At 36.5% G+C, this 115343-nt stretch carries 88 protein-coding genes and 6 tRNA genes (1 of these 94 running past the window's edge); 49 read left to right on the forward strand and 45 right to left on the reverse strand.

Annotation, left to right across the window (positions count from 1 at the left end; translation table 11 throughout):
• From AC0QT1_RS02960 to AC0QT1_RS02970, 3 genes are all read right to left on the reverse strand, one after another.
• Positions 1–1114: the 5' portion of an MFS transporter gene (locus AC0QT1_RS02960; RefSeq protein WP_473200556.1), read on the reverse strand. 314 nt of this gene lie to the left of the window's left edge; 1114 of the gene's 1428 nt are visible here — the first part of the coding sequence; its start codon is at positions 1112–1114; its stop codon lies off the left edge, out of view.
• Between the two features lie 123 nt (positions 1115–1237).
• Positions 1238–2452, reverse strand: a complete 1215-nt coding sequence (locus AC0QT1_RS02965) for an NADP-dependent isocitrate dehydrogenase (RefSeq protein ID WP_473200555.1) — start codon at positions 2450–2452, stop codon at positions 1238–1240.
• A 709-nt stretch (positions 2453–3161) separates the two neighbouring features.
• Positions 3162–3236 (reverse strand) — tRNA-Glu (locus AC0QT1_RS02970).
• Positions 3237–4752: 1516 nt separating this feature from the next.
• On the opposite strand from AC0QT1_RS02970, the gene AC0QT1_RS02975 reads away from it, so the two are divergent.
• Both AC0QT1_RS02975 and glpX read left to right on the forward strand, forming a co-directional pair.
• The gene (locus AC0QT1_RS02975; RefSeq protein ID WP_473201608.1) at positions 4753–6063 is read left to right on the forward strand and encodes a homoserine dehydrogenase; all 1311 of its coding nucleotides are present in this window, start codon (positions 4753–4755) and stop codon (positions 6061–6063) included.
• Positions 6064–6214: 151 nt separating this feature from the next.
• Positions 6215–7204, forward strand: a complete 990-nt coding sequence (gene glpX, locus AC0QT1_RS02980; protein WP_473200553.1) for a class II fructose-bisphosphatase — start codon at positions 6215–6217, stop codon at positions 7202–7204.
• A 119-nt stretch (positions 7205–7323) separates the two neighbouring features.
• On the opposite strand, the gene AC0QT1_RS02985 is transcribed toward glpX, so the two are convergent.
• Positions 7324–8430, reverse strand: a complete 1107-nt coding sequence (locus AC0QT1_RS02985) for a branched-chain amino acid aminotransferase (protein ID WP_473200552.1) — start codon at positions 8428–8430, stop codon at positions 7324–7326.
• Positions 8431–8721: 291 nt separating this feature from the next.
• On the opposite strand from AC0QT1_RS02985, the gene AC0QT1_RS02990 reads away from it, so the two are divergent.
• The gene (locus tag AC0QT1_RS02990) at positions 8722–9015 is read left to right on the forward strand and encodes a hypothetical protein (RefSeq protein ID WP_473200551.1); all 294 of its coding nucleotides are present in this window, start codon (positions 8722–8724) and stop codon (positions 9013–9015) included.
• A 134-nt stretch (positions 9016–9149) separates the two neighbouring features.
• Here the strand turns inward: AC0QT1_RS02990 and AC0QT1_RS02995 are convergent, their stop codons facing one another.
• The 3 genes from AC0QT1_RS02995 to AC0QT1_RS03005 all read right to left on the reverse strand — a co-directional run bounded on the left by AC0QT1_RS02995 (position 9150) and on the right by AC0QT1_RS03005 (position 14782).
• The gene (locus AC0QT1_RS02995) at positions 9150–11642 is read right to left on the reverse strand and encodes an SPOR domain-containing protein (protein ID WP_473201609.1); all 2493 of its coding nucleotides are present in this window, start codon (positions 11640–11642) and stop codon (positions 9150–9152) included.
• A 153-nt stretch (positions 11643–11795) separates the two neighbouring features.
• Positions 11796–13553 (reverse strand): arginine--tRNA ligase, encoded by a 1758-nt coding sequence (gene argS, locus AC0QT1_RS03000; protein ID WP_473200549.1) that lies wholly within the window; start codon positions 13551–13553, stop codon positions 11796–11798.
• A 20-nt stretch (positions 13554–13573) separates the two neighbouring features.
• A complete protein-coding gene (locus AC0QT1_RS03005; RefSeq protein WP_473200548.1) occupies positions 13574–14782 on the reverse strand; it encodes a deoxyguanosinetriphosphate triphosphohydrolase in 1209 nt (402 codons plus the stop codon).
• A gap of 105 nt (positions 14783–14887) precedes the next feature.
• Between AC0QT1_RS03005 and AC0QT1_RS03010 the strand changes: the two genes are divergently transcribed.
• The 5 genes from AC0QT1_RS03010 to glmS all read left to right on the forward strand — a co-directional run bounded on the left by AC0QT1_RS03010 (position 14888) and on the right by glmS (position 20434).
• Positions 14888–15211: a HesB/IscA family protein gene (locus tag AC0QT1_RS03010; protein WP_473200547.1), complete on the forward strand. Its 324-nt coding sequence runs from the start codon at positions 14888–14890 to the stop codon at positions 15209–15211.
• Positions 15212–15271: 60 nt separating this feature from the next.
• Positions 15272–16240: a carboxypeptidase regulatory-like domain-containing protein gene (locus AC0QT1_RS03015; RefSeq protein WP_473200562.1), complete on the forward strand. Its 969-nt coding sequence runs from the start codon at positions 15272–15274 to the stop codon at positions 16238–16240.
• A 45-nt stretch (positions 16241–16285) separates the two neighbouring features.
• Positions 16286–17074: a cytochrome c biogenesis CcdA family protein gene (locus AC0QT1_RS03020; RefSeq protein WP_473200546.1), complete on the forward strand. Its 789-nt coding sequence runs from the start codon at positions 16286–16288 to the stop codon at positions 17072–17074.
• A 14-nt stretch (positions 17075–17088) separates the two neighbouring features.
• On the forward strand, positions 17089–18438 hold the full coding sequence (glmU, locus tag AC0QT1_RS03025; RefSeq protein ID WP_473201610.1) for a bifunctional UDP-N-acetylglucosamine diphosphorylase/glucosamine-1-phosphate N-acetyltransferase GlmU: 1350 nt from the start codon (positions 17089–17091) through the stop codon (positions 18436–18438).
• 172 nt (positions 18439–18610) lie between these two features.
• Positions 18611–20434, forward strand: a complete 1824-nt coding sequence (gene glmS, locus AC0QT1_RS03030; RefSeq protein WP_473201611.1) for a glutamine--fructose-6-phosphate transaminase (isomerizing) — start codon at positions 18611–18613, stop codon at positions 20432–20434.
• Between the two features lie 423 nt (positions 20435–20857).
• Here glmS and recG read toward each other — a convergent pair whose 3' ends face one another.
• A complete protein-coding gene (recG, locus tag AC0QT1_RS03035) occupies positions 20858–22966 on the reverse strand; it encodes an ATP-dependent DNA helicase RecG (RefSeq protein ID WP_473201612.1) in 2109 nt (702 codons plus the stop codon).
• Positions 22967–23366: 400 nt separating this feature from the next.
• On the opposite strand from recG, the gene dnaE reads away from it, so the two are divergent.
• Positions 23367–26855: a DNA polymerase III subunit alpha gene (gene dnaE / locus AC0QT1_RS03040; protein ID WP_473200542.1), complete on the forward strand. Its 3489-nt coding sequence runs from the start codon at positions 23367–23369 to the stop codon at positions 26853–26855.
• Between the two features lie 181 nt (positions 26856–27036).
• Here dnaE and AC0QT1_RS03045 read toward each other — a convergent pair whose 3' ends face one another.
• A complete protein-coding gene (locus AC0QT1_RS03045; protein ID WP_473201613.1) occupies positions 27037–28284 on the reverse strand; it encodes an FAD-binding protein in 1248 nt (415 codons plus the stop codon).
• A 34-nt stretch (positions 28285–28318) separates the two neighbouring features.
• Positions 28319–28567 carry a zinc-finger domain-containing protein gene (locus AC0QT1_RS03050; RefSeq protein ID WP_473201614.1) on the reverse strand — a complete coding sequence of 83 codons (249 nt, stop codon included), beginning with the start codon at positions 28565–28567 and terminating at the stop codon, positions 28319–28321.
• 323 nt (positions 28568–28890) lie between these two features.
• On the opposite strand from AC0QT1_RS03050, the gene AC0QT1_RS03055 reads away from it, so the two are divergent.
• Both AC0QT1_RS03055 and ppx read left to right on the forward strand, forming a co-directional pair.
• Positions 28891–31071, forward strand: coding sequence for an RNA degradosome polyphosphate kinase (locus AC0QT1_RS03055; RefSeq protein ID WP_473201615.1), 2181 nt, complete (start codon positions 28891–28893; stop codon positions 31069–31071).
• Between the two features lie 6 nt (positions 31072–31077).
• A complete protein-coding gene (ppx, locus tag AC0QT1_RS03060; RefSeq protein WP_473201616.1) occupies positions 31078–32589 on the forward strand; it encodes an exopolyphosphatase in 1512 nt (503 codons plus the stop codon).
• Between the two features lie 486 nt (positions 32590–33075).
• Here ppx and rnd read toward each other — a convergent pair whose 3' ends face one another.
• On the reverse strand, positions 33076–34230 hold the full coding sequence (gene rnd / locus AC0QT1_RS03065) for a ribonuclease D (RefSeq protein WP_473201617.1): 1155 nt from the start codon (positions 34228–34230) through the stop codon (positions 33076–33078).
• Positions 34231–34361: 131 nt separating this feature from the next.
• Between rnd and aspS the strand changes: the two genes are divergently transcribed.
• The gene (gene aspS / locus AC0QT1_RS03070) at positions 34362–36152 is read left to right on the forward strand and encodes an aspartate--tRNA ligase (RefSeq protein ID WP_473201618.1); all 1791 of its coding nucleotides are present in this window, start codon (positions 34362–34364) and stop codon (positions 36150–36152) included.
• An 841-nt stretch (positions 36153–36993) separates the two neighbouring features.
• Complete coding sequence (parC, locus tag AC0QT1_RS03075; RefSeq protein ID WP_473201619.1) at positions 36994–39243, forward strand: DNA topoisomerase IV subunit A; 2250 nt, start codon at positions 36994–36996, stop codon at positions 39241–39243.
• 58 nt (positions 39244–39301) lie between these two features.
• Here the strand turns inward: parC and AC0QT1_RS03080 are convergent, their stop codons facing one another.
• The 10 genes from AC0QT1_RS03080 to rpe form a co-directional block, all read right to left on the reverse strand.
• Complete coding sequence (locus AC0QT1_RS03080) at positions 39302–40558, reverse strand: multidrug effflux MFS transporter (RefSeq protein WP_473201620.1); 1257 nt, start codon at positions 40556–40558, stop codon at positions 39302–39304.
• A gap of 82 nt (positions 40559–40640) precedes the next feature.
• On the reverse strand, positions 40641–40973 hold the full coding sequence (gene grxD, locus AC0QT1_RS03085) for a Grx4 family monothiol glutaredoxin (protein WP_473200533.1): 333 nt from the start codon (positions 40971–40973) through the stop codon (positions 40641–40643).
• A gap of 98 nt (positions 40974–41071) precedes the next feature.
• Complete coding sequence (locus tag AC0QT1_RS03090) at positions 41072–41305, reverse strand: BolA/IbaG family iron-sulfur metabolism protein (RefSeq protein ID WP_473200532.1); 234 nt, start codon at positions 41303–41305, stop codon at positions 41072–41074.
• A 63-nt stretch (positions 41306–41368) separates the two neighbouring features.
• Positions 41369–43579 (reverse strand): phosphoribosylformylglycinamidine synthase subunit PurL, encoded by a 2211-nt coding sequence (purL, locus tag AC0QT1_RS03095; RefSeq protein WP_473200531.1) that lies wholly within the window; start codon positions 43577–43579, stop codon positions 41369–41371.
• Positions 43580–43882: 303 nt separating this feature from the next.
• Entirely contained in the window at positions 43883–44554 is a 672-nt protein-coding gene (gene purQ / locus AC0QT1_RS03100; RefSeq protein WP_473201621.1) for a phosphoribosylformylglycinamidine synthase subunit PurQ, read from the reverse strand.
• Positions 44555–44567: 13 nt separating this feature from the next.
• On the reverse strand, positions 44568–44807 hold the full coding sequence (gene purS, locus AC0QT1_RS03105) for a phosphoribosylformylglycinamidine synthase subunit PurS (protein WP_473200529.1): 240 nt from the start codon (positions 44805–44807) through the stop codon (positions 44568–44570).
• A gap of 87 nt (positions 44808–44894) precedes the next feature.
• The gene (purC, locus tag AC0QT1_RS03110; protein WP_473200528.1) at positions 44895–45659 is read right to left on the reverse strand and encodes a phosphoribosylaminoimidazolesuccinocarboxamide synthase; all 765 of its coding nucleotides are present in this window, start codon (positions 45657–45659) and stop codon (positions 44895–44897) included.
• A 179-nt stretch (positions 45660–45838) separates the two neighbouring features.
• Entirely contained in the window at positions 45839–46387 is a 549-nt protein-coding gene (locus AC0QT1_RS03115) for an RBBP9/YdeN family alpha/beta hydrolase (protein ID WP_473200527.1), read from the reverse strand.
• Between the two features lie 82 nt (positions 46388–46469).
• A complete protein-coding gene (purB, locus tag AC0QT1_RS03120) occupies positions 46470–47774 on the reverse strand; it encodes an adenylosuccinate lyase (protein ID WP_473201622.1) in 1305 nt (434 codons plus the stop codon).
• Between the two features lie 9 nt (positions 47775–47783).
• Positions 47784–48458 carry a ribulose-phosphate 3-epimerase gene (rpe, locus tag AC0QT1_RS03125; RefSeq protein ID WP_473201623.1) on the reverse strand — a complete coding sequence of 225 codons (675 nt, stop codon included), beginning with the start codon at positions 48456–48458 and terminating at the stop codon, positions 47784–47786.
• Between the two features lie 145 nt (positions 48459–48603).
• Here rpe and AC0QT1_RS03130 point away from each other — a divergent pair, with 145 nt between their 5' ends.
• Together AC0QT1_RS03130 and dksA are read left to right on the forward strand one after the other, a co-directional pair.
• Positions 48604–49137 (forward strand): flavin reductase, encoded by a 534-nt coding sequence (locus AC0QT1_RS03130; protein ID WP_473201624.1) that lies wholly within the window; start codon positions 48604–48606, stop codon positions 49135–49137.
• Between the two features lie 334 nt (positions 49138–49471).
• The gene (gene dksA, locus AC0QT1_RS03135) at positions 49472–49888 is read left to right on the forward strand and encodes an RNA polymerase-binding protein DksA (RefSeq protein ID WP_473200523.1); all 417 of its coding nucleotides are present in this window, start codon (positions 49472–49474) and stop codon (positions 49886–49888) included.
• A gap of 54 nt (positions 49889–49942) precedes the next feature.
• Here the strand turns inward: dksA and AC0QT1_RS03140 are convergent, their stop codons facing one another.
• Positions 49943–50461 (reverse strand): flagellar biosynthetic protein FliO, encoded by a 519-nt coding sequence (locus AC0QT1_RS03140; protein WP_473201625.1) that lies wholly within the window; start codon positions 50459–50461, stop codon positions 49943–49945.
• Positions 50462–50665: 204 nt separating this feature from the next.
• Between AC0QT1_RS03140 and AC0QT1_RS03145 the strand changes: the two genes are divergently transcribed.
• Positions 50666–53209 carry an ATP-binding protein gene (locus AC0QT1_RS03145; protein WP_473200521.1) on the forward strand — a complete coding sequence of 848 codons (2544 nt, stop codon included), beginning with the start codon at positions 50666–50668 and terminating at the stop codon, positions 53207–53209.
• A gap of 267 nt (positions 53210–53476) precedes the next feature.
• Here the strand turns inward: AC0QT1_RS03145 and purN are convergent, their stop codons facing one another.
• Both purN and purM read right to left on the reverse strand, forming a co-directional pair.
• Positions 53477–54088 (reverse strand): phosphoribosylglycinamide formyltransferase, encoded by a 612-nt coding sequence (purN, locus tag AC0QT1_RS03150; RefSeq protein WP_473200520.1) that lies wholly within the window; start codon positions 54086–54088, stop codon positions 53477–53479.
• Positions 54085–55170, reverse strand: coding sequence for a phosphoribosylformylglycinamidine cyclo-ligase (gene purM, locus AC0QT1_RS03155; RefSeq protein WP_473200519.1), 1086 nt, complete (start codon positions 55168–55170; stop codon positions 54085–54087). The genes purN and purM overlap by 4 nt, the downstream gene beginning before the upstream one ends.
• A gap of 170 nt (positions 55171–55340) precedes the next feature.
• Here purM and AC0QT1_RS03160 point away from each other — a divergent pair, with 170 nt between their 5' ends.
• From AC0QT1_RS03160 to AC0QT1_RS03180, 5 genes are all read left to right on the forward strand, one after another.
• Positions 55341–56552, forward strand: coding sequence for an AI-2E family transporter (locus AC0QT1_RS03160; RefSeq protein ID WP_473200518.1), 1212 nt, complete (start codon positions 55341–55343; stop codon positions 56550–56552).
• The gene (gene hdaA, locus AC0QT1_RS03165; RefSeq protein WP_473200517.1) at positions 56549–57232 is read left to right on the forward strand and encodes a DnaA regulatory inactivator HdaA; all 684 of its coding nucleotides are present in this window, start codon (positions 56549–56551) and stop codon (positions 57230–57232) included. Before AC0QT1_RS03160 ends, hdaA begins: the two co-directional genes overlap by 4 nt.
• A gap of 420 nt (positions 57233–57652) precedes the next feature.
• Positions 57653–57729: transfer RNA gene (locus AC0QT1_RS03170), tRNA-Pro, on the forward strand.
• A gap of 97 nt (positions 57730–57826) precedes the next feature.
• On the forward strand, positions 57827–58132 hold the full coding sequence (locus AC0QT1_RS03175; RefSeq protein ID WP_473200516.1) for an ETC complex I subunit: 306 nt from the start codon (positions 57827–57829) through the stop codon (positions 58130–58132).
• Positions 58133–58170: 38 nt separating this feature from the next.
• Positions 58171–58247, forward strand: a tRNA-Arg gene (locus AC0QT1_RS03180).
• A 1476-nt stretch (positions 58248–59723) separates the two neighbouring features.
• On the opposite strand, the gene AC0QT1_RS03185 is transcribed toward AC0QT1_RS03180, so the two are convergent.
• From AC0QT1_RS03185 to AC0QT1_RS03195, 3 genes are all read right to left on the reverse strand, one after another.
• A tRNA-Val gene (locus AC0QT1_RS03185) sits at positions 59724–59798 on the reverse strand.
• Between the two features lie 97 nt (positions 59799–59895).
• On the reverse strand, positions 59896–60258 hold the full coding sequence (gene cpdR, locus AC0QT1_RS03190; protein ID WP_004858948.1) for a cell cycle two-component system response regulator CpdR: 363 nt from the start codon (positions 60256–60258) through the stop codon (positions 59896–59898).
• A gap of 811 nt (positions 60259–61069) precedes the next feature.
• Positions 61070–61987, reverse strand: coding sequence for an alpha/beta fold hydrolase (locus tag AC0QT1_RS03195; protein WP_473200515.1), 918 nt, complete (start codon positions 61985–61987; stop codon positions 61070–61072).
• A 277-nt stretch (positions 61988–62264) separates the two neighbouring features.
• Here AC0QT1_RS03195 and AC0QT1_RS03200 point away from each other — a divergent pair, with 277 nt between their 5' ends.
• From AC0QT1_RS03200 to AC0QT1_RS03215, 4 genes are all read left to right on the forward strand, one after another.
• Positions 62265–62759, forward strand: coding sequence for an Hsp20 family protein (locus tag AC0QT1_RS03200; protein ID WP_473200514.1), 495 nt, complete (start codon positions 62265–62267; stop codon positions 62757–62759).
• Between the two features lie 747 nt (positions 62760–63506).
• On the forward strand, positions 63507–63788 hold the full coding sequence (locus AC0QT1_RS03205) for an NADPH-dependent FMN reductase (protein ID WP_473201626.1): 282 nt from the start codon (positions 63507–63509) through the stop codon (positions 63786–63788).
• A gap of 77 nt (positions 63789–63865) precedes the next feature.
• The gene (locus AC0QT1_RS03210; protein WP_473200512.1) at positions 63866–64021 is read left to right on the forward strand and encodes a hypothetical protein; all 156 of its coding nucleotides are present in this window, start codon (positions 63866–63868) and stop codon (positions 64019–64021) included.
• 274 nt (positions 64022–64295) lie between these two features.
• On the forward strand, positions 64296–64475 hold the full coding sequence (locus tag AC0QT1_RS03215; protein ID WP_473200511.1) for a hypothetical protein: 180 nt from the start codon (positions 64296–64298) through the stop codon (positions 64473–64475).
• 1342 nt (positions 64476–65817) lie between these two features.
• On the opposite strand, the gene AC0QT1_RS03220 is transcribed toward AC0QT1_RS03215, so the two are convergent.
• Positions 65818–65894 (reverse strand) — tRNA-Pro (locus tag AC0QT1_RS03220).
• Positions 65895–66415: 521 nt separating this feature from the next.
• Here AC0QT1_RS03220 and sufA point away from each other — a divergent pair.
• Entirely contained in the window at positions 66416–66793 is a 378-nt protein-coding gene (gene sufA / locus AC0QT1_RS03225; protein ID WP_473200561.1) for a Fe-S cluster assembly scaffold SufA, read from the forward strand.
• Between the two features lie 72 nt (positions 66794–66865).
• Here sufA and mazG read toward each other — a convergent pair whose 3' ends face one another.
• The 8 genes from mazG to AC0QT1_RS03265 form a co-directional block, all read right to left on the reverse strand.
• On the reverse strand, positions 66866–67687 hold the full coding sequence (gene mazG / locus AC0QT1_RS03230) for a nucleoside triphosphate pyrophosphohydrolase (protein ID WP_473200510.1): 822 nt from the start codon (positions 67685–67687) through the stop codon (positions 66866–66868).
• Positions 67688–67719: 32 nt separating this feature from the next.
• On the reverse strand, positions 67720–68649 hold the full coding sequence (locus AC0QT1_RS03235) for a lipid A biosynthesis lauroyl acyltransferase (protein ID WP_473201674.1): 930 nt from the start codon (positions 68647–68649) through the stop codon (positions 67720–67722).
• A 6-nt stretch (positions 68650–68655) separates the two neighbouring features.
• Positions 68656–69684 carry a zinc-binding dehydrogenase gene (locus AC0QT1_RS03240; RefSeq protein WP_473201627.1) on the reverse strand — a complete coding sequence of 343 codons (1029 nt, stop codon included), beginning with the start codon at positions 69682–69684 and terminating at the stop codon, positions 68656–68658.
• A gap of 67 nt (positions 69685–69751) precedes the next feature.
• Positions 69752–71026 (reverse strand): beta-ketoacyl-ACP synthase, encoded by a 1275-nt coding sequence (locus AC0QT1_RS03245; protein WP_473201628.1) that lies wholly within the window; start codon positions 71024–71026, stop codon positions 69752–69754.
• 14 nt (positions 71027–71040) lie between these two features.
• On the reverse strand, positions 71041–72216 hold the full coding sequence (locus AC0QT1_RS03250) for a beta-ketoacyl-ACP synthase (protein WP_473201629.1): 1176 nt from the start codon (positions 72214–72216) through the stop codon (positions 71041–71043).
• Positions 72217–72226: 10 nt separating this feature from the next.
• Complete coding sequence (locus AC0QT1_RS03255) at positions 72227–72511, reverse strand: acyl carrier protein (RefSeq protein WP_473201630.1); 285 nt, start codon at positions 72509–72511, stop codon at positions 72227–72229.
• Positions 72512–72698: 187 nt separating this feature from the next.
• Entirely contained in the window at positions 72699–75032 is a 2334-nt protein-coding gene (locus tag AC0QT1_RS03260; RefSeq protein WP_473201631.1) for an NADP-dependent malic enzyme, read from the reverse strand.
• An 802-nt stretch (positions 75033–75834) separates the two neighbouring features.
• On the reverse strand, positions 75835–80397 hold the full coding sequence (locus AC0QT1_RS03265) for a hypothetical protein (protein ID WP_473201632.1): 4563 nt from the start codon (positions 80395–80397) through the stop codon (positions 75835–75837).
• 669 nt (positions 80398–81066) lie between these two features.
• On the opposite strand from AC0QT1_RS03265, the gene hfq reads away from it, so the two are divergent.
• The 4 genes from hfq to AC0QT1_RS03285 all read left to right on the forward strand — a co-directional run bounded on the left by hfq (position 81067) and on the right by AC0QT1_RS03285 (position 85827).
• Complete coding sequence (gene hfq / locus AC0QT1_RS03270; RefSeq protein ID WP_010705211.1) at positions 81067–81306, forward strand: RNA chaperone Hfq; 240 nt, start codon at positions 81067–81069, stop codon at positions 81304–81306.
• 56 nt (positions 81307–81362) lie between these two features.
• Positions 81363–82703, forward strand: coding sequence for a GTPase HflX (hflX, locus tag AC0QT1_RS03275; RefSeq protein WP_473200503.1), 1341 nt, complete (start codon positions 81363–81365; stop codon positions 82701–82703).
• 142 nt (positions 82704–82845) lie between these two features.
• A complete protein-coding gene (locus AC0QT1_RS03280; protein ID WP_473200502.1) occupies positions 82846–84612 on the forward strand; it encodes a GumC domain-containing protein in 1767 nt (588 codons plus the stop codon).
• A 123-nt stretch (positions 84613–84735) separates the two neighbouring features.
• Positions 84736–85827 (forward strand): COX15/CtaA family protein, encoded by a 1092-nt coding sequence (locus tag AC0QT1_RS03285; RefSeq protein WP_473200501.1) that lies wholly within the window; start codon positions 84736–84738, stop codon positions 85825–85827.
• A 20-nt stretch (positions 85828–85847) separates the two neighbouring features.
• On the opposite strand, the gene argC is transcribed toward AC0QT1_RS03285, so the two are convergent.
• Positions 85848–86783 carry an N-acetyl-gamma-glutamyl-phosphate reductase gene (argC, locus tag AC0QT1_RS03290; protein WP_473200500.1) on the reverse strand — a complete coding sequence of 312 codons (936 nt, stop codon included), beginning with the start codon at positions 86781–86783 and terminating at the stop codon, positions 85848–85850.
• Between the two features lie 336 nt (positions 86784–87119).
• Between argC and glyA the strand changes: the two genes are divergently transcribed.
• From glyA to nusB, 6 genes are all read left to right on the forward strand, one after another.
• Positions 87120–88433, forward strand: coding sequence for a serine hydroxymethyltransferase (glyA, locus tag AC0QT1_RS03295; RefSeq protein WP_473200499.1), 1314 nt, complete (start codon positions 87120–87122; stop codon positions 88431–88433).
• 13 nt (positions 88434–88446) lie between these two features.
• Positions 88447–88929, forward strand: a complete 483-nt coding sequence (gene nrdR / locus AC0QT1_RS03300; protein WP_473200498.1) for a transcriptional regulator NrdR — start codon at positions 88447–88449, stop codon at positions 88927–88929.
• Complete coding sequence (ribD, locus tag AC0QT1_RS03305; protein ID WP_473200497.1) at positions 88922–90049, forward strand: bifunctional diaminohydroxyphosphoribosylaminopyrimidine deaminase/5-amino-6-(5-phosphoribosylamino)uracil reductase RibD; 1128 nt, start codon at positions 88922–88924, stop codon at positions 90047–90049. Before nrdR ends, ribD begins: the two co-directional genes overlap by 8 nt.
• On the forward strand, positions 90031–90651 hold the full coding sequence (locus AC0QT1_RS03310; RefSeq protein WP_473200496.1) for a riboflavin synthase: 621 nt from the start codon (positions 90031–90033) through the stop codon (positions 90649–90651). Before ribD ends, AC0QT1_RS03310 begins: the two co-directional genes overlap by 19 nt.
• 77 nt (positions 90652–90728) lie before the next feature.
• Positions 90729–91184, forward strand: a complete 456-nt coding sequence (locus AC0QT1_RS03315) for a 6,7-dimethyl-8-ribityllumazine synthase (RefSeq protein WP_473200495.1) — start codon at positions 90729–90731, stop codon at positions 91182–91184.
• Between the two features lie 2 nt (positions 91185–91186).
• Positions 91187–91657, forward strand: a complete 471-nt coding sequence (gene nusB, locus AC0QT1_RS03320) for a transcription antitermination factor NusB (protein ID WP_473200494.1) — start codon at positions 91187–91189, stop codon at positions 91655–91657.
• An 83-nt stretch (positions 91658–91740) separates the two neighbouring features.
• Here the strand turns inward: nusB and AC0QT1_RS03325 are convergent, their stop codons facing one another.
• A complete protein-coding gene (locus AC0QT1_RS03325) occupies positions 91741–92220 on the reverse strand; it encodes an outer membrane protein assembly factor BamE (protein ID WP_473200559.1) in 480 nt (159 codons plus the stop codon).
• Between the two features lie 215 nt (positions 92221–92435).
• Between AC0QT1_RS03325 and AC0QT1_RS03330 the strand changes: the two genes are divergently transcribed.
• The 5 genes from AC0QT1_RS03330 (at position 92436) to AC0QT1_RS03350 (ending at position 96325) form a co-directional block, all read left to right on the forward strand.
• On the forward strand, positions 92436–92993 hold the full coding sequence (locus AC0QT1_RS03330; protein ID WP_473200493.1) for a YceD family protein: 558 nt from the start codon (positions 92436–92438) through the stop codon (positions 92991–92993).
• 154 nt (positions 92994–93147) lie between these two features.
• Positions 93148–94218 carry a phosphate acyltransferase PlsX gene (gene plsX / locus AC0QT1_RS03335; RefSeq protein WP_473200492.1) on the forward strand — a complete coding sequence of 357 codons (1071 nt, stop codon included), beginning with the start codon at positions 93148–93150 and terminating at the stop codon, positions 94216–94218.
• Positions 94219–94267: 49 nt separating this feature from the next.
• Positions 94268–95236 carry a beta-ketoacyl-ACP synthase III gene (locus AC0QT1_RS03340; protein ID WP_473201633.1) on the forward strand — a complete coding sequence of 323 codons (969 nt, stop codon included), beginning with the start codon at positions 94268–94270 and terminating at the stop codon, positions 95234–95236.
• Between the two features lie 77 nt (positions 95237–95313).
• Complete coding sequence (locus AC0QT1_RS03345; RefSeq protein WP_473200490.1) at positions 95314–95637, forward strand: integration host factor subunit alpha; 324 nt, start codon at positions 95314–95316, stop codon at positions 95635–95637.
• Between the two features lie 184 nt (positions 95638–95821).
• Positions 95822–96325 (forward strand): MerR family transcriptional regulator, encoded by a 504-nt coding sequence (locus AC0QT1_RS03350; RefSeq protein ID WP_473200489.1) that lies wholly within the window; start codon positions 95822–95824, stop codon positions 96323–96325.
• 47 nt (positions 96326–96372) lie between these two features.
• Here AC0QT1_RS03350 and thrS read toward each other — a convergent pair whose 3' ends face one another.
• The 3 genes from thrS to AC0QT1_RS03365 all read right to left on the reverse strand — a co-directional run bounded on the left by thrS (position 96373) and on the right by AC0QT1_RS03365 (position 99251).
• The gene (gene thrS, locus AC0QT1_RS03355; RefSeq protein WP_473201634.1) at positions 96373–98349 is read right to left on the reverse strand and encodes a threonine--tRNA ligase; all 1977 of its coding nucleotides are present in this window, start codon (positions 98347–98349) and stop codon (positions 96373–96375) included.
• Between the two features lie 119 nt (positions 98350–98468).
• Positions 98469–98822 (reverse strand): membrane protein insertion efficiency factor YidD, encoded by a 354-nt coding sequence (yidD, locus tag AC0QT1_RS03360; RefSeq protein ID WP_473200487.1) that lies wholly within the window; start codon positions 98820–98822, stop codon positions 98469–98471.
• Complete coding sequence (locus AC0QT1_RS03365; protein WP_473200486.1) at positions 98823–99251, reverse strand: iron-sulfur cluster assembly scaffold protein; 429 nt, start codon at positions 99249–99251, stop codon at positions 98823–98825.
• A gap of 125 nt (positions 99252–99376) precedes the next feature.
• Between AC0QT1_RS03365 and folE the strand changes: the two genes are divergently transcribed.
• From folE to AC0QT1_RS03385, 4 genes are all read left to right on the forward strand, one after another.
• Positions 99377–99985, forward strand: a complete 609-nt coding sequence (gene folE, locus AC0QT1_RS03370; protein WP_473201635.1) for a GTP cyclohydrolase I FolE — start codon at positions 99377–99379, stop codon at positions 99983–99985.
• A 146-nt stretch (positions 99986–100131) separates the two neighbouring features.
• A tRNA-Leu gene (locus AC0QT1_RS03375) sits at positions 100132–100216 on the forward strand.
• Between the two features lie 179 nt (positions 100217–100395).
• Positions 100396–101580, forward strand: coding sequence for an alpha/beta hydrolase (locus AC0QT1_RS03380; RefSeq protein ID WP_473200484.1), 1185 nt, complete (start codon positions 100396–100398; stop codon positions 101578–101580).
• 133 nt (positions 101581–101713) lie between these two features.
• On the forward strand, positions 101714–102229 hold the full coding sequence (locus AC0QT1_RS03385; RefSeq protein WP_473200558.1) for a hypothetical protein: 516 nt from the start codon (positions 101714–101716) through the stop codon (positions 102227–102229).
• 577 nt (positions 102230–102806) lie between these two features.
• On the opposite strand, the gene AC0QT1_RS03390 is transcribed toward AC0QT1_RS03385, so the two are convergent.
• Positions 102807–103073 (reverse strand): hypothetical protein, encoded by a 267-nt coding sequence (locus AC0QT1_RS03390; protein ID WP_473200483.1) that lies wholly within the window; start codon positions 103071–103073, stop codon positions 102807–102809.
• A gap of 1009 nt (positions 103074–104082) precedes the next feature.
• On the opposite strand from AC0QT1_RS03390, the gene AC0QT1_RS03395 reads away from it, so the two are divergent.
• The gene (locus AC0QT1_RS03395) at positions 104083–104694 is read left to right on the forward strand and encodes an invasion associated locus B family protein (RefSeq protein WP_473201636.1); all 612 of its coding nucleotides are present in this window, start codon (positions 104083–104085) and stop codon (positions 104692–104694) included.
• Positions 104695–104777: 83 nt separating this feature from the next.
• Here AC0QT1_RS03395 and AC0QT1_RS03400 read toward each other — a convergent pair whose 3' ends face one another.
• Positions 104778–107390 carry an Rne/Rng family ribonuclease gene (locus AC0QT1_RS03400; RefSeq protein ID WP_473201637.1) on the reverse strand — a complete coding sequence of 871 codons (2613 nt, stop codon included), beginning with the start codon at positions 107388–107390 and terminating at the stop codon, positions 104778–104780.
• Between the two features lie 599 nt (positions 107391–107989).
• Here AC0QT1_RS03400 and AC0QT1_RS03405 point away from each other — a divergent pair.
• The 3 genes from AC0QT1_RS03405 (at position 107990) to prfB (ending at position 113155) form a co-directional block, all read left to right on the forward strand.
• Positions 107990–109219, forward strand: coding sequence for an N-acetylmuramoyl-L-alanine amidase (locus AC0QT1_RS03405; RefSeq protein ID WP_473200480.1), 1230 nt, complete (start codon positions 107990–107992; stop codon positions 109217–109219).
• A gap of 148 nt (positions 109220–109367) precedes the next feature.
• Positions 109368–111833 (forward strand): penicillin-binding protein 1A, encoded by a 2466-nt coding sequence (locus tag AC0QT1_RS03410; RefSeq protein ID WP_473201638.1) that lies wholly within the window; start codon positions 109368–109370, stop codon positions 111831–111833.
• A gap of 193 nt (positions 111834–112026) precedes the next feature.
• Positions 112027–113155, forward strand: a protein-coding gene (gene prfB, locus AC0QT1_RS03415; protein WP_473201639.1) for a peptide chain release factor 2 whose coding sequence is annotated in 2 segments (ribosomal slippage) — positions 112027–112095 and positions 112097–113155 — 1128 coding nt in all. Because the reading frame shifts where the segments join, the coding sequence is not laid out codon by codon here.
• Positions 113156–113284: 129 nt separating this feature from the next.
• Here the strand turns inward: prfB and AC0QT1_RS03420 are convergent.
• Positions 113285–113767 (reverse strand): peroxiredoxin, encoded by a 483-nt coding sequence (locus AC0QT1_RS03420; protein WP_473200477.1) that lies wholly within the window; start codon positions 113765–113767, stop codon positions 113285–113287.
• Positions 113768–113902: 135 nt separating this feature from the next.
• Complete coding sequence (gene tyrS / locus AC0QT1_RS03425; RefSeq protein WP_473201640.1) at positions 113903–115156, reverse strand: tyrosine--tRNA ligase; 1254 nt, start codon at positions 115154–115156, stop codon at positions 113903–113905.
• Between the last annotated feature and the right edge of the window lie 187 nt (positions 115157–115343).

Here is a 115343-nt window from a genome sequence, read left to right on the forward strand (position 1 = left end):
CGATGGTAAATAATGCTAAGCAAATGATGAAAATATGTTCAGAAGTAGAATCTTTCATTGGAATAAGCCATAAAAGACTACTTATACCTAAAAGGTTTAATATGGGGGAATATACGATAATGCTACGAACTTTTTTGGCGGATATACCAGCACTTGATAGGGAACCGCATGTCCAACCCAGACTCATGAGTGACGCTATATAGCCGGCAATAAGTGGAGGTTGCCCATGAAGCTCTTGAAGGAAAAGTGGAAAATAAAGCTCTATGCTATACACCACAGTCGTCATAATGAGGATCAATGCATAAACAGGAAAAAACTCAGAAGAGATGGAGAAGGATTTATGTGGTAACATAGGATGAGGTGTGGATGTTTCAATCTTTGCTAGAACAAAGAAAAGAATCAAACCGATAATTAATCCGCAGGTTTGCGCAATTGTGGTATTTATAGCACTACCAGTAGAGATAATAAAAATTAATAAGGTGAGTATGAAAAGTTGTACGAGAGGAAGAGGGGATGTTGGAATCTCTCTTTTATTTTCTTTTGGTAAAACTTTAAGAGCTATGAGCGAGAATATTATCGCTAATGTGCCAATAATCCAAAAGGAAGCTCTCCACACGCCATAATATATAGAAATGCCGCCGATAGCTGGTCCTAACAAGGTCGATATTCCCCACATTCCAGAGATAATACTCAAGGCATGTGGCCATAGAGATGGATTAAAGATAAGACGCACTATAGAATAAGATAGAGATAGTAAAGAACCGCTTCCAAATCCCTGAATAAAGCGCCCTATTAAAAACAATGGCATAGTTGAGGCCATACCACATATGAAGGTACCAACAGTAAAAATGAATCCAGAGATCAAATAAGCTTTTTTGGGACCTATTTTTTTTAATATTTTTGTTGCAAGTGAAGTTCCAAGCAGTGATGCTGTTATGAAAACGCTTGCAACCCAAGAATAATACAGCTCACCACCAAGGTCACTCATAAGAGAGGGTAAAATTGTAATAACTATATAAACGTTAGTAGCGTGCAATACAACACCACCCGTAAACGTTAAAAAGCGAATACCATTTTTACCCAACAAAAGTGCGGACCAGCTTTTTTTTTCCACTGTTTTTGCTATTTAGTCAAAGAGTTAACCTCTTTATATTTATAAGGCAGTTATTTGAATTTGCCAAGAAAAGATTCAAAGCTCTCCTCTCGCAGAGCTTTGGAGTTTAAATGAAGTGAGAACTTAATTGCTCATAGCTTTTTTAAGATTTTCATCAATTTTATCAAGAAAACCTGTTGTAGAAAGCCATTTTTGTTTGGGGCCAATCAAAAGTGCGAGATCTTTAGTCATAAAACCTTCTTCAACGGTTTTAATACAAACCTCTTCTAATGTTTTGGAAAAGTTTTTTAATTTCTCGTTGTTATCTAGTTTAGCACGGTGTGCTAGTCCACGTGTCCATGCAAAAATAGATGCAATAGAATTTGTTGATGTTTCTTCACCCCTTTGATGCTGACGATAATGGCGCGTGACTGTGCCATGTGCCGCTTCTGCTTCAACAATTTTGCCATCTGGTGTCATAAGAACAGAGGTCATGAGACCAAGAGAACCAAAACCTTGGGCAACAATATCAGATTGCACATCACCATCATAATTTTTACATGCCCATACATAGCCACCTGACCATTTAAGCGCAGAAGCAACCATATCATCAATGAGGCGATGTTCGTAATATAATTTACGATTTTCAAATTCAGCTTTAAATTCTGCATCAAATATTTCTTGAAAAATATCTTTAAAACGGCCATCGTAAGCTTTCAAAATAGTATTTTTTGTTGAAAGATAGACAGGAACGTTTCGTTGTAATCCGTAATTAAAAGATGCGCGGGCAAAGTCTCGAATTGATTCATCAAGATTATACATAGCCATGGCAACTCCTGCGCTTGGCGCGTCAAAAATATCATGTTCGATAATTTGATTATCATCTCCGACAAATTTAATACTTAATTTTCCTTTGCTAGGAAATTTAAAATCTGTTGCTTTATATTGATCCCCAAAAGCATGGCGCCCAATAATAATCGGTTTTGTCCAGTTAGGAACGAGGCGTGGGACATTTTTACAGACAATAGGTTCACGAAAAATGACACCCCCTAAAATATTACGAATTGTACCATTGGGTGATTTCCACATTTTTTTTAGACTAAATTCTTTAACACGTGCTTCATCGGGTGTGATGGTTGCACATTTTATACCAACCCCATACTTTTTGATAGCATTGGCGGAATCGATAGTTACCTGATCATTGGTTGCATCTCGATTTACGACGGAAAGATCGTAATATTTAAGCTCAATATCGAGATAGGGATGGATCAATTTATCTTTAATATATTTCCAGATGATACGAGTCATTTCATCCCCATCGATTTCAACAACGGGGTTTTCCACTTTGATCTTTGCCATTAGAAGTCCTTTTTTGTTTAAGTGATATTATTTTTTATAGCACTTTCAGACTTATGATGAAAAGTAAAAACGAGGATGATAAAAGAGGAAGTGGAATTTATCGCATATATCGCATATATAGGGAATATTTATTTTTTTTGTTAGGTATTTCATTTAATGCTTTAATAAATTTATATTATCTTAGTGTTTGTTATAGCTATCCAGAGATAGAGATATTGTATTTTATAAGTAAATGGATCAAAAAAGCTATAGATTTTTGTGTTGTCTCAGCTCTACAGCTGTGCCCCGTTTGTTTAGAGAAAATCAAATATATTAGATACAGAGCCATAATCAAGAAGAGTTTATAAAACAAATTTAAGACTAGCTTTTCAGCATGTTTAAAAAAAATCTTAAAGTTTTTTAGAATGAACAGAAATTTATAAACGGTAAAGCTGTATTTCACCAAAAAATTTAATAATGCATGTATTAATATAGATTATAAACTCTAACTTATTATGAAATAAAACTCTTAAAAAAGATTCTATTTTACGAATCCCCATCTTACTACATCTATGATAAAGTTCTGTTAGAATAAAGAAAATAATTACAAAGTAAGAGCGATCTTCGCAGAGATAATTTTAAAAATCCTATTCCCTAACCTTTATTTACGCACCCCGAACCTAGAAAAATATAAATTAAATTAATAAGTTATTTGTACTAAAATATTACATGGTACGCCCAAGGGGAATCGAACCCCTGTTTCCGCCGTGAAAGGGCGATGTCCTAACCGCTAGACGATGGGCGCAAACCAATGAACAGGCTTATAGAGAGGATCTTTTTACTTCGCAAGCCCTTTTGCGTAATTTTTTTGAAAAAACATGTCTTATTGAATTATTTTCGATAGATTTATATCATTTTCGGCAGGATTCTTTTACTTTCTGGAGTTATGCGTGAAAAAATAGAGGGAATGATTAGAATGCTTGATAAAAGATTTTGATGTTAGTATTAGTTAACCCATGATATTTTTTTACTTACCATTTTGAAAAATAGGTCAAAATAAAAAATCAGTATGTTAAATAGGCTGGTGCTTTCTTGGGTGTGTGGTGAATGTTTTATTTCCTCAAAGAGCTTATATAACTCAGAGAGTAATCATCAAGATTTTTGAGAAAACTACAAATCACTACAAAATTCAATAAAGTTTGCTCTTTTTTGAGACAGAGTGATTGTAAGCTAAAAAAGGATGCGGAATCATATAAAGCCTCATTTTACAAGAGCTCATAGATTCATTTTGTTTAATTGAATGAAAGAAAATCTCTATCATAGGTACAAAATATTGGCTCATATCCAAAGAAGAATAAAGTTAATCATCACTTTTTCTCATGTTTATTTCCATGTGATTGAATAATAAAACTTTGGAACAAATAAAATTTATTCTTTGCTTTTTCAAATACATAGAAATAACTCTTTGTTTAAAAGCTTTTATACATGTAGAGGATTGATTCAGGAATGCGTAATCGCAATACACTGACATTCTAAGGTATTGATGATGCCCACTTTGATATAAGGTATCAGTAGTTATATGGAGTATGACGAATTTTGGATTTAAAGAGGAGATATCTTTACTACAGCTCAAGTGATACATCGGCAATAAGAGATGTGTAGCTATTCTCTAACAAATTTATTTCTTCGATTTTCTTGAATTTAGCTGAAAGAATATTGTTTTTTCAATATTTGTCGGATTAAAAGAGCAATTTTATATGGGGTTTTTAATTTTTATAGCTATTTGTTTATGATAGTTTACATCTGTAAAATTGGAAGATTTTCGGTGAGCGTGCCTGTAATAGTGTAGTTTATTTGTAAAATATTTTTCAATGTATAGGTAGATAAGTTTTTCTAATTAGCAATGAGAGATTTATAATTTTTTTATGGATAGAAAATTTTATTGAGGTTATGAAATACTTCTATTTTCATGAAATCTATTGTGCCACTTTTTATTAAAAATAATGTTTCTTTATGTTGCTCTTGGTTAAAAGGTGTATAAAAAGCAATATGAAGTTTATGATGGAAAGTTTTTCTTGGACTCACTCAATCTTCAGGACTTAAAGTATTTGTTTTTATCAAGGATTTTACTCTTTGAAAAAATAGATATTTTTGTTCTTAAAAAAATTATTGAACGAATACTATTGTTGTATTAGCGAAAGAATGGGTTGAATAGAATAGGGTACTTCTTTAAATTATGTTTGGCTATAAGCATTATTTTTATTGATTTTCGCATCATTTAAATATTTTTCAAAAGCAGATTAAGGGTAAGCAGTTAGATAATGGCAGAAGCTTTAAAGGTTGGCATTGCAGGTCTGGGTACGGTTGGTAGTTCAGTGATGAAAATTCTACGTGAAAAAGCGAGTGATTTGGCTTTTCAGTGTGGACGACCAATTAAAATTGTTGCTGTTAGTGCGCGTGATAAAAGCCGTAATCGTGGAATTGATTTGAGTGATGTAAAATGGTTTGATTCACCAGTGGATATGGCTGTTTCTGATGAAATTGACGTTTTTGTTGAATTAATTGGTGGCGAATTAGATGTCGTGTATGAAGCTGTTAAGAAAGCGCTTGAGATGGGACATCATGTTGTTACTGCCAATAAAGCGCTTCTCGCTCGACATGGAGTGACTCTTGCTGTCATTGCAGAAAAAAAAGGCGTTTTTCTTAATTTCGAAGCGGCCGTCGCTGGGGGAATTCCTATTATAAAAGCGATGAGAGAATCACTCTCTGGAAATCATATATCGCGGATTTATGGTATTCTTAATGGAACCTGCAACTATATATTAACACGCATGTTTACTGAAGGTCTTTCATTCGAAAATTGTTTGGCGGATGCTCAGAGACTTGGTTATGCTGAAGCTGATCCAACTTTTGATATTGGGGGAAATGATACCGCTCATAAATTAGCTTTATTGACAAGTTTGGCATTTGGAACTGCAGTTTCATTAGATGATGTTTATGTTGAAGGAATTAGCAATATTTCGCAGATTGATATCCGAGCGGCTGATGAATTGGGTTATCGGATTAAGCTTTTAGGAGTTGCATTAAAAACCGATTCCGGAATTGAGCAACGTGTCCATCCAACAATGGTACCAACGTCATCAATGATTGCGCAGATTCATGGCGTAACGAATGCCCTTTCTATTCAAAGTGATTTGTTAGGAGAATTGCTGTTTTCTGGTCCTGGAGCTGGAGGGGCGGCAACAGCATCAGCTGTTATTGGTGATTTGGCTGACATAGCGAAAGCATATCACGGTTTTCAGTGTGCACCTGTTTTGAGAATTCCAGCATTGGGTCTTGCTCCTCATAAAAGAGCGCGAATTTCTCATCATGCAGGTGGTTATTTCATTCGTTTAAATGTTCATGATCGTGCTGGTGTTTTTGCGGCAGTTGCAAGGCATATGGCTGATAATCATATTTCATTAGAGTCAATTGTTCAAAGGCCTTTTGTAGATAGTCAGATTGTAAAAACAATTATTTTGATAACGCATGAAACAACAGAAGTGAATGTACAAAAAGCGCTTGCTGCAATTGAAAGAGATGGTCATCTTGTTGCAAAATCTCAATTCATTCGTATCGAACCTATGGCATAAAATTGATAATTTATTTTATAATGGCAAAGAGAGAGGCTTGAGTGCTTTTTTCTTTTGTGGAAAGCTCTTGTCTTTGCTAAAAGCTTGCTTTTTAATGCTTCGCAATAAATGCTAATGTTTTTTGCTGGTACTCATTTGGTAGGATTTTTATATGCCCGCAACTCAGAAAAATTTAAATGGTCTTGATCGTATTCTAACTCTTGAATTGGTGCGTGTCACTGAACGCGCTGCTGTTGCAGCTGCACGATGGCGCGGTCGTGGGGATGAAAAAGCTGCTGATCAAGCTGCTGTAGATGCAATGCGTCAGGAACTTAATCGGTTGCCCGTTGATGGTACAGTCGTGATTGGTGAAGGTGAACGCGATGAAGCTCCTATGCTGTATATTGGAGAGAAAGTAGGGTGTCAAAAAAATGGGCTAGCGATTGATATTGCACTTGATCCACTTGAAGGAACAACAATTTGTGCAAAAAATCTCGCTAATTCCCTAGCAGTGGTTGCAATTGCTGAAAAGGGTAATTTGCTTTATGCTCCTGACGTTTATATGAAAAAAATAGCCGTTGGTCCTGGTTATCCTAAGGGGGTTGTTGATATAGATGCTGTTCCTGCTGATAATATTTATGCCCTTGCAAAAGTTAAGGGTGTCACTGTTAATCAGGTGACTGTTTGTATTATGGATCGACCTCGTCACGAGAAATTAATTGAGGAAGTGCGAGCGACTGGGGCGTCAATTCGCTTAATTGGCGATGGAGATGTTGCGGCTGTTATCGATACAACTGATCCAGATGAAACGGGTGTTGATATCTATATGGGGATTGGTGGAGCACCAGAGGGCGTATTAGCGGCAGCTGCTTTGCGTTGTATTGGTGGGCAGATGCAAGGACGTTTGCAGCTTGATACAGAAGAAAAAATCGCACGTGCAGAAAAAATGGGGATAGAGAACCCTCATAAAGTTTATACGATGGAAGAAATGGCAAAGGGTGATGTGTTGTTTTCTGCAACAGGTGTAACGGATGGCAATATGCTTTCAGGTGTTAAATTTACCCCTCGTTATATTCAAACGGAAACACTTGTGATGCGTTCACACACTGGTACAATTCGTCATATTAAAGCGCAGCATAGAGATTATTCAAAATTTGATTGATACTTACTATAGTCATTAAAAAAGTGAAAAACCTCGTTTTTAAAAAGTGCGCTTCCATAAAAGCTCTAAGATATGCCTTTATGGAAGTATTGACGATGTGTTTAGAAATTATTTTATTGTTATGAGAGCTGAACAGAATGTACCCAGCCATTTTTATCTTCTATATTGCCTTTTTGAAGGTCAACAAGTTGTGTGCGAAATTGTTGTGTAATCTCGCCCATCATTTCATTTCCGATAACGAATTCACCATCTTTGTACTTAAAACGGCCGATTGGTGTAATAACAGCTGCCGTACCACAAGCGAAGACTTCTTTAAGGTGACCACTTCGTGCATCTTCTTTGAGCGATTCAAAAGAATAAGGACGTTCCTCTATTATTAATCCCATTTGTTGCGCCAATTGCAAAATTGAGTGACGTGTTATTCCCGGCAGGATAGTGCCATTAAGTGCAGGTGTTACAAGTGTATTGTTTGCCATAATAAAGCAAACATTCATGCCACCAAGTTCTTCAATCCACTTATGTTCAATCATATCAAGGAAAAGGACTTGGCTACAATTATTTTGTGTCGCACGGCTTTGGGCCAATAAGCTTGCTGCATAGTTGCCACCACATTTAGCAGCGCCTGTGCCTCCTGGACCAGCACGGCTATAATCTGTTTCGATCCAGACGCTAATAGATTTTTCTTCTCCTTTAAAATAGGACTCAACAGGAGATGCTATGATACAAAAAAGATATTCTTTGGAAGGGCGAACTCCTAAAAAGTTTTCATTGCCAAACATGAATGGACGTAGATAGAGGCTAGCGTTTAGAAGATCTGAAACCCATTTTTGATCAATTTTAACCAACTGATTAACGGCATCTAAAAAGATATCCTTTGGCAATTCTGGCATAGCTAAACGCTTCGCCGATTCTATAAAACGTTGTGCATTGGCATCAGGACGGAATAACAAAATGCGACCGTCTTTTGCGCGATATGCTTTTAAACCTTCAAAAATTTCTTGCCCATAATGCAAAACAGTGCTTGCTGGGTTAATCTCTAGAGCCTTGTATTGAGAAATAACAGCGTTATGCCAACCTTTGTCTTCAGTCCATTGGATGGTACACATATGATCGGTAAAAAATTGACCAAAACCAGGGCTTTTTAGAATTTTTTCGCGGTTCTCGTCTGATAGAGGAGAGGGGTGTTTTTCTATTGTAAACGGAAGCAGTGGTATGGAAAATTTCATAACTAAAACCTTTTAGGTATATTTTTTTCGACGTGTTTTTATTATAAAAATAATGAAATACTTTCATTGTAACTTTATTATTAGCAAAACATTTGTGTCAATGCTTTATTATAGAATTAATCAAAAAGACTATTGAGAGCTCTTTTTATTTTCATGTTTTTTCTTCTTCATTTTGTCAAGTAACCTGGAACCTTTAGTGATCTTTAGCGTTTTTCAAAATAAGTATCTGAATAATTTCGTCTATAGATACTTTTGTAACTTAGGTAGGGGAATTGAAAAAAGGAATTCACTATGATTGATAGAAATTATCACACATATGAGAAACGTATAGATTCTGAAAAAAAAGAGCGTGAACAGCTTAATTCAATTGGTAGAGGTATCCTTGCTATTCTTCTTGGAGTCTTTATTATTTGGTTTGTTTTTGGTTTTTTAGGATCTTTCTTTGAAAAAAAACCTGAACATATCTCTCATTATGATGCGACACAATCAAATCAAACAATAACCAGTCCAAGAAAAGATTTAAATTCGACATCAGAAATACCTTATACCTATAAAAATACAACGCCATCTTTAACCCATGAGTAATCCTTTAGATAACAAATCTAAAGGCATGGATTAAGATGTGAAGTCTTTCAAATGTATAAGCTTAAAAAATTGAAAGAATTTTAATTCCTGAAATAAATCATGCTGTGGTTGTTAAAGTCTGCTGCATGATTTGTTTAGCGTGTGATGAAGCAGTTTCCTCCGGAATTTTTTATAGTTTCACAAAGATTTATGGCGTCATTCCGATTTTGCGTTTGTATACGAACACGATAATAGGTTCCTTTTCCTGGTATGAGGGCAGATTGAATACTTAAAGGACGTGCACCAATAAGGAAGCCAAATCTAGATTTCATGCTTTTCAAAGAATCCGTTGCTAATGCATGGGTTGGTTGAGATGCAAGTTGTACATAATAGCTTTCTGAATTTTGTGTAGTTACGCGGTTTGATGATGGTGAGCGAGAATCAATATGTTTTTGTCGTTCTGAATTTCTTTCTGCATGTGAAGGAAGAGGTATAATTTTTTCTTCAACATTAGAGGGTGAAGTGCTTTCAGCTATTATTTTATCAATATTACTTGTGAAAGTCTGTTCTGTTTCTTCGTTATTTGTATTGGATTCGTATGAAGAAACAGAAGAAGAATCTTGAAATTGATCTCCAGCAGTTTGATCAATCATCTTTTCTCGTTCATCAGAGTTTTTTTCCTCTGTGTGATGCATTGGTGATAGGACAACGGTGCCATCTGGGTTTACAATAACAGTTTGCACTTCCCGTGTTGGAATGGTGTGGTTGACAGCTCCAGTTACTGCATTTTCAACATCAGATTCATTAAGAGAAGAAGAGGAAAAGTTTGCAGATTCTTGTTGGTTTAATTCTGTTAAGTCTTCAGGCTGTTCAGAATTATCAATAAGAGATTGTTGTGTATTTTCTTGTTTTTCACTTTGTTCGGTTGTTTGTTTATAAATATCTAAATTATGTGCAACATCATTCTTTGTTTCAGTTGTTTCTTGTTTGAATTTGAAGGGTGTATTATCTGCCTGGATGATGGGAGCACTTTCATTTTTTTGTGATGGCATAAAAAAATGAGAATAACCAAAAAAACCAATTGCTATTAAGGTAAGAAGAATAACACTTCTGATAAGAGTTTTACCAATAATAAAGTTCTTTAAGGGAGGAGTGGCTGATGCATGGGGGGGAATTTCATCTGTATCTCTATGGGAAGAATAATACTCCATATCATCGTCAGTAGGGAGACGGTTGACGCTCTGATCTTGAGAACTTCTATAGATATCTTCTTTTGGATTTTCCATGTTTTGATGAAAGATTTCACTGAAGACATCATTTTGTTGTTGGCGTGAAAAATCTTCTGCTGGAACATTTCCTACATTGAGTACATCAGCAAACTCTTCTTTTAAACCATCAGTCGGTACATCATATTCTGGAGCTTCATAGGGAACTTCAGGAACCATAATTGGTCCGGTTTTTTCTACAATTTCCTCTGCAAATTTATAAGTATCGACCTTCGGAGGGAAAGACTTCCTATGCTTGGAGTTATGAGCAAAAAAATTCTCTTTTTGTTTTGTATTAGGAATCTCCGGTGAGGAGGGCATAGAATTTAAATTATTTTGACTATAGACCCCATCTTTTTTATTGTTTTGATCAGAGATATTTTTAGCGCTGTTGATGTATGAGGCTTGTGTATCACGATATTTTGGAGTTGTTTCAGCATAAGATTCTTGTTTTGTGAATTCTTCTTCATAAAATTGGGGATAATCAGGAGTGTGGCGCTCTTGTGGAAAGCCTTCTAAATCAGATTGTTTGTTGGTTTGTGTAAAATTCAAGGGTAATGAGGATTCAGTTGCTCTTTCATTTCTTGCATTCTCCTGTTTTTCTGAAATCAGATTAGAAGATGAGGAAAATGTATTGGTCTCAAAAGAGGGGGAGCGATCAGAGTAATATTCTGTAGCCCAACTTTCTTGATTAGCTGAAACTTTATATGGGTGATTCACAGGTGTGTCGTAGAAGCTTTGGTTGCTGTCATGATTTTGTTGTATATTTGAAGCATCTTTTTGTTGCGAGATTGTTTGTGAAAGATGGCGGAATTGTTCAGGAGATTGTGTGGAGCCTTCCCGAACATTATCGTGCTTATCCGCTTCATCAAAAAAGAATTTTTTTGATCGTTCATTAAAGTCACTTTTTTCAAAAAAAGGATCAGTATGGATTGGTGCGCTTCTCTTTTGAGGTGATTGATTTTTTTGGATAGGCAATGGAGAGAGCGCATCTAAAATTTGCTCTTCATCATGATGAACAGCTAAAGTGTGTCTCTCTTCAGGCAAAGAGCTGTTTTGTTCTAAATGGTTGAAGAAAGCTGTTGAAAAAGAATCTGAGGGTGATTCATGACTGCCAGATCGTTTCTTTTGATCGTCAAAAGACAAATTGTTTGTTAAATTATTTTCAAGCTCTGATTCTAGAAAGGACAAATCAAAATCATCACGATAGGACGAAGGTTTAGGGGGATGAGATATTGATTGATCAGTTGGTAAAGAAGAATGGTCTCTTTGATTTTCACTGTGTTTGTTCGGATTAAAAATTCGCGTAAGTCTGTCTAAAGGATCATGGTGTCCATGATCTTTTTTTATTCCGTGCGGATTTTTGCGATCGTTATCGCTCATAGCTTTTCTCACATAATGATCTGCATTTGCGTGCAATAAATGGTTAATTTTGATTTGTTATATTTTAAAATTACAAATTTCCCCCTCCTACGACAAGGATATATGAAAAAATTTATCAACAAAGTATCTATTTTATGTATTTATAGAACTTTTTCAACGCATTTCTGTTGGTGCTTCGACTCCCACAATTTTAAGTCCTGATGATAAAATGTTTATTATAGCTTGTATTAATCCCAATCTAGCGAGGGATAGTTCTTTATCATCAGGCTGAATAAAACGTAAATTAAAATTATCGCTTCCTTTGTTCCAATGGGCGTGAAAGCTGGAAGCGAGCTCATAGAGATAAAACGCCAATCGATGTGGTTCTTTATGAACGACAGCTTGTTCAATGATACGAGGATATTCAGAAAGTTTGCGTATTAAGAATATTTCATTGTCATCAGTTAATCGGTTAAGGTGTGCAATCATTGTATCGTTGGAAAGATTTTCAATATGAAGGATTTCTTGCGCTTGACGAAAAACAGAGTGACAACGGGCATGTGCGTATTGTACGTAAAAAATGGGATTGTCTTTTGATTGTTCTGTCACTTTAGTAAAGTCAAAATCAAGAGGGGCTTCACACTTACGGTATAGCATCATAAAACGCACTGGATCACGGCCAACTTCTTCCACAACATCACGCAGCGTAACAAACGATCCTGCTCTTTTTGACATACGTACAGGTTGACCGTTGCGAAAGAGCTTTACCAATTGACATAAAAAGACACTCAATTTGGCTTTATCACCAGAAATTGCTTTTGCTACCGCTTCTAGCCGCTTTACATAACCGGCGTGGTCAGCACCTAAAATATAAATCATTTCATCAAAATGACGATTGAATTTATCATGGAAATAAGCAACATCCGCAGCAAAATAAGTGTAAGAACCATCAGATTTCACTAAAACACGATCTTGGTCGTCTCCTACATCGGTTGAACGGAATAAGGTTTGTTCGCTTGCTTCCCAGTCTTGTCTATTTTGCCCTTTTGGTGGTGGGAGTTTCCCTTTGTAGATATAACCCTTCAAAGTGAGTTCATTAATCGTATTACGAATAGCGCGCGCATTATCTGCATAAAGCATTTTCTCAGAGAAAAAGAGATCATGATAAATATTAAGAGCAGCTAAATCTTCGCGAATCATTGACATCATGGCATGAATTGCACGTTCTTTTACGATAGAGAGAGCTTCATCTTGATCCATAGTGAGTAATTGGTCACCAAATTCTTGGGCAAGGGTTTGCCCCAACGGTATTAAATAATCACCAGGGTAGAGCCCTTCTGGAATTGTATTGATTTTTTGGCCAAGAGCTTCGCGATAGCGTAAGAGTACGGAATGAGCTAGGACTTCAATTTGTTTACCAGCATCATTGATATAATATTCTTTCGTAATGTCGTAGCCAACAAATTGCAATAAATTAGAAAGAACATCTCCAACGACAGCTCCACGGCAATGTCCCACATGCATTGGCCCTGTTGGATTTGCTGACACATATTCAACATTGATGCGCTTTCCTTGTCCAATTGGAATACGACCATAAGAGATCCCTAATTCTAGCATGGATTTTATGACATCTTGCCAAAATGGTTTTGTAAGCTTGATGTTGATAAATCCAGGACCGGCGACCTCAATACAGTCGATAGAAGAATCAATTTTGAGAAGTCCTATGATTTTTTCTGCAAGGACACGTGGATTAAAACCAATAGATTTTGCAAGCACCATAGCAGCATTGGTTGATAAATGTCCATGGGAGGAATCACGTGGGGGATCAACGGTGATTTTTGATAAATCTAAATTTTCTCCATTTTTTCCTTTTATGCTAGATGTTTCGAGTGATTTTTTAATTTTTTTCTCGAAGTTTTTAAAGACATTCATATTGAGCTTCCATCATATATTCAAAAGCAATTAAACAAAATATCATCGGTATGATCAAATAAGCGGTGATATTCGCGTAGAGCATAGTGATCAGTCATGCCTGACAGAAAGTCAGCAATAAGACGTGCTAACTCTTGATCTGTTAAATGAGCTGCTTTGCTGTGCCAGCTTTCAGGCATTCTATCTGGATTCTGATAATAACAGTCGAATAATTTTTGTACAATGCATTTTGCTGTATCGCGACGACTGAGAACTTGTTCATGATAATAAAGATTTTTAAAAAGAAAATCTTTTAGTTCTTTATCGTAAACTGCCATTGCAGGAGAAAAAGTAACAATAGTTTGTTTTGCTTGGTGAACATCATCTATGCTTTTTGGTTTGATCTTTGCTAAATTCTTTTGTGATTGTTTAATAACATCCTCAACCATGGATGTTATCTGTTTGCGCACCAGTTCGTAACCGCGCCGAGTTTGATCAAGCTGTGGATACTCTGCTTTTATATCTTCTAATAATGCTGCAGTTAGCGAAACTTGTTCGAATTGATCAATTGTTAAAAATTGTGAACGTAAACCATCATCAATATCATGGGCATTGTAAGCAATATCATCAGCAATAGCAGCGCATTGTGCTTCTAGACCCGCAAAGTAATCGAGTTCAAGATCTTGCTTTGTATTGTATTGTAGAATATCGAGAGGGACCTCTTTCTTGTTTGCATAAGGACCTAAAAGGGGACCGTTATGTTTTACAAGGCCTTCCAGCGTTTCCCAAGTAAGGTTAAGTCCATCAAAATTTGCATAGCGCTGTTCCAGTCTTGTGACGATGCGTAATGCTTGTGCATTATGGTCAAAACCACCATAGTGTGCCATTGCTTCATTAAGGGCATCTTCGCCCGCATGGCCAAAAGGTGTATGTCCAAAGTCATGAACAAGAGCAATAGCTTCGGCAAGATCTTCATCAAGACAGAGTGTACGTGCTAATGTTCGTGCAATTTGGGAAACTTCTATTGAATGTGTTAAACGTGTCCGATAATGATCGCTTTCGTCGGCAATAAACACTTGTGTTTTATGTTTAAGTCGCCGAAATGCATTAGAATGGATAATACGATCTCTATCTCGTTGAAAAGGTGATCGAAAAGTACTGATCGTTTCGTCGAATAATCTACCACGACTTGTTTGCGGGTTGGCACTGTAAACTGCTCGAGATTGGTAATTGATATTGCTTATATCCATTGTAAGTTGTCTATTCTTATCTTAAAATTGAGGTTGATCTATATAATAAACTTCTCTTTCATTAGGGATACTCTTTCTTGATAGTTTAATGCAAGGATATATAGAATGTGCGTGAATATTTCAGATGCTGCTGCCAAGAGAATTGCACAGATACTTTTGAATGAACCCGATAAAATAGGATTACGTATTTCTGTTGAAGGCGGTGGTTGTTCGGGTTTTTCTTATAAATATAATTTGGTTTCGCAAACGCATGAAAATGATTTTGTTCTTAAAAAAGATGGAGCGGTTGTCTTGATTGATTCCTTATCGCTTCCTTTTATGGAAGGGGCTATCATTGATTTTGTGGATGATCTTATGGGACAGTCTTTTCAAATTCATAATCCCAATGCTGTTTCATCGTGTGGTTGTGGTGTGAGTTTTTCAATTTAGTGTGGTGACTTTGTGATATTGTTTCTTGAAAAAATGATAACTTTGGTCAACAATGTAAAAATGAATATTTTTACAAAAATATTGCGTCAGTGGTTATGGCTATGTGTAGCGCTTATTTTATTAATCTGGAATAATTGTGTTTTTTCTGAAGAAGGAAAAGAGCAAGGTTATCAACAAAAACAATCAACAAATTTTACTTTAAAATCTCAAGATTCTGAAAAAGAAAATTCCATTTCTCAGACCGATCTCACTCTATATGCTCGTTTGAAAGACAGCAATGAAAACATTGAAAAAGGGCTCGTATGGCGGGTTTATGCCCCCATTTTAGGGATTGATAATAAATTACCACTTATTGCAACTTATGAAGGTGGGAGTGCACATTTTAACTTAGAGCCGGGGAATTATCTTATTCATGTCTCTTTTGGTCATTCAAGCGGCGTGCATCGTGTAAATTTAGAAAGTGGGCAAAATCTTGTTAAGACTTTTAATCTTGATGCTGGTGGTGTTATTTTAAATGCTACCCTTCTCAATGGTATCATCAACGAAAAAGAATTGCGTTTTATTATCTATGAAGATGAAAAAGAAAATGATGATACTGGTGTCATTTTATCAAATATTAAAGCTCAGTCAATTGTGCGTTTGAAAGCTGGTCACTATCACGTAGCTTCTCATTATGGTTCCATTAATGCTATTGTCCGTTCCGATATCCAAGTAGATGCAGGAAAAATTACAGAAGTAACGTTGGAACATCAGGCGGCTCAAATCATCTTGAAGTTGGTACGGCAAGAAGGAGGGGAAGCGCTTGCTGATACAAGTTGGTCTATTACCAATGATTCTGGTGATATTGTTTATGAAACAGTTGGTGCTTATGTTTCGCTCGTGTTGGCTGAGGGTGAATATATTGCAATTGCTAAAAATCAAGATAAAATTTATCAAAAAGTTTTTTCTGTTGTTTCTGGCCATGATGAAGATATAAGTGTGATAGCAAATGCACAAAATATGCAACAAATTGAAGAAGAAATGGATTAAGTGTCATTCATAGTGTAACCTGTGATGAGAGATAGGTAGAAAGTTTTGGCTATAGAAATTTCAACAGTTGGTGTATTTTTTGCTGGTGCATTATCTTTTTTATCACCATGTGTTTTGCCACTCGTTCCTCCTTATTTGTGCTATATGGCAGGTGTTGGTATTGATGATTTTCGTTCAGAAAAGCGTGAAGAAAAATCATTTATACGCTGGGAGCTGTTCTCTTGTGTTCTTACTTTTGTACTTGGTTTTACAACTGTCTTTGTTGCGTTAGGTGCCAGTGCAAGCACAATTGGTAAGTTTGTTGGTTATTATCGTGATTGGTTTGCACTGGCTGCTGGAATTATCATTATTATTTTTGGTGTAAATTTTTTAGGCCTTTTCAAGATTGCTTTTTTATTTCGTGAGTTACGTTTTCAAACACACAAAACGCCAGCTGGTCCTTTAGGAGCTTATGTTGTTGGTTTGGCTTTTGCATTTGGTTGGACGCCATGTATTGGTCCAATTTTGGGACCTGTTATAACCCTTGCTGGAACAAAAGATACTGTGGGTGAAGGAGCTTTTCTCCTAGGAATTTATGCGTTAGGTCTTGGGGTGCCTTTTTTCTTAGCAGCTCTCTTTTCCAGTAGTTTTATGAGATTTTTAGGAGTTTTTCGTGTTCATTTAGGAAAAGTTGAAAAAGTTATTGGAATTTTGTTAGTTGTTACGGGTATCTTATTTTTAACAGGTTCTATGCAGGATCTTTCCTTTTGGCTTTTGGAGAAATATCCTTTGTTGAGCAATGTTGAATCTGTTCGTTGGCACGATATTATAAGTTTTTTTGGATTTTCTCGTTAGTCTTATGTGTTTTTATGGTTAGAAATTGCCTTTCTATTATTCTTGCAGCAGGTGAGGGGACTCGTATGAAGTCCTCTCTTCCCAAAGTGCTGCATAAAATTGCTGGATTGCCCCTAATCTGCCACGTTATAAAACAAATAGAATTAGCAGGTGTTGCACAATTAGCTGTTGTTGTGGGGAAGGAGGCAGGCTGTGTTACCGAAATTGTTCAATCATTTGTAAAAAATGCGATGATTTTTGAACAAAAAGAACGTTTAGGAACCGCTCATGCTGCTCTTTGTGCGCGCTCAGCTTTGCAAAAAAAAATGGATGATGTTCTCATTGTTTTTGGTGATACCCCTTTGATTGAGCAAGATTCATTGCTCAAAATTCGTATGCCGCTTGCTGAGGGAGCAGATATTGTTATCGCTGGTTTTTATGCTGAAAATCCAACAGGTTATGGGCGTCTTCTAGAGAAAAATGGTAAACTTATCGCGATTATAGAAGAAAAAGATGCAAGCGATGAAGAAAAAGAGATTGCTTTTTGTAATGGTGGAATAATGGCTATTAATGGAAAGCATGCCCTTTCTCTTTTAGAGAAGGTTGATAATAATAATTTTAAGCAAGAATATTACCTAACAGATATTGTCTCCATTGCATCGCGTGAAGGATTAGATGTTCGAGTTGTTGAAGTGCCTTTTGATAATGTTATAGGGATTAATAACTGTATAGAGCTTTCTGAGGCCGATGCTTTGTGGCAAAAGCGCAAAGCACGTGATTTAATGTTGTCTGGTGTGACGATTCTTAAACCAGAAACTGTTTATTTTTCTCATGATACAGAAATTGCACCTGATGTGGTCATTGAACCAAATGTTTATTTTGGGGTGGGGGTAAAAGTCCATCCTGGCGCAGTTATCCATGCGTTTAGTTATTTAGAAGGTAGCGTGGTTGGTGTGGATGCACGAATTGGTCCTTATGCACGTTTGCGTTCTGGAACAGAATTAGCGCGGTCTGTAAAAGTTGGAAATTTTTGCGAAATTAAACAAGCAAAAGTGGGAGAAGCTACTAAGATTAATCATTTAAGTTATATTGGCGATGCAGAAATTGGTGCACATAGCAATATTGGGGCTGGTACCATTACTTGTAATTATGATGGATTTCACAAATATAAAACTGAGATTGGTGATAATGCCTTTATTGGTTCCAATTCAGCTCTTATTGCTCCACTTATTATTGGAAAAAGTTCTTATATCGCTTCAGGAAGTGTCATTACCGACAATGTGCCTGTAAATAGTATCGCTTTTGGGCGTGCACGACAGGTGATAAAAGAGGATTATGCAGCAAGATTACGAGCACGTTTGGCTGCAAAAAAACAAAAAAAATAATCATTTTCAGTTTATTTCTTTACTTTATGATGATCTCATAATTAGCTAGGGAGCTTATTCTTAAGTATTGCCGTATACTATATTTTCTTTATTTATACCTTAAAGTTTTAAATAAAGGGTGTTGGATTATTTGTTTGATCTATAAATCTGGGATGTGAGTTGGAGTTTTTGAATGTGCGGAATTATCGGAATTCTTGGAAATAAAAGTGTTGCATCCTCTTTGATTGAAGGTTTGAAACGTCTTGAGTATAGAGGATATGATTCCTCTGGTATAGCAACAGTACATAATGGACGCCTTTATCGTATGCGTGCTGAAGGGAAGCTTATTCATTTAGAAGAAAAATTTAAAAAGGCCCCTCTGGAAGGAAATTTAGGGATTGGCCATACGCGTTGGGCCACACACGGAGTTGCTGTAGAACGAAATGCCCATCCTCATATAACGGAACGCCTTGCCATTGTTCATAATGGTATTATTGAAAATTTTGTAGAATTGCAAAAGGAACTCATTGAGGATGGTTATATCTTTGAAACAGAAACGGATACTGAAGTTATTGCGCATTTAATTACGCATGCTTTAGAAAGTGGTCTTTCGCCACGAGAGGCTATGCGCACAAGTTTGAAAAGGTTGCAAGGTGCTTTTGCCATTGCTGTTATTTTTGAAGGTGACGATAATCTTATGATTGCTGCTCGTTCTGGTCCGCCGCTAGCGGTTGGCTATGGAAGAGATGAATTTTTTGTCGGCTCTGATGCCATTGCTTTGGCACCATTCGTAAATCGTATTAGTTATATGGAAGATGGTGATTTGGCTGTTCTCACACGTGAAGGAGTAACAACTTATAATGTCGAAAATCAGCTGGTAGAACGCCCTATTAATACATTGTTTGAAGAATCTTTATTAGTTTCTAAGGGCAATCATCGTCATTTCATGCACAAGGAAATGTTTGAACAACCTGAAGTGATTTCTCATAATTTAGCGCGTTATCTTAATCTTGGAAATTACACGATTCGCTCACTTGATAATTTGATTGATTGGAAAAATATTAACCGATTGTTGTTTGCAAGCTGTGGAACAGCTTATTATTCAACCTTAGTTGCACGCTATTGGTTTGAGAAGTTTGCTGCTTTAAGCGTTGATAATGATGTCGCTTCGGAGTTTCGTTATCGTGAACCACCCATAACTGCTGATATATTACCGATATTTGTTTCCCAATCTGGTGAAACAGCAGATACTTTAGCTTCGTTGCGTTATTGTCGCGAGCGTGGTGTAAAAACAGCAATAATTGTGAATGTTGAGCAATCGACAATGGCTAGAGAAGCTGATTTTATTCTACCAACATTAGCCGGACCGGAAATTGGTGTTGCTTCAACGAAAGCCTTTACTTGTCAGTTAGCAACCCTTGCTGCAATGGCGCTTAGTGCTGCTAAGCAACGGGGGTCTCTTTCAGAGAAAGAAGAACATCTCTTTGTTCAACAGTTAGCAGAGGTGCCGCGGATTTTAAATGAGGTTTTAAAGCTAGATGATAAAATTGAAGGAATTTGTCGTCATTTAGTCAATGTAAAAAGTGTTCTTTATCTTGGTCGTGGTACTTCTTATCCAATTGCTTTGGAGGGGGCGCTTAAACTGAAGGAACTCTCTTATATTCATGCTGAAGGCTATGCAGCGGGTGAGTTAAAACATGGGCCTATTGCACTGGTGGATGAGACAATTCCAGTGATTGTTGTTGCACCTTATGATCGGTGGTTTGAAAAGACTGTTTCTAATATGCAAGAAGTAGCAGCACGCAATGGTCGTATTATTTTGATAACAGATAAAAGAGGAGCAGAAGAAGTTCATCTTGATATGTTGTCGACTATTATTTTGCCAAATGTTCCAGAATTTGTTGCCCCCATTATTTATGCTTTACCCATTCAATTAATCGCATACCATACCGCTGTTTTATTGGGAACAGATGTTGACCAGCCCCGTAATTTGGCAAAATCAGTCACTGTTGAGTAAAAATGAATTTTGTATTTTTGCAATTTTTGAGCAATAATTAAGGGGATAATAAATTAATTTATAATAATCATTTGTTATTTTCTCTATTGAACGAGGATATTGAATATAGGGGTATTTTTCATTTAACTTCTTCCGTCTCAGAATCTCAAAAATATTTTCTTGATTTTCACAAAAGAGAACAGATGTGTAAAGAGAAAACAGTTTTAGAAAAGCTAGATATTGTCTCTCTTTTACTGGTTTTCATGCAAAAGAACTGCAACCTTGAAGGTCAGGAGATCTAGAATGATGTTATTGGCTTATGTTACACCACAAGTAGTAAGGTCGATTATGGACAAAGGGATCTTGCATTATATCATTTACAGTTGGTTAGAGAGCGAACAGAGAGTTGTTAAACGGATATGTAAACCTGTGTCTTTTTTATTATTATCCTGCTCGTAATAAACGCGTGGCGTCGTCTCGTCCGAAAAGATAAAGAAGCAAACGTAAAGTTTGTCCTCGCTCAGAAGAAAGATTAGGATCACGTTGCAAAAATAAACGTGCATCTCTTCTTGCTATTGATAAAAGATCACCATGGACTGCGAGGTTTGCCATGTGGAACTCCGGCATACCGGATTGTTTTGTTCCTAAAAGCTCTCCTTCCCCTCGCAGACGCCAGTCTTCTTCAGCAATTTTAAAGCCATCTTCTGTATTGCGTATAATATTAAGACGCTCTGCGGCCATTTTTGTTAAAGGATCTTTGTAGAGCAAAATACAGGAGGATTTTTTTTCTCCTCGTCCAACACGTCCACGCAATTGGTGCAATTGTGAAAGACCGAAATGTTCTGCATGTTCTATAATAATGATTGAAGCGTCAGGAATATCTACACCGACTTCAATAACTGTGGTTGCGACTAAAATACGAATATCTCCACATTTAAAAGATGCCATAGCGGCTTCTTTTTTATCTGTAGACATTTTCCCATGGATCATACCAACTCGTGTACCAAATCGCTCTTGGAGAAGAGCAAAACGACTTTCAATTGAAGTGAGTTCAAGAGTGGTAGATTCTTCTACTAAAGGACAAATCCAATAGAGTTTTTCACCTTTTTCTAAGGCAATAGTAATTCGTTCGATGAGTTCATTAAGACGTTTTAAAGAAAGTGTTGCCGTTGTAATTGGTTGTCGTCCAATTGGTTTTTCAGTAATTTGGGAAACATCCATATCACCAAAAGCTGTTAAGACGAGGGTCCGTGGAATAGGGGTGGCAGTCATTACCAGCATATCAGGTTTATGGCCTTTTGCTGTAAGGGCAAGACGTTGGTGTACACCAAAACGGTGTTGCTCATCAATAATGGCTAAGGCAAGGTTATTGTAAGAAACACTGTTTTGTATGAGGGCATGGGTTCCGATAATAAGGGAAGCTTGACCTGATATAATATCGTTTAAAATATTTTTGCGCAATTTTCCTTTTTCTCGTCCCGTTAAAAGAACTGTTCGTAGTCCAATCTTTTCAGCAAGAGGTGCAATTTTTGCAAAATGTTGCCTAGCGAGAACTTCTGTAGGCGCCATTAAAGCTGATTGACTTGAATTTTCAGCAATTTGTGTCATTGCCATGAGGGCAACAACGGTTTTTCCTGATCCCACATCACCTTGGAGAAGTCTTAACATTGGTTCTGGTGAAGCAAGATCATTTGCAATCTCTTGTATTGCTTTTATTTGTCCATTTGTCAGCTGGAAGGGAAGGGCTTTCAGCAGTTTTTGAGTGTAAGCTCCTGTTGGTGGCCGAGAAGTTCCAGAAAGAGATTTGGTTTTTAAACGCAGTAAGCCAAGCGCCAGTTGACAAGCGAGCAATTCATCATAGGCAAGACGTTTGCGTGCTGTACTTTCTAAGTTTAAATCAGCAAGATCGATGGGCGCATGGATGCGGCGTAAAGCAACAGGAAAAGAGGAAAAGTTTTGTTGCTTTTTCACGCTTTCTTCTATCCATTCTGGTAAGAGAGGAATATAATCTAAAGCATTTTGTATTGCACGTCTTAGTGTTTTTGCGGATAATCCGGCGGTAGAGGGGTAAATAGGTTCAATGAAGGGAATTTGATTTTCTTGCTCACTTGGTACGATATAATCGGGATGGACCATTGAAAGTTGTCCATTAAACCGTTCAACTTTCCCTGATACAATGACTTTCTTTCCTTCCGGTAGTTGTCTCTTTAGCCAAGAATGTTGTGCATGAAAAAAGACTAAATTTATTTCTCCCGTTGGATCGTGTGCAGTGACGCGATAGGGTAAACGTTTACGACCAATTGGTGGTGGTTGATGTTGGTCAATAACAATTTCGAGAGTGAGAGTGATCCCCTCTTGTGCACAAGCAATGCTAGGACATCTTCTACGATCTATAACGGAGTGAGGCATTAATTGCAGGAGATCAATAAGGGTAATTTCATGTTGTGTAGGATTAATATTTAAGACTTTAGCCAGTAAACTATATATTTTAGGAGTAATCCCAGAAAGGGTGCGGATAGAAATAAAAAAAGGTGTAATAAGGCTTGGAGGCATGAGGAAATTTATCCTGCTCTTGTTATTTTTTCTAGTCCTTTAAAAGAGCTTTTTGGGGATAATTTATAGAAGAGGATTTTTTATTTACACTTTAAAATTTGAAGCAGAAAAATTAATGTTTTAAAATGTTTAGAATAAAAATTGTAAAAAAAGAATATCAATATTGGTCATATTCTCTCTCTTTTTCTCTTTGTGTATTTATTTGCTGTGCATAGAGATATTTTCTTAATGGAAGTCTTCTGTAAATATCATAAAAATAAAATGTCTTGTGAAGGCGCTGAATTCCATATGCTGAGTGATGCGTTTATAGATTCAAGGGTATAATAAAGTTAGAATATTTTCTAGTATAGACAAATAGCAGTTGCGATTTGGTATTTATTTTGTTGTAGGAAATTTAAGAGTGGCAGAAGATAAAAGTAAAACACGAGATAAAAAAAAATCTCTTCCTCGCTTTATTCATTTAAGGGTGCACTCTGCCTACTCATTGCTCGAAGGGGCTTTAAAAATTCCACAAATAATTCAACATGCGATTTCAGATCATACACCAGCAATTGCTATTACAGATACGAATAATTTATTTGGTGCTTTGGAGTTTTCACAATATTGTTTTTCTCAAGGGATTCAGCCTATTGTTGGTTGTCAGCTCGCGGTTGATTTTGGTGATGAACATGACAATCGAAGTTTTGCTAAAGGGCGCCATTCTTCTGATTTTTGCTCTGTTGTTTTGTTAGCTGCAAGCGAGGCTGGTTATGCTCATCTGGTTCGCCTTGTTAGCCGTGCTTACCTTGATAAGTGCGACACTGATCCTCCTCATATTAAAATGGATTGGCTGTCGTCACACAGTGAAGGAATAATTGCTTTAACAGGTGGCAAGGGAGGCCCACTTAATTTTTCTTTGGCAGAAGGTAGAAAAGAACGTGCTGTTGAACGTTTGATTTCTTTAAGAAAAATTTTTGCTAATCGTCTTTATATGGAATTACAGCGACATGGCTCTTTTGATCAACAAGTAGAAGATACGCTTCTTGAATTGGCGTATAAATATGAAATTCCTCTTGTTGCAACCAATGAAGCTTTTTTTCTGAATAGGCAAGGGTATGAAGCACATGATGCACTGATGGCAGTTGCAGAAGGGCAAATTGTTTCTAATCCAGAGCGTAAACGTGTAACACCAGATCATTATTTGAAGTCACAAGATGAAATGGTTGCATTATTTTCTGATCTTCCAGAAGCTTTGGAGAACAGCGTTGAAATTGCATTGCGTTGTCATACTGCTACCCCTATTAGAAAACCAATTTTGCCGCGTTTTGTAGAGAAGTCTATTGATTCAAATCGTGCTTTAGAAGTAGAAGATAGGGAATTACTAAATCAGGCTAAGGCTGGTTTAAAAATGCGGCTTGAGACAGTTGGATTGGCCGAAGGATATACAATTGCAGATTATGAGCAGCGGCTTGATTATGAAGTTTCCGTTATTACGCGCATGCAGTTTTCTGGCTATTTTCTTATCGTTTCAGATTTTATAAAATGGGCGAAGTCTCATGATATCCCTGTTGGTCCTGGGCGTGGTTCTGGTGCTGGTTCACTTGTTGCTTATGCGTTGACTATTACCGATGTTGATCCATTACGTTTTTCTCTTCTCTTTGAACGTTTTCTTAATCCAGATCGTGTTTCTATGCCGGATTTCGATATTGACTTTTGTCAAGAGCGACGCGAAGAGGTTATTCATTATGTTCAGGAAAAATATGGACGCGATCAAGTTGCCCAAATTATTACCTTTGGTAAATTACAAGCGCGTGCCGTGTTGCGTGATGTTGGACGTGTTTTAGAAGTACCTTATCGTCAGGTGGATTATCTTACGAAATTAGTTCCTGCTACACCTGGAAGCCAAGTTGAATTGGCTGATGCTATCAAGGATGAGCCTAAATTTGAGGAGGAAAAGAAAAAAGACCCTGTCATTGGGCGCACATTAGATATAGCGCTTCAACTGGAGGGGCTTTATCGTCATGCATCAACCCATGCGGCAGGGATTGTTATTGGTGATCGTCCACTGTCAGAGCTTGTTCCAATGTATCGCGATCCTCGTTCTGATATGCCTGTAACACAATTTAATATGAAATATGTTGAACAGGCGGGGCTCGTAAAATTTGATTTTCTGGGATTAAAAACACTGACTATTTTGAAAATGGCGGTAGATTTTGTTGCACGGAAGGGCATTAAAATAGAGTTGTCGAATATCTCTCTCAATGATGAAATGACCTATGCTATGATGGCACGTGGCGAAACAGTTGGCGTGTTTCAAGTGGAAAGTTCTGGTATGCGTAAGGCGCTGATTGGGATGAAACCAGATCGTATTGAAGATATTATTGCTCTTGTCGCCCTTTATCGCCCTGGTCCAATGGAGAATATTCCAACCTATAATGCACGCAAACACGGGGAAGAAGAAATTGCTTCTATTCATCCTAAAATAGATCCTCTGATTAAAGAAACACAAGGTGTTATTGTTTATCAGGAACAAGTGATGCAGATTGCTCAGGTTCTTGCTGGTTATTCGCTTGGAGAAGCGGATTTATTGCGTCGCGCTATGGGTAAAAAGATTCATAAGGAAATGCAAAAACAGCGTACGCGTTTTGTGAATGGGGCTATTGCTAACGGTGTTGATAAGGATCAGGCTGATATTATTTTTGATCTTTTAGCAAAATTTGCAGATTACGGTTTTAATAAGTCACATGCCGCTGCTTACGCAATTGTTTCCTACCAAACAGCTTATATGAAAGCACATTATCCAGTTGAGTTCTTAGCCGCTTCAATGACGTATGATATGACAAATACAGAGAAGTTAAATGATTTCCGGCGTGAAGCATTAAGATTAGGTATTAAGGTTGTTGCACCTTGTGTGCAAACATCACATCGAGTTTTTGAAGTTGGTGATAGCTGTATTTATTATTCTCTTGCTGCCATTAAAGGAGTAGGGGAAGCGGTTGTCGATCATATTGTCGCTTGCCGTGGAAATAAACCTTTTAGAGATCTAGAAGATTTTTGTGAGCGTATTGATCCCCGTATTGTTAATAAACGTGCGATGGAAAGTTTGGTTTGTGCGGGCGCCTTTGATTGTTTTCATATTGCACGTGAAGTTTTATTGGCAAGTCTTGAAACGCTCAACGCGCGTGCACTTCGTATCCTTGAAAACAATTCTAGTGGGCAGACTGATATATTTGCGATGATAGGTGGATTAAAAGAACCTTTGATCTTGTCGCAAACCTCTCCTTGGTTACCGGATGAAAAACTTCATCGAGAATTTCAAGCAATAGGTTTTTATTTTTCTGCACATCCTTTGGATGAGTATCAAGCTATTCTTGCAAAAAAACGCGTACAAACTTGGGCTCATTTTGCCAATGCCGTTAAAGGAGGAGCAGTCGCCGCTAGGCTTGCTGGAACTGTTGTGGCAAAACAAGTGCGCAAAACAAAATCCGGAAAGAAAATGGGAATTATTCATTTTTCTGACACGAGTGGACAATATGAGACAGTTCTCTTTTCTGAGATGCTTTCGGATTACGGGGAGATTTTAGAGCTTGGAAAATCTTTTATCATTACAGTGAGTGCAGAAAATCGCTCTGAAGGTGTGAGTTTGCGACTTGAGACAGTTCAGTCTTTGGAAAAAGAGATATCACAGCATCATAAAATGATGCGCCTCTTTATAAAAAAAGTCGATATGCTTGCACAAATTGAGAAAAATTTAACCCCTAGTGGAAATGGAGAAGTAGGGCTGATCCTTATTCAAGAGGATGGAGTAAGGGAGATCGAAATTGCGCTTCCAAAGCGATATAAGGTTAATTCACGTGTGGCGAGTGCTATGAGATCAATTGAGGGTGTTGTTGAGGTGGAATTGATTTAAAACAAAAATTGTAAGGTAATTGCTTATTTGAGATTCTCTTTTTTTGAGTGGTAGCTTTATTTTTTGAATCGGATTCTAGATTTTGAAAGTTCTTACTTTATTAGGAATAAATGATGACAGTATCTCAGTATTATAAATTCAAGAAAATGTGTTTAATGTATCAAACATCATTAGAGGAATTTTATAAGTTTTTATCATATGTTTTTGTGCGATTCATCGCGTCGTACATATAAAGCCAATTAAGGCTGGACATGATACTTTCTGCTGTGCGAATTTTCATGATGAAATTACGTGCAATTGCTATGGGCCCAGTTGCATGGTAAGCTATTCTATTAAAATCTCCACGTCTTTTTACGGCTTTAATTCGGGGCATACGTATTTTTTCGTAAAGTGAAAGAGCTTTGGTTAATGAAAGCTCTTTAAGCGAGAGAACTTCTGCTAATGTAGCGGCATCTTCGATTGCCATAGCAGTGCCTTGTGCTGCAAAGGGTAAGGCGGCGTGCGCACTGTCCCCAACAAATACTTGTCTTTCTAAACCTAAAAAACGATTCCGTTCCATTTGAAAGAGTGGCCAATAGCTCCATTCATCAATATGATCAAAGATTTGCAAAATTTGCAGATTCCAACCTTTAAAAAGAGATTTCAAATCTTCTTTATTTCCTCTATGTGCCCACCCTTTTTTTGAATTTTCTCCATGAGTAATGGCTACGAAATTAAAAACCTTTGCGGATGATTGAATGGGGTAGACGACAAGATGATTTTTAGGTCCCATCCAAGCGGTAATCGTTTGCATATTTCGTAATAAAGAACAAAAGCTTTTAGGAAGATTTTTAAATTCTGCTGTAGCACGCCAAGCAATAAAACCACTGAAACTTGCCCTTTCATGGAAAGGAGCTAATTGCCGTAATGTGGACCAAACTCCATCACATCCAATAAGAAGTGGTGTTGAATAAAACTGCTGTTGTTGTTCAGTTGCTGCACCTGTCTTTCTTGTTTTTATATGAATACTGTTAGAAGCCGTTAGAGTAGATGATATGACAGTTTCGCTTGTTTTATATTTGATAAAAGGATTTTCAATTACAGCATTGTATAAAACTTTTTGTAAAGCGGCGCGGTGAATCGTAATATAAGGAGCTTGCCAATTTTTTTCCGATAAAGTAGTAAGATCAATATGAAGTCGCGTTTTTAAAGATACCCCATCTCGTAACTCAAGAAAATATGGTCTTGTTCCTCCTTCAAGAAGCTTGTTAAGAAGTCCCCAATGTGCTAAAATACAGGTTGCATTTGGGGTAAGCTGAATACCTGCTCCGACAGCGTTAAGCTGTTTGCACTTTTCTATAAGTGTACTTGCAATCCCTTTATGAGCGAGTGCTAAAGCAGTGCTTAGACCAGCAATGCCTCCTCCAACGATGATTGGTGATTGATTCATGTGTTTCTTTCATATTGAAAGAGCAGAAAATGCACTATAATGGATTGTTTGTATGGTATAAACATCCAGTTGGATTTGTTTGATCGTATGATAGTGAAGGATTATAGCGATAAAGTGTTGAACAATAAGGGCAAATTTTTTCATCCATTGCTCCCATATCAATAAAAATATGAGGATGATCAAACGGTTGTGTAGCGCCTACACACATAAATTTTTTTACACCAATTTCAATTATTTTATATCCAAGATCATTTTGGAAATGGGGGATGTTATGATCGGCCATGGTATAAAAGCTCCGAATAAATTGCTTCAATCAGGGATGATTTGGATCATCTATCTTATATATTAGTTTGTAATAAAGCTTATAACAATGCAAGGTGCTTTTTTATACAAATCAAAGATCTTTTTGTTATTCAGGGTTATTACCGCGTTTTTAGTATTTTGGCATGGGAATGTTTTCAAGTATTTTGAAAGTTTACATGCAAATAATGTAAGAAAAATTGAGCAATTGATTATGTTATTATACGGTAATATATCATAAAGTGTTCTATGATATATTTATCGATAATGGGTTTATAAAGTATAAAGGAAGATTAGCTAAAATAGATGGAACAGAGGGTGGCAGATCAGGTTGCTATATCGGATATAACAATGAAAAATCCGGTGCGGTTTATTAATAGAGAATTTTCATGGTTACAATTTAATACCCGTGTATTGATGGAAGCTGCTAATACAAAGCATCCTTTACTAGAACGTCTGCAATTTCTTTCGATTTCGGCAGCAAATCTTGATGAATTTTTTATGGTTCGTGTTGCGGGCCTTGCTGCTCAAATTCGTGATGGGGTTACAAAGTGTAGTGCAGATGGACGCACTCCACAGGAGCAACTTGATTTTGTGTTAGATGAGATTTCACGTTTACAGCTTCATCAATTACAAGAATTGCGTGTTTTAGGTCACGAATTAAGACAGAATAATATTGAAATTATTGGTTCTGATAGGCTTTCAGAAATTGAGAAATCATGGCTCGAAAAATATTTCCTTGATATAATTTATCCTGCTCTAAAACCTTTACCTATTGATTCTGATCACTTGTTTCCCTTCATTCCTAATTTAGGGCTTTCGCTTGCTCTCCAACTATATCGGTGTATTGATCAACATACAAATAGAGTATTGTTGCCTATTCCAACGAACTTGAAGCGTTTTATTCTTCTTCCTCAAGAAGGTAATCATTTTCGTTTTATTGCTTGTGAAGATGTTATTAGCCTTTTTATCAACCATATATTTCCTGATTATAAAGTTGATGGAATTGGTACATTTAGAGTGATTCGTGATAGTGATATTGAAGTAGAAGAAGAGGCTGAAGATCTCGTTCGTTTTTTTGAAACTGCTCTTAAAAGGCGTCGTAGTGGGCAAGTTATTCGAGTCGAATTTGATGCGAAAATGCCGGAGAATTTATGCCAATTTATAACCAATTGTCTCGCCGTTCCTGATAATTTTATCAGTATTATCGATGGATTATTGGCGCTTAATATGGTGTCAGAAATTGTATCTATTCCACGTGATGACTTAAAGTTTGTGCCTTATAATCCTCGTTTTCCTGAATGTATTCATAAGCATAAGAGGGATTGCTTTGCGGCTATTCGTGAAAATGATATGGTCATTCATCATCCTTATGAAACATTTGATGTTGTTGTGCAATTTTTACGTCAAGCTGCTAGCGATCCTGATGTTGTAGAAATCAAACAAACTCTTTATCGCACATCAAATAATAGCCCAATTGTCAACGCTTTGATTGAAGCTGCTGAAAAGGGAAAATCTGTGACTGCTTTAGTAGAACTTAAAGCACGTTTTGATGAGGAAGCGAATATCCGTTGGGCGCGTGATCTTGAGCGTGCGGGCGTGCGTGTTTTTTTTGGTTTTATTGCATTAAAAACACATGCTAAGATATCACTGATTGTGAGACGTGAAGGAAAACGTCTTTGCTCTTACGTCCATCTTGGAACTGGAAATTATCATCCAGTTAATGCTAAAGTTTATACTGATCTTTCTTTTTTTACTACTGATGATGATATTGCTTATGATGTTGCCTTACTGTTCAATTATATTGCTCAATATAAACGTCCAAATGCAGTAATGAAGATTGCGTTTTCACCCTTAACATTGCGTAGTCGTATTCTTAAGCATGTTGAAGAAGAAATTACCAATGCGCAACAGGGGCGATTGGCTGCTATTTGGATGAAAGTTAACGCACTGGTTGATCCTGAAATTATTGATGCTTTGTATCGTGCTAGTCAAGCGGGGGTGCAGGTTGATCTGGTGGTGCGAGGCATATGCTGTTTGCGTCCTGATATTCCAGGAATTTCAGATAATATTCGTGCAAAATCAATTGTCGGGCGTTTTCTGGAACATAGTCGCGTTTTTTGTTTTGGTAATGGTCAAGATCTCCCCAGTGAAAATGCAATTGTTTATTTTGGATCGGCTGATATGATGCCTCGTAATCTGGATCATCGTATTGAAATATTGGTACCAGTTTTAAATACAATGGTTCGGAAGCAGATTCTTTTACAAATTATGCTCGCCAATATTATTGATAATCAACAAAGCTTTGATATACTAAATGATGGAACATCAAGACGTATAACACCGCAAAGAGGTGAAAGTCCGTTTAATGCGCAGGAGTATTTTATGGCCAAAGAAGGTCTTTTGAGGTGGAAAAAATTGTTTGAATCTTCTGCTTCGCATTTGGTTGCGTTGCATCGACAGTATGCCAAACTGCGTAAAGACTGAAATCCAATGACATATATAAATGCTCAGGGTCGGCTGAAAGGGTGTAAGCCTGTCGCTGTTATCGATATTGGTTCAAATTCTGTTCGACTCGTTATTTATGAAGGGCTTGTTCGTTCACCAACAGTTTTATTTAATGAAAAAGTTCTCTGTGGTCTTGGGCAAGGTGTTGCAAAAACTGGATTTTTAGAAGAAAAATCCATGAAAATGGCTCTGCAAGCATTAAAACGGTTTCGTGCGCTTTGTCGGCAGATTGGGGCAGATGATGTTTATACACTGGCAACAGCAGCGGCGCGTGAAGCTAAAAATGGATCAGCATTTATTCAAAATGCGGAAAATATTTTGCAAAATAAAATATGCCTTCTTTCAGGAAATGAAGAGGCTCTTTATTCAGCATATGGGGTTATTTCTACTTTTTATCAGCCAAAAGGTATTTCTGGAGATCTTGGTGGCGGAAGTCTCGAACTTATTGATATTGAGAACTCTGATGTAGGAGAGGGGATAACTCTGCCGTTAGGTGGTTTACGGCTACAGTATATGTCTAATAATGATATTGCTGTTGCCACAAAAATTGTCCATGAGCATTTTTGTAAATCTGCTGTTGTTCGTAAAGGGATGGCACGTTGTTTTTATGCAGTAGGAGGAACTTGGCGCAATTTGGCAAAACTCCATATGGCAACCAAACATTACCAGCTACCTGTTATGCATGGCTATGAAGTTGATGCTGTTGAAATGGAGGATTTCTTGCGTTTTATCGTGAGTGGCAGTATCAATAATATGAAAGGAATTTCCGCTGTTTCAAAAAATCGCCGTCAGCTCTTGTCTTATGGAGCGATTGTTCTTATTGAACTTATTCAGTCTACCGGATTTGAGAAAATAATCTTTTCTGGAGCTGGTGTGCGTGAAGGTTTTCTTTATTCAAAATTGCCGCAAGAGATTCGTGTTTCAGATCCTCTCATTGCAGCATGTACTGAAACGGCTATTCTCCGTGCGCGTTCACCAAAGCAGGCAGAAGAACTCATTGATTTCACTACCAATGCTTTTGATATTTTTGGAATTGCAGAGACTGAAAATGAATATCGTTATCGTAAAGCAGCTTGTCTTCTTGCAGATATTGGTTGGCGCATACATCCAGATTACCGAGGTAATGAGGCGGCAAATCAGATAGCGCTGGGATCTTATCCAGGAATCTCTCATGAGGGGCGCCTTTATGCTGCACTTGCTGTTTTTTTTCGCAATACGGGTATGTCGATTAATGAAGAATCTCTTCCTCTTTTTCAATTAGCAAGCAAAAATATAATTGAGAAGGCGCGCATTCTTGGTGAAATTATGCGTATTGCTCATCTTTTTAGTGCTTCTACCGCAGGAATTCTTCCTCATTTTTCATGGCATAAAAAGACAGATCATATTGTTTTATATATTCCTAGGCGTTATGCTGATTTATTAGGAGAACGCCCTCTTACTCGGCTAAAAAAATTATCAAAAATAATAAAATCTCCTCTTTCTTTTGAAACTTTCTAAATCGTTTTCTATCGTATATTCTTTCTATGTATTTTGATCGCTATACAGTTTCATCTTTTAGTTGTTGGGTTGCTTTTTCAATAAGGCATTTAATTTTTATGATACAATGATATGGAATATCGTATCTCCATACTTTTTTGCATTAAACTTCTTGTTTTGTAATATATCAAGCTATTGTTTATAAAGAAGTTTTTTCTGTTTCTATTTAAATTGGAAACTTTCTGTTGTTAAGATATTGGATTATCATTTTTAAAACATATTCTAAGTAATCCCCAAACATAGATAATAGTAGATTTTATGGAATGAGAGACCTTAAAGTTTGATGAGAGCTCTTCTTTATTTTTTCAAACAAAATTGGCTTAGCAAGTTGATTGCTCATTTTTCTCTTTTTAATTTTTTACTAACTTTCACATTAATGAGGCATATAAGCTTCTTTAGAAGATTTTTTGGCGATAATCACAAAATGCAAAGGGTTGTTTTTGCAAATTAAAATTGTTTGATACTTATTTTACCATCCTGAAAATAAAATCCTATCTGTCCTTTGAGCATTTGCTCAGCTTTTTGACCAAATATTTCATAACGCCAACCATTCATAGCAGGGATATTTTTCTTTCCACATCCATTGGCGATTTTTTCTAAATCATTGGAAGTTGCAATAATTTTAGGTGCAATACCGTTTTCGTTCGCAACGAGTTTTAATAACACTTTGAGAAGCTCAATGACGGCAGTCGATGTTTCATTGAGTGGATTATGTTTGGGAAGGGGAGGTAAAGTAGCAAGATCGACCTCTAAGCCTTCGTGGATAGCTTTGATTAAAGTTTGTGCATTTGCAAGTTTATTCCAATTTTTATTTAGGCTGCGCAAACGTTTTAAAGCAGATTCATCTTTTGGTTGTTGGGTTGCAATTTCGATAAGGCATTCATCTTTCATGATATGACGACGTGGGATATTATATTTTCGTGCTTTGCGTTCACGCCAAGCTGCTATTTTTTGTAATATGGCAAGCTCACGCAGTTTTTTTACTTTGCCTTTTACTTTTTTCCACGCTTCATCTTCAGGCATATCATAGGTTTTAGGATTTAAGAGAATCGCTATTTCATCATTCATCCAATGTATGCGCTTGTTTTTTTCTAACTGTTTTTTTAATAAGAGGTAAACATCTCTTAGATAGGTTACATCGGCAAGTGCATAAATTAGTTGTTTTTCGGAAAGAGGACGATAACTCCAATCTGTAAAACGGGATGATTTGTCAATTTGATGACCCGTGCAGCGTTGTACAATTTGATCATAGGAAATAGAATCACCAAATCCGCAAATTGATCCTGCTATTTGTGTATCGAAGAGAGGATAGGGAATGATACCTCCGAGATGATAAATAGTTTCGATGTCTTGACGTGCAGCGTGAAAAACTTTGGTGATTTTTTTATCGACCATGAGATCAAAAAATGCTTGTAGATTGATATCTGGAGCTCTTGGATCAATCAGTAGCGTAACGTCTGGTGAGGCAAGCTGAATTAAACACAGTTGAGGCCAAAAAGTCGTTTCGCGGATAAATTCGGTATCTACTGTTACAAACTCTGAAGTCCGTAGAGCAGAAACTGCAATTTCAAGATCTGTTGTTTGTGTAATAAGATTCATCATTCCATTATAGCTAGATAAATTAAATTTGTCTTTTATTGACTTTTTTTTCGAGTCTTTATCCTCATATCTTGACAAGTGGTTGTTAAAAAGCGTTTGTAGCGCATGTAAAATTGTAATCAAAGGTAAAAACTATGCATCGTTATCGCAGTCATAATTGCGCTGCTCTTCGTAAATGTGATGTAGGAACAAAAGTTCGTCTTTCGGGATGGGTTCATCGCGTTCGTGATCATGGCGGAATCCTTTTTGTAGACTTACGTGATCATTTTGGAATCACACAGATTGTCGCTGATCCTGCTTCGCCAGCTTTTAAAATTATTGAAACAGTGCGTTCTGAATGGGTCATTCGCGTGGATGGGCAAGTGTGTGCACGTTCTGATGAGGTTATTAACACATTTCTTCCAACAGGGGAGATTGAAATTTTTGCCCAAGAGGTAGAAATTCTCTCAAAGTCTGATGAACTTCCTCTCCCTGTTTTTGGCGAGCCTGATTATCCAGAAGATATTCGGTTAAAATATCGTTTTCTTGATTTGCGTCGCGAAACTATGCACAAAAATATAATGCGTCGTACTGAAATTATTGCTGCTATCAGACGCTCTATGCAGGAGAATGGTTTTACGGAATTTATGACACCACTTTTGACAGCTTCATCACCGGAAGGAGCGCGCGATTTTTTAGTTCCAAGTCGTATTCATCAGGGAAAATTTTACGCATTGCCACAAGCGCCTCAGCAGTACAAACAGTTATTGATGATGTCAGGTTTTGATCGTTATTTTCAAATTGCTCCATGTTTTAGAGATGAAGATCCAAGGGCTGATCGTCTTCCAGGAGAATTTTATCAATTAGATGTTGAAATGAGTTTTGTTGAACAAGAAGATGTTTTTGTAACAATGGAACCCATTATGCGTTCTCTTTTTGAAGAATTTGCAAATGGAAAACCTGTAACACAAAGCTTTCCTCGTATTTCTTATGATGAAGCAGTGCGAAAATATGGTTCTGATAAGCCTGATTTACGCAATCCAATTATTATGGAAGATGTTTCTCAGCATTTTTGTGATTCTGGTTTTAAAGTTTTTGCTCAAATTTTGGCAAATGATGGGAATGCACAAGTATGGGCTATTCCGGCTAAAACGGGAGGAAGCCGTGCTTTTTGTGATCGTATGAATGGATGGGCACAAGGTGAGGGGCAACCAGGACTCGGTTATATTTTCTGGCGTGAAGAAGAAGGAAAGTTTGAAGGTGCTGGACCTATTGCCAAAAATATTGGTGAGCAGAGGACTGAAGCACTCCGTATGCAGCTTGGCCTTGAAAGTGGTGATGCCTGTTTTTTTGTGGCGGGAGATCCAAAGAAATTTGCATCTTTTGCGGGAGCAGCGCGAACACGGGTAGGGGAAGAATTAGACCTTGTGGATCGGGAGTGTTTCTCTTTAGCGTGGATAGTTGATTTTCCATTTTTTGAATGGAATGAAGATGAGAAAAAACTTGATTTTGCACATAATCCTTTTTCTATGCCCCAAGGTGGGGAAAATGCTCTTGAGTGCCAAGATCCTCTTACTCTTAAAGCTTTTCAGTATGATCTTGTTTGTAATGGTTATGAGATTGCATCAGGTGGAATCCGTAATCATTCACCAGAGATGATGCTTAAAGTTTTTAATCTTGCTGGTCTTTCTAAAGAGGTCGTGGAAGATCGTTTTGGTGCTCTTTATCGTGCATTCCATTATGGAGCACCGCCGCATGGTGGTATGGCTGCTGGAGTTGATCGTATTATTATGCTTTTACAAGGTGTTAAAAATTTACGTGAGGTTGCTTTATTTCCTATGAACCAACAGGCGCTTGATCTTTTGATGAGTGCACCATCTGATGTTTCTCTTCCGCAATTACGTGATTTAGGGATACGAATTGCTCCTTCCGTCAAAAATGGTTAATAAATTGATTGTGTGTTGTTACCATTTTTATTCCCAGTAAGGCTTTAGGGACTTTGAATTACATTAGTGTGTATGTTGTTTATAAAAAGCTTAAGATATATGCTTTCTTTAAGTTTTTTAACTCAAGGTAAAAGATCTTGTGTCCCAATGTTAAAAAAACAATGCAGTGTGGCTAAACGTTGCATTATTCCAAGAGAGAGATAAGATTTTATAAGTTTAGATGCTTTGTAAATTTTATCATATCAGATCGGACTTTGTGTTTATATAATATGCCTGCCTATTAAGATATAAGGAAAGAGAAGTCATTTTCTCAGAAGAAAGTGCTGTATGAATAAGTTTTTTAAAAACTCATATTTAAAATAGTGCTAAGATTATTCTTGCTGAAAATTTATTTTTAGAAAGTGTTTTCGTTGTCTTTAGAAGAAAATCATCTGATGCTTTTGATGAGTTTAGTTTAGATAAGCCAAACTTAAATTAGCAAATAGTATTATTGTTTTTATTTCCTGTTTATTCTGAATAATATCCATCGTTAGACTTAATGAATAATGTATTTTACACTTTTTTGTTTATTTGTTGTTTATGTTATTTTTTAAGACCATATTTTACTATTTTTCAAAAAGATTTTTAATTAACACATTAAGTATTTTCGTATATTGTTCAGCTGAAGTGTAAATCACATGTATAAATTTTCAAATTGATATAATTTTCTGTTCATGTTTTAATCACGGTGTTTATTTTTATATAGTCGATTTTTAATAAAAATAGTTGATTCATAGAAGATTGACCGAAGAAATCTTATAGAATAATTGCTCGCTCTTTTGGGAATTGTTGTCATAATATTATGTCTGATAAAATAAATTTACCTTTTGATAAAGAACATATTGAGCCAATAGAATTACGTTCTGCTTTACAGGAGCGCTATTTGGCTTATGCACTTTCTACTATTACTCACCGTGCATTGCCTGACGTCCGTGATGGTTTGAAACCAGTGCATCGGCGTATTGTTCATGCGATGCGTTTACTCAAACTTCATCCAGGGCAGTCCTATGCGAAATGTGCACGGATTGTTGGTGATGTCATGGGAAAATTTCATCCACATGGTGATGCATCTATTTATGATGCATTAGTGCGCTTGGCTCAGAGTTTTGCTGTTCGTTATCCCTTGATTGATGGACAAGGCAATTTTGGTAATATTGATGGAGATAATGCTGCTGCTATGCGGTATACGGAAGCACGTATGACTGAAGTGGCTGCATTGTTGCTGGAGGGAATTAATGAGAATGCGATTGATTTTCGTTTAACCTATAATGAGGAAGATGAAGAGCCTGCTGTTTTACCGGGAGCTTTTCCTAATCTTTTAGCAAATGGTTCATCTGGTATTGCTGTTGGTATGGCGACATCTATTCCACCCCATAATGTTGCTGAGCTTTGTGATGCAGCGCTCCATTTGATTGCACATCCCGATGTTAATGATAAGGAATTGAATCAATTTGTGCTTGGTCCTGATTTTCCAACAGGTGGTATTTTAGTTGAGCCTAAAAAGAGTATTGAGGAATCTTATCGTGTTGGGCGTGGTTTTTTTCGTTTGCGTTCACGTTGGCATCAAGAGTCCGGCAGCCGTGGTTCTTATGTGATTGTTGTTACTGAAATTCCCTATCAAGTTCAAAAGTCACGCCTTATTGAAAAAACAGCGGAATTACTGCTTGCACGCCGATTACCAATGCTTGAAGATATTCAAGATGAATCGGCAGAAGATATTCGCATCGTTCTTATTCCTAAAAATCGCACTGTTGATCCTGAGCTCCTTATGGAATCTCTTTTTAAATTGACCGATTTTGAAATAAGATTTCCTCTTAATCTTAATGTTTTGTCTTTAGGAAAAATACCAAATGTTCTCTCTCTGCGGGAAAGTTTGCAGCAATGGCTTGAACATCGTCAAGAAGTTCTGATGCGTCGCTCTACTTATCGACTTGATGAAATTGATCGCCGATTAGAAATTCTTCATGGCTATCTTATCGCCTATTTAAACCTTGATGAGGTTATTCAGATTATTCGTGAAGAAGATGAGCCCAAAAAAGAACTTATCGGCCGTTTTGAATTAACAGAAAATCAAGCTGAGGCAGTTCTTAATATGCGCTTGCGCTCTTTACGTAAACTTGAGGAATTTGAAATTCGTAAAGAATTTGAAAGTTTGAAAACTGAAAAAGAACAATTGCAGAATTTATTATCCTCTCGTGCTAAGCAATGGAAAATAATTTCAGAAGAAATTATAAAAATTCGCAAAACTTTTGGCCCTGATACTTTATTAGGAAAAAGGCGTACCACATTTGAAGAAGCACCAAGGCATGATATTGATGATATTCACCAAGCGATGATTGAAAAAGAGCCGGTAACTATTGTTATTTCTGAAAAAGGTTGGATGCGTGCTTTGAAGGGACATTTGAGTGATTACAAAGCACTTGCCTTTAAAGAAGGCGATTGCTTAAAGATAGCATTTCCAGCATTTACAACAGATAAAATTATGGTGATAAGTACTGGTGGAAAATTTTTTGCTATTTCTGCAAATAATTTGCCTGGAGGGCGGGGACACGGTGAACCAATTCGTATTTTAGTCGATATGGATGATGAGCATGATGTCTTGACAGCTTTTGTCTATAATGCACAGGAAAAACTTCTTTTAGTTTCATCTCATGGGAATGGCTTTATTGTACCAGCAGCCGAAGTCATTGCCAATACACGAAAAGGCAAGCAGGTTATGAATGTGAAGTACCCTGATAAAGTGAAGCTTTGTGTTCCGGTAAAAGGTGATCATGTTGCAGTGGTTGGTGAAAATCGCAAAATGCTTGTTTTTGCCATTGAACAAATACCAGAAATGAGTCGTGGTAAAGGTGTTCGTTTGCAACGTTACAAAGAGGGGGGTATTGTTGATGTAAAAACCTTTAATTTATCAGAGGGGTTAAGCTGGCAAGATACGGCTGAACGCTGCTTTAATCGTCAAGCTGATGATCTCATTGAGTGGATAGGAATGCGTGCTGGGAGTGGGCGTTTGGTGCCAAAAGGCTTTCCAAAATCAGGAAAGTTTGCCAATTAAATTATCAAGACATGAAAGAAAACATTGTGTGGTTTTATTAACTTTTTCATAGCAGCATCTATTCATTAGGACTGTTATGATGTGGCCTAAAAAGGTGTCCACGTTCCGCGCATAAGACAAGAAGTATGGCGATGAGGCTGAGAAAGAAAAATCCTGCCGAATTTGGGGTGGTTGTTTCATTAAATTGTTGGGCAATAAAAAAGCCAAGGCCTGTTGCAATAGAGGTTTGAAGAAAACCAGATACAGAAGATGCTGTACCGGCGATTTCACCGACAGATTCGAGAGCAAGTGTATTGAAATTGGCCATAATACCGCCGCAGGCAAACATCAATATACAAAACAGCAGCATGTAAAGGGAAAAAGGAATAATGCCATCTGTTAAGATGCAACCAACAAACCAGAGGCATGAAGTAGCACAAAAGAGCAAAAGCATCGTATGAGCTATACGGCGCATTCCAAGGCGCCCAACCAATTGAGAATTAAAAAATGATGAGAGTGCTTGAAAAGCTGCACCGACGGCAAACGCAATTGGAAACCAGAGTCCTAGATTATAAATCCCTTCGTATGTTTGCTGCGATGTATTAACAGCGGTAAAAATACAGCCTAAAATAATGGAAGTTGCCAGTGTGTAGCAAAGTGTTGTCCGATTAGTAAGAACAATCCATAAGTTATGTTTGATTGAAGAAAAGGAAAGAGAGCGTTGTCTATGAAGAGTCTCGGGTAAACGCAGTTGAATCCAAATCATCAGTCCAAAACCGATAATTGCCATGAATATAAAGATAAATTGCCAGTTCCCGAAGAGTAAAATAGCTTGTCCTGTTGCGGGTCCAATCATTGGCGCAATAAGAAAAACCATCATGACGATAGACATAACTTCTGCCATTTTTCGACCACTATAAAGATCACGTACAATGGAAACTGTGAGCACGCGCATAGCAGCTCCTCCCATACCTTGTAAGACACGTAAAAAAAGTAATAGAGAAAAATTGGAAACAAAAGCACAACCAATTGCTGTAAATGAATAAAAAGCAAGACCAATAAGAATAATTTTACGGCGCCCATAACGATCGCTTATGGGACCAAAAAATATTTGTGAGATGCCATAGCTAATGAGATAACTAGAAATGATATAATGTTGATCATTTTCATTGATAGCGTTTAAACTGTTTAAAATGTCAGGCATGGCTGGTAGCATAATATCAACGGCTATAGAATTGATAGCCATGAGCGCGCCAATAAGAAGAACAAATTCTTTATAGCCAATTCTTTTTCTAATTGTATCACTATGCTCTTGTTCATCGATTGAATATGACATATTGCATCCTTGAAATAAAAATTTCGATTGAACACAGCTCTATAAAAGGATAAAAAGTAAGAGATATCTTCTTAAGAGATTCTTATGATTTATTGCAGGAAATGCCTTGTTCTTTTAGCAGCTCTTGCAACTCATTATTTTGGAACATTTCTTTAATAATATCACAGCCGCCAACAAACTCACCTTTGATATAGAGCTGCGGAATTGTTGGCCAATTGGAATAATCTTTGATTCCTTGACGTAACTCGTTAGAAGCTAAGATATTAACTCCTTTATAGTTTACCCCTAGATAGTCGAGAATTTGAACAACTTGTCCTGAAAATCCGCATTGTGGAGCATCAGGTGTTCCTTTCATGAATAAAATGACATCATTTTCTTTAATTTCGTTGTCAATAAAATCATGAACAGTGTTCATCTCTATCCCTCGATATTGTAAATTTATGTGAGTGTCTATTTACGCTTGTACTATTTTCTAATCGTATTGAGTGATTGAATGCAAGAAGAAATTTTAAATTATTTAGGAATATTTGTTTGCAACATTAAGGCATGAAGGTCATTTCCCATATTGCCTTTAAGAGCATCATAGACCATTTTATGTTGCTGAATACGGCTTTTACCACGAAAACTTTCGGAAATAACTTCTGCAGCGTAGTGTTCTCCATCTCCAGCAAGATCACGAATCGTTACAATTGCATCGGGAATGCCTTCGCGAATAAGCATTTCAATTGCATGAGCACTCATTGCCATGATTATCCTCCTTTATTTATTTTTAATTAAGAATAGCATCCGCCAATAGGGAAAAATAACTTTCTATTCTTTGCCCATAAATTGCGGGAACCAATTTTCATAAGCTTGTGTGAGTTTTTCTAGCGAAAGTGTCAATACCCCATCTATATTGAGAGAATTCCCCTCAACTAAACCAAGCTCTGTGAAAGGAATCGCACTTACTTGTGCAAGTTCTTTAAGTTTGTTGAGAGCACGAGGTTTGACCGCTAAAAGATAACGGCCTTGATCTTCTCCAAAAAGCTCCGCATGATGTGGTAGTTTATTGCTTAATTGGGCTTTAATCCCTTTACCTGCTTTAATTATCATTTCTGCAAGTGCAATGGCTAATCCTCCATCAGAAATATCATGAGCAGCATTAACAAAATCGCCATGAATGATATCTCGAACAAATTGTCCATGTTTTTTTTCAAGCTCTAAATCTACAGGAGGCGGGGCGCCTATATCAATATTTAAAATGTGACGTGCGTAAATTGACTGTCCTAAATGAGAGCCACACGCTCCAATTAAAACAATCCTATCTCCATTTTGCATACCACTGATTGTTACCATTTTAGACCAGTCGTCTAGAAGTCCTACACCAGCGATTGTTGGTGTGGGAAGAATGGCTTCTCCATTGGTTTCATTATAAAGGGAGACATTGCCTGAAACGATAGGAAAGTTAAGAATTCTGCAAGCTTCACCTATGCCTTTAATGGCTAAAACCAATTGTCCCATAATTTCAGGTTTTTCAGGATTACCAAAATTAAGATTATCTGTAGCAGCGAGGGGGATTGCACCTGTTGTGCTAATATTTCGCCAGCATTCTGCTACAGCTTGCTTTCCTCCTTCATAAGGATCAGCCTCACAATAGCGAGGCGTAACATCAGAAGAAAAAGCAAGAGCACGTTTGTCATTATTGCTTACGCGTATGATTCCTGCATCGCCTCCTGGACGAACAAGGGTATTTCCTTGAATAAGCGTATCATATTGTTCATAAACCCATCGCCGTGAACTTTGATCAGCAGAATTGAGCAAGTGAAGGAGCGCATCACCAAGATTTTCAACCCTCTTAACATCTTCTACTTTAAGAGTTGGTTGTTTTTCCAGCTCACTCCAAGGGCGATCATAAACAGGCGCTTCATTACCGAGTTCTTTGATAGGAAGATTGACGACTTCTTCTCCTTGATGCAATACACGGAAACGCAAATCATCTGTTGTTTTTCCAATAATAGAAAAGTTAAGACCCCACTTATGAAAAATTGCTTCTGCTTGTTTTTCTAATTCTGGTTTTAGCACCATGAGCATGCGTTCTTGGCTTTCGGAAAGCATCATTTCATAGGCTGTCATGTTTTCTTCACGGGTGGGAACTTTATCAAGATTAAGCTGTATTCCTAAATTCCCTTTTGCTCCCATTTCAACTGCAGAGGACGTTAGTCCTGCTGCACCCATATCTTGAATAGCAACAACAGCTTTAAGTTCCATGAGTTCTAAGCAAGCTTCAAGAAGGCATTTTTCTGTAAAAGGATCACCTACTTGAACGGTTGGGCGTTTTTCATCGATTGAAGCATCAAATTCTGCGGAAGCCATTGTTGCTCCACCAACACCATCACGTCCTGTTTTGGCTCCAAGATAAACAACAGGAAGTCCTACTCCTTGTGCTTTAGAATAAAAAAGGGAGTCTGTCTTGGCAATACCAGCGACAAAAGCGTTAACAAGGATATTGCCATTATAACGCTTGTCAAAGTTTATTTCTCCACCAACAGTTGGAACACCAAAAGCATTACTATAGCCACCAATTCCAGACACAACACCAGAAACAAGATGGCGTGTTCGGGGATGATTAGGAGATCCAAAGCGTAAGGCATTCATAGCAGCGACGGGGCGAGCACCCATTGTAAAGACATCACGTAAAATACCTCCTACACCTGTTGCCGCACCTTGATAAGGTTCGATATAAGAGGGATGATTATGGCTTTCCATTTTGAAAACAACGCATTGCCCTTCACCAATATCGACAACACCAGCATTTTCACCAGGTCCTTGAATGACACATTTTCCCTCTGTTGGGAGTGTTTTAAGCCACTTTTTAGATGATTTATAGGAACAATGTTCGTTCCACATGGCAGAAAAAATTCCAAGTTCAGTAAATGTTGGCTCTCTTCCAATTAAAGTGAGAATGCGTTGATATTCATCATCTTTTAGGCCGTGCTGTGCAATTAATTCTGGTGTAATGGCGATGGTATTGCAAGGATTCATGAGTACTTTATCCGTTAAATTAATCGAAATTTAGCATTTTTATTATTTTAAATCTAGCAGCTTAAATTATAAGTGATCTGATTGTTTGATAAGAAAGAAGTCCCTAAAGCGTTAACTGAAATATTGGTCATTTATTTTGTAAATTCAAAGACTTATAAATAGCTCTTGAATATTTTTTCATGTGTTAAAAGAAGTGTTATCCATTTTATCCATAATGCGCCTGATTTGTATCCTTACTCTGCGTAGGAGATATTCAGATTTTTAACTTTAAAATAGCACAAGAATACACCCTACTTTTTATCATCAACGATTTGCCAATTCTAAAGCACTTTGAAAAAGTAAACGACCATCAGTACCACCATGTGCCGATTCAATGAAGTTTTCAGGATGAGGCATCATACCAAGAATATTTCCAGCTTTATTGATGATACCGGCAATATCGTGAATTGAACCATTAGGATTTGTATTTTCTGCATAGCGAAAAACAATTTGTTTATTGTCTTCCATTTTTTTTAAAGTTTCATTGTCAACAAAATAGTTTCCATCATGATGAGCAACAGGACAACGAATGATCTGTCCTTTTGAATAGAGTCGAGAGAATCGCGTGTTGGCATTTGCTACTTCAAGCTTTATTTCACGACAAACAAATTTTAATGAAGCATTCCGCATTAAAGTGCCAGGCAACAATCCGGCTTCCAATAAAATTTGAAACCCATTACAGATACCGATTACTGTAACACCTTTTTTTGCTTTCTCATGAACAGCTTGCAAAACTGGTGTTCGCGCACCAATTGCACCACACCTTAGGTAGTCTCCATAAGAAAAACCACCAGGAATAACGATGACATCGACATCTGGAATTGTCGTGTCTGTTTGCCAAATTTTAAACGGTTCACTGCCTGTTATATAATGTAATGCAGCAATCATATCCCGATCGCGATTGAGTCCAGGTAACTGAATGATGGCAGTTTTCATGAAGAGCCCCCACTTAAAGAAGTTCTATAGTATAATTTTCAACAACAGTATTTGCTAGTAACTCTTCACACATCTTTTCAAGTTTTTCCTTTGCAGCCTCATAAGGCTGATCGTCAAACACGATATCAAAAATCTTTCCTTGACGAATGGAATGAATGCCTTTGAAATCTAAACTTTTTAAAGCACCGACAATTGCTTCTCCTTGTGGATCAAGAACGCTGTTTTTTAAAGTAACTGTAACGCGTGCTTTCATTTCTTATTTCCTATTTACAAAATTCCTCTCCTTCAAGAGGTGTATTGACCAATATTAACGAAAGGTGACATAATGCCACCTTGTTGTTTATTTTACTAAGACTGGACCACTTGGTCGTGGAGGTTCATTTTCATTGATGATACCAAGGCGTTTTGCAACCTCTTGATAAGCATTAATAAGCCCTCCCATATCACGCCGAAAACGATCTTTATCCATTTTTTCTCGTGTTTGCATATCCCATAGTCGAGCAGAATCAGGCGAGATTTCATCAGCAAGAACAATGCGCATTGCTTCATCTTCCCATAATCGACCAAACTCCATTTTAAAATCAATAAGTTGAATATTAACGCCTGCAAAAAGCCCAGAAAGAAAATCATTAATACGAATCGATAGTTGCATAATGTCTTCTATTTCTTGTGGAACAGCCCATCCAAAGGCAGTGATATGTTCTTCCGTTACCATTGGATCATCAAGAGAATCATTTTTATAGTAAAATTCTATGATGGATTGCGAAAGAGCAGTTCCTTCTTCTAATCCTAAACGCTTAGAAAGGGAGCCAGCAGCAACGTTACGAACAACGACCTCCAATGGAATAATTTCAACGGCTTTAATGAGTTGCTCGCGCATGTTTATACGCTTGATAAAATGCGTTGGAATACCCAAACGGCCAAGATGGCTAAAAATATATTCCGAAATGCGGTTATTTAAAACCCCTTTTCCGTCGATAATTTCATGCTTTTTTGCATTAAAGGCAGTTGCGTCATCTTTAAAAAATTGAATATAGGTCCCTGGTTCAGGTCCTTCATATAAAATTTTGGCCTTGCCTTCATAGATACGGTTGCGACGATTCATTATGATTCTCTATTATTTGAGAGGTTTTAATAATACTGAGAGATAGTATTATCCTAATTGGTGGAAATTCTCAATGATTGCTATAACACTTCTTATCATTTTTGTCATTGTGGCTCTGATCCCAAGAAGGAGTAAATTTCATGGATGGAGATAAAGTGAAAAGAATTCACTTCCTTAAATTAAATTTTTGCAAGAAAACGGGAGAGAACCATAAGTCCCTCCGGCCAAGGACCATGCCCAGACTCTTCATTAATGTGGCCAGATTGTCCCGCATCAACAAAGAGCGATCCCCAATCATTGGCAAGTTTTTCTGCTACTGAAAATTGACAAAATTCATCATTTTGACTGGCGATAACAACAGAGGGAAAAGATAATTTTTTGCAATGATAGGGACCAAATGTCATTAAATATTTGGGGCGTATTTTTTCATTGGTGACGTCTGGAGGTGCAACTAAAAAGGCACCACAAACTTTTTCTGCGTTTTGTTGCGTTGCATGAAGAGCTGTGGGAACTCCTAATGAGTGGGCAATAATCACAACGGGTTTTTCAGCTTGTGCAATGGCGATTTTAACTTCATTAACCCATTGTTTAAAAATAGGTTTTGACCAATGGTTTTGTTTAACGCGGCGGGCTGTAGACAATTTATTTTCCCACCGTGTTTGCCAATGATCAGAACCAGATCCTTTGTAGCCAGGAACAATAAGAATATCGAGTTGATTTGCTTTCATGAATTGTTTCCTTCATTACAACAGGTTTTACATCATCGCTGGAAAACAAGACGTTTATGTTTGTTTTTGTATTCACTTTTTATCATTTCCCAAAAACACGTCTAAAAATTGTGTTGATATGTTTGGTGTGGTAAGAAAGGTCAAATTTTTCACGAAGTTCTGCTTTACTTAAAGCTTTTGTCACATCTTTGTCGTTGAGTAATTCTTCTAAAAAATCTTTTCCTTGTTCCCAAACCTTCATCGCATTTCGTTGTACAATTCGATAAGAATCTTCCCGACTCATTCCAGCTTGCGTGAGTGCTAACAGGACGCGCTGTGAATGAACAAGTCCTCGAAATTTATTGAGATTTTTTTGCATATTCTCTGGATAGACAATTAAATTTTCAATGACAGATGTGAGTCTGGCAAGAGCAAAATCAAGGGTAATTGTAGCGTCTGGACCAATATACCGCTCGACAGAAGAATGAGAAATATCACGTTCATGCCAAAGTGCTACATTTTCCATTGCAGGTATTGAAAATGCACGCACCATACGCGCTAAACCCGTTAAATTTTCTGTTAGGACTGGATTACGTTTATGCGGCATAGCCGATGAGCCTTTTTGTCCAGGTGAGAAGTGTTCTTCTGCTTCAAGGACTTCGGTTCGTTGTAGATGCCGTATTTCAATGGCTAATCTTTCAATAGAGGAAGCAATAACACCAAGCGTTGCAAAAAACATGGCGTGACGATCGCGCGGAATAACTTGAGTAGAAACCGGTTCAGCACACATTCCGAAGGCTTTTGCTACGTGTTCTTCAACGCATGGGTCAATATTCGCAAAAGTTCCTACAGCTCCTGAAATAGCACAGGTAGAAATTTCTTCTCGTGCTGCAAGAAGACGTTTGCGACAACGAGAAAATTCAGCGTAGGCGAGGGCGAATTTAACACCAAATGTTGTTGGTTCCGCATGAATACCATGACTTCGTCCAATGGTGATTGTTTCTTTATGTTCAAAAGCACGTTTTTTTAATGCTTCAAGAAGTTGATCTATGTCTTTTAGTAAAAGGTCACTAGCACGCATCAATTGAATATTAAGCGTTGTATCTAGGACATCCGATGATGTCATCCCCTGATGAATAAAACGTGCTTCTGGTCCAATAAATTCAGCGAGATGTGTTAAAAATGCTATAACATCATGTTTTGTAATCGCCTCAATTTCATTAATGCGATTGACATCAAATTCGGCTGCTGTTCCCTTTTCCCAAATGATTTTTGCTGCTTCTTTTGGAATAATTCCTAGTTCAGCTAAGGCATCACAGGCATGTGCTTCAATTTCAAACCAAATACGATATTTCGTTTTTGGTGACCAAATTGTTACCATTTCAGAACGAGAGTAACGTGTTATCATAATTTTTCCTTATTGTAAGAGAAGTGCTGCTTGGCGCAATGCATTAATGCGTGTTTTATAAAGCTCTTTGTTTCCATTTTCATAAATTGCAGAGCCTGCAACAAATACGTTTGCACCAGCTTTTGCTGCTATCCCGATTGTATCAACTGTGATACCACCATCAACCTCAAGGTCAATAGGTCTGTTAGCAATCATGCTTCTAACACGTTTGATTTTATCTTGCATTTCTAGAATAAAACTTTGTCCGCCAAAGCCAGGATTGACGGTCATGATCAGAATAAGATCTATTTGATCAAGCAAATATTCAAGGATATATTCTGATGTACCTGGATTAATTGCAATGCCTGCTTTTTTCCCACTTTTTTTTATTATTTGCAGTGAACGATGAAGATGGCGACTTGCTTCAGCGTGAATGGTTATAATATCTGCACCCGCTTTTGCAAAAGACTCAAGATAAAGATCGACTGGTTCGATCATCAAATGAACATCAAATATTGCTTTGGTTAAGGGGCGTAGAGCCTTGACGACTTCAGGACCAAAAGTAATATTAGGAACAAAATGGCCATCCATGATATCAAGATGGAGCCAATCTGCACCGGCATCAACAACATCCAATATTTCCTGTCCAAGTTTGGAAAAATCAGAAGCTAAGAGTGAAGGTGAAATGAGTTGCAAATGGGGCATGAATGTCTCCTTAATTGACTGTTCTTATCATGTAGTTCTGTATACTAAAATAACTTTTGTGTTATGACGTAAAAGAAAAAATACGTGTAAGAGATATTTTTATGAAAAGAGCCTTTGAAATTTTAAAGCTGTATAAGTGAAAGACATGCAAAATCATACAACACATTTAATGCCTGAACTTCAATGTAATATGACTGTTTCTTCGCAAGAATATCGGGATGCTATGAGTCATTTCGCAGGGGCTGTGCATATTGTGACAACAGATGGCCTTAAGGGAAAGCGCGGGGTGACAGTTTCAGCATGTTGTTCTTTATCTGATGATCCCCCAACACTCCTTGTTTGCCTTAGGCGGCATAATCCTAAAAATCGATTATTTATAGAGAATGGAATCTTTTGTGTTAATAGTTTGGCAGGAAAACACCGTTTACTAGCAGATATTTTTTCTAGGCGTTACAACTGTATACAAAATGAACGTTTTGATAGAGCACAATGGGGTACTTTGCAGACTGGTGCTCCTAGCCTCTTAGACGCTTTAGCATCTTTTGATTGTCGTTTGATTTGTTGGCATGAACATGCAACGCATTGTATTTTAATTGGTGAAGTTGTTGCCGTCAATTGTAGTCAAGAAAAAGACGCTTTGATGTATTTGAATCGTGAATATCATACTCTTCTTTTGTAGGGATTTTTATTTTTTCATATGAGATGATTTGTTGTTGGTCCATTTGAGGCTGAGCTTAATGACGCGGTAAGATTATTTCTCATGACATTGAATGTCTGTGTTTTCCTTTTTTATAGGTTTATAGGGGTAACCAGAAAAGGAAAGTATAAAAAATGTCCTAATCAACAGTCGTGCTAACAGAGAGTGTATGCTATGCAAAAAAGTGGCTAAAGATTTGAATTATGATGACTTTAAACATATTTATAGGGTGCTATAAAAAGACATTTTACTCTTGTGTTGATGGTGGTTGCACAATATATAGACCTCACATACCATATACGGAGGTTTTTATGGCATGAGCGAAGAGGTTGATGATCAATATCGCCCTAGTGAAGATGAGCCTTTTATGAATGAACGGCAAAAGGCGTATTTTCGTGCTAAATTAGTTTCTTGGAAGAATGATATATTAAGAGAAGCTCGTGAGACTTTGGAAAATTTGCAGGAAGAGAATGTTGGTCAGCCTGATTTGACTGATAGAGCGTCTTGCGAAACTGATCGTACAATCGAATTACGTGCTCGTGATCGCCAGAGAAAACTCATTTTGAAAATAGATGCTGCTTTGGAGCGCATAGATAATGGGACTTATGGTTTTTGTGAGGAAACTGGAGAACCCATTAGTATAAAGCGTCTTGAGGCCCGACCAATTGCAGTTTTATCGTTGGAAGCACAAGAACGCCACGAGCGGCGGGAAAAAGTTTATCGTGATGATTAAAAGTCAACGAGGGTGATAAAAAAATGAAATACATGATAGTAAAATGTGTGTATTTTATTTTTTATGGGGAGGGATAAATAAAGATGGCTCCTGCCGTCCTTCAATTTCGGCGGTGATGGCTGAATCTTCCACGTTTTGATTCGTAAAAGAACGAGAGGTTTCCTTCTTCGTATGCTCTCTTTTTACGGAAAGAAATTCTTTTTCTGTAAGATCTAAAGGAAAATTGGCTTGTGTCGTTATTGATGTTGGCTGGATTCCTTTTTTTTGTATGAGAGATGGACTGGTGATATTGGATTCTACAACAATATCTGTGAATCCGCCAATAAGAAGCAGATGTTCTTTATCATCACAACGTATTAAAACAAGACGACGTGTACGATCGATAGCAATTGTATCACAGAGAGTTAGTCGTGGTGGGTGCTTTTTCCTCTTGATGCTGAGCTTTCCTCTCTTCAAACGGCGTAAAAAGAGGATGATTGTAGCAATAGCTATTATTGTTATTATACAAAACATAAAACTTATGGTTATGTTAGTGGCGGATTCACCTATTTGACTTGATAACCAGACATACATAGAATTTCTCCCATTTTAGAATGAAAATATTATTTTCTATTGAGATGTTTGTAAATACACCCTTAAAAGGTTCACTCATAATATAAAAACAAAGCTTTTAACATTGAGTGATTTTTTTTAGAAAGATATTATTGATATAGACTTCATAAAAATGATTATGGAGGCAATTTATGGCGTAAGCAACAGCAATCAAGGTAAACTGAGATGGATAAAGGTTTTGAGAAAAGTAAAAGATCATCATCTTTTTTTGTAGATCGAAGAGGTATGATTCTTAGCATTATTGTTATAATAGCTTTTCTTTTCATTATAGGTATTCTCAGTTTTTTTTATCCGCACAGCTATTTGCAAAAAACTGTGTTACTATCTTTTTGGGCTTTAGCGGTGATAGGGGTTGCTGCACTTGTTTTGAGTGGGATAGGGGTGTTAAGATACAATGCTGCGCAGTGGCATGATGAATTTGATCTTAGTATCTTCAATAATATTGATGATGCAATTATAGTTTCTGATTTATCAGGTGTTGTCCATTATTCTAATCAACGTTATCGAAAACTTCTTACCTATAAGCCTCAAGCTTCTTGTTATGTGGTTATTGCTGATCTTCCAGGAGCTGGTGCACTTTCATATCGCTTAAAGGTTGCAGCATGTAGTAATCTTGTAGCACAAGAAGAATTAAGGATAGAACGGTCGATCTTTACCTATCCTACACAAAAAAAAATCTTTTGGTATAATATCTCTGTTCAACCAATTACAAAACACAGAAAAAAACTTTTATTTTGGCGTATTGCTGATATTTCGCATTTAAAGGAATATCGTGAAGTTTTTTTCTCGGATCTTCAAGAAGCTATCAATCACTTAGATCAAGCTCCTGTTGGTTTTTTATCTGTTAATACACAAGGGATGATTGTTTATGCAAATGCGGTTTTTGCTGAATGGTTTTCAATTGATTTAGCAAATTTTACTGTTGGTCAATATAGTTTTGATCAATTGTTAAAGAGCGTTGGAGCGAATAGCGCATGGAATGATATTTGTTTGCAAAGCAACAAATATCAAAATTCAGGTTATTCTTTGCCTTATGCGTTTTCGTTATATTTAAATTCAGAGACTGCTGATAAGAAAATATTGAATTGTTTTATGTGTGCTTCTTCTCTCCTAGAGAATGAAGCTCTTTATCGTATTGTGATAATTCCACAACAAATACAAAAGAGAGAAAACGACGATCAATTAAAATTACCCAGTGCATTGTTAGAGTATTTTGATGCGAGTCCCTTTGCAATAGCTGTAGTGGATCAGAAAGGACAATCACTTCATATGAATAATGCCTTTTCGTTACTTATGGGATGTACGGGAAAAACTCTTAATTTTTATGATGTTATATCCAGTCGTGATCATGCGCAGTTAGAACGCGCATTGCAAAAAATTACAACAAGTAAAAATTATACAGCTCTGATAGAAACTATTTTGAAAAACAATGAAGAACGTCATGTGCGTCTCCATGTTATGTCTGTAAAGTTATCTTATGATGATGTCTTAAGAGATTTTGCCATTCTCTCTGTCATAGAAACGACAGAACAAAAAGTGCTTGAAGATAAAATGGTGCAAAGTCAGAAAATGCAAGCTGTTGGGCAATTGGCTGGCGGCATTGCTCATGATTTTAATAATGTGTTAACAGCAATTTTGATGTCATGCGATCTTCTTTTAAATACACATCGTAGTTCTGATCCAGCTCATGCTGATCTTATCAATATCAAAAATAATGCCAATCGCGCTGCTGCACTTGTGCAGCAATTGTTAGCTTTTTCTAGAAAGCAAACCCTTCGCCCTGAAAAGGTTGATTTTACAGAATTTTTATCAGATATGCGTAATCTTATTCTACCCCTTTTAGGAAATAACATTCAGTTAAAAATTATTCATGGTAGAGATTTGTGGAGTGTCGAAATCGATCAAGGGTCTTTCCAGCGTGTTATTATGAATTTAGTCATTAATGCGCGTGATGCCATGCCAGATGGAGGTTTTGTTACGATTGCAACAAAAAATATTACAAAACAACAGAGTGCTGAATTTGATCATGTTGGTTTTGGAATTGGTGAGTATGTGCAATTGACTATTTCAGATACAGGAACTGGTATATCTGCTGCTGCACAAGAAAAAATGTTTGAACCATTTTTTACAACAAAAGAAGTTGGAAAAGGAACAGGGCTTGGTTTATCAATGGTTTATGGAATTATCAAACAGACAGGTGGTTACATTTCCTGTGATAGCAAAGAAGGCGAAGGAACAGCATTTCATATCTTTCTTCCTCGTTATATTCCTAATATTTGCGATGAAATTTCCCCGCAGATTGAAAAAGTGAAAGAGCAAGAAAAAAATACAGATTTAACAGGATCTGCGACTGTTTTATTGGTTGAAGATGAAGATTCTGTCAGAATGGGTGGGGTAAGAGCGCTTCAAATGAGAGGGTATACTGTTTTAGAAGCAGCAAGTGGGGTGGAAGCCCTTGCTGTTCTTGAAGAAAACAAAGGTGCTGTTGATATCATTGTTTCCGATGTAGTAATGCCAGAAATGGATGGTCCTACTTTGCTCAAAGAGTCGCGTAAAAAATATCCTGATATCAAATTTATTTTTGTTTCTGGATATACGAAAGATGCTTTCACTAAAAATCTTCCACAAGATGCTGTTTTTAGTTTTTTATCTAAGCCTTTTACACTCAAACAGTTGGCTCTAACAGTTAAAGAGACACTCGAACAATAAAATGAAAACTTATCTAATAGAAAAATTGTTTATTTTAAGATTTTTTAGATAAAAGTTAGAGATTCTTAAAAGGATAATCATGATAATTTTTAGAAAGAATTACTTAAAAGAGTAATTAAATACTTGTAATTATACACCTCAAGAAAGCTATTGCATAGATTTTATACAAAATTATTCATGAAACAAAGGATTTCATTCCATCAAGATCTTTATAATGTTTAAGAAGAATAAATTAACGGTAATATTGAAGTGAGCTGGTTGGCAGAATCAAAAGGATAAAAGCTGTTGTTGAAGATCTAGCATTTTATCGTTTCCTTTAATGAAGGCTTTTAAAGCCGCGGGATAGAGTTTATGTTCCACTTTAAGAACTCTTTGGGCTAAGCTATCAGCGGTATCATTTGGACAGACGGGAACAGCTGCTTGAGCAAGAATCTCTCCTGCGTCCATGTCTTCTGTAACAAGATGAACAGTGCAACCAGTGATTTTAACGCCTGCTTGTAAAACTCTTTCATGTGTATTTAAACCTTTAAATGAAGGTAAAAGAGAAGGATGAATGTTTAAAATTCGTCTCTCATAAAGTTTTACAAATTGCGGTGAGATGAGGCGCATATAACCAGCAAAGCAGAGTAAATCCGGTTGATATTGGGCTAAAACCGCAAAGATAGATTCTTCATGTGCTTCCCTAGTAGGGTAACTTTTGCGATCAATAACATGAATAGACAAGTTATTATGATAAGCTTTTTCAATACCAGCAGCATGAGGCTTATCACAAATAACTGCAACGATTTCAGCAGGGTATTCCTTTTGTTTACAGGCTTTAGCAAGAGCAACCATATTGGATCCGTTGCCAGAAATAAACACAACAATTTGTTTTTTCATAAATGAAGTACACCTTTGTAGAATATTCCTTTATCTTGGCTTTTTGTTAAAATGCCAAGAAGGGTAACTGTTTCTCCTTGCATTTCAAGCGCTTGTATAACTTTTTCAACTGCATATTGTGCTACGATAATAACCATGCCAATACCGCAATTGAATGTTCGTAGCATTTCTACTTCCTCTATTTTTCCTTGTTTGGCAATCCATGAAAAGATAGGCGGAACATTAATGACAGAAAGATTAATTTCAGCGCACAGAGAAGAAGGAAGTATTCGTGGAATATTTTCAGGAAAGCCCCCTCCTGTAATATGAGCAAGTGCTTTTATTCCTTCATGATTTCGCATGATAGGAAGAAGAGATTTTACATAAATGCGTGTTGGTGTGAGCAATGCGGTACCAACGCTGATTTGAGGATTAAAAGGAGCAGGATCTTCCCATTTTAGATTGCTTTGTTGAATGATTCGTCTTACCAGAGAAAAACCGTTGGAATGAACTCCAGATGAGTTAAGTCCTAAGATAATATCGCCTTCCGTAATGTCTTTTGAAGGGAGTAATGCACTACGTTCGCATGCTCCTACAGCAAAACCTGCTAAATCATAGTCTCCCTCTGCATACATATCTGGCATTTCTGCCGTTTCTCCGCCAATAAGAGCTGCACCTGCTTGTTTACATCCTTCCGCAATTCCGGAAACAATTGCAGTACCTTGTTCAGGGTTAAGTTTACCAGTTGCAAAATAATCGAGAAAGAAGAGAGGTTCGGCACCTTGTACCAGTAAATCATTGACACACATAGCAACGAGATCAATGCCCACAGTGTTATCAATACCGGTTTCAATGGCAATTTTTAATTTTGTTCCTACACCATCATTGGCTGCTACGAGAATGGGATCTGTGAAGCCTGCCGCTTTTAGATCAAAGAGACCACCAAAGCCACCAATTTCGGCATCAGCTCCTGCTCGTTTTGTTGAGCGTATGAAGGGTTTAATTTTTTCTACCATGACATTACCCATATCGATGTTTACACCGGCTTTTGCGTAGGTGAGACGACATTTGGACTCATCATTTATGATATCTTGATTGCTCATTGGAGCTTTCCTTCTGAAAATCAGGTTTTGACGTTATGTAAAGCCATGATAGAGTTATCCCTACAAGAGATATTGATTATTTACCATTTAAGAGAAAATAAGCAACTCTTCTTGAGACCCATGTTGAAGAAGTTTATAATCTTTGTGAAGAGTTTTTTTTAGGATATTTTATGAGCAAGATATCAGATAATCATGGACAGTCTTCTTGGCAGTTAATGAAAAAGAAAGTTAGTAAGAATGGTTCCCATGATCGTTATAAGGCTTATGTGCCGGCTTATACTCAAATGCCGTTGCCGAATAATATGAAAAAACAAGTTTTTTTCTGGCTTGGTACGCTGGTTTTTTTTATTCTTTTTATGTTTATTTTTGGATCTATTTTGCTTCCTTTCGTAGCAGGAATTGTCTTAGCTTACTTTCTTAATCCTATCGTTCAATTGTTTGAAAAAATTGGTATTCGTCGTGTTTTTGGCACTATTCTTATTACCTTGTTTATCATTGTTGTTTTTGTTGCCGCTTTAATCATTTTAATTCCTATTATCAGTTGGCAAATACAGCAGTTCATGAGTGATGGTCTGCCTGTTTATATTAATCGGATTCAAACGTTTTTCGTTGAGCATGATTTTGATTGGGTTAGACGCTATTTTGGTAGCGATCCACATGAATTACAGAGTAATATTAAAGGGCTTTTGGGAAAAAGTTCTGATTTTATTACCTCTCTGTTAAATTCACTTTTGAAGTCAGGAAAATCTATCGTTAATCTTGTTAGTCTGTTTATTGTGGCTCCTGTGGTGACATTTTACATGTTATTAGATTGGCCGCGTATGGTTACAGCAATTGATTCGTTGATACCACGAGATCATCTTGAAACCGTTCGCAGTATTTTTTATGAAATGGATAGAGCGATCGCTGGTTTTGTTCGTGGACAAGGAACAGTTTGTTTAATATTGGGAGGGTATTATGCTATTGGTCTAAGTATCACAGGGCTTAATTTTGGTCTTTTGATTGGTATGTTTATTGGTCTTATCAGCTTTGTTCCTTATATCGGTACAATGAGTGGTTTTCTGCTTTCAGTTGGTGTTGCATGGGTTCAGTTTTATCCGGATAATTGGGTATGGATTATCGTTGTTATAGTTCTCTTTTTAATTGGACAATTTATTGAAGGCTCCATTCTTCAACCAAAACTTGTGGGTTCATCAGTGGGGCTTCATCCTGTGTGGTTGATGTTTGCACTTTTTGCTTTCTCTTCACTTTTTGGTTTCACTGGTATGCTTGTTGCTGTTCCTGCGGCAGCGGCTGTTGGCGTTTTAGTTCGTTTTGCTCTTCATACTTACCGTAACTCTCAGTTGTATTCACGAAGTGGAAATTCGGAGTCATTAGAATGAATGGGCATGAGACGCAATTACCCTTAAACTTTTCTTATAATTCGGTTTTCCATGATTTAGTGGTGACAGAAAGCAATCGTATGGCTTTTGAACTCATTGATCATTGGCCAAACTGGATCTTACCTATCGCAGTTTTGGTTGGAAAGGAAGGATCTGGAAAAACCCATTTTTCTAGTATATGGGCGCAAAAAGCTGAAGCTTTAACGATTCCCCGTAATGAAATTGATCAGGCTATTGCAGTAGCTTCTTCAGGAAGATCTTTTTTAGTTGAGGATATTGATGCTGGTGAAATTAGTGAGACAGGGCTTTTTCACTTGATTAATAGTATTAAGCAAGCAAATCTTGATGCACGTCATGCTACTTTGTTGATAACTGCATGTACAGTTCCTTCTGTGTGGGATTTAAAGTTAAAGGATCTAAAAAGTCGCCTTAATTCTGTTATGTTAGTTACCATTAATCAGCCTGATGATGCATTGTTAACAGCTGTTGCTTTTAAACTTTTTTCTGATAGGCAGATTATCGTTCATCCAGATGCTGTTTACTATCTTGTAAGTCGTTGTGAACGTTCTTTATCTTCATTAAAGCGTGTGATTGATTCTGTTGATCAGTTAGCATTACAGAGAAAAAGTAAAATAACGCGGGCTGTTATTGGTGAAGTTCTTAATATGCAAATGCAGTAAATACTTTGAGCGTGATACAAATTATTTAATAAGAAGTGCTTGTGTTCTATTGTAATTATAGCGTGCAGATAGAAAATTCATGATTTTAGTTTTTAGCTTTTTAGGCATTCGTCGCGAATAAATAAACATATGTTTTCATTTTGCTCCTTTTTTGCATGATGCACCTTTCTATAATGTGCTTAATACACATTATTTTATAGTTATAGAGAAGAGTTCAATGTTTGTTGACCTTAGAGTGAATTCTTTCTCTTGTGGATATCCTTTTCTTATTTTTGCAATAAATTGGTCATTTAGAGGAAAAAAAATTAAAAAAGCTTGTTCTCTGTAAAGAAAAATAACAAAATTAAATAAAAATGTGTTTTTCTCTTGCACTTCTGTTATGAAAATTTTAGGGAATATGCATTGAATCAATGTAAATGGCGGAGCGTAGCGCAGCTTGGTAGCGCACCTGATTTGGGATCAGGGGGTCGTAGGTTCGAATCCTATCGCTCCGACCATATTTTGTGGTTTTATTATATTAAGAAATCACCCAATTGGGTGCCTGTGGTGGAGAAATTATCATTCAAGCATTGTGTGTTCTGAAGGAAAGTTATCATGATCGCACGTATTTATAGTCCTGCGAAGACAGCGATGCAGTCAGGCAGAAGGAATGTTGGTTTTTGGATTTTGCAATATGAGCCGTTACAGGCAAAAATGCGTGAACCTCTTATGGGGTATACGGCGACATCTGATATGAAGAATCAGATAAGAATCCGATTTAATAGCAAAGAAGAGGCAGTTTCTTTTGCGCGTAAGAATTCTATTCCTTATCGTGTAGAAAGAGCACAGAAGCCGATTCGGCGTGCTATTTCTTATTCTGATAATTTTCGCAGCGATAGGCAGCAATCTTGGACGCATTGAGTGAAAGATGCTATTTTGGATTGAGAAAATGATCAATTGGTCCCGTAGCTCAGCTGGATAGAGCAACGGCCTTCTAAGCCGTGGGTCACAGGTTCGAATCCTGTCGGGATCACCATATCTCAGGACAATCAAATAAAAATTGGGAAATCTTTCTTCTTTTAATTTTATTGATTTATTTTTCATTGTTCTGAGTATTTTTGTAATTTTTTATAAGCTTCTTAGGATAGAAAAACGCTGTGCTATTTTCTGTTCAGTTAAGAAGACACTTTCATTTTAAAACTAATAGTACTTAAAATAACTGTGTGTAGTGCTGGTTATCTTCCAATTCATGACTGTTTTAATTTTTCTACATTGCATGTTTTATAAAGTGAGTTGCTAAAATTAGCTCTAATGGGCTTAGTGTACTTTATTACAGGAGAAAGTTTCATCTCTAATAGAATCAGGTTTAGAGGATGATTCCCATTAAAAAAATCAAAAGGAAAACAACAATTTTGTTTTCAATGAATGATGTTATTAATTAAATTTTTCTAGATCATATCCTCATGATACAAATATCTTCAGATACACTTTAAATACCTTTTAATGCTAGTATTTATTAATCTCTTCTTTAGCTATGGTTGAAGTTTTCTGCGTTAAAAAATTTTAGTAGGTTTATATTAGAAGCAGAATTTTTGTTCGAAAGAGTATTATAGCTCCTACTTCCCATGCCGTATTAAGATTTTTGATAATGACTTAAATGATCTTCTCAATTGGTTGGTCTATGTATTGCTTATGGATTCCATATAAAGTTATAAACATGAAAACTCTTTATATTTATTTTGAGTATCGCAAATTTAAATTGGATTAAAGCAGCATTCTCGCTGGCGAGTCTTCGTCGTTAATTAAGATAGAAAGATACCGATTTGTTACGTTTTTCTTGATAAGAAACAATATCTTTTTTCGATACAAAATGCTGTTTATCGGATGCTTAATTTTTTAGATAGTGTATCGTTATTTTCAAATATTTTTCTTGTTTTCTCTCTTTTTTCTTTATAATTTTTCAGCCGATTCTGTTGGGTGTTTTATATTGAAAGGCTAACAGCCTTTTTCAGTTACACGTTAAAAATATTATGCAAATAAGATATATAAATCCACGAGCTTCAAAGTAACCATTGCTTATTTTTAAATTTCATTAGGAATGTGGTGCGAATACAGGCATTCAGCTTTTATTGGAATTTTTTCTTTTAATCTTTATTGTAAAATAGCTATATTATAACCTTGTATTCAAAGATTTTGGCTAAAAGTTTGCTCTCCAACGAAAGATTCAATGAGTATGTGGATCATATCAGGTGATGATGAAAGAAAAGCAGTTTCTTATTTTAAAATTATTTAGAATAAAGCTTCTGAGTTATTAAACTGTAAAATTGTCGGTATGTTTGCTAGAAACATGAATAGTCATTTTATAATATGATTTAGCAAAATTCAAAGAATTATTAAAAATCATGTTACCAATACCTGTGCTTTATAAACATAGGCTCTGAAATCCTTTTATCTGCATGCCTCTTACTGAAAATAGAAAGACAACTAATAGCTTAATAGAGATATAAAGTCATGGTGGGCGTGACAGGGATTGAACCTGTGACCCCTACGATGTCAACGTAGTGCTCTCCCGCTGAGCTACACGCCCATTCAATGATGTTGCATACAACACATAGAATTACAAACGTCAATGCCTAATTTAATTTTCTAATGAAATAGGCATGAATAATTTGGAAAAGTGCATTTTAAGCAGCTATAAGTATCTTTTCAACCTCATTCACGAGTTCACGTAAATGAAACGGTTTAGACAGTACTTTTGCATCAGGAGGTGCATCGCTGTTTGAATTAAGGGCAACAGCTGCAAATCCTGTAATAAACATTACTCGTAAATCAGGATCAATTTCGGTAGCGCGTCGTGCTAGTTCAATTCCATCCATTTCTGGCATTACAATATCAGTAAGCAAAAGCGAAAACGGTTCTTCTTGTAGACGTTCATATGCGCTAGCACCATTATCGAAATCGGCGACTTCATAGCCTGCACGTTCTAAGGCTTTTGCCAAAAAGCGACGCATATCATTATCATCTTCTGCGAGCAGGATTCGTTTCATGATTATGTTCCAATGGCTCCATTCGTCATAGTTTTTTGCCACATCAATTATACAATAGCGGATATTTATAAAAAAGATGATAAAATGCTTATAATTGGAATGAATGGCAAAATGGTTAATTCTTATATTCTTGTCAATAATACAGCGTATTAGTTGTTAGTTCGTTAAATTCGAAATGTATGTCACATTGAAAGAGAAAAGCAGTATCGGAATATTTAAAACGTAATTAATGGCAGTTTCTTTTTGCTTTTTCTATTCTCAACACAGTTTCATTAAAGAAATTACGAAATACACACTTGAAAAATTGCCTAGCTAGGGCAGTCAGAACAATGTTATATTAATTACTATTTTTGAAAAGGTATAAAACAGAGCAGAGTTTTTCTTATTATTTTTTTCCGTATACTTTGAGTTGTCATTTGTAAACGTATAAGATTTATTTATAGAGTATTTTCTTTAAATCGATAAAATCACTATTTTCTGATGATATAATATAATAACCTTTATTATCAAATAATAATATAAATATATTTTTGCTATTTTATTTAATAATATATTCTATTGTATTAATACTATTTTTTAGTATTTTAATTGTTTGTAAAATAATATTAATTTTCTACGATTGTTAAAATACATTGGAAGTAACCGTTTTATTTTTTTATTAAAAGTATAAATTGTTTTAAGTTTTTATAGAACAAAAAATATTGTAAAAAGGCCTTTTATATAACAAAGAAATAATCTTAAATCTGTATTTTTACTTAAAAACCAATATATTTACTCTCATAGAATTCAATTATGGTTTTATTAAGAAATATTATCTTATAGCCATGCTATTGGGAATAAATGCATCAAATGCAGCCCAAAATTGTTTTTTGTAACTTTCTTTATACATGATTGTATCAAGTTCAGCACCTGTAATGGTTATACTCTCTGTCAGGCGTGTGTGTTGGCATAATTGTCGCACTTCAATATTATTGATAATATTGTTTTGATTAGCGAGAATAAACAGTGTGGGAATTTGTAAATGTCCATGAAGTACACTTTTTTTAATAGAATCAATTGTGTTAAGTGCTGATGCCATCCATTGAGATGTTGGAGTTTTGATGAGGGGGATGTGTGTTTTTTTTTCCTGCTTTAATTGCATATTTGCTTGTTTTGTTTGTTTTAGTTTTTTCCCACCTTTAGCTGGTAAGAAACCAAGACCTATATCAGAAAGAAGTTGTGTTAATTTATGTTGAAAGCCATTTACCTTATTGCCAAACGGAGCAAAAAGAGGCGATACGCAAAGCATTCTATTAAATTGATGATTAATAAGATCCAGTCCGCCAAGTGCTATCAATCCACCCATACCATAGGTTAGCATATAGTAAGGTGGTGGACAATCAGAATAAACAATATTTTTAAGAAATTCATATAAATCTTTGAGATCATTGTTAATATCAAAATAATGATGACGATTCTGTTTTCTCGTCCTGAATTGCGATTTTTCTTGACCATACCAATTAAATATTGCTGCATGAAAACCGCGTTTAGAAATTTCATTCATTGGTGAAAAATATTCTTCTAAAGTAGAAGCATAGCTTTCAAGAATAACAACAGTTCCTTTGGATTTTTTCATTTCAGGATACATTATTGCAAAACGAATTTCTCGATCAATGGCTGTCTTAAGATAATTATTATGGATATTAGAAGAAAAGTGATTCCAGTTTGTCGAGTAAAGAGGTGTTTCCAATTGAAAACCTTTACAGTGTATTTTTGCAACTTAATGCGAAATATGAGAACGAAAGGATTGATGTTTATATAATGATGAAGAAGAGTTAAGAAACGGTTATGTTACTTTAATATAATATGTTTTACGAATTCAAGCTCAAAAGAGTTGACAGAGGAGAGAGCAATTCCCAGATAAATAGTGTGGTCGCCATTCTGGGACTGCTGGTTTACAGTTAGGTTTGCTATTTGGGAACTTTGTAAATCAATTCACTATAGTCGCTCTAAAGGAGGGCAATATTATGCGTCAAGTAGATTTTTCACCATTTTATCGTTCAACAGTAGGTTTTGACCATCTTTTGAATTGGTTTGATTCTAGAACACAACCAGATGACATTTCTTCTTATCCACCCTATAATATTGAGCGTTTAACTGAAGATTCTTATAGAATTTCTATGGCGGTTGCTGGTTTTTCTCAAGATGAAATCGATATAGAAACGCATTGCAATCAATTGATTGTTAAGGGTGAGAGAAAGCCGGACAATGATGATAAAGAACGGGAATTTCTTTATAGAGGCATTGCTTCACGTGCTTTTGAGCGGCGTTTTCATTTGGCTGATCATGTTAAGGTTATTGGAGCAGAGCTTGGTGATGGACTTCTTCATATTCAGCTTAAAAGAGAAATGCCGGCCGAACTAAAACCAAAAAAAATAACTGTGAAGACACTCTCTGCTATGAAAAATGATAACAACCATGGTATGCGTAAAGAGAGTGTAGAAGTTGAGAAAACTGAATGATTATCAATATCTTAGGATAGTAAGTTAACGCGAGATAAAAGTCTCGCGTTTTTTATATTTTTTTATTGAAAAGAAGATTTTTTTGAATAATTTTTTATCAATTGATAATTCATTGTAAACTAAGACAGTAGAGTAAATTTTTGAAATTTCATATCTGTATAAAAATAATAATTATAGTTTGATATGAAGTTTTGTCCTACATAGGATCAAGGGAAAAATTGGGTAGGAATATGTAATAATTTGTTGTTTTTATGCATATTTTTTACCATTAAATAAGTTGTTGATGAAATTGCATTTTTGTACATAAAAATTAAAAAAGTAGAATATTTTGTAAAACTTTTAAAAAAGTGAAATAAATATAAGTAAGCTCATTCCAAAACAAGCCAAAAACAATAGAAATATCCGATTATAACATTAGTAAGTTGTTTTTATAACGTACATATTTTAAATATTAATAATATTTTTGATGTAATTATTCTTAATAAATAATGTATTATTTGTTTTATATAAAAAATAATTAATTACTATAAAAACATTAAATATTTATTTGTACATATTTATATAATTTATTGTATCTATTAATATTTTTTATATGTATTTATTTTAAACTGTGTTATGCAATCACAATTGCTATTATTATAGATAGCATATTTATGTAAGTCATTTTATTTACAATCAGTTATCAGTATTTATTCAGACTTGTCAGAGAAAAACATAAAGGGGAATTCTATTGAAGGTTCAATTATTTTGGGATCAGTACGTCAACCATCGTTAACAAGGACTTTAGCTGATTATCTATTGACGCGGGAAATGTTGATACATTGGGTTGATTTACGTGAACAGTCCTTGCCGATTACTGATCCAGACTATCATCATTGTGTAGAGGATAATCCAAGTCTTGCGGTACGTCAGTTTATTAAGACAATCGCGGAGGCTGATGGTATCATTCTCGCCAGCCCTCTTTATCAAGGGTCTTATTCGGGTGTTTTAAAAAATGCTATTGATAATTTGGCTTATGATGCTTTTTAAATAAACCTGTTGGGATTATCTCTCATGGTAGTACAACCCAAAAATGCGCACAACCGTGTGAGCATTTAGTGCCAGTGGTGCGTACACTTTATGGGCACACGCTACAATGTCAAGTCGCTTCAGCCAAAGAGGATTTTACATCGGATGATGAAGGTCGTACATGGAAAGTTATAAGTGAAGAGGTGCAAACACGTTGTGAGCGGCTTGCTGATGAAATGTACGTATTTTTGTGAGCCAAAAGGGGGGGATGATAAAAAATGATGCAATATCGTTATTTAATGTTAGATAGTACGGAGCTGCTTATTTCCCTAGTGTCAAGTCTTTAAAGCTACAAGAAGTGATTATTGTAGTACGTTTTCTATCTCATTGATATTAGCTTGAGGTATTGTAAAAAAATATCCGTGTGTACCGTTGGATTATTATTTTACAGCTTCATGGGCACAGTTTTTAGAAGCTGTGAGATGCAATGGTATAGGCTAAAATATTGCATATTATGGATTTATTCGTTTGCCCATACATTTTTTACAAGTTTTGATGAAGCAATTGGCTCTTTTGGTTAAGCCACCGTGTATTCTTTATGTTTTTGGTCGTAACGCTAATAACAAGATGATTGTTGCGTGTGCGTGCAAAAATAAGGCTGATTTAATGTTAGTTAAATTAGGACGAAAAACGGCACCAAATGGCTAGCGGTGGCTTACCTATCAGGAGGTAAGAAATAGGTATTTTACACAATGAAAGGTCGTATGAATGAATTAAAATTGTGATTATTTAAGATGGTGAAGTGGATTAGGATTTTTTTTGTATATTCTTTTTAAGCATAAATACTTGTTATGAAAAGAGTAATATCAAAATCGGTCAAGCTCTTTCTATGGTTCAGTTGATGGGGGAATGCATGAGATTGAATAAGGATTAGTCAAAAAAATCATAATTAGTATGCTTATTAAAGTAAAAACTGTGTAAGACATAATTTAAGTTGATAAAGTCAGCGAGTAAAAAATAAGATCATATAATGAAGAAGCAGAAGTTATAGAAGAGTTATGCGATGAGAAATTAAATATTAAAAAAGGAAAAATTATTGATACGCTGAAAGCGCAATTGGTGTTGATGCATTTGATTCAAATGCATATTTTTCTGATCTACTTTAAAAGAGCGGGTGTCTAAGCTTTTGCTGTACCAGATGCTATGGTGGTTATCCGTAATGCGGCCAAAGAAGTTGCCGTAAATAAAAAATAAGTGGTGTGTTTTCTTGAATTTTAAGATAGATGAATGCAAATCAATAAGACAATTATTTATCGTATGTAATTTGAAACAAAGAAATTTGTAGCTGACGTAATAAATGTATTAAAGAGATGAGTTTCATTCCTTCATTGCAATCGATTTTGTAAATTGCAAGAAGCAGTGTTGATTTTTAAGGTGCAGGGTATACACAGTGCTTTTAAAGCAGTCTAAGAATATAAAGGGAATATATCATAGTTTGTCGAATATTGTTCAAATACGAGTGATAAGCACAAAATTCACCTCTGAGACAATTTTTGATATTATCCATGTAAAATGGGTGTTCTCAAAATTTTATACAAAATCTGTAAAAGTTTTTTAGAAAATATTTAAGTCTTTTATCACTGAGGACGCATTAAGCTTTTTGTAGAGGGTGTTAGATATTTAAAATAAAAATATGGCAAGGCGTATTTTGAATCTCTAGATATGAGGGGTAACGATTAATGAAAAAGCTATGATAAATTGGCGAAAGTGTAGGCACACATTTGTCAGCGCCGATGGAAAGCTCTTGTTGGGACGTAAGGCTGATGTGTAAAATATTCTTGGGTTAAGCTGTGGCGCTTTAGGACAAACTTTATTTCAAAGGCACCTTATTTAAAGGATCAGTTTTTGTCTTCATAAGGTGCAAAGTGATCTTAAAAAAATAAAGTGGGACGAAATCTCATGTTAAAACATACGAAATTTGGTGACGAGCTATAGTAATTTTGTTCAAAATAGATACATCTTATATTGACGGATATATTTTTTAGAAAAATGGTCGGAGCGGCGGGATTTGAACCCACGACCCCTTGACCCCCAGTCAAGTGCGCTACCAAGCTGCGCTACGCTCCGGATCTTTGTAAAACGACTAACCGACTGTTTCTTTAAAGGCAAGAGAAAAATAAACGGAAAATCTAAATTATTCTTGCAGTTTTAAAGAGAGTTTGTGAAAGTGAGCATACGGTTTTGCGAGATCTATATGCTTTAAAATGCATTTATTTTTTTGCACTTAATTAAGAGCGAAAGAAAATGATAGTGGCTTGTTAATATTTTTATTTGTTCATTAAAAATTTTGCAAAAAGGTAAGCACTTTTATAAGGATAATAGCAGAATTAAGGATATTGAAGAATTTTTCTCTGTTTGTGATTTTTATAAAAGAAGCATTCTTCATAAGATAGGAGGATAGTTAAATAGTAATCTCAAGTTGTATAATTATACAGCCAAATTATTGCCTATAAGATTTTTATTACTGTCAGAAAAGCTTAAAAACATTTCAATTTATACCTTGTTGTTTTATTTCTTATATACCAGATAAATGGATAAAGTAGATGAAACATGTTCAAAGTTTTTGTTTAGCAAGAAGAGAGTAAATGATGAGCCGTTTTTCGGTAATAAATTTGACAGAAGCTGCAGCGAATCGTGTTAAAGCGATTATGGATAAAAAAGAGGCGCGGGGTATTCTTATCGGTATAAAGAAAGGGGGATGTGCTGGGATGGAATATACCGTTACCCTTGTAAAGGAAGAAAATCTAGAAGCAGATGTTGTTGAAATGAACGGTGCTCGTGTTTTTATAGCACGTGATGCGGTATTGTTTTTATTAGGTACGCAGGTGGATTACGAAGTGACAACTCTTCGTTCTGGTTTTGTATTTAAAAATCCTAATCAGGTTTCAGCATGTGGATGCGGTGAATCAGTAGAACTTCGTCCTGCTTTGCAGAATCAGCTAGATGAAACGTATAAAGCCAATTGAGCACTATGAAGAGATTTCATTAAGTGATTCGATAGTTTGGTAATTTTTTAGGTTGATAAAATTTGATATTTATTATTCCTCAGTTTTAGCCTTATTCCAAAGCTCTTCCATTTCACTCAAGGTTGCATCAGTCAATGTTTTAGATTGAGTGGATAGATTTTTTTCAATATAGGTAAAACGATTTCGAAATTTTTTATTTGTTTCTTTTAATGCTTTTTGTGAATCAATATTCAAGTGACGTGCAAGATTAAGCAGAGTAAAATAAAGATCACCAAATTCCGCTTCTATATTTGACGTTTTATTATCTTTTATTGCTTCTTTGAGTTCATTGAATTCTTCTTCAATTTTTGCAAAAAAATTATGATTCTCACACCAATCAAACCCCACTTTGGCAGCTGCTTTTTGTAAAGCGAGCGCTTCTTGATCTGCTGGCTGAATGTTTTTTACTTTTGCAAGAATGCTTGTTGTGAAATCGTTTGAAGAACTTGCTTCTTCGCACCATTTTTTCTGTTCAGCCCGTTCTGTTCTTTTAATCTGTTCCCATTCTTCTGCTACAAAACCACGTTTTTTTTGCTCTGCATTTCCAAAAACATGGGGATGACGTCGAATCATTTTTGCAGTGATTGTGTAAACAACGTCTTCAAAGGTAAAACACCCTTCTTCTTGTGCAATTGCAGCATGATAGACGACTTGTAAAAGAAGATCACCGAGTTCATCACAAAGATCTGTTCGGTTTTTCCGCTCAATAGCATCGATAACCTCGTAAACTTCTTCGAGCATATAGGGTATAAGGGATTCAAATGTTTGTTTTATATTCCAGACACATCCGTTATTAGGATTGCGTAATGCCGTGACAATTGCGATAAGATTATTGATATCTTTTGACGCGATCATTTATGCATTTCCTATAAATCTTTTTTAATATATTAGCTATCCCAACGCCTATGTAACCAAGTCCATTGTCCGGGATATTCACGTATCCAACTTTCAACAATATCATTTAATTTTTGCATAGAAGCAGCTATATCAATTTCATTGTTTTCATCAAGTGGGAGTTTTATACGTTCATATAGTTCTAAGCGATGATGCCCTCCAGCTAGTCGGATACAACGTGCTGGGTAAATATCGCAATCATATTGTCGTGCAAGTTTTATAATTAAGGGATTTGTTTTCAATGGTCTATTAAAAAATGTTCCTAAAACACCGCGACGAAACTTTTGATCAACAAGCATACCAACATTTTGCCCCTCTGCTAATTTTGCAGCTAATGCCCAAGCTGCACCTGCTTTAGAAGGGACTAGATGTCCCATAGAAGTTTGTCGAGCCTTCAGGACTCTTTTTGCAATGTAGGGATTATTGGGTGGTCTAAAGAGTACTGTCATATTAAGACCAAAACTTTGAGCGCAGATAGGGAGAAGCTCAAAATTACCAGTATGAGCTGTAAAGAAAATATGCGGTTTTTTTTCATCCTTTAATCGTTGAAATATCTCGACCCCCTTAACTTCAATGAGTCCTGGTTGGTCTGCATGAGGATCAAAATCAAAAATTTTATCAAGAAAAATATATTCAGCGAGAAATTTTCCTATATTCTCCCACATTTCCATTGCAATTGTATGTAGTTCTTTTTCTGTTTTTTCTGGATATGCAGCTTTAAGGTTTGCGAGCGCAATTTTATGACGATGGGCACGAGGACCAATTTTTTTTGCTACCCAAGAAAAGAAAGAAATTCCAATGTTAGCAGGAAAATGTTTTAAAATATTTAAAGAACCAATGAGTAAAAATGCCCATAAAAAGTAAAATATTTTTTTTACTATAATTTTAATACGATACATAAAAATTTTAATATAAAATTTTATCATAATTTAATCGATTTTAAGAATAATTTTACCAAAAACATCACGGCTTTCCATGCGCTGTAAAGCTGTATCAATTTCATCAAATCTAACAATTGTATCAATGACAGGGTGTACAACACCTTGTGCCATTTTTTGCATAGCGTTATGCATATTTTCTATACGACAGCCAAAGGAACCAAATATTTTCAATTGTTGCTGAAAGAGATGCATGAGATTTATTGATGCTGTAACTCCAGAGGTAGAACCACAAGTTACTAATCGTGCTCCTCGTTTCATACACAACAGAGAACCATTCCATGTTTCAACCCCTACATGCTCAAAAACAACATCTACACCTTTTTTTTGAGTTAATTTGCGAACCACACCTTCAAAACGATCTTTACGGTAATTAATAACATGATCTGCTCCAAGAGCTTGTGCTTTTGCAATTTTTTCATCTGAACCTACGGTCGTAATAACTGTGCATCTCATATGTTTTGCAAGTTGAATGGCTGCTGAGCCAATACCCGAACCACCCGCTTGTATCAGGATTGTTTCTCCGGCTTGTAGTTTTGCATTATCGAAAAGCATATGTTCTACAGTGCCAAAAGTAATTGGAGCTACAGCTGCTTGTAGTTCATTACATTTTGGAGGGGCTGGGACTAATAGGCGTGCTGGTAGATTGACAAGTTCACAGGCAAATCCATCAAGATGAAAACCGTAGACGCCTTTTACATGACTGCAAAGATTATCACGTCCCTCACGACAAGCTTGGCATGTTCCACAGGTTTGGGCTCCATAAATTGAGACGATCTGTCCGAGTTGTAAATTTTTAACATTACTTCCTCGTTGTATGACCTCACCAGAAGCTTCTGCACCAATGATGAGTGGCATTTTTCTTTTAGCAAAGGCCATACCACGCCAACCCCATACATCAATATGGTTAAGAGCAACGGCTTTTATCCGCACTGTTACTTCATCATGATTGGGTGGCGGTGGCGGGGAAATATTGGTGATTTCAAGCTGGCGTTCATTCAACAATTGCAGTGCATGCATTATTTCTCCCCTCAAATATATATAGCTCTTAGGTTAAGTATACCAAGTTTGCTCAGTTTAAAAAGGTTTAGCCTTTATATGCGGTGATAACAAGACTTGTGTTTTGACCACCAAATCCAAATGAGTTAGATAAAACTGCATTGACACGAGCTTTACGGCTATGATTAGGAACAACGTCTAAAGGAATAGCAGGATCAGGATCATCATAATTGATTGTAGGGGGAAGCGTTCCCGATTGAATTGTTAAAAGTGAAAAAACGGCTTCTATAGCGCCAGCGGCAGTGAGTGTATGGCCAATCATTGATTTATTAGAAGAAACAGGGATATGTTCTAAAATATCACCGAAGACTGTTGACAATGCGAGATATTCCATCTTTTCATTTTCAGGTGTTGAGGTTCCATGGGCATTAATATAGTCAATTTCATTGATGGTTATTTTTGCATCATCTAAGGCTTTACGAACAGATTCAATTGCTGGGGAAGCGTCAGGTTTTGAGCGTGTACGATGGAAATCATCCGCTGTTTCTCCACAACCAGCCAAAATTCCTAAAATCGTAGCATTGCGATCTAATGCGTTCTTAAGAGACTCAAGAACAAGAGCGCCTGATCCTTCTGCCATAACAAAACCATCTCTATCACGGCTAAAGGGTTTTGCTGCTTTTTCTGCAGGATCATTCTGGGTTGAAAGAGCAGATAATAAGGAAAAGCGAATAAGAGATTCTGCAGAAACTGAACCATCCGTAGCAATGGTAAGTGCACGATTTGTTTCTCCCCGTCGAATAGCTTCAACGCCTAATTGAATAGCTGTTGCACCAGATGCGCAGGCGGTAGAGAGTGTAACAGGAAGTCCCTTTGTTCCAAATTGTTTTTGAAGATTTTCTGCAATGGTACCAAATTGTGTGTTCTCAAAGAGTTTTTTGTGAATCTTATGGCGGCAGACTTCAAGAAGATGAGCATAAGAAGGTTCATTATTGAATGCCTCTTCTTGATCAAGGGCAAAACGCGCTGCCCATTCAAGCTCAACAGGAGGCGCTGCTAAAAAAAGTGGTCCATCAAAATTCGTTTTATCAAGCACGGCTTGCGTTAAAGCTTCTTCTGCTGCGAGATAAGCGAGTTTTTCAGAGAGAGCTGAAGCACCAAGTGTACTTTCTTTAAGAAAATCAACAGTTCCAGCGATATATGTCTTTAATCCCTCAACAGAAAAACGCGTTATTTTATGGATTCCGCTAACTCCACTTGTTAATTTTTGCCAATTTTCGTGTTTGCCTTGTCCCAGTGATGTTACAATTCCTGCTCCAGTTACGGCGACAAGTGGACGTCCGAGATGATCATCATATTTCACTACAGAAATCTCCCTCAAACAGCAGTTAGTCGGACTAGACCTTCAGCTCTTTTTATTCCAATCGTTGTGACAAATGCTTCTTGCACTTCTTTAGAAAAAGGCTTTTCATGATCACTTAAGGCTGGAAAACTGCGTTTTTTTTCAACAGAAATGGCGGCAAGTGCGAGTGCTAAAGGAAATTGTGCTTCCCGCATATACCCAAATAATGTTGTAACACCGCGATAAGAAAGATCAGCAGCCTCAAGAGCTCTTTTTTCTGCTTTTGTTACTTCATGAAAACCTGAAGCAGCTGAAATGGCTAAAGTAGATTTAGCTGCCATTGTTTTCAACATCGATACAATTGATTCTTCAAGGGAAATTTTTGTTCTATCTATTTGATCCGTCAGTATCTGGTTAATTTCAGCATAAGCATGTGCATTCCGTTTTTCTGCGTGTGCTCTGCTTTCAAGGACCAGAAAAATAGCACCAGAACCAGTTATAACACCGCCTCCAGGATATTTTTTACGTTCCCACACTGGTGTCCACCCATCCCGTGTTAAAAGGTTTCCAAGTTCATGGGCCAGCAACATATCGTAACCTTGTGCATTATAGGAGCTGCCTACCAGTGCGTGTGTACTCTGTCCTGATCGAATACGGGCTACCGCAATTTGAAGTGCAGAAAGTCCACACCCTTCTTCTCCCATAAAGGTGCGAGAAGATCCGGTAACTTTATGAACAATTGAAATATTTCCAGCTAAAAGATTTGATAATTGCGCTAGAAATAAAGTGGGACGAAGTTCAGTGGAAAGGATCGAATTTAACATGGAAGCAGGATCAATTGCTGTCCGTGCTTGTGAGAGAATTTGTGTATCAACAATAATATCACGTTCTCCTCCACTTGCTGCAACAATCATATCCATTGTTGATGTTAATTGTTCATTATTTTTCATGCCTGCATCATCAAGAGCAAGACCAGCCGCATAGGTACCAAGGCGTTGCCATGTGCCCATTTGCCGTTGATCACTTTTTTTGGGAATTTGTAAACTCCAATCAATTTCAGATAATTGATGGACAATGTAGGGGGAAAAAGTTGTACAATCAAAATTTGGTGTAATTATAGGATCGTTTAAGAGTTCCCAATGGTGTTCAACTCCTTCACCTAGAGAGGTTATAAGTCCTATACCAGTAATGAATACAGCTTGATCATGCATGATGGAAAAGTTATTCTGCCTGCTTTAAAGCAACGAGTTCATCAATTTTTGTACAGAGGTTTTTAAGAACAAAGTATTCCTCAGTTGTGACGGCACCTTCGTTAACTTCTTGTGTCCACTGTTCTAGTGGAACTTTAATCCCAAAAGCTTTATCGATAGCGAAAACAATATCAAGAAAATCAAGACTATCAATTCCCAAATCATCAATTGTATGGCTTTCAGGTGTGATTGTGCTACGATCAATTTCACTAATTTCTGCGATAATATCGGCAACTTTATCAAACGTAGAGGACAATGTGCAGTTCCTTATTATAGGGGGTGATAAAATCAAAATATATTCATTTTCCTTATTTTAGTCCCTTTTTCCTTCAAAAAAAAGCTTAATTCAGAGAGTTGCTGTCTTTTCATAGAGAAAATGAGTTTGCAGTGTTTAAAATGACACACTTTAAGTTTATGATAAGATTTGAAATTTTATTTTGTGTTCACTTATTTTTATTTATTTTGCTCATGGAATTTTTTCTATTGGCAGCGAGAACAGCAAGAGCTGTCATATTAACAACTCCTCGTGAAGTTACTGAAGGTGTTAGAATATGTACAGGACGTGAGGCTCCAATTAAAATGGGGCCTACGTGAAGTGCATTGGTTAGATTTTTTACGAGATTGAGTGTTATATTCGCTGCATCAAGTGTTGGAAAGACAAGCAAATTAGCTTCACCTTTGAGGCGCGAATCGGGAAAAACGCGATCGCGAAAAACTTTAGAAAGTGCAGCATCACCGTGCATTTCACCATCAGCTTCTAAATTTGGGCATAATTTAGCAAGAATTTCTGTCGCTCGGCGCATTTTACGTGCGCTTGCTGTATTTTTTGAGCCAAAGTTTGAGTGTGATAATAACGCTGCTTTTGGTGTTATACCAAATGCTTCAATTTCTTGAGCTGCCCGCACTGTCATTTCTGCTATTTCTTCTGCAGAAGGATCTTCATTGACGTAAGTATCTGTTAGAAAAAGAGTGCGACGTTGAGAAATAAGCAAACTTACAGCAGAAAAATGACGAACATTTGAATCAAGACCAATAATTTGTTCAATCAATTCAAGATGACGTTCAAAACGTCCTTCTAAGCCACAAATCATTGCATCCGCTTCTTCACGCATCACGGCAAGTGCTGCAATCGCTGTTGTTGATGTTCTGACAATTGTTTTTGCAACGTCGGGTGAAACACCACGTCTTCCTGTGTACCGAAGAAATAAATTAACATAATCACGAAAGCGAGGATCATCTTCTGGATTTGTAAGTTCAAAATCTATACCGGGGCGAATTCTTAAACCAAAGCGTTTTAGTCTTGCCTCTACGACATGTGGACGGCCAATGAGGAGAGGTATTGCCGTTTGTTCTTCAAGTACAACTTGTGCTGCTCGAAGTACGCGCTCATCTTCACCATTGGCATAAATAACCCGTTTGCGTTTTGCTGTTTTTGCTGCTGCAAAGACAGGTTTCATCATTAAGCCGGAGCGGAATACAAATCGATTAAGGATATCATGATAGGCTTCCATATCTTCAATCGGCCGTAATGCAACACCAGTTTCCATTGCGGCTTTCGCAACAGCAGGGGCTATACGCAGTATTAATCGTGGATCAAAGGGGGAGGGGATTAGATAGTCTGGACCAAAAATAGGAGGGGGGGTTGAATATGCACGCGCTGCAACATCTGAAGTTTCTTCGCGAGCGAGAGCTGCAATTGCATGAACTGCGGCCATTTTCATTTCTTCATTGATTGCTGTGGCTCCAACATCTAATGCACCACGGAAAATATAAGGAAAACAAAGAACATTATTAACCTGATTGGGATAATCAGAACGTCCTGTGCAGATCATTGCATCCGGCCGTGTGGAGCGTGCTTCTTCTGGCATAATTTCCGGTGTTGGATTAGCAAGTGCTAAAATTAATGGATTTGGAGCCATTTTTTTCAGATATTCAGGTTTCAAAACACCACCCGCTGATACACCTAAAAAAATATCCGCATTATCAATAATTTCGGATAGAGTTCGGGCATCAGTGTTTTGTGCATAACTCATTTTCCAACGATCCATAAGAGCTTTGCGACCTTTATAAACAACACCCTCTAAGTCGCTTAGCCAAATATTTTCAACTTTTGCTCCAAGGCGAACCAAAAGATTAATACAGGCTAAAGCTGCGGCACCCGCGCCAGAAGCAACTATTTTGGCGTTTTCAATTTTTTTTCCAGAAAGATTTAAGGCATTTAATACCGCTGCAGAAACAATAATAGCAGTTCCATGTTGGTCATCATGGAAAACTGGAATATTCATACGAGAGCGGAGTTTTTCTTCAATTTCAAAACATTCAGGAGCTTTAATATCTTCGAGGTTAATACCACCAAATGTAGGTTCTAAAGCAGAGACAGTTTCTACCATTTGTTCAATATTGGGTGTATCAATTTCAATATCAAAGACATCAATATTAGCAAATTTTTTAAAGAGAACAGCTTTTCCTTCCATAACCGGCTTTGAGGCGAGGGGACCAATATTTCCTAAGCCCAATACAGCCGTTCCATTTGATATAACTGCGACTAAATTAGAACGGGAGGTATATTGCGCTGCAAGATTTGGATCTTTGTGAATTGCAAGACACGGTGCAGCGACTCCTGGGGAATAAGCAAGAGCCAGATCACGCTGATTATCAAGGGGTGTTGTCGCTTGTATTTCTAATTTTCCAGGTTTTGGATACTGGTGATAAAAAAGTGCGGCACTCTCAAGTTCAGTTTTTTGTGAACTGAAATTACGATTTCGTTCTGTAGACATTTTTATGATATCCAAGTTATAGTATACATTTATATGAGTGTTCCATTTGTGATAAGGTTTTATCTACTGCTAAAGCTTAATTTCTCTAATTACAAAAATGCAACGAGTGTGAACAAATTCTTCTGGATTGTTTAATTAATTTGATGTTTCTTTTTGCTTGCACTCATTAATTTTGTTTTGATATCAGCCCAATGAGTTTTTTCTCCTTAATCACAATTCGTGGAAATGAGTCATTTTTTTAATAAGTACAATATTCCTGATGCTTACATTACCAAGCAGTTATCTTTTTTGCAATGCTGGTGAGATAAGCAAGAATAAAAGAGTACTTTTATTCATTTAACCTGATTGTTATAAATGCGTGCTTTCTTTAATATGTTCTACAAGTGGATGTATAATTTATAGACCACCCTTTATAAGTTTTAATCTTCTGTATAATTTTAAAAAGTTTTTTATTATAGAAAAAACGTGTATTTCAATAAATAAAACTTGAGTTGGAAAATCTCTCATTAAGTATTTTATACGTGTATTGTTCGTTTTTTATCATAGCTCTGTAGAAGAGGGTAACAAAGAAACTAAGAAAGGGGTATGCTTGCTTATCCTCTTTTCATTTATTTGGGAATTGAGTATGCTACTTTGAGAGTGCTATTGCTTAGAATAGAGCAGAAAGCGGCATACAAATCATTTCTTTAATTTGTAATATAGCACTCCATTTGAAAACCAATGCATTATATGTAACGATAAACTCTGAATACAAATAGAAAAACAAAAGTGGAAAAAATATCTTTCCCACCTCTGTTGTTCTCTATTGGATACGGCCACTTGCATGAGCAAGCATTGTATAGACTTTTCCAGTATCCGATATCAGATATTTCCGAACGGAGTTAGAAAAACCAGAACCATGGGATACCTCACGTAAGAGTTTTTCAAAATCTGCAATATACTGATTAACTGAACGCTTAAAATCAACATCATTCATATATTTTTTCTTAATCATTTCAAACATGTTTTTCCCGCTTAAAGTATAGAGACGTTCTGTTACGATGTTTTTTTGTCCACGCTGATAATGATCCCATAGTTCAACGACAGCATTGTGGTTAATAGCCTGTAATATACCTGTTGCTAACGAGTTAAGAGACACATTTGCAGGACGTGGTTTTGTTTGTACGGATGCTAAAACACCATTATCAGGCATTTCATCATACCAAGTTTCTTCACGCGAAGCTCTTTCTAGGAGATTTGATACCCATTTATTTTGCCTTTTTTTGCTTGGGTCTTGTTGTAAAATAGGTTTAGGCGGCACGATTTTCTTGATAACATCAGGGGTAATATTATCATTTTTCTGAAGTGTTGATGATGTAGGAAGTGCCGATATCCGCCGCTCATTTGCATTCTTTTGATCAGCTTTTTGTACAACATTTGCTAAATCCTTTAATGCTGTAATTTGTTCATTGAGAGCAGTACGAATTGTTTGCGTTGTTTCTTTTGTTGTTGCAGGTATTTTTTGAAAACTCTCATGAATATCATTATTAATTTTTGAAAGTTCTAAACGAATCTCATCCGCTGAACGGCGTATATCCTCTGCTGCTCCTGAAAAACGCGTTGAAGCTTCATTAATCAGCTGATTAAGTGATTGTTGGAGCGAATGTGTGGAATTACGTGTATTTTTATCAGTACGTTCAAGTGCTAAGCTGAGAACATCTTCATAATGTTCAATGAGCTGATTGATTTCATTAGACTTTGAAACAAGAGCATCGCTTAACGCAGAGAGCGTGTTATGTTTCTCTTCAAGCGTTGTATTCAATGAATTTTCGGACTGTTCAAGAATGTGAATAGTCTCAGACAGTGTTTTAGCATGTTCACCGAAGCTGCTTGTGATATGACTAATTTGCTCAAATGTATTTTGTGAAAGCCCTTGCAGAACTTCGACATTATTATTGAGTGCTTGATTGGAGGCTGAGAGATGCTCCGTCACTTGTTTAGTGTTGCGGAAGAAATTATTTGCTGTCTCGCTAAATTGACCATCAATATTTTGAACGGCCGATAATAAAACATTGCTATTTTCGTGGAAGCTGTAAACTGATTGATTCAACTGTTTAAGAATAGATGAAACATTGTTGACGAGATCTTCTTTCATAGCAGTTACTGTTTGAATTGTTTCAGAATTGGCTTGAGTCAAACTATTCACTAAAGATTCGCTGTGTGCATAAATTCTTTGTTCCGCATCTTGTGTTGAGAGAGAAAGTTGTTCACCAATATGTGCTGTTAAATGACTAATTGACTCTGTTGTGCTTTGTGCCGCTTGATTTAAATGGTCTGTCAATTCAGTGATTTTTCCTACATGTTCTGAAATTTGAGTAGCTGTTTGATTTTTTGCTTCTTCCAAACGGCTGCTTACATCAGAAAGCTGATATCCTAAATTATTTTTAAGATTCTGCATCGAATGATGAAGAACATTGCAGCGTTCGCTAAGGACTTGTTCAATTGCTGTTGTTGAAGTATGAATCGTTTCATTCAACAATGCTTGTGCATTATGACTGGCAGTTGTGAAAGCTTCAACGGTATGAGCTGTTTGCTCAGATAGAACAGACAGAACTTTTTCACTGGTATCATAAACTGTTTGTTTAACGTTTGATACAATGCGATTACCAGATTCTGAGAGAATATTTTCCGCTTTTAAGGCAACATCTGCAACAGAGGAAACTATCTGTTCACCTGTAGAAGAAAGAACATCAGAGGCTTTGATAATCTTATTCTGTAAGTTATCTGTAACACTATTAACAGAATCCTCTAATGTGATGCGCATATTATCAATGTTTGTTTCCAACGCTTGTTGAATTATCTGGCTTTGTTCATTATTAAGCATGATAGAGGTTTTTAATGTGTCAGAACGTTCCTCAAGAGCAGATGTTTGCATTGCGATCGTTTCACATACTTGGCCAAGTTTTTCGGACAAAGTCTCCTCTAGCGTGGTTGCATGCTCAAAGATCTTATGGGCACGGATTTCCAGATTTGTGTCAAACGATTCTATGCGCGTATCAAGGGTTTCAAAGAATGTACCACTAGACTGAGAGAGAGTGTTCCTTAAAATTTCGGCATGGTTTTCTAAGTTTTTAATATGGCTTTGAACAGTTTCAGTAATATTATTGTTATTGGCAGCAATTGCATTCTCAACCAAGTCTATCTGTTTCTTTAATGCAACATCGACACGTATATCACTTTTTGCGATGAGATTATGGATCGTTTCCATCCGTTGCTCAAGTGTACGTGCCTGATCTGCAAGAACTTCATTAAGAGAAAAACTATTAATCGCTAAAGAGTCACGCAGAGCATCGGCACGTATATCAATATTTCTAGCTTGTGCTTCTAAAGCTTCTTTTGTTGTATTGCTGCTTTGTACAATGACTTCTTGGAGTCTTTCTGTGCATTGAACTATATTTGCAACATGATTTTCAGCATGCTGATCAACGATTTGAACGTTATCAATCAAAACCTGTTCAAGACTTGAAGTGTTTTGAGCCAAAGTATCAATTTGATCTTTTAGTGTCTCAGCAATTTTATGCTTTTCTTTATCAAGCATATCTGCCATCAGAGCTCTTTGATCAGAAAGCTGTAATTTGAAGTCTTTTGAGCGCTCTTGTATGATATCAATGACAGCACTATCGACATGTTGAACTTCCTCTCTTAGCCGTTCTTTACTTTTATCGATTGCGGAAAGAATAATCTCATGCCCATTTGTAAATGCCTCGGTAATATCAGCGGTTCTTTCTTGCAGATTTGTATTAATTTGCAAGACATGGGACTCTAAGAAATTCCCAAGCTTTTCAGCATTATCTTCTAGCATTTGACTGCGAGCAATAAAGGATTCGATGATAGAATCACTGTGTTCTTTAAGAGAAAGATCAACAGTTGCTAAACGGTTTTCAAAAGCCTCAATTGCTCCTGAAGTTACGTTATCAAATTTAGAAGAAAGATTGTATGCTTTTTGATCGAGCTGTATGATTTTTTTATCGAAACTCTGTAGAAATTGATTGTTGCGATCAATAATAGCTTCATCCAGTGTTTTAAATTTCTCATCAATATTATGGAAAGTCTGGTCTGTCGCTGTTTGTATATGCGTTGCAATTTTAGCGATGTGCCTTTCAGCTTTAGCAGCTGTTTCATTAAAGGTTTTCTCTATTTGTTTTTCATTATTATCAAAACGTTCTGAGAAACCATCAAAGTTTTTTCCTAATTCATGGAAAAACTCGGTGTTTTTTTGCTGAATTTGTGTCGTGGTTTGATTAAATTTTTCAACAAGCTGATTTGTTACACCATCACCTGCGTAGGAAAGTTTTGCAACAAGATCTTCTCCTTGTTTTTGTAAAGTCTGAGAAAGAGTTTGTGCAAGCTTCTCAACGTTGGTTACAATTTTAGAGGTAACTAAGCCAAACTCATCACTCAGTTGTTCTTGTGTCCCTTTAATTGTTGATTGTACGCGATCAGCATGATTTAAAATAGCTATGCGTTCATTGCTCAATTCTTTAATTAACGTGTGAATGCGTGATTCATTTTCAGCATAGGCTTGTTCTAGATTATGAACTTCTCCTTGTATGATTGCTTCAAGCTCAACAGCACGCCCAAGAGTGCGTTCAATTCCCTCATTCATGGCTGCGACTTCTTCACGAATGGTCTGACCTATAGCGATAGCTTGTTTTTCAGATATATGTTGTGGTTCACTAAGGCGCTGTGCAGCATTGGTCATAAGTAGAGCGATATTATGCAATTCATTTGAACGTTTTGTTAATTGAGCGATTCCCCAAGATATAAGGATAGGGATCGCTGTTCCAGCTGCTACCGCTAGTCCCATTGGTGATGTAATAAAGGTAGTGATATTCGATAAGGAGTTGAGTCCAGTAGGGGCCAGCTTATGAGCAACAAAGGCACCTCCTGTTGCCCATAGAGCACTGAGTGCTGTTGTACACCAATAGATTCGAGAGGTAGAGCGCTGCTTTAATAAGCTAAAATTTGCAGGAGTTGTTACGTCATCGTTAGCAGGAAGAAGTTGTTTAGACAGCAATGTATTATGAACAGTTCCACCTGAAATGTCATATTCAGGTTTCGGGGCAAAAAGCTGTTCAACAACGGATTCATCAATCACAGCGTTATCATGAATATTGGAGACAAAAGTTGAAGTGCTATTTTCAGAGAAAATTTCTTCTTCTGCCATTGCAATTTTTTGAATTAAATCATCTACATTAACAACATTTTCAGAATTATCAGATGAGATCGTTTCAATTGTTGCGTCATCAAAATTAAAGTTCATAGCCTTTGAGAGAGCTTCTTCAACTTCAATTTCAAATGTTTGTAACTTGGTTCTGCGTGCCATACTCGCCTCGTACTCTTACAGATGGATAAAGGGATACGTCCTCCTCCAGATACGCTAATATACTAGCTGTTAATTATTTAGAAAGGAATATGTTCTGGGCAAAATTTTGAAAACTTATCAAGATAAAGTTAACGTGGTTCCTTTAACCTGTTCTAAAATGATATAAAATACAATAAAAACAACATATTATTTTATTATAGCAAAAATAAGAATACTGTTTACAACTTTTTTATAGGGGGCATTATGTGCTTACTTTATTTGAGTAAGGCCAATTTAATGGTAGTTATGCACAATATGAAAGAAATCTGTAGTGTACCAATGCAACCTGTCATATTTTTATAAGATGATGATTCATGAGTTATGCTATTATGAATGAGAATCAAGGAGAGGAGTTAACCTATACTTTCGAGATCTGCACTGTTAAGAAGTATCTGCAATGTTTTAAGAATGTAAACTGAAATGTCATGAATTTTATAAGTGAGGGTGTAAAGTTTCATATTTTCTAGTGGGTTTCCGCAAATTATTGTGTTCATTGCTTTGAATCACGTTTTTTGGGTATTGTGTTATCTTTTGCTAATTTTTAAAGCTCCTACGTTGACAATTGGATATTTTTCAGTCGATATGCATGCACGAATGTTTTATGTAATTCGAGATAAAGGTGTAAGAATAATGGCAGAACGATCACAACACCTGCAAGATGTATTTTTAAATACGGTGCGCAAGCAAAAAATTTCTCTTACAATTTTTCTTGTAAATGGCGTTAAATTAACGGGTATCGTAACCTCGTTTGATAGTTTTTGTGTTCTTTTGCGTCGTGACGGACATGCGCAATTGGTTTATAAACATGCTATTTCTACAATTATGCCGGGACAACCTGTACAAATGTTTGAAGGTGAAAGTTCTGAATAAACAAATTACCTTAATTTTAGACCTCTGATCCCATTTTATAAAGTGCTTAGGTCACCATGATAAATGAAAATGAGAGATTTAGGGGATTTTCTTCACAGATTGAAAAACAAGTGCGCGCACTTGTTTTGATGCCGATTTTTCAAAAAAATAGTGAGAGTGATTCAAAAGGTGGATCATTATCCTCTCGAGTTGAAGAGGCATTGGGGTTAGTCCGTGCTATTAGGTTAAAAGTTATTCATTATGAAACACTTCCTCTCTTTACGCTCCGTCCTGCAACGTTGTTTGGAAAGGGTAAAGTAGATGCGCTTGCCCATTACATAGGTGAAGAGAATATTGAGCTTACAATTGTAGATCATTTTTTAACACCAGTGCAGCAGCGTAATTTAGAGAAATTATGGAATTGCAAAGTTATTGATAGAACGGCTTTGATTCTTGAAATTTTTGGGGATCGTGCGCGAACAAAAGAAGGGGTTTTGCAAGTCGAATTGGCGCATTTATCTTATCAAAAAAGCAGGCTTGTGCGGAGTTGGACACACTTGGAAAGACAACGTGGTGGAGGTGGTTTTCTAGGTGGTCCTGGTGAAACTCAAATTGAAGCGGATAGGCGTCTTTTGCAAGAAAAAATTATTCGTATCCGACGCGAATTGGAGACAGTGATTAAAACACGTACTCTTCATAGAGCAAAAAGAAAAAAAACGTCCCATCCTGTTGTTGCTTTAGTAGGATATACCAATACAGGAAAATCAACTCTTTTTAACCGTTTAAGCGGTGCAAATGTATTAGCAAAGGATATGTTGTTTGCAACACTTGATCCAACTTTACGCAAAGTTGTTCTTCCCCACGGAAAAACTATTCTTTTATCTGATACTGTAGGTTTTATTTCTAACTTACCAACGCACTTGATTGCAGCTTTTCGAGCAACTCTTGAAGAAGTGGTTGAGGCTGATCTCATTCTTCATGTAAGGGATATATCAGATATTGATCATCGTGTGCATGCTCAAGATGTTTTGGAAGTGCTTTCGAGTCTTGGTATCGATATTGATGAGAGAGAGCATATCTTAGAAGTTTGGAATAAGGTTGATTTGTTGGATGAGCACGCATTAAATGTTTTGCAAACAAGCGCGAAAACACGATTAAATCCTGCAGTAATGGTATCAGGGCTCATGAGTAATGGACTTGATCAATTGTTAACGACAATTGAAAAGCGAATTTTTGGAGAACTGCAAAATGTTGAATGTCTTTTACGACCTCATGAAATGTCACTTATTAATTGGTTTTATGCAAACTCTGGTGAAATAGTACAGGAAGGGCATGAGGATGGTTCAGTTACCATTAGAGCAGTCCTTACCTCTGAAGCGAAAAAGCAGCTAGATTATATCAAGCAAAGTATGAATTAAATTTTTTCGAGATATTTCTCTCTCTTTTTTATTAATTTTTATATTTTTCTTCTCTCAAAATAATATGACTTCAAGTTAAGAGGATAGTTACTACTTTCTCTTAATAAAAAAATAATGAAGTTTTTTATTGGTTGAAATAAAAATGAGTCTTAAGTGTAAGAAAAGACTGTTTATACACACGGTCCTGCGAAATTTTTTATTCGTTTTTCTGTTAGCAGGGTTGTGTGCATTTTTAATTTGGTTGTATTACTTTACTCAACCACGGATATATCGAGCAACTTTGACTTTTTCGTTATCTGATTCTGTCGGAAAGCCATTGCCAACTGAGAAACAAAACAATATCCTTGCATTCCTATTTTCAAAGCCCATGTTTTTAGGCGAGTCAAGTTTACAGAATTTTTCTTTAGATTCTTCTCAGAAGCAAGATTTTCATGAAAATATTCGTTTGTTTCGTAAAGGAGATTTTATTGATCTTACTTTTGAAGCAGGAACGGCTGAAGCTGCTCAATATGGGGTGGAAACTTGGTTTTCTGCGCTTTCACAAGCAATCATAGAACAGAAAAAAAAGTTGTTATTGACACAGATGCAGGCTAATCAACAATATGGTAGCGTTGAGATACCTACTATAGTGCAAGAATTTCGTTCATCTGTTGATTCTTTTATTTATCACAATGTAAAACAAACAGAGCTTCATGATCTTTCTGTGCAATTAACACAAGCAACTTTAAAGCGTATTCATTTAACGAGTTTAAATTCAACTATTAATATGATGCGTGAAAATGGACAATCTTTGTTATCTTTATCATTTATTGCAGGGAATTCAGTGGTTTCTGCATTAGAATCTAAGCGTGATCTTTTGGAAACACAAAGAGCGCATATGGTTGCACAATTAGGTTGGACACATCCTCAAATTAAAGCAATGACTGCAGAATTAGAGGTGATTTCTCATCAATTAGAGAATAAAATTTTACAGATCATTCATCAAGTTCATTCAGATGAGGTTATTGCAACGGAATTTGAAAAACAGCTCAAAAAAAGGATTAGCTTTTTTGTAAAAGATCAGTCCGATTCTTTGAATCAAATGTTTCATGAATTTGAAAATAAAATAACAGCAGTCGTAGATGCACAAAATAAAGAGATGAGCAGAGTTTCTCCTTTGTTGGAAAACACAAAGATTCACGTGATTGCGCCAATAAGGTTAGTTCCCATTTCTTTTATGGAACTTTATGGAAAAAGTGTTATTATCGGTCTGTTTGCGAGCTTAGTCACTTTGTTGGGAGGGATATTGCTTTTTTATCGATGCTTTGAAGTAAAAAAAGATCAATCAGAAAAAAATGAGCTAAAAAGCAATGAAAATACTTTTGTATCTAAGAAAATAAAAGACTTTGAATCTTTCATTACCATAGAGGAGTTAACCGATTTTTTGAAGTGTTGTACTTCAACGGTTATTTCAATCATTGGAACAGAAGCGGCACGAACGGCAGCAAAACTCTCTCTCCATCTTATAAAAGAACATAAAACAATCCTGCTGGTTGATCTTTCTGGTCAACAAATAGAGAAAGTTATTGGTCCTCATCGCGGAATGAGTGATGTTTTGACGGGGAATGCCCAGTTGCATGATGTTGTTTATCGCGATTATGATACGGGAGTTGATATTCTTCCTCAAGGGTTAACAAGTTCTGTTCGTGCACAGAATTTTTCAAATGAAATTCCTCATATCTTACAGGAATTTAAAAAGGAGTACGATTTTATCATCTTAGAAATGGCGAGTGAGCCAAAATATGGATTTGAGCAATTTGCAGAACTCACAGACTATTATATTTGTAGTCTTGCTCTTAACGAACAGGATTGGATGACACAAATGGTAAGCCAGTTTCCGAAAGCTGTTTACCGTGTGATTGCATCGTAAACGTCGTAGACTATTTACATTTTGTAATGCTACACTTGCCTTCTCATAAAGTTGTAGTACATATTAAAATAGCTAAGATTTATAAGTTTAAATTTTAAAATGAATTGGTGGATGGAGAGAGACGTGGGGCAATCGGAAATGACAGTACAAAGATTTGATGATAGCGCTTTAATATCATTACAAAAGAAAAATCGAAAACAAATTCAGCTGTGGCTTTACTCCATTTTATTACTTTGTTTAGCGATTGTTTTAGTGGGGGGAGCTACGCGCTTGACGGGATCAGGATTGTCTATAACAGAATGGAAGCCAATACACGGTGTCATTCCACCGATTGGTGTAGATCAATGGCAAGAAGAATTTTCAAAATATCAACAAATAGCGCAATATAAGCTCCTTAATCGTGATATGACATTAAGTGCGTTTAAGGTTATTTTCTGGTGGGAATGGGCACATCGTATTCTGGGACGTCTTGTTGGTCTTGTGGCTTTATTCGGTCTCTTTTGGTTTTGGATGACAAAACGTATTGAAAAAAATATTTTGTTTCAACTTGCCGTTGTGCCAATTCTTATTGCCCTTCAAGGGTTTATTGGTTGGTGGATGGTAGCTTCGGGCATTGGTGAGAGTAATTTGACAAGTGTAAGCCAGTATCGTTTGGCATTTCATCTTATAACAGCATGTTTTGTTATTATTTTTGTTACTTATTTAGCGCGAGGACTGGCAGAATATTCAGAAAAACCAGCAAATCAAAAGGTTCAATATTTTTCTGGTTGGCTCGTCATTCTTATCTTGATTGAGATTTATTTGGGTGCTTTGGTTGCAGGGCTTCATGCAGGGAAAGTTTATAATACATGGCCACTTATGGATGGTCAGATCATTCCTGATGGATTATTCCAGCATAATCCTGTTTGGCTCAATTTATTTGAAAATCCTTTGACTGTTCAATTTATTCACCGCTTTTTTGCTTATTTTTTATTTTCTGTAGCGATTATTCATGCTTTATATGTGCAGACGAATGTTCCACACTCAACCCATTCTCGTCGTGCATTTTTTCTCTGCATTATGATAGCCATTCAAGCAATCTTGGGTGTTCTCACATTGTTACATGAAGTGCCTATAAGTTTGGGTCTTGTGCACCAAAGTGTTGCTTTAGTCGTATTGTGTTTTTCAGTTGCACATTGGCGTGCAACAAAAGGGGCTTATCGTGTTGTTGAATAAAAATCTTTCTCCAGAGAAGTTTAATGCTCTGCAAGCATTAAGTCGAGATTTTGAATTGCAGCAGCGGCAGCACCTTTTCCTAAATTATCAAATATGGCACAGAGGTTGAAAATTCCTTCGTGCTCATTGCCAAATACAAACAGTTTCATTTCACCTTTATGTGCTAAGGATTCTGGATTGAGTTTAGTGAGAGCATCAGTTTCTTCTTGGGATGCAACTGATATGATATTTTGTCCACTGTAATGATTTTCAAGAATCTCACGCAGATCAGAACAGTTTGCTGATTTTGTAAAGAGATGGCGATGGAGAGGAATATTTACAATCATTCCTTGAGGAAAATGCCCAACACTTGGTATAAAAATAGGTGTTTGGTTCAGTTGTCCATAGATTTTAATTTCTGGCACATGTTTATGTTGAAGATTGAGACCATAGATAAAATAATTTTCCCTAACCTGATTTTGTCGAGATTGGTTTTCCATTTGTGCAATGAGTTGTTTTCCGCCACCCGTATAGCCGGATATTGCGTTAATTGATATAGGATAGTAAGAATCTAGTAAACCTGCTTCACGGAGTGGACGAATTAAGCTAATTGCACCGGTAGGGTAACATCCGGGATTGGTCACGTAGTGAGCTGCTTGGATACGTTCTTTTTGTCCTGCAGTCATTTCAGGAAAACCGTAGATCCAGTTTGGCGCGACACGGTGGGCTGTGGAACTATCAATAATTCTAATTTTTTTATTGTTTTTAAGCCAGTTAACAGTTTCACGCGCGACATCATCTGGAAGACATAAAATGGCAATGTCGGCTTGATCAAGATAATCTCGCCGAAGATCAATGTTATGTCGTTCTGTATGAGCAAGAGAGAGTAACTTAAAATCCAAACGTTCCGCTAATTGTTTTTGTATTTGTAATCCGGTGGTTCCATGCTCACCATCAATAAAAACTTTTGTTGCCATTCTCTTTGCCTTGAATTATCTTCTTTTAGCATATTTCGCTTTTCATATTATCAATATTTTAAATTATTACCCATTGAAATGATAGTCATTAAATTATTGAATTTTCTAAGATTATAGATCTTTTTATTTGTAAAATTATGATGAGTAGGAGTGCGAGGAAAAAAATTCATCCCCACGGAGCTTCTTTTTTGAGCATGATTTTTTTGTTTATAGGGCAAAGAAATTAGGTAAATATTTGTACCATTTTCGGATGAGAGTGATTGAAAATATTTGGTTTGTGCGGTTTGCTGTGTTATCGTTTAATCACTTTATTTTTTAATGTTAGGAATGTGTTTTATGACTCAACAAGAAAACGACATACAAAAGCGCTTTTTTAATGATGAATTACAGACTGTTGATGGTGCAATTTTTGAGGCAATTAGAGGAGAATTTGAACGTCAGCAACACGAAATTGAGCTGATTGCTTCAGAAAATATTGTTTCAAGAGCCGTTCTTGAAGCACAGGGGTCAGTTTTAACCAATAAATATGCAGAAGGTTATCCAAGAAAGCGTTACTATGGGGGGTGTCAGTTTGTTGATGTTGTTGAAGATTTAGCAATTGAACGGGCAAAGGAGCTTTTTGGTGCTGCTTTTGCAAATGTTCAGCCTAATTCTGGTAGTCAGATGAATCAAGCTGTTTTTTTAGCTTTACTCCAGCCTGGTGATACATTTATGGGATTAGATCTAAATGCTGGTGGTCATCTCACACATGGTTCATCGGTCAATATGTCAGGAAAATGGTTTGATGTTGTTTCCTATGGTGTGCGTCAAGAAGATCAGATTCTTGATATGGAGGAAGTTGAACGACTTGCAAAAGAACGTAAGCCAAAACTTATTATAGCAGGTGGCTCGTCTTATCCTCGCCTATGGGATTGGAAAAGATTCCGTGAAATTGCAGATGAGATTGGTGCTTATTTTCTCGTTGATATGTCTCATATTGCTGGTTTGGTTGCTGGTGGTGTTCATCCTTCTCCTGTTCCGCATGCACATATTGTAACAACGACAACACATAAATCGCTGAGAGGTCCTCGTGGTGGTTTGATATTGACAAATGATGAAGTATTAGCCAGGAAAATCAATTCAGCGATTTTCCCTGGTCTTCAAGGTGGTCCTTTAATGCATGTCATTGCAGCTAAGGCTGTTGCCTTTGAGGAGGCTCTACAACCCTCTTTTAAGAGCTACAGCGCTCATGTTGTTGCCAATGCAAAAACTTTAGCAAAAACATTACAGAGTAATGGTTTTAATATTGTTTCTGGCGGTACAGACAATCATTTACTATTGGTTGATTTACGTTCCAAAAAATTGACAGGAAAACGTGCTGAGTTGGCTTTGGGACGAGCGCATATTACTTGTAATAAAAATGGTATTCCTTTTGATCCTGAAACACCATCTATAACGTCAGGAATTCGTTTGGGATCACCTGCTGCGACGACACGTGGTTTTGCAGAAAAAGAGTTTATTCAAGTTGGTGAGTTGATTTCAGAAGTTCTTGATGGTCTTAAGGAAACACAAAGTGATGAAGATAATAATGCTGTGGAAATGGCTGTTAAGAAAAAGGTGAGAGATGTAACAAATAAATTTCCTCTTTACTCTTATCTTACCACTTTTTAAGGGCACACAAGAGATGCGTTGTCCTTACTGTCAATATGAGGATACACAAGTTAGAGATTCGCGTCCTGCGGAAGAGGGGGCTGTCATTCGCCGTCGCCGTGTATGTTCTGCTTGCGGTGGTCGCTTTACAACTTTTGAACGTGTTCAGTTGCGTGAGCTTTTGGTTTCTAAAAAAAGTGGTCGATGTGAGCTCTTTGATCGTGATAAGTTAATGCGATCAGTTGATATAGCTGTACGTAAACGCAACATTAATCCAGATTATATTGAACGGGCAATTTCTGGTATTGTTCGTCAACTTGAGAGTTTAGGAGAACCAGAAATTTCTTCGAAAAAAATTGGACATCTTGTGATGGAAGCATTAAAAAGCATTGATGATATTGCCTATATTCGCTTCGCTTCTGTATATCGAGATTTTCGTAATGCGAGCGATTTTCACGATGTTATAGATGAGTTATCAAAGGGTGTGACGGATACAGAATCTCATTTTGATGAATAAAAAAATACAAGATGAACGGTTTATGGCTGCCGCTATCCGTTTAGCCGAACGTCATGTTGGTCTTACAGGTGAGAATCCTTCGGTTGGTACGTTAATTGTGCGAAACGATGATGCTGTAGGGGCATTTATTGTAGGTTATGGTGTAACAGCTATCAATGGAAGGCCTCATGCTGAGGTGCAAGCTTTGCGTATGGCTGGGACTTTAGCTCATGGTGCTACGGCTTATGTGACTTTAGAGCCTTGTTCGCATTATGGAAAAACTTCGCCCTGTGTGAATGCACTCATTAATTCAGGTATTTCACGTGTTGTCATTGCTTTGACTGATTTAGATGAGAGAGTTGATGGTCGTGGGATTGCTCTTTTACGTGCTGCGGGTATTGAAGTGGTTGAAGGCGTTCTGGCTGAAGAAGCTTTTGAAGCATTGTGTACACATTGGTGTGTAAGGAAGTTACAACGCTGTACTGTTACTTTTAAAATGGCGATTTCTGCTGATAATGGTGTGGGGAAAAAGGGGCAAGGGGGAATAAAAATTAGTGGAATGATTTCTCATACCCATACGCATATTCTACGTGCTCAAAATAATGCTATCCTCGTTGGGATTGGCACGATACTAGCGGATGATCCACAATTGAGTTGTCGTTTGCCAGGGATGGAGATGCGTTCGCCTATACGTATTATTTTGGATGCAGATTTATGTATCCCCCTTGATGCAAAAGTTGTCCAAACGGCGAACAGAATTCCTACATGGATTATTTGTGATGCAAGTTTTTCAAAGAAAAACAAAAAAAATGCACTGGAGCAATGTGGTGTCTCTGTGTATTCAGTAGAAATGAATGATGGTTGTATGCAACCTTTTGCTCTTTTACAGATGCTTTATCAACGGGGAATCAATAGTGTTTTACTTGAAGGAGGTGTAAAGACAGGGGAAAAATTTTTAAATTCTGGTTGTGTGGATCATTTGGTATGTTTTTATGCTCCCGTTATTTTGGGTAAAAACCGTATTGAAGCTCCTCATTTTGGAAATTATCTCTCGCAATTTCATAAGGTTGAAACAAGAATGTTTGGAAATGACCGTTTTTATAAATGGAGGCGTAAAACGTTATGTTCACAGGGATTATAACGGATATCGGTTGTGTTGAAGATGTTCAATCTTTGAAGAAAGGGGTGCGGTTAAATGTTTCTACACACTATGCACTGGAGAGTTTAGAAATTGGCTCATCAATTGCCTGTTCAGGAATTTGTTTGACAATTGTTGAGCGAGGATCAAACAAAACGAATACTAATTGGTTTGTTGTGGAAGCGTGGGAAGAAGCATTGCGTTTAACTAATCTAGCACAGTGGACAAAAGGAACCTATATTAACTTAGAGCGTTCTCTCCGATTAGGTGATGAACTGGGGGGACATTTGGTTTCTGGTCATGTTGATGGTTTGGCTGAGATTATTGACCAAAAAAATGAAGGAGATGCAGTTCGTTTTTTCTTAAAAGTTTCAACAAGATTTATGCCCTTTATTGTAAGCAAGGGTTCTATTGCACTCAATGGAACATCTTTAACTGTTAACAGTGTTAAGGCTTGTATTTTTGATGTTCTTATTATTCGTCATACACTTGCAATGACAACTTGGGGACAAGCTAAAATTGGAGACCAAGTCAATTTAGAAATCGATCAGTTGGCTCGTTATGCTGCAAAGTTTTCTGGTTTAATGGGTAGATGCGTAATTTGAAAGTTGATTGTCGTTCTCAAAATTTCGTACCCTATAAAGCCTAATTTTTTTGTTAATTTTTCTTATGGAATTCTGTTATGGTAAAAGAGAGACATGAAAAATTGCATCTATTGATTGTTGAAGCGCGATTTTATGATGGGATTTCTGATGCACTTCTTGCAGGTGCAGTGGATGCTTTGCAAAAAGCTGAAGCAAGTTATGATATTGTAACAGTTCCAGGGGCATTAGAGATACCGGCTGCAATCGCTTTTGCCGAGAAAAGTAAAGCACTTTACAGTGGTTATGTTGCTCTTGGCTGTGTTATCCGCGGTGAAACGTATCATTTTGAAATTGTTGCGAACGATTCTTGTCGTGCATTAATGGATTTAACTGTTCATAAGAATTTGGCTATTGGAAATGGTATTTTGACTGTTGAAAATAAAGGACAAGCATGGGCACGTGCAAAACAGGAAGAAAAAAATAAAGGTGGTTTTGCTGCTAAAGCTGCTTTATGTATGATCGCTCTAAAAAAAAGATTTGGAGATAATCATTAAAGATGGCTGATATAAAAGGAAGGCATTCTCCGCGTTCGGCCAATAAACGTGGAGCAGCAAGACTTGCTGCAGTTCAAGCGCTTTATCAAATGGATATCGTTGGTTCTGGTGTAATGGAAACAGCAGCTGAATATGAGACTTATCGTTTAGGAAAAGATATTGATGGAGATCAGTATCTTGATGCTGATTTTCAATGGTTTTTAGCTATTATAACTGGTGTTGTAAAAGATCAAAAACAGTTAGATCCTATGCTTCATCAACAGCTTTCTGCAGAGTGGTCACTTTCGCGGCTTGATTCCATCCTACGAGCAATTTTGCGAGCAGGTTTATGGGAGTTGATTAATCGTGAAGATGTTCCTATTGCGGTTGTTATGAGTGAATATGTTGATATAGCAAAGGCATTTTTTGAAGGTGATGAGCCAAAGCTTGTTAATGCGGTTCTTGATAATATGGCGAAAAAAATTCGCTCCTAAAAGAAGTGCTGTAAGCCCAATGTTATCAGGATTGGTAATTCCCAGTCCTGATATTATGAGAATTGTTTGTAGGCTTTTATAAGCTAGTTATGCGTTGGCAAATTCGCAGGGCCTTTAATAATCTGAATCAAGAAAGGCTGTTCTTTTGTAGCAGTTGGAGTTGTTTGTGCGATAAAATCGAATATTTGTCCGTTTTGTAGACCATAATTAGCTATTTTAGCAACCTGATTATTTTTATTGAAATAAATAGCTAAAACTTTACGATCAATAATTTTCGTTTTCATAAATTGCATCGCACGATAGCGTGTTTGAGAGATATAATAGAAAACCTCATTATCATATTTTGTTTTTAGAGAAGGGGTTCCTAAACTTAAAATCACTTGCTCTTGACTTGATCCAACAGAGACAGAACTGAGAGCATTTTTATCGAGAATGTAACCCTCTTGATATACCTGACTTGAACCTGAAGAATCAAGAACACTACACCCAGAAACCGCTACTATGTTTGCTATTGAAAGACCAATGAATAATTTACGCTTGATTAAATCCGCTATGTGGGGCATTTGAAACAATGATATCTCCTATACTTAGATATACAAAAAAGGCAACCTCAAGTTTTTCCTCATTTTAGCTTAATCTGCCATAGCTTACATTGAGCTTCCCTGTTATAAAGTAAGTTATGCCATACGGAACTTCTTTAGAAAAGAAAAAAATGAATGAAATGTACTTTGGCTAAATAAAATTGCAGTATATTCCACCTTACATTCGGGAGTCTTTAATGAATGTGCAAAATATTTCTCAAATGACATTTGCTTTGACTTATCCAATATCAGTACGTTCTCTCCCTTCTAAGGGGATAAAGGTTGATATTTGTGCAAATCAGCAAGAATGCGCTCATTTAGCTGAGAATCACGATTTGGTTGAAGTAAAGTTTTGTGAAGGAAAATTTCATATTTTTCCGTGGAAAAAGCGTGGAATACGCATAAAAGGTCTATTGCGGGCGCATATAATACAGTTATGTGTTGTCACACTAGAGCCATTAGAAAATTTTCTTCGTGAAAATATTGAGGTTGTTTTTCTTCCTGAAGATTCAAATTTGATGAAGCCAAAAATATCGGATGATACAAGAGAATTGTTTTTAGATGCCGAGGGGCTGGATACGCCAGAAATATTTTATGGCGATAAAGTTGATATTGGTGCTGTTATGGAAGAATTTTTTGAGTTGTCCATTAATCATTATCCGCGCAAAGAGGGGGTAGAGATGCGTATGATTGAAAATTTAGAAAAAGTTGAACAAAAGGTATCACCATTTTCTGTTTTGAAAAGTTGGAAGTGATTATAAAAACATAAAAAATTATCTATTGTATAGCATTATAAAAACAGTATTTTTTGCAAAGCTTTTTTGCACGATGTGTTTTGTGGTCGTTCGATAGTGAAAATCGTAATGTGCGTTTAAAAACGCAAATAATAAAGATGTAGGATATGCAAGCGTGATTAGAATTTCTGTGGATGTAATGGGCGGTGATTATGGTCCAGAAGCAACTATTGCAGGAGCAGCAATTGTACAAAAAAATTTGTCAAATATTTATTTTCTATTTTATGGGGTAGAGGAGGCTGTTATACCGGTTTTAAAAAAATACCCTTGTTTAGCTTCTGTGTCGCGTTTCTATCCTACAGAAAGTTATACACGCATGGATGAAAAGCCAAGCCAAGCACTCCGCAATGGGCGTGGTAAATCATCAATGTGGTATGCAATTGAAGCGGTAAAAAATGGTGATGCTGATGCGTGTATTTCTGCGGGCAATACAGGTGCACTTATGGCAATGTCTTATTTTTGTTTAAAAATGATGGCAGAGGCTGAACGTCCTGGAATCGCAGGTATTTGGCCAACACTTCGCAGTGAGAGTATTGTTTTAGATATTGGAGCAACGATTGGTGCCTCTGCTAGTCAGTTGGTTGATTTGGCCGTTATGGGGGCGGGAATGTTTCGTGCTCTCTATCATACTGAAAAGCCAAGTGTTGGGCTTTTAAATGTGGGTGTTGAAGAGGTTAAAGGCCTTTATGAAATTAAAAAGGCTGCAATGATATTGCGTGAAGTGCAATTAGAAGGATTAGAGTATAAAGGATTTGTTGAAGGGAATGACATTGGTAAAGGCACGGTAGATGTTGTTGTAACAGAAGGGTTTTCTGGTAATATTGCTTTAAAAACCGCAGAAGGGACTGCGCGGCAAATAGCCGAAATCCTGAATTCAGCTATGCGCAGCTCTTTTTTTACGTCCCTCGGTTATTTTTTATCGCGAAGTGCTTTTCGTACATTAAAGAATAAAATGGATCCTGATAGGGTCAATGGCGGGGTGTTGTTGGGATTAAATGGTGTTGTAATCAAAAGCCATGGGAGTGCGAATGCCAAGGGTTTTGCTTCTGCTATTCGCGTTGGTTATGAGATGGTTCATAATGGGCTTTTGAAAAAAATAACTGCTGATTTGCGACGGTTTCATGAAAATAAAGAAACACTTTCTGATCAAGAAAGTGAAACAATGATAAATGAGAAGAGATTATGATAAGCTTTTGTAGTATAAGTAAAAAATATATAAAAAAAGGTAAGGGCGAATGATTCGATCTGTTGTGCGTGGTGTAGGAAGTGCCTTGCCAAAAAAAAGCTTATCGAATGATGAGATTGCAAAGTTTATTGAAACATCAGATTCATGGATTGTGCAACGTACAGGTATACACCGACGCTATATTGCCAATGAAAATGAAACAACTGTTTCTTTAGGAGTTGAAGCTGCGCAAGCAGCGCTTATAAATGCTGGACTCACAATAAGAGATATTGATTGTATTATCCTCGCAACTTCTACACCAAATCATACCTTTCCAGCTTCTGCTGTTGAAATTCAGCATGCTTTAGGCATGAGCCATGGATTTGCTTTTGATGTTCAGGCTGTTTGCTCTGGTTTTATTTTTGCCTTAGTAACGGGGGATGCTTATTTACGCAGCGGGACAGCTAAAAGAATTTTGGTTATTGGATCTGATACCTTTTCTCGCATTTTAGATTGGAAAGATCGTACTACATGTGTTTTATTTGGTGATGGTGCAGGTGCTGCTATTTTGGAAGCACAAGAAAGTGATACCGCTCTTGAGTGTGGCGTTTTGGCTACAAAATTGCGCTCTAATGGTGCATATATGGATAAGCTATATGTTGATGGTGGTCCTTCGACAACGCAAACAACGGGCTATTTACGTATGGAAGGACGAGAAGTTTTTAAATATGCTGTTGGTATGATAACTGATGTGGTGGATGATTGTTTTGCAATGGCTGGTATAGATTCTTCACGATTAGATTGGTTTGTGCCTCATCAGGCTAATAAACGTATTATTGAAGCTTCAGCTAAAAAATTGGGAATTTCTATAGATAAAGTTGTGATTACTGTTGATCAGCACGGTAATACATCTGCCGCATCAGTGCCATTGGCATTAACAATGGCTGTTCAAGATGGGAAAATTAAAAAAGGAGATCTCATTATGTTAGAAGCTATGGGAGGCGGATTTACGTGGGGAGCAATTCTTATTCGTTGGTAAATTATAGTCGCTTGACCATATTTGAATAAAACGTATAAGTCATTTTGTAATTTTTATTTTTTTAATAGGTGGTTATAATGACAAGTAAGACGGTAACGCGTGCAGATTTAGCGAGCGTAGTTTGTAGAAGGGTAGGCTTGTCACACACTGAATCAGCAGCATTGGTTGAGTTGGTTTTGGATGAAATTTGTAATTCACTTGTAAAAGGTGAGGTGGTTAAACTCTCTTCTTTTGCAACTTTTCAAGTTCGTAGTAAAAATGAACGCGTTGGACGCAATCCGAAGACCGGTATTGAAGCGCCTATCCCGCCAAGACGTGTCGTGACATTTAAGGCTGCAAATGTACTTAAAAAAAGAGTTTTAGATTCGCATCGTGTAAGACAAAAAAATAATATTATATAAATAAATGCTATTACAATATTTGGTATTTGTTAAAAAAGTTGTGTAGATTGGGTTTTGCATTTTTTTTAATAAAAGGCTTTTTACTTTAAAGTATGGCCTTATTTTTGGCTAATCTTGTTGAGAAATTAAAAATTAATGAGTCGTTGTTGAATCATTCGTAGTATTTTAGATAAGGTATTGCAAAATGGATAAGAGCTCGGATGCTTTTCGCACAATTAGCGAAGTAGCCGATTTATTGGAGCTTCCGCAGCATGTCTTGCGATTCTGGGAAACGCGTTTTAGGCAGATAAAGCCAATGAAACGTGGTGGAGGGAGACGCTATTATCGTCCAACAGATATTGATTTGCTTAATGGTATTAAGCAGTTATTGTATGATCAAGGTTATACAATAAAAGGTGTACAGCGCCTTTTGAAGGAGAATGGTGTTGCTTTTGTTACTGCATTTGGCAATGGTGATTTAGATACTATGGACGTCGTGATAGAGAAGAAACATGCAGGACAATCTTTTGAAACTTCTAGTAATAAACCTAAAAAGTCTTCTTTTGGGCTTTTAAGTTTCATGAGGAATGAGGGAGAAGCATCGGTTGGTTCTGTTAATGCTCGTAAAGATAAAACCGATAAAGCATTATTGCAGGAAATACTGTTTGAGTTAATTGAATGTAAACGGGTACTTGATAGAGTACGATAACATTGATTCTTTTTGCTTTATAGTTGCTTTTATTTTTTAGTATGTTTTTAGATATTTATTAAACGGCGCAAATCTGGCGGTGTCGCTTCATCCGTGAGCTGTTTAACTGCTTCTTCTATAGACAAGGGAATTTGTTCTGTGCTTCCCAAGCGGCGCATGTTTACGCTATTTGTCTCAGATTCACGTTTGCCACATACCAAAATTATGGGAACTTTTTGTAAAGAATGTTCACGTATTTTATAGTTAATTTTTTCATTACGGAGATCTAATGTCGCTGAAAGTCCAACAGCTTTAAGTTTTGCTGTTATTTTTTTTGCATATTCATTTGCTTCAGATGTAATTGTTGCTACAACGATTTGCTCAGGAGCAAGCCAAAGCGGCATATGCCCAGCAAAATTTTCGATTAATATACCAAGGAAACGCTCCATTGAACCAAAAATGGCTCGGTGAATCATAACTGGTTGACGTTTTTCTGAATCCTTATCAATATAAAATGCACCAAAACGTTCCGGAAGATTAAAGTCTATTTGTGTTGTTCCGCATTGCCATTCACGACCAATAGCATCTTTTAATGTGTATTCAAATTTTGGACCATAAAATGCACCTTCACCTGGGAGGATACTTGTTTTAATCTGTCCTGAAAATTTTGTTTCAATGGTTTTAAGAACGGATTTCATAATGTTTTCCGCATGATCCCATAATGCGTCAGATCCAACACGTTTTTTGGGACGTGTTGAAAGCTTAAGACTGATTTCTTTAAAACCAAAGTCAGCATAAGTTGATAAAATTAAATCATTAATATTGAGGCATTCATCTTCTAACTGCTCATCTGTACAGAAAATGTGTGCATCATCTTGCGTGAAGCTGCGTACACGCATAAGACCATGGAGAGAGCCTGAAGGTTCATATCGATGGACAAGGCCGAATTCAGCAAGTCTTATAGGCAAATCGCGGTAAGATTTTAAACCATGTTTAAAAATTTGCACGTGTCCAGGACAATTCATCGGTTTAAGAGCATAAACAGTTTCATTATCCCAATCCTCAGCTGCTGGAATTGCTTTGAACATATTCTCTTGATACCATCCCCAATGACCAGAGATTTCCCAAAGTGATCTATCGAGAACTTGCGGTGCATTAACTTCGGCATAGTGATGATCATCAAGACGTCTACGCATATAGTTGATCAAATTTTGGAACATTTTCCAGCCTTTTTTATGCCAAAAAATCATTCCTGGTCCTTCTTCTTGGAAATGAAATAAATCCATTTCACGTCCCAAGCGACGATGATCACGTTTTTCAGCTTCTTCTAACATGGTTAGGTAGGCTTTTAGATCATTTTCATTGGCAAATGCTGTACCATAAATCCTTGTGAGCATTGGATTATTGGAATCACCACGCCAATAAGCTCCTGCGACTTTCATTAGTTTGAAGGCGTTTCCAATTTGTCCAGTAGATTGCATGTGTGGTCCACGGCAAAGATCAAACCAATCACCTTGATAATAAACTTTTAAATCTTGATTTTCTGGGATGCTATCAATAAGCTCTACCTTATAAAGTTCGCCTTTTTTAGAAAAAATCTCTCTCGCTTTTTCTCGAGACCAAATTTCTTTTTTAAAAGATTTATTGCGTTGAATAATTTCACGCATTTTTTTTTCAATAATGGCAAGATCATCTAATGTAAAAGGTTGTTGGCGTGCAAAATCGTAATAGAAACCATTTTCAATGACAGGGCCAATAGTCACTTGTGTTTCAGGAAAGAGTTCTTGTACTGCTTCAGCTAGCACATGTGCACAATCATGACGTATGAGCTCGAGCGCGCGTGGATCTTCTCGGGTAATAATCTCTATTTGACCAGATTGCTCTAATGGATCTGATAGATCTCGAGTTTCTCCGTTAAGGTTATAGGCGACTGCTTTTTTTGCAAGTGATTTAGAAATAGATGCGGCTAATTCTAAGCCAGTTATTTTTTTAGGATAATCATGTTTTGAACCATCAGGAAAAGAAAGAGAAACAGAGCAAGACATAAAATACCCCTTTAATCCAATTCCGCTAACGATTGCGGATGGTTTCGTGAAAACTGAGTTATCTTTAATTTAAAGCTTACAGACTGTTTTTTATCAATAGGCATGAAAAAAGAAAAGAACTATTTATCGTGTTTTGTAGAAATTTTCCAGTAAGTCCAAGGTTTATAAAAACAACAACTCTTTTTAAGAGAAGTAGGGACTGGATCAAATCCATATGTTCCAAATGGACCACAACGTATGAGACGAAAAAATCCTATCCATGCACCAGCCCATAGTCCATGACGTGCAATTGCTTCATAAATATATTCTGAACAGGTTGGGGCATGACGACATTGATTCCCTATAAGGCTGGAAAGTGTTATTTGATAGAACCGTATCAAGAAAATACCAAATAATCGTCCGGGTGTTTTTCGCCAAGGCCCCACGTAATTTCGAGTTTGTCTGTTTTTTGTACGAGATTGTGGTTTGAGCATTTATTTTTTTTCAATTTGTTCAATACAATCTATAACTGCATCGAAAGGAAGCAGAGTAGATGTATGACGTTCTCTATAGTTTTTAATGGGCTGCAAGCAAGAAAATACTTCAAATGGAGCTTGGGGAGGGGACCCATCTTTTGTTAACATCTGATAAATGATTTCACGGAGCATTTTAAGATCTTGTATTGTTTGTCCTACGATATGAGATGCTAAAAGGGAAGCTGAAGCTTGTCCTAGCACACATGCACGCACTTCATGAGCGAAATCTGTAACGATATCATTTTTCACTTTTAAATCTACAGTGATTGTTGAACCGCAAAGGCGTGCATGTTTTTTTGATGTTGCATCCGGATTATCAAGACGTCCAATTCTACTTATGTGGGCGGCATATTCAAGTATTTTATCACTATAGATATCGTCAATCATGAGCTATTACCTGAAATTTCAAGAGTTTTGATTGCTTAAGCTTTTAATTCGCTTATATAGAGATTATACAAAATGAAATAGGTATGCAGCAAATGCTTTGTATAGGGTAAACTTGGAGTTTTCAAATGCATGATGGTGTTAAAGGAGGTTCGGTAGATTCACTTTTATCTGAGAAGCGTCCTAGTTTAGAAGAGATAGAACAAGCGATTCGTACATTGCTGTTATGGGTGGGGGAAAATCCAAATCGAGAAGGGCTTGTAGATACTCCAAGACGTGTAGCTAAAGCGTATCGCGAGCTTTTTATTGGTTATAGAAAATCGGTTGAAGAAATTTTAGATACGGTTTTTGAAGAGGTTTCAGGGTACAATGAATCGATAATCGTAAAAAATATTCCTTTTTATTCACATTGTGAGCATCATATGATCCCAATTGTTGGCAAAGCTCATATCGGGTATCTTCCTGATACAAAGATTGTTGGACTTTCAAAAATTGCTCGTGTTGTAGACATTTTTGCTCGTCGTTTACAGACACAAGAGGCTATGACAGCTCAAATAGCTGATGCTTTGGAAATACATTTAAAGCCTCGTGGTGTTGCGGTGTTGATTGAGGCTGAGCATATGTGCATGGCTATGAGAGGAATTCAAAAGCAAGGTTCTACAACGATTACAACAAGTTTTCGTGGTTGTTATGAAGAAGATCAAAATCTACAGGATAACTTTATGAAGATGGTTTAAAGATTATAATTAACTCGCGCTTCGTATATTCTATAGAGCTATAATCATTCCTATAAAATAAATCGCGTAGAAAAGTGAAAATGGGCTTGTACGTCGCTTTATGATTTGTTAAAGCCAAGAAATCAATATATTTTTCTTCACTCCGTGCGGTCGTGGCGGAATTGGTAGACGCGCAGCGTTGAGGTCGCTGTGGGGCAACCCGTGGAAGTTCGAGTCTTCTCGACCGCACCATTTCAATTCTCTGGAGTGGATAGAATCGTCTTTAAGAGATATGCTGTTTTGTCCATTGTGGTCGGGGCTTTCTTTGTGTGTTATTTATAGTATATTCTTGGAAATGAATTTGTTTCAGGAAGGGTAGAGATTTTGTTTTTCCCTGTAGATTTGAAATTTCGATCTTTGATGGTGTTGTCGTGAGAAAAGCAGTCTTTTTAAAGTATTTGATATTCTTTATGTGTGTTTCTTTATTGACGGCATGTAGCGCGTCGCGTGCTGTACTGTGGCATGGGGTTCATGCAACACCATCTATGATTGCCGTTCAAAAGGAAGTTGAGGATAAACCGATTCTTCCAAAGACAGTTGTTCCAGTGTATGTTGCAACAAGTCGTATGATGCAAAAGAGTTATTCTCAGCCTTATGGCGCAGAGCGATCAAATAAAGTGCACTATAATCGCGTTGACGTAGGAATACCTCAACAACATGTAAAAGGTTTCGTTGAAATAAACGCTTATAAACCTACTCATGATAAGTATTTTGCAGCAGTGGCATTACAAAAATACGATAATAAAGAACAGTTTAAGCAGCAATTAAATGCTGCTTTAGCAAAAAAGCCAAAAGGAAAAAGAGAAATTTTTCTTTTTATTCACGGTTATAATAATAACTTTGCTGATGGCACATTCCGTACAGCGCAGTTTACACACGACTATTCTTTGGATGTTGTTACTGTGCACTATTCTTGGCCGTCTGCCGGGTCAGTCCCTCTTTATATTTATGATCGTGATAGCGCCAATTTTGCACGTGATGGACTTATAGAGCTTTTGAAAGTCATCAGTGAGACCAATGCTGATCAGATTTCGGTTATTGCTCATTCTATGGGAAATTTTGTTATAATGGAGGCATTTAGAACTTTAGCATTACAGAAAAACTATAAACCTATTCATCGTATTACAAGTTTCTTGATGGCAGCGCCGGACATTGATGTTGACGTATTTGAACGCCAACTTAATGATATTAAAAAATTACCTCAGCCTACAGCTATTTTAGTCTCTCGTGCGGATAAAGCACTTGCTGTTTCGGGGCGTCTTACGGGAGGACATCATCGTGTGGGGGATGGTTCAGATATTGAAATGTTGCGTAAAAATGGAATAGCTGTCCTTGATTTTTCAAATGTTGATGGTGGAGCACATAATGTCTTTGCATCTTCACCAACCTTGATGGCTCTTTCTCGAGAAGGTTCGTTAGCTTCAACAATTATGCAAGGTACAGAATTATCGCCTAGTCAGGCACTTCTTGCTGATAGTAGTACTGTGTTGGAGAAAACAACTCATCTTATTCTTTATACGCCTGTACGTTTCTTAACCCCTACAGCTCGACATTAAGTGTGAGAAAATAAAATTTTTTATCAAAAATCAATGAATTGAAAATAATATTTTTTAGCACTTTCTTTAGAATGACTTTGTAAAGTGAAATAAATAGCGGAATGAATGTAAACAATCATTAGGTGAGTTTATGATGGTTGCACGAAAACGTTATGCCGATCCACCTACATTAGTTGATTATTTATCTTATTCCGCAGTTAAATTATCAGATATTCATACTATGCTTTTGAAGGTGAGAAAAGGTCATATGGGGGAAAAACCAAATTTATTGCGTCAAATTGATTCCACAAAAAAACAGCTGGATGAAATGTGCCATGCTCTTATCTTAGAATATCGCAAACGCCAAGAAAATGAGCGCTTTTTAAAACAAATTTTGGTATCGATTTTCGATCAACTTTTTTCACTTAATAATGGCTGCAAGGAAACCGGACGTCTTTTCTTTCAAGAGATTAGAATGCTTCAATCTCAGTTGCAATGTTTTTATGAGGGAAGGGAAAAGTGTAATGGATTGGATAACCAAGGATCTTTTCATTCTCCATCAAAAATTGATGAAGTTATTAAGCAGTTACAAAAAGCGCGAAAAAAACTTACTCTTGAAAGCCCACACCTTTTTGAAAAAGAATATTCAAGTTCAGAAAAAATTGAATAAAAAACGCTGATGAAAATATTTTTAATTTTATAGAAAACAGTACAATAAATATATGATTAATTCATTATGAAAGATTGTAAATCGTGTTAATTGATAAAAATAAATTCTCATACAAACAGCGCCACCTTTTAAAGAGAATGAAGCCTCTGTTTATTGTGCAATCTTTACAATAAAAAATTCTAATCTTTTTAATCGTAAAATATTAGTCATTCGCTAATAATGTAAATATTTTTTCACAGTAGGCTTTAGAAGCATTTAGAAATATTAGAAGTGATTAAAACAAGAGAAAAGCAAAAAAATGCTACTGTTGCAGAGGAATGTTAGAAAATTCTATTCCCTTGCTTCTATTTGCAAGTCCCTCATTTAATAAAACATATGGAGAATAAATCAGTTAACCTTAAAAGCATATGGTGCCCCCAGAGGGTTTCTTAATTTCCCTATAATCATATTATCATCAAACATTCCTAAGCAATTTTGAGATTTTCTATCATCAACGGTTCTTATTTCAGCAGAACAGTAAAGAGTGATAAATTACTTTAGAATGGAAGTGCAATCTCTTCCTCTTCAAGCGATTGAGTTATAATTTCGGAATAAAAAGGCAAGCCATTAAGAAAAATAGCTTTGTTATTTTTTTGTAAAACCTGCTTTTTGTAAGAGCTTTCAAAATTTTTTCTATTGATTGATCAATATCTGTTCCACCTTTTTTAGGAATACACCAGCTTTCATCTATAACTTTAGGAAGAACTACATCAGGAGATAGGAATACTAAAAACGCTTCCCCTTTTTCACTTGTTGATTTTCCACTAGCTGAAAGGACAGATTTATCAAAATAACCTTTCATCATGATGTAGCTATTATTAACAAGATGATAATTTATCCATTTAAAATCAAAAAGAAGTGATAAAGATTACATTTATAGATAATACGTTTACTTAGATCAACAAGCAGAATGATATAGAGACCACTTCCTAGAATTTTATTTAACCTACTTTAATATCGTGATCTCGATTTTTTTGACAGATTCTGTCTGCTTCATATCGCGGTTAAATGGAGGATTTTCTTTATCTTTAAGAAGTTTTTTGTAAATAAAACATCTTCAACTGTTATAGAATTTTCATCTGAAAAGCATACTTTTGGATTAAGAAAAAAGAAATTTCAGTTGCTTTCTATTTAATTCAAATTTTTCTGCAAAAAGTTTATAAAATATAAAAGCTTTATAACGGGAACGCACCATCATTCTTTCGAAAATAAGATAAAAAAACCATTCATCAGAAAAAAGTCCTTTGGGAATTATTCTAAAGCTTTGGATGACAAATGGATTTAATCCATAAAATGTTTCAACTCTATTATAAGTAATTTTACCTTTTTAGCTTACAGTAGGGGATGCATAAAGAAAATATTCAAATTTATCTAATAATTTTGGAATCTTAATGTATTGGAATGCTTTTTTCTATAAGATTCTATAGTTTAAAAGAAGAATTATAAAAGTAAATAAAAGTTTAAAGTAATAACAATTATAGCATAATAGAAAAAGTTACTTTGATTATATTATATTGCAATATTTATTTTTTTATGCAATCTTATCCTATACCATTGCTCTAAGTTATTGTATGAATACATTTCAATAAAAGATTAGTATCATAAAAAGGGGGATTTTGTATATGTGTGCATAAAAGTTTTATTTGTTATTTTTAGCTTTTTTCCAAATTTGACTTTTCTCTTTATATTGAAGTAAAGAGAACAAAATTCAGTGTCATTTCATTGGTTTAATTTAATACACTTGATTGAAATTATATTTAATATTCCTAATGTTGGGGTTATTCTAAAAGCGCGTTGAAAGGATTCACTTAATCATGTCGCATAAAAATATCTATTCTGTTATCTCAGTATTGGCTGGAGCTGCAGCCCTTTTTCTTGCAAGCCACACTTCTTCGGGTGCGCAAACTTTGTCTCAAGGTTGGTATAAGGTTTGTAGCAAGCAGCATGATGTTGAAGTTTGTAATACAATGAATACTGTTGTATCAAACACTGGACAACCTTTGACGGCTTTTAATCTCGTTGAAATAAAAGGGAAACAAAACGAGAAACGTATAGGCATTCAAGTTCCTACAGGGCGTTTTTTGCCAGAAGGTGTTCATATTCAAATAGGAGATAACTTTTCTAAAAAAGTTCCTTATATTATCTGTAATGGGCCAAGTTGTATTGCCAATGATGTTTTAGATGATAAGCTTATCACGGCTATGAAAAGCGGTTCAAAAATGGTTGTAACCACAATTAATTTCCGTGGTGCTGCTAATCCTATTGAATTTTCTCTTAATGGATTTACCGCCGCATATACAGGTCCTGGTATGGAAGAAAAAGATTTCCAACAAGAACAAATAAAATTACAGCAAGCTATTCAATCAAACCAAAAAGAAATTGAAGACCGTATGCGGGCAGAGCAAGAAAAAGCTAAACAAAAGTAATCGATGTAAAAAACATTTTTAAAATCTTTTTTCTATGTTTAACTCTTAAAAACGCCACAAAATTTTGTGGCGTTTTTTTATGCTTAACTTTTAGAAAGAGTTCTCCGTTTCCACCAACCAGTACGCTCAGTTTTTGGAGCATCATCAGGTGTTGATGATATAACAACGGGATGAATAACTTTTTCCTCAATTTTGAAGGGAGTCTGTTCGACAGATTCCTCACTTACAGTTTTTTGCTCTGATGTTTTTTTTTCTGATATTGATTTTTTATATGTTCTACGTGGAGATTTTTTAGCAGCTGCAGGAGTTTTTTTCGCTATATCATGAGTCGATTCATCTGTTTCTTTTGTTTTAGCTTTATGTATTGAGTTAGCTGCAGGCTTCTTTTCCAAAGGTTTTAATGTTTCTACATTTTGGTTATTCTCAATGATTTGCTGATTTTCTTCTGTTTTTGAAGAACGTGTTTTACGTTTTTTAGGTTTTGCAACTGTATCAATTTTTAAAGTTTCATTTTGTTGTATGCTTAAGTGTTGTATATCATTTTTTTCTTCTTCAGATTGTATCGATTTAGCGGCTGGAGTATGACGTTTGTGATACGTTGTCTTAATTTCCTCCAAAGCCTGTTTAGCAAAATCGCCTACTGGTTCTGCATAAGGAATACGAGACTGATAAAAGCCATTATCTTGATTGCGACGCCCGCCACGACGTCCACGACGGCGTCCTCTACGACGAGAATCATTATTTAGCGTATTGTCTTTTTTATGAACGCTGGAAAGAGAATTATCATTAATCTCACCTTGGCGATTTTTATGCCGATGTTTTTGTTTCGTTTCACTCGGTGTTTTATCTTCGATAGATGCATTATCTGTTAAGATTGTCTCCTCAACGTCTTCCTCATTGTCATCTTGAAGTATCAATGGTTGCTGAGAAACCGCTTCTGCTATTGTGCCTTTAGAAATAATGAGATGTTGTGTCCCAATGCTATCATCTGCTTCAATACTAATATTAAGTTTAAAGCGTTCCTCTAGATTAACAAGAATATTGCGCTTGTTGTTTAATACATAAAGAGCTGTTGCGACAGGTGTGCGCACAATAATGTTATATTGTGAATTATGAAGAAGATATTCCTCAATTGAGCGCATGACATGTAAAGCAATTGATGATTCAGAACGGATATTTCCTGTACCAGAACAATGCGGGCAGGGTTGTGTTGTACTTTCTAAGACTGATACGCGAATACGTTGACGGCTCATTTCCAAAAGACCGAAATGCGAAATGTGGCCAACTTGAATACGAGCACGATCGCTTTTTAAGCAATCTTTTAATTTTTTTTCGACAAGCCTTACATTACGCTCTTCAAGCATATCAATAAAATCAATTACAATCAAACCAGCAAGATCACGTAAGCGTAATTGACGCGCTATTTCTTCTGCAGCTTCAAGATTGGTTTGTAATGCTGTTTTTTCGACAGAGAGTTCTTTGGTAGAGCGACCAGAGTTTACATCAATAGCAACAAGTGCTTCTGTTTGATTAATAACAAGATAGCCACCGGATTTTAAAGAAACTTGCGGGTGCAACATTTTATCAAGCTGAATTTCGATATTGTTCCGTGCAAAAATAGGGATAGGATCACGATAAGGTTGCACAACTTTTGCATGACTTGGCATGAGCATACGCATAAAATCTTTCGCTTCACGATAGCCTTGATCACCCGAAACGAGAATTTCATTGATATTTTTATTGTAAAGATCCCTTATAGAGCGCTTGATGAGATTGCTTTCTTCATGCACAAGGCATGGTGCTGTAGATTTGAGTGTTAAAGTGCGAACAGTATCCCATAGCCGCGTGAGATATTCATAATCACGTTTAATCTCAGCTTTTGTTCTATTCGCTCCAGCAGTTCTTAGAATAACTCCCATCCCCTTGGGTACAGCTAATTCTTTTACAATCTCTTTAAGACGCTTACGATCTTGTATATTTGTAATTTTTCGTGAAATACCGCCGCCACGTGCTGTATTAGGCATTAAAACAGAATAACGACCTGCTAAGGATAAATATGTTGTGAGTGCAGCACCTTTATTACCACGTTCTTCCTTAATGACTTGCACCAGCAAAATTTGACGTCGTTTAATCACTTCTTGAATTTTATATTGACGTCCTTGTTTTCGTTGATAGGTAGGAAGTTCTTCTCGTACATCCTCTGCACCAACCATTTCGATATCATCATGAGAAACACTTTCATCAAACGTTTCTTCTGTATCATCAAGTGTTATTGTTTCAGATATCATGGCATTTTCAACATTCGTTGCCATAGTACTGTTACGCTGATCTTTTTTTGTTTTTCTGGAGCGTTTTTTATTTGTGTTTGTTTCTTCAGGAAGATTATCTGCATAATTCTCTCCTAAAGCAGCTTTTTCTTCTTCTTCAAGAAGAGCAAGACGATCAGCAAGAGGAATTTGATAATAATCAGGATGAATTTCAGAAAACGTCAAAAAACCATGACGGTTGCCACCATATTCAACAAAAGCAGCTTGGAGAGACGGCTCTACACGCGTAATACGTGCGAGATAAATATTTCCTTTAAGTTGCTTTTTATGTTCTGATTCAAAATCAAGTTCTTCAATTTTGTTGCCGTGAACAACAACAACACGTGTTTCCTCCGGATGGGAGGCATCTATAAGCATTTTGTTTGACATAAGTTAAAATCCTAAAGGCGACACGCACAACTATATTAGCACGAACAGCATAACTGTTTGCAAACATAAGAAGCTGTCTGCCATAAAAGGGAGGGACCGGAAAAACAGAACGGAATACTACGTGTAAATGCGTGACTGCATTTACATCATTTTTAATCATCTTCTCCGTTTGTTTTGTATGACTCATAATTTTGTAAGTCTCCGATAAAACAATCTTTAAAATAGTTCGGATATCCGAACCCGCGAATCTTAAATAACGCAATTCCAGCTTTTATGACATAAAAGAATTTTCATCCACAAAAAGCCTAAATGTATAATAGCGACAATTTTTTTAAAGACAACTTAATATGGACTACAGATAATTTAGATGATTACTATCGGCTAGAAAGCGTAAATGCTCTTTTATGTTGATATCATAGTTTTGGCAAGCAACAATTAAATAGGTACTATGATAATATCTTTATTGCCTTAATCTAGCTTTGTAATTATTTAAAATAGGTGAGTTCATTATTTGTTGGAAAATATGAGGTAAATTTGATTCTTGCTTTTATAAAATTGAGATTAGTTATAATTAATTTAGAATATAGAGTACTTTGCTGATGATTAGAGGGGGCTTTATCAAAAAACTGAAAGCATTTTATTGGAATATTATTTGGTATGTACCATGCTATTTATTGTTTTTTTTAATACTCCAAACAAATATTCAAGCTGCTAATACCCTAAAACTTATCAATTTACGAACCATTGGTGATAGTACACACACGCGTATTGTTGCACTTTTTAATGCTGAACCAAATGTTCGGTTGCAGATTTTGGACAAGCCTGCGCGTTTGATTATCAATTTGCCTGTCGTTGATTTTTCAGCACAAAATAGGTCTTTAAAGAAGCAGAATACAATATCGAAGATGTTATCAGATGTGCGTTATGGTTTTTCTGATACACGAACTTCACGCATTATTTTAACAAGTAAAACTGTTTTTGTTGTTGAAAAAACTGTAGTACAAAAATTGGACAATGGTTTATGGCAACTGCTTGTTGATATTAGTAAAAGCACACAAGAAAAATTTGATAACAGCTTGAAACAGCAGGCAAAAGATAATCATAAAACAAAAACACTGCTAAGTTCAAAGCGTAACTTTCGCGTTGTTCTTGATCCTGGTCATGGTGGAATTGACGGTGGTGCACGGGGTGTTACTGGAATTTTAGAAAAAAACATAACGCTCGCTTTTGCACGCGCATTGCGAGATGAATTAAAAAAGGACACTCATATCACTGTTGCGTTAACACGTGATTCTGATGTTTTTTTAAGATTGAACGAAAGAGTCAAAAAAGCGCAGGAATTTGATGCTGATCTTTTCATATCTATTCATGCAGACACCATTAATATGCATTCGCTTCGTGGAGCTACAGTCTATACCATATCAGAGAAGGCTTCTGATGCAATCGCAAAATCCTTAGCTGAAAGTGAAAATAAAGTTGATTTGCTTGATGGATTGCCTGCAGAAGAATCTCTTGAAATTACCGACATTTTAATTGATCTTACACGACGTGAAACCCATGCATTTTCAGTTAATTTTGCTGATCGTGTTGTTTTAAATTTGTCAAAAAGTAATATCAATCTGATAAATAACCCTCATCGATATGCCAATTTTCAAGTTTTAAAAGCTCCAGATGTACCTTCTGTGTTAATAGAGATAGGTTATTTATCAAATAAAGAGGATGAGAAATTGTTAAACAATCCTCAATGGAGAAAACAAATAGCTGCTTCTATCACTCATTCCATTCGTCAGTTTGCCGAATATAGGCAGAAAGTTATGCAGCCTCTTTAAATTTGTAACAAAATAGAGTAGTAATGTGCATTTATAAGTAAAAGGTAGAAGATATTTTCTTTATCTCAAATTTAGTGATGACACTCGTTATGTGCTGGTGAGAGCGTGTGTTTTTTGATCAATTCTAAAGAAAGTGATAACCGTTTTGATGATGATTTTTTTAAGATATCTTCTTAGTTTTGTTATTACAATTGGGGTTGGAGGAGCAGCGATACAAGGAGCAATAGCAAAGGAGCAAACAAACGCACTCCCTGATTATGAAGTTCTTTCGCTTTATGAACCAGCTGTGATGACTCGTGTTCATGCTTCTGATGGTAGACTTATGGCGGAATTTGCGACGAAACATCGCCTCTATTTACCAATTCAGTCAATACCAAAACTCCTGAAAGATGCTTTTATTTCAGCTGAAGATAAAAATTTTTATCGTCATTTTGGTTTAGATCCTGAAGGACTTTCTAGAGCCTTGATCAATAATATCCGTAATATTGGTTCTGGAAAACGTCCAGAGGGAGCATCAACTATTACGCAACAAGTCGCTAAAAACTTTCTTTTAAGTTCAGACGCAACGTTGGAACGTAAGTTTAAAGAAGCTATTTTAGCTATGCGTATTGAGAAGACTTATTCAAAAGATCATATTCTTGAACTTTATCTCAACGAAATTTATCTTGGTCGTAGTACTTATGGTATCGCAGCAGCATCTTTAACCTATTTTAATAAATCCGTTAATGAGCTTACTTTAGAGCAATGCGCTTATTTGGCTTCTCTTCCGAAAGGACCAGCAAATTATGATCCTTTCAAAAATGCACAACGCGCTATTAGTCGACGTAATTGGGTGATCGACCGGATGGTTGCCAATGGATATGTAACGCGTGAACAAGGTGAAAGAGCTAAGAAAAAGCCTTTAGGCGTGACCGTGCGTGGTAGCGATAGCTATGTTTTTGCTGCTGACTATTTTACAGAAGAAGTACGTCGTCGTTTAATGCGTCGATATGGAGCGAAAACACTTTATGAAGGTGGACTTTCCATTCGTACAACACTTGATCCTCATCTGCAACTTATTGCTCGGCGTGCTTTGCACAATGGATTAATTAAATTTGATCATTCGCAAGGATGGCGTGGAGCTTATAAACATCTTGATAAAAGTGATGATTGGGGCACAGAGCTTGCAAATATTACAGGATTGAGTGATGTTCCTGAATGGCGTTTAGCTATTGTTCTTTCTACTAATGCTAATAAAATAGAGATTGGTTTGCAACCACAACGCGAGGCTTCAGGCTTATTGTCAACAAAGCGGGAAATAGCACTTTTATCTGAAGCTGATTCGAAGTGGGCATTAAGTGTTGTTAGAGAAAATGGCACTCGAAAAACTGTTCGGGATTTATCTCATGTTCTGCAAGTTGGAGATGTTGTCTTTGTCGAAAAAGCATCAAATACAGATAATATTTACCACTTACAACAAATTCCAAAGGTTGAAGGTGCAATTGTTGCTATGGAGCCTCATACTGGACGTGTTCTTGCTATGGTAGGAGGATTTTCTTTTGCAGCTTCTGAATTTAATCGTGCAACACAAGCCTATCGTCAGCCCGGTTCTGCTTTCAAACCTTTTGTCTATGCAGCGGCACTTGATAATGGATATACACCAGCATCGGTTGTTTTAGATGGTCCCATTGAAATTCGTCAATATAATGGTGAGGTTTGGCAACCTAAAAATTATGGTGGTACATTCGCAGGACCTTCAACGCTGCGTTATGGCATTGAACATTCTCGCAACCTTATGACAATACGGCTTGCCTATGATATGGGAATGCCTCTTGTCGCTGAATATGCAGAACGTTTTGGTATTGTAGATAAGTTGCAACCTTATCTCCCCATGGCCCTAGGAGCTGGTGAAACAACAGTTTTAAGAATGGTTACAGCTTATTCAGTTATTGCCAATGGAGGACGCTCTATTCATCCCTCTCTGATAGACAGAATTCAAGATCGTTATGGGAAAACAATTTACCGCCATGATGATCGTATTTGTGAAAATTGTAATGCTCAGTCGTGGGATAATCAAAGTGAACCTACATTGATTGATGAGCGAGACCAAGTTCTTGATCCTATGACGGCTTATCAAATTACATCAATGATGGAAGGGGTTGTTCGGCGTGGTACAGCTGCACGCTTGCAATATCTTAATCGACATATCGCTGCAAAAACAGGAACAACAAATGATTCTAAAGACGTATGGTTTATGGGGTTTACTCCTGATCTTGTTGTTGGTATTTTCATTGGTTACGATCAACCAGCACCATTAGGATATAAAGGGACGGGAAGTTCATTGGCGGCGCCTATTTTTGGTGAATTTATGGCAACGGCTTTGAAAGGAAAACCAGATGTGCCATTTAAAATGCCAGAAGGGATGATTTTAATGCCAATTAATCGTAAGACAGGTATGCTTGCCGAGGCTGGAGACCATGATGTTATTATAGAAGCATTTAAACCAGGAACTGGACCTGCTGATATATATCAAGTAATTGGTAGTACAAATTCTTTTCAAGAAGGGATTCCTGCAGCAACAACTTCTCCACAAGTCAACAAAGCTCTTGAAAGTGGTGCAGATGGATTGTATTGATTAAAAAAATTCTCTTGTCATATGACTGACAACAGATGAAAGGCATTTTTGTCTATTTTTTTTGTAATATAGCTATAGTAAAGAGGTTAGTAAGGCTATGCTATCCCCTTAACTGTGATCATTCAATTTGTATAAAATGTTAAAAAACGGAATGAAAGAGATTGTTAAAAAATAAAAACTACGGTGTTAAATTATGCGAGCAGAAATAGAAGAATTAGTCGATGAAATTCAAAAGGCAATTAAATTGCTAAGGGGGCATCTTTGACTGGGGTCAGTCACTAAAACGTCTCGAATATCTTAATCAAAAGGCAGAGGATCCAACACTTTGGGATAATGCGCAACAAGCCCAAGATATGATGCGTGAACGTCAGCGTCTTGACGATTCGATCAGTGGTATTTTGTCATTTACAAAAATACTCGAAGAGTGTCTCGAATTAATCGAGATGGGTGAAGAAGAAAGTGATATTGAAATTATCACTGAAGCGGAGAATTCAATACGTAATCTTAAAAACGAGATAGATAAGAGACAAATAGATGTGCTTCTTTCAGGAGAAGCAGATCAAAATGATACTTATTTAGAAGTTCATGCTGGAGCAGGAGGAACGGAAAGCCAAGATTGGGCTTCTATGCTATTACGCATGTATACGCGCTGGGCTGAACAACATAAAATGAAAGTTGATCTACTAGAAATTCACGATGGAGAAGAAGCGGGAATTAAATCAGCGACTATCCTCGTAAAAGGGCATAATGCTTATGGTATGTTGAAAACAGAATCAGGTGTTCATCGTTTGGTACGCATTTCACCGTTTGATTCAAATGCAAAGCGCCATACTTCTTTCGCAAGTATTTGGGTTTATCCAGTCATTGATGATAATATTGAAGTTGATGTATCAGAGGCCGATGTTCGTATTGATACATATCGTGCATCAGGAGCTGGAGGACAACATGTCAATACGACAGATTCTGCAGTGCGCATTACACATATAAAAACGGGTATTGTTGTCCAGTGTCAAACGGAACGTTCTCAGCATAAAAATCGAGCAACTGCGTGGTCTATGTTACGTGCAAGACTTTATGAAGAAGAGCTCAAAAAAAGAGAAGAAGAAGCAAATGCTATTGAATCTTCTAAAACAGAAATCGGGTGGGGGCATCAGATTAGATCTTATGTTCTTCAACCCTATCAACTTGTCAAAGATTTACGCACAGGTGTTGAAAACACCGATCCACAATCTGTACTCAATGGAAATTTAGACGCATTTATAGAAGCAACACTCGCTCAACGCATTTATGGAAGAGCCCAAGAAATTGAAGAGATTAATTAGCTAAATATAATATTTTTCAAAAAATTACAAATCTCTTTCTTGGCTTATCATTTTCAGCTTTTCGATCTCAATTCACTAAAGCCAATAGATGAAAAAATTCACTTCTTATAGGTGCTTGAATAACAAAGCTTACAAACCATCATGATGTAAAAGTGCAGCGGCTGCTAACACCTCATCCGCATGTCCAGGTACGCTAACTTTGCGCCATTCTTCTACTACTTTTCCAGTTTCATCAATCAAAAAAGTACTTCGTTCAACGCCCATATATTTTCGCCCATACATGCTTTTTTCGACCCAAACACCATAAGCCTCAAGCGTCGTTTTTTCTTCATCAGAAACAAGGATGATATCAAGCTCGTGTTTTATTTTAAATTTATCATGTTTTTTAACATTATCTGGAGACATTCCGATAATAATAACTCCAATTTCATCAAATTTTGCTTTCAATCGCGTAAAGTCAATCGCTTCACTCGTGCACCCACTCGTATCATCCTTTGGATAAAAATATAAAACGACAACTTTTCCCTGAAGGTCAGAAAGACATAATTTTTTCCCACCATCGCATGGTAAATTAAAATCAGGAGCAAGAGTGCCTTTTATTGGTCTTGTCATTGTGTTGCTCTTTCTTTTCTGTACATTAAGTATAAAGCATGAGAATACATAAAAGAAGTAAAGACTGAATTCTACAGAATTCTTATTCTATCATAAGGATGAAATTGAGAAAAGGAGAGAAAAATTATAAATGGATCATAGTGTTTTTATTAAAACATGTTTTTTCTTACCAAAAGAAAGTTTAATTATTCCTTCTGCGTTGCTGTCTTCTTCAATAATAAGATGCGTTTCATCCTCAATGATTTGATCATTGACACGGACCCCTCCACCTTGAACATGTCGGCGTGCCTCACTGTTAGATTTGGCGAGGCCTGCTTTTACTAAAAGAGTTAGCAATCCAACACCTTTTTTTAATTGTGTAGCATTAATTTGAACAGTTGGAAGATTTGTTCCAAGTGTTTTTTCTTCAAAAGTTTTACGAGCCGTTTCGGCGGCTTCATCAGCAACATTGCGCCCATGCAACATTGCTGTAATTTCTGTTGCAAGAATTTTCTTTGCTTCGTTAATTTCAGTTCCTTGTAAAGCAGACAGCTTAAGAATCTCATCCATTGGCAAAGTCGTATAAAGCTTTAAAAATCTTGTAACATCAGCATCTTCTGTATTGCGCCAATATTGCCAAAATTGATAAGGTGAAAGCATATCTGCATTAAGCCATACTGCACCATTCAATGTCTTACCCATTTTAGCACCGGAAGAAGTTGTCAATAATGGTGAAGTTAATGCATATAACTGTGCTGTCCCTAGACGATGCCCTAATTCAATACCGTTGATAATATTACCCCATTGATCAGAACCACCCATTTGCATACGCAATCCATAACGCTTATGAAGTTCAACGAAATCATAAGCTTGTAAGATCATATAATTAAATTCAAGGAATGATAAAGAATGTTCGCGTTCAAGTCTTAATCTGACAGAATCAAATGACAACATACGGTTAACAGAAAAATGTTTTCCTACATCACGTAAAAATTCTAAATAATTCAAATTGCATAACCACTCAGCATTGTTAACAATGCATGCATCAGTTTTACTATCACCAAATGTCAAATAGTTAGCGAATACTTTTTTAATACCTGTGATGTTTGCGGCAATATCATCTTGTGTAAGAAGTCGCCGTGCCTCATCTTTGAAAGAAGGATCACCGATTAGTCCTGTTCCCCCCCCCATTAAAGCAATGGGACGATGTCCGGTTTTTTGCAACCAATAAAGCATCATAATTTGCAGAAGGCTTCCGGCATGTAAACTTGATGCTGTAGGATCAAATCCAGTATAGGCACTGACAACTTCTTTTGAAAAAAGATTATCCAAACCTCTTTCATCCGAAATTTGGTGGATAAAACCACGTTCGTTCATAATATGTAAAAATTCAGATTTAAAGGTAGGCACGTACTTTATTTCCTAATTTAATATTGCATTCGTTTATATCATGAGATTTCTAATGTGGTCTCTCTACCATACATGATGCAAACCTCACAAGAGAATCAGAAATATTAATAATAAAAACAAATACCTTCTTGCTATATACTTTAGGAAAACATTCTTTTTATTGAAAGAAAAGGCATTGTTTTTTATT

The organism is Bartonella sp. P12B (assembly GCF_055796185.1).

What these genes read in the sequence shown, in the direction of transcription:
- AC0QT1_RS02965 (WP_473200555.1), bottom strand. Translation starts at nt 2,452, where the DNA reads ATGGCAAAGATCAAAGTGGAAAACCCCGTTGTTGAAATCGATGGGGAT.
- AC0QT1_RS02975 (WP_473201608.1), top strand. Translation starts at nt 4,753, where the DNA reads ATGGCAGAAGCTTTAAAGGTTGGCATTGCAGGTCTGGGTACGGTTGGT.
- glpX (WP_473200553.1), top strand. Translation starts at nt 6,215, where the DNA reads ATGCCCGCAACTCAGAAAAATTTAAATGGTCTTGATCGTATTCTAACT.
- AC0QT1_RS02985 (WP_473200552.1), bottom strand. Translation starts at nt 8,430, where the DNA reads ATGAAATTTTCCATACCACTGCTTCCGTTTACAATAGAAAAACACCCC.
- AC0QT1_RS02990 (WP_473200551.1), top strand. Translation starts at nt 8,722, where the DNA reads ATGATTGATAGAAATTATCACACATATGAGAAACGTATAGATTCTGAA.
- AC0QT1_RS02995 (WP_473201609.1), bottom strand. Translation starts at nt 11,642, where the DNA reads ATGAGCGATAACGATCGCAAAAATCCGCACGGAATAAAAAAAGATCAT.
- argS (WP_473200549.1), bottom strand. Translation starts at nt 13,553, where the DNA reads ATGAATGTCTTTAAAAACTTCGAGAAAAAAATTAAAAAATCACTCGAA.
- AC0QT1_RS03005 (WP_473200548.1), bottom strand. Translation starts at nt 14,782, where the DNA reads ATGGATATAAGCAATATCAATTACCAATCTCGAGCAGTTTACAGTGCC.
- AC0QT1_RS03010 (WP_473200547.1), top strand. Translation starts at nt 14,888, where the DNA reads ATGTGCGTGAATATTTCAGATGCTGCTGCCAAGAGAATTGCACAGATA.
- AC0QT1_RS03015 (WP_473200562.1), top strand. Translation starts at nt 15,272, where the DNA reads ATGAATATTTTTACAAAAATATTGCGTCAGTGGTTATGGCTATGTGTA.
- glmU (WP_473201610.1), top strand. Translation starts at nt 17,089, where the DNA reads ATGGTTAGAAATTGCCTTTCTATTATTCTTGCAGCAGGTGAGGGGACT.
- glmS (WP_473201611.1), top strand. Translation starts at nt 18,611, where the DNA reads ATGTGCGGAATTATCGGAATTCTTGGAAATAAAAGTGTTGCATCCTCT.
- recG (WP_473201612.1), bottom strand. Translation starts at nt 22,966, where the DNA reads ATGCCTCCAAGCCTTATTACACCTTTTTTTATTTCTATCCGCACCCTT.
- AC0QT1_RS03045 (WP_473201613.1), bottom strand. Translation starts at nt 28,284, where the DNA reads ATGAATCAATCACCAATCATCGTTGGAGGAGGCATTGCTGGTCTAAGC.
- AC0QT1_RS03050 (WP_473201614.1), bottom strand. Translation starts at nt 28,567, where the DNA reads ATGGCCGATCATAACATCCCCCATTTCCAAAATGATCTTGGATATAAA.
- AC0QT1_RS03055 (WP_473201615.1), top strand. Translation starts at nt 28,891, where the DNA reads ATGGAACAGAGGGTGGCAGATCAGGTTGCTATATCGGATATAACAATG.
- ppx (WP_473201616.1), top strand. Translation starts at nt 31,078, where the DNA reads ATGACATATATAAATGCTCAGGGTCGGCTGAAAGGGTGTAAGCCTGTC.
- rnd (WP_473201617.1), bottom strand. Translation starts at nt 34,230, where the DNA reads ATGATGAATCTTATTACACAAACAACAGATCTTGAAATTGCAGTTTCT.
- aspS (WP_473201618.1), top strand. Translation starts at nt 34,362, where the DNA reads ATGCATCGTTATCGCAGTCATAATTGCGCTGCTCTTCGTAAATGTGAT.
- parC (WP_473201619.1), top strand. Translation starts at nt 36,994, where the DNA reads ATGTCTGATAAAATAAATTTACCTTTTGATAAAGAACATATTGAGCCA.
- AC0QT1_RS03080 (WP_473201620.1), bottom strand. Translation starts at nt 40,558, where the DNA reads ATGTCATATTCAATCGATGAACAAGAGCATAGTGATACAATTAGAAAA.
- grxD (WP_473200533.1), bottom strand. Translation starts at nt 40,973, where the DNA reads ATGAACACTGTTCATGATTTTATTGACAACGAAATTAAAGAAAATGAT.
- AC0QT1_RS03090 (WP_473200532.1), bottom strand. Translation starts at nt 41,305, where the DNA reads ATGGCAATGAGTGCTCATGCAATTGAAATGCTTATTCGCGAAGGCATT.
- purL (WP_473200531.1), bottom strand. Translation starts at nt 43,579, where the DNA reads ATGAATCCTTGCAATACCATCGCCATTACACCAGAATTAATTGCACAG.
- purQ (WP_473201621.1), bottom strand. Translation starts at nt 44,554, where the DNA reads ATGAAAACTGCCATCATTCAGTTACCTGGACTCAATCGCGATCGGGAT.
- purS (WP_473200529.1), bottom strand. Translation starts at nt 44,807, where the DNA reads ATGAAAGCACGCGTTACAGTTACTTTAAAAAACAGCGTTCTTGATCCA.
- purC (WP_473200528.1), bottom strand. Translation starts at nt 45,659, where the DNA reads ATGAATCGTCGCAACCGTATCTATGAAGGCAAGGCCAAAATTTTATAT.
- AC0QT1_RS03115 (WP_473200527.1), bottom strand. Translation starts at nt 46,387, where the DNA reads ATGAAAGCAAATCAACTCGATATTCTTATTGTTCCTGGCTACAAAGGA.
- purB (WP_473201622.1), bottom strand. Translation starts at nt 47,774, where the DNA reads ATGATAACACGTTACTCTCGTTCTGAAATGGTAACAATTTGGTCACCA.
- rpe (WP_473201623.1), bottom strand. Translation starts at nt 48,458, where the DNA reads ATGCCCCATTTGCAACTCATTTCACCTTCACTCTTAGCTTCTGATTTT.
- AC0QT1_RS03130 (WP_473201624.1), top strand. Translation starts at nt 48,604, where the DNA reads ATGCAAAATCATACAACACATTTAATGCCTGAACTTCAATGTAATATG.
- dksA (WP_473200523.1), top strand. Translation starts at nt 49,472, where the DNA reads ATGAGCGAAGAGGTTGATGATCAATATCGCCCTAGTGAAGATGAGCCT.
- AC0QT1_RS03140 (WP_473201625.1), bottom strand. Translation starts at nt 50,461, where the DNA reads ATGTATGTCTGGTTATCAAGTCAAATAGGTGAATCCGCCACTAACATA.
- AC0QT1_RS03145 (WP_473200521.1), top strand. Translation starts at nt 50,666, where the DNA reads ATGGATAAAGGTTTTGAGAAAAGTAAAAGATCATCATCTTTTTTTGTA.
- purN (WP_473200520.1), bottom strand. Translation starts at nt 54,088, where the DNA reads ATGAAAAAACAAATTGTTGTGTTTATTTCTGGCAACGGATCCAATATG.
- purM (WP_473200519.1), bottom strand. Translation starts at nt 55,170, where the DNA reads ATGAGCAATCAAGATATCATAAATGATGAGTCCAAATGTCGTCTCACC.
- AC0QT1_RS03160 (WP_473200518.1), top strand. Translation starts at nt 55,341, where the DNA reads ATGAGCAAGATATCAGATAATCATGGACAGTCTTCTTGGCAGTTAATG.
- hdaA (WP_473200517.1), top strand. Translation starts at nt 56,549, where the DNA reads ATGAATGGGCATGAGACGCAATTACCCTTAAACTTTTCTTATAATTCG.
- AC0QT1_RS03175 (WP_473200516.1), top strand. Translation starts at nt 57,827, where the DNA reads ATGATCGCACGTATTTATAGTCCTGCGAAGACAGCGATGCAGTCAGGC.
- cpdR (WP_004858948.1), bottom strand. Translation starts at nt 60,258, where the DNA reads ATGAAACGAATCCTGCTCGCAGAAGATGATAATGATATGCGTCGCTTT.
- AC0QT1_RS03200 (WP_473200514.1), top strand. Translation starts at nt 62,265, where the DNA reads ATGCGTCAAGTAGATTTTTCACCATTTTATCGTTCAACAGTAGGTTTT.
- sufA (WP_473200561.1), top strand. Translation starts at nt 66,416, where the DNA reads ATGAGCCGTTTTTCGGTAATAAATTTGACAGAAGCTGCAGCGAATCGT.
- mazG (WP_473200510.1), bottom strand. Translation starts at nt 67,687, where the DNA reads ATGATCGCGTCAAAAGATATCAATAATCTTATCGCAATTGTCACGGCA.
- AC0QT1_RS03240 (WP_473201627.1), bottom strand. Translation starts at nt 69,684, where the DNA reads ATGCATGCACTGCAATTGTTGAATGAACGCCAGCTTGAAATCACCAAT.
- AC0QT1_RS03250 (WP_473201629.1), bottom strand. Translation starts at nt 72,216, where the DNA reads ATGCATGATCAAGCTGTATTCATTACTGGTATAGGACTTATAACCTCT.
- AC0QT1_RS03260 (WP_473201631.1), bottom strand. Translation starts at nt 75,032, where the DNA reads ATGTCTACAGAACGAAATCGTAATTTCAGTTCACAAAAAACTGAACTT.
- AC0QT1_RS03265 (WP_473201632.1), bottom strand. Translation starts at nt 80,397, where the DNA reads ATGGCACGCAGAACCAAGTTACAAACATTTGAAATTGAAGTTGAAGAA.
- hfq (WP_010705211.1), top strand. Translation starts at nt 81,067, where the DNA reads ATGGCAGAACGATCACAACACCTGCAAGATGTATTTTTAAATACGGTG.
- hflX (WP_473200503.1), top strand. Translation starts at nt 81,363, where the DNA reads ATGATAAATGAAAATGAGAGATTTAGGGGATTTTCTTCACAGATTGAA.
- AC0QT1_RS03280 (WP_473200502.1), top strand. Translation starts at nt 82,846, where the DNA reads ATGAGTCTTAAGTGTAAGAAAAGACTGTTTATACACACGGTCCTGCGA.
- argC (WP_473200500.1), bottom strand. Translation starts at nt 86,783, where the DNA reads ATGGCAACAAAAGTTTTTATTGATGGTGAGCATGGAACCACCGGATTA.
- glyA (WP_473200499.1), top strand. Translation starts at nt 87,120, where the DNA reads ATGACTCAACAAGAAAACGACATACAAAAGCGCTTTTTTAATGATGAA.
- nrdR (WP_473200498.1), top strand. Translation starts at nt 88,447, where the DNA reads ATGCGTTGTCCTTACTGTCAATATGAGGATACACAAGTTAGAGATTCG.
- ribD (WP_473200497.1), top strand. Translation starts at nt 88,922, where the DNA reads ATGAATAAAAAAATACAAGATGAACGGTTTATGGCTGCCGCTATCCGT.
- AC0QT1_RS03310 (WP_473200496.1), top strand. Translation starts at nt 90,031, where the DNA reads ATGTTCACAGGGATTATAACGGATATCGGTTGTGTTGAAGATGTTCAA.
- AC0QT1_RS03315 (WP_473200495.1), top strand. Translation starts at nt 90,729, where the DNA reads ATGGTAAAAGAGAGACATGAAAAATTGCATCTATTGATTGTTGAAGCG.
- nusB (WP_473200494.1), top strand. Translation starts at nt 91,187, where the DNA reads ATGGCTGATATAAAAGGAAGGCATTCTCCGCGTTCGGCCAATAAACGT.
- AC0QT1_RS03325 (WP_473200559.1), bottom strand. Translation starts at nt 92,220, where the DNA reads ATGCCCCACATAGCGGATTTAATCAAGCGTAAATTATTCATTGGTCTT.
- AC0QT1_RS03330 (WP_473200493.1), top strand. Translation starts at nt 92,436, where the DNA reads ATGAATGTGCAAAATATTTCTCAAATGACATTTGCTTTGACTTATCCA.
- AC0QT1_RS03340 (WP_473201633.1), top strand. Translation starts at nt 94,268, where the DNA reads ATGATTCGATCTGTTGTGCGTGGTGTAGGAAGTGCCTTGCCAAAAAAA.
- AC0QT1_RS03345 (WP_473200490.1), top strand. Translation starts at nt 95,314, where the DNA reads ATGACAAGTAAGACGGTAACGCGTGCAGATTTAGCGAGCGTAGTTTGT.
- AC0QT1_RS03350 (WP_473200489.1), top strand. Translation starts at nt 95,822, where the DNA reads ATGGATAAGAGCTCGGATGCTTTTCGCACAATTAGCGAAGTAGCCGAT.
- thrS (WP_473201634.1), bottom strand. Translation starts at nt 98,349, where the DNA reads ATGTCTTGCTCTGTTTCTCTTTCTTTTCCTGATGGTTCAAAACATGAT.
- yidD (WP_473200487.1), bottom strand. Translation starts at nt 98,822, where the DNA reads ATGCTCAAACCACAATCTCGTACAAAAAACAGACAAACTCGAAATTAC.
- AC0QT1_RS03365 (WP_473200486.1), bottom strand. Translation starts at nt 99,251, where the DNA reads ATGATTGACGATATCTATAGTGATAAAATACTTGAATATGCCGCCCAC.
- folE (WP_473201635.1), top strand. Translation starts at nt 99,377, where the DNA reads ATGCATGATGGTGTTAAAGGAGGTTCGGTAGATTCACTTTTATCTGAG.
- AC0QT1_RS03385 (WP_473200558.1), top strand. Translation starts at nt 101,714, where the DNA reads ATGGTTGCACGAAAACGTTATGCCGATCCACCTACATTAGTTGATTAT.
- AC0QT1_RS03390 (WP_473200483.1), bottom strand. Translation starts at nt 103,073, where the DNA reads ATGATGAAAGGTTATTTTGATAAATCTGTCCTTTCAGCTAGTGGAAAA.
- AC0QT1_RS03395 (WP_473201636.1), top strand. Translation starts at nt 104,083, where the DNA reads ATGTCGCATAAAAATATCTATTCTGTTATCTCAGTATTGGCTGGAGCT.
- AC0QT1_RS03400 (WP_473201637.1), bottom strand. Translation starts at nt 107,390, where the DNA reads ATGTCAAACAAAATGCTTATAGATGCCTCCCATCCGGAGGAAACACGT.
- AC0QT1_RS03405 (WP_473200480.1), top strand. Translation starts at nt 107,990, where the DNA reads ATGATTAGAGGGGGCTTTATCAAAAAACTGAAAGCATTTTATTGGAAT.
- AC0QT1_RS03410 (WP_473201638.1), top strand. Translation starts at nt 109,368, where the DNA reads ATGATGATTTTTTTAAGATATCTTCTTAGTTTTGTTATTACAATTGGG.
- AC0QT1_RS03420 (WP_473200477.1), bottom strand. Translation starts at nt 113,767, where the DNA reads ATGACAAGACCAATAAAAGGCACTCTTGCTCCTGATTTTAATTTACCA.